At 72.5% G+C, this 115343-nt stretch carries 107 protein-coding genes and 1 pseudogene (1 of these 108 only partly in view); 56 read left to right on the top strand and 52 right to left on the bottom strand.

All coding sequences use genetic code 11. The annotated features are described in order from the left end of the window. Positions 1-7 precede the first annotated feature (7 nt). A complete protein-coding gene (locus ACFPL3_RS28155) occupies positions 8-577 on the top strand; it encodes a PEP-utilizing enzyme (protein ID WP_343937669.1) in 570 nt (189 codons plus the stop codon). Here ACFPL3_RS28155 and ACFPL3_RS28150 read toward each other — a convergent pair. Together ACFPL3_RS28150 and ACFPL3_RS28145 are read right to left on the bottom strand one after the other, a co-directional pair. Beyond that, positions 510-1406, bottom strand: a complete 897-nt coding sequence (locus tag ACFPL3_RS28150) for a universal stress protein (protein ID WP_343937667.1) — start codon at positions 1404-1406, stop codon at positions 510-512. The genes ACFPL3_RS28155 and ACFPL3_RS28150 overlap by 68 nt on opposite strands. Positions 1407-2399: 993 nt before the next feature. Further along, positions 2400-3692, bottom strand: a complete 1293-nt coding sequence (locus ACFPL3_RS28145; protein ID WP_343937685.1) for an IS256 family transposase — start codon at positions 3690-3692, stop codon at positions 2400-2402. Between the two features lie 154 nt (positions 3693-3846). Between ACFPL3_RS28145 and ACFPL3_RS28140 the strand changes: the two genes are divergently transcribed. The 3 genes from ACFPL3_RS28140 to ACFPL3_RS28130 all read left to right on the top strand — a co-directional run bounded on the left by ACFPL3_RS28140 (position 3847) and on the right by ACFPL3_RS28130 (position 7047). Next, entirely contained in the window at positions 3847-5379 is a 1533-nt protein-coding gene (locus tag ACFPL3_RS28140; RefSeq protein WP_343937665.1) for an HNH endonuclease, read from the top strand. Positions 5380-5567: 188 nt separating this feature from the next. Further along, positions 5568-6644: a cation diffusion facilitator family transporter gene (locus ACFPL3_RS28135; protein WP_343937663.1), complete on the top strand. Its 1077-nt coding sequence runs from the start codon at positions 5568-5570 to the stop codon at positions 6642-6644. A gap of 109 nt (positions 6645-6753) precedes the next feature. Continuing rightward, on the top strand, positions 6754-7047 hold the full coding sequence (locus ACFPL3_RS28130; RefSeq protein ID WP_343937661.1) for a hypothetical protein: 294 nt from the start codon (positions 6754-6756) through the stop codon (positions 7045-7047). Between the two features lie 571 nt (positions 7048-7618). Here ACFPL3_RS28130 and rraA read toward each other — a convergent pair. Next, positions 7619-8128, bottom strand: a complete 510-nt coding sequence (gene rraA, locus ACFPL3_RS28125; protein ID WP_343937659.1) for a ribonuclease E activity regulator RraA — start codon at positions 8126-8128, stop codon at positions 7619-7621. A 58-nt stretch (positions 8129-8186) separates the two neighbouring features. Then, positions 8187-9239 (bottom strand): Ldh family oxidoreductase, encoded by a 1053-nt coding sequence (locus ACFPL3_RS28120; RefSeq protein WP_343937657.1) that lies wholly within the window; start codon positions 9237-9239, stop codon positions 8187-8189. A gap of 104 nt (positions 9240-9343) precedes the next feature. Here ACFPL3_RS28120 and ACFPL3_RS28115 point away from each other — a divergent pair, with 104 nt between their 5' ends. Then, the gene (locus ACFPL3_RS28115) at positions 9344-10249 is read left to right on the top strand and encodes a LysR family transcriptional regulator (protein ID WP_343937655.1); all 906 of its coding nucleotides are present in this window, start codon (positions 9344-9346) and stop codon (positions 10247-10249) included. Here ACFPL3_RS28115 and ACFPL3_RS28110 read toward each other — a convergent pair. From ACFPL3_RS28110 to ACFPL3_RS28095, 4 genes are all read right to left on the bottom strand, one after another. Further along, a complete protein-coding gene (locus ACFPL3_RS28110; RefSeq protein WP_343937653.1) occupies positions 10239-11738 on the bottom strand; it encodes a tripartite tricarboxylate transporter permease in 1500 nt (499 codons plus the stop codon). The genes ACFPL3_RS28115 and ACFPL3_RS28110 overlap by 11 nt on opposite strands. Beyond that, positions 11738-12232: a tripartite tricarboxylate transporter TctB family protein gene (locus ACFPL3_RS28105; RefSeq protein ID WP_343937651.1), complete on the bottom strand. Its 495-nt coding sequence runs from the start codon at positions 12230-12232 to the stop codon at positions 11738-11740. Before ACFPL3_RS28105 ends, ACFPL3_RS28110 begins: the two co-directional genes overlap by 1 nt. After that, a complete protein-coding gene (locus tag ACFPL3_RS28100; protein WP_343937649.1) occupies positions 12229-13215 on the bottom strand; it encodes a Bug family tripartite tricarboxylate transporter substrate binding protein in 987 nt (328 codons plus the stop codon). Before ACFPL3_RS28100 ends, ACFPL3_RS28105 begins: the two co-directional genes overlap by 4 nt. A gap of 129 nt (positions 13216-13344) precedes the next feature. Continuing rightward, entirely contained in the window at positions 13345-14094 is a 750-nt protein-coding gene (locus ACFPL3_RS28095) for a GntR family transcriptional regulator (RefSeq protein ID WP_343937647.1), read from the bottom strand. Between the two features lie 137 nt (positions 14095-14231). Between ACFPL3_RS28095 and ACFPL3_RS28090 the strand changes: the two genes are divergently transcribed. From ACFPL3_RS28090 to ACFPL3_RS28080, 3 genes are all read left to right on the top strand, one after another. Beyond that, complete coding sequence (locus ACFPL3_RS28090; RefSeq protein WP_343937645.1) at positions 14232-14816, top strand: HD domain-containing protein; 585 nt, start codon at positions 14232-14234, stop codon at positions 14814-14816. Positions 14817-14879: 63 nt separating this feature from the next. After that, a complete protein-coding gene (locus tag ACFPL3_RS28085; RefSeq protein WP_343937643.1) occupies positions 14880-16256 on the top strand; it encodes an MFS transporter in 1377 nt (458 codons plus the stop codon). 11 nt (positions 16257-16267) lie between these two features. Beyond that, positions 16268-17338 (top strand): isocitrate/isopropylmalate dehydrogenase family protein, encoded by a 1071-nt coding sequence (locus ACFPL3_RS28080; protein ID WP_343937641.1) that lies wholly within the window; start codon positions 16268-16270, stop codon positions 17336-17338. A gap of 15 nt (positions 17339-17353) precedes the next feature. Here ACFPL3_RS28080 and ACFPL3_RS28075 read toward each other — a convergent pair whose 3' ends face one another. Beyond that, positions 17354-18289, bottom strand: coding sequence for an NADP-dependent oxidoreductase (locus ACFPL3_RS28075; RefSeq protein WP_343937639.1), 936 nt, complete (start codon positions 18287-18289; stop codon positions 17354-17356). A 90-nt stretch (positions 18290-18379) separates the two neighbouring features. On the opposite strand from ACFPL3_RS28075, the gene ACFPL3_RS28070 reads away from it, so the two are divergent. Beyond that, positions 18380-18973 carry a TetR/AcrR family transcriptional regulator gene (locus tag ACFPL3_RS28070; protein ID WP_343937637.1) on the top strand — a complete coding sequence of 198 codons (594 nt, stop codon included), beginning with the start codon at positions 18380-18382 and terminating at the stop codon, positions 18971-18973. Positions 18974-19144: 171 nt separating this feature from the next. Further along, a complete protein-coding gene (locus ACFPL3_RS28065) occupies positions 19145-19657 on the top strand; it encodes a nucleoside deaminase (protein ID WP_343937635.1) in 513 nt (170 codons plus the stop codon). 133 nt (positions 19658-19790) lie between these two features. Here ACFPL3_RS28065 and ACFPL3_RS28060 read toward each other — a convergent pair whose 3' ends face one another. After that, the gene (locus ACFPL3_RS28060; protein ID WP_379589731.1) at positions 19791-20267 is read right to left on the bottom strand and encodes a DUF4328 domain-containing protein; all 477 of its coding nucleotides are present in this window, start codon (positions 20265-20267) and stop codon (positions 19791-19793) included. Next, on the bottom strand, positions 20267-20554 hold the full coding sequence (locus tag ACFPL3_RS28055) for a hypothetical protein (protein WP_379589730.1): 288 nt from the start codon (positions 20552-20554) through the stop codon (positions 20267-20269). Before ACFPL3_RS28055 ends, ACFPL3_RS28060 begins: the two co-directional genes overlap by 1 nt. A 269-nt stretch (positions 20555-20823) precedes the next feature. Here ACFPL3_RS28055 and ACFPL3_RS28050 point away from each other — a divergent pair, with 269 nt between their 5' ends. After that, on the top strand, positions 20824-21666 hold the full coding sequence (locus ACFPL3_RS28050; protein WP_343937633.1) for a helix-turn-helix domain-containing protein: 843 nt from the start codon (positions 20824-20826) through the stop codon (positions 21664-21666). On the opposite strand, the gene ACFPL3_RS28045 is transcribed toward ACFPL3_RS28050, so the two are convergent. The 4 genes from ACFPL3_RS28045 to ACFPL3_RS28030 form a co-directional block, all read right to left on the bottom strand. Beyond that, positions 21650-22231: an SPFH domain-containing protein gene (locus tag ACFPL3_RS28045; RefSeq protein ID WP_379589729.1), complete on the bottom strand. Its 582-nt coding sequence runs from the start codon at positions 22229-22231 to the stop codon at positions 21650-21652. The two genes, ACFPL3_RS28050 and ACFPL3_RS28045, sit on opposite strands and share 17 nt — an antisense overlap. Before the next feature lie 20 nt (positions 22232-22251). Next, positions 22252-22437, bottom strand: a complete 186-nt coding sequence (locus ACFPL3_RS28040; protein ID WP_343937629.1) for a hypothetical protein — start codon at positions 22435-22437, stop codon at positions 22252-22254. 59 nt (positions 22438-22496) lie between these two features. Further along, entirely contained in the window at positions 22497-22868 is a 372-nt protein-coding gene (locus tag ACFPL3_RS28035; RefSeq protein ID WP_343937627.1) for a hypothetical protein, read from the bottom strand. A gap of 130 nt (positions 22869-22998) precedes the next feature. Continuing rightward, entirely contained in the window at positions 22999-23763 is a 765-nt protein-coding gene (locus tag ACFPL3_RS28030; protein WP_343937625.1) for an SDR family NAD(P)-dependent oxidoreductase, read from the bottom strand. Between the two features lie 150 nt (positions 23764-23913). On the opposite strand from ACFPL3_RS28030, the gene ACFPL3_RS28025 reads away from it, so the two are divergent. Continuing rightward, complete coding sequence (locus tag ACFPL3_RS28025; RefSeq protein ID WP_343937623.1) at positions 23914-24888, top strand: AraC family transcriptional regulator; 975 nt, start codon at positions 23914-23916, stop codon at positions 24886-24888. On the opposite strand, the gene ACFPL3_RS28020 is transcribed toward ACFPL3_RS28025, so the two are convergent. Then, positions 24809-26110, bottom strand: a complete 1302-nt coding sequence (locus ACFPL3_RS28020; RefSeq protein WP_343937621.1) for an NtaA/DmoA family FMN-dependent monooxygenase — start codon at positions 26108-26110, stop codon at positions 24809-24811. The two genes, ACFPL3_RS28025 and ACFPL3_RS28020, sit on opposite strands and share 80 nt — an antisense overlap. Positions 26111-26439: 329 nt before the next feature. Here ACFPL3_RS28020 and ACFPL3_RS28015 point away from each other — a divergent pair, with 329 nt between their 5' ends. The 5 genes from ACFPL3_RS28015 (at position 26440) to ACFPL3_RS27995 (ending at position 31561) form a co-directional block, all read left to right on the top strand. Further along, entirely contained in the window at positions 26440-27441 is a 1002-nt protein-coding gene (locus ACFPL3_RS28015; protein ID WP_379589728.1) for a methionine ABC transporter ATP-binding protein, read from the top strand. Continuing rightward, positions 27438-28148, top strand: a complete 711-nt coding sequence (locus ACFPL3_RS28010) for a methionine ABC transporter permease (protein ID WP_379589727.1) — start codon at positions 27438-27440, stop codon at positions 28146-28148. Before ACFPL3_RS28015 ends, ACFPL3_RS28010 begins: the two co-directional genes overlap by 4 nt. Before the next feature lie 18 nt (positions 28149-28166). Continuing rightward, positions 28167-28997 carry a MetQ/NlpA family ABC transporter substrate-binding protein gene (locus ACFPL3_RS28005; RefSeq protein ID WP_343937617.1) on the top strand — a complete coding sequence of 277 codons (831 nt, stop codon included), beginning with the start codon at positions 28167-28169 and terminating at the stop codon, positions 28995-28997. Between the two features lie 780 nt (positions 28998-29777). Beyond that, positions 29778-30626, top strand: a complete 849-nt coding sequence (locus tag ACFPL3_RS28000; RefSeq protein ID WP_343937615.1) for an MEDS domain-containing protein — start codon at positions 29778-29780, stop codon at positions 30624-30626. After that, entirely contained in the window at positions 30623-31561 is a 939-nt protein-coding gene (locus ACFPL3_RS27995; protein ID WP_343937613.1) for an anti-sigma factor RsbA family regulatory protein, read from the top strand. The genes ACFPL3_RS28000 and ACFPL3_RS27995 overlap by 4 nt, the downstream gene beginning before the upstream one ends. A gap of 10 nt (positions 31562-31571) precedes the next feature. On the opposite strand, the gene ACFPL3_RS27990 is transcribed toward ACFPL3_RS27995, so the two are convergent. Then, entirely contained in the window at positions 31572-32462 is an 891-nt protein-coding gene (locus tag ACFPL3_RS27990) for a universal stress protein (RefSeq protein ID WP_343937611.1), read from the bottom strand. Between the two features lie 208 nt (positions 32463-32670). Between ACFPL3_RS27990 and ACFPL3_RS27985 the strand changes: the two genes are divergently transcribed. Continuing rightward, positions 32671-33144, top strand: coding sequence for an Hsp20/alpha crystallin family protein (locus ACFPL3_RS27985; RefSeq protein ID WP_343937609.1), 474 nt, complete (start codon positions 32671-32673; stop codon positions 33142-33144). A 152-nt stretch (positions 33145-33296) separates the two neighbouring features. After that, positions 33297-33944, top strand: coding sequence for a response regulator transcription factor (locus ACFPL3_RS27980; RefSeq protein WP_343937607.1), 648 nt, complete (start codon positions 33297-33299; stop codon positions 33942-33944). Here the strand turns inward: ACFPL3_RS27980 and ACFPL3_RS27975 are convergent. After that, positions 33941-34516: an Rv1733c family protein gene (locus ACFPL3_RS27975; protein WP_343937605.1), complete on the bottom strand. Its 576-nt coding sequence runs from the start codon at positions 34514-34516 to the stop codon at positions 33941-33943. The genes ACFPL3_RS27980 and ACFPL3_RS27975 overlap by 4 nt on opposite strands. Positions 34517-34707: 191 nt before the next feature. On the opposite strand from ACFPL3_RS27975, the gene ACFPL3_RS27970 reads away from it, so the two are divergent. The 5 genes from ACFPL3_RS27970 to ACFPL3_RS27950 all read left to right on the top strand — a co-directional run bounded on the left by ACFPL3_RS27970 (position 34708) and on the right by ACFPL3_RS27950 (position 40108). Continuing rightward, positions 34708-35532, top strand: a complete 825-nt coding sequence (locus ACFPL3_RS27970) for a methyltransferase domain-containing protein (RefSeq protein WP_343937603.1) — start codon at positions 34708-34710, stop codon at positions 35530-35532. Between the two features lie 127 nt (positions 35533-35659). After that, entirely contained in the window at positions 35660-36109 is a 450-nt protein-coding gene (locus ACFPL3_RS27965; protein WP_343937601.1) for a pyridoxamine 5'-phosphate oxidase family protein, read from the top strand. 41 nt (positions 36110-36150) lie between these two features. Then, positions 36151-37011, top strand: a complete 861-nt coding sequence (locus ACFPL3_RS27960; protein WP_343937599.1) for a universal stress protein — start codon at positions 36151-36153, stop codon at positions 37009-37011. 183 nt (positions 37012-37194) lie between these two features. Further along, positions 37195-39003, top strand: a complete 1809-nt coding sequence (locus ACFPL3_RS27955) for a sensor histidine kinase (RefSeq protein ID WP_343937597.1) — start codon at positions 37195-37197, stop codon at positions 39001-39003. A gap of 121 nt (positions 39004-39124) precedes the next feature. Next, positions 39125-40108: an Acg family FMN-binding oxidoreductase gene (locus ACFPL3_RS27950; RefSeq protein WP_343937595.1), complete on the top strand. Its 984-nt coding sequence runs from the start codon at positions 39125-39127 to the stop codon at positions 40106-40108. 32 nt (positions 40109-40140) lie between these two features. Here the strand turns inward: ACFPL3_RS27950 and ACFPL3_RS27945 are convergent. Together ACFPL3_RS27945 and ACFPL3_RS27940 are read right to left on the bottom strand one after the other, a co-directional pair. Next, positions 40141-40326 (bottom strand): annotated as a pseudogene (locus ACFPL3_RS27945) (DUF4389 domain-containing protein); the annotation flags it as partial. After that, positions 40320-41477 (bottom strand): MFS transporter, encoded by a 1158-nt coding sequence (locus ACFPL3_RS27940; RefSeq protein ID WP_343937593.1) that lies wholly within the window; start codon positions 41475-41477, stop codon positions 40320-40322. The gene ACFPL3_RS27940 and the pseudogene ACFPL3_RS27945, both read right to left, overlap by 7 nt. 205 nt (positions 41478-41682) lie before the next feature. Here ACFPL3_RS27940 and ACFPL3_RS27935 point away from each other — a divergent pair, with 205 nt between their 5' ends. From ACFPL3_RS27935 to betT, 6 genes are all read left to right on the top strand, one after another. Next, a complete protein-coding gene (locus ACFPL3_RS27935; protein WP_379589726.1) occupies positions 41683-45375 on the top strand; it encodes a nitrate reductase subunit alpha in 3693 nt (1230 codons plus the stop codon). After that, positions 45375-47060 (top strand): nitrate reductase subunit beta, encoded by a 1686-nt coding sequence (gene narH / locus ACFPL3_RS27930; RefSeq protein WP_343937589.1) that lies wholly within the window; start codon positions 45375-45377, stop codon positions 47058-47060. The genes ACFPL3_RS27935 and narH overlap by 1 nt, the downstream gene beginning before the upstream one ends. Then, on the top strand, positions 47057-47674 hold the full coding sequence (gene narJ / locus ACFPL3_RS27925; protein WP_343937587.1) for a nitrate reductase molybdenum cofactor assembly chaperone: 618 nt from the start codon (positions 47057-47059) through the stop codon (positions 47672-47674). The genes narH and narJ overlap by 4 nt, the downstream gene beginning before the upstream one ends. After that, positions 47671-48396: a respiratory nitrate reductase subunit gamma gene (gene narI, locus ACFPL3_RS27920; protein WP_343937585.1), complete on the top strand. Its 726-nt coding sequence runs from the start codon at positions 47671-47673 to the stop codon at positions 48394-48396. The genes narJ and narI overlap by 4 nt, the downstream gene beginning before the upstream one ends. After that, positions 48396-48743, top strand: a complete 348-nt coding sequence (locus ACFPL3_RS27915) for a cupin domain-containing protein (RefSeq protein ID WP_343937583.1) — start codon at positions 48396-48398, stop codon at positions 48741-48743. Before narI ends, ACFPL3_RS27915 begins: the two co-directional genes overlap by 1 nt. 719 nt (positions 48744-49462) lie before the next feature. Beyond that, positions 49463-51523 carry a choline BCCT transporter BetT gene (gene betT, locus ACFPL3_RS27910; RefSeq protein ID WP_343937581.1) on the top strand — a complete coding sequence of 687 codons (2061 nt, stop codon included), beginning with the start codon at positions 49463-49465 and terminating at the stop codon, positions 51521-51523. On the opposite strand, the gene ACFPL3_RS27905 is transcribed toward betT, so the two are convergent. Together ACFPL3_RS27905 and ACFPL3_RS27900 are read right to left on the bottom strand one after the other, a co-directional pair. Further along, complete coding sequence (locus ACFPL3_RS27905) at positions 51495-52649, bottom strand: acyl-CoA dehydrogenase family protein (protein ID WP_343937580.1); 1155 nt, start codon at positions 52647-52649, stop codon at positions 51495-51497. The two genes, betT and ACFPL3_RS27905, sit on opposite strands and share 29 nt — an antisense overlap. Before the next feature lie 76 nt (positions 52650-52725). Beyond that, positions 52726-53706, bottom strand: a complete 981-nt coding sequence (locus ACFPL3_RS27900; protein ID WP_343937578.1) for a zinc-binding dehydrogenase — start codon at positions 53704-53706, stop codon at positions 52726-52728. Positions 53707-53786: 80 nt separating this feature from the next. Here ACFPL3_RS27900 and ACFPL3_RS27895 point away from each other — a divergent pair, with 80 nt between their 5' ends. After that, complete coding sequence (locus ACFPL3_RS27895; RefSeq protein ID WP_379589725.1) at positions 53787-54437, top strand: TetR/AcrR family transcriptional regulator; 651 nt, start codon at positions 53787-53789, stop codon at positions 54435-54437. 9 nt (positions 54438-54446) lie between these two features. Here ACFPL3_RS27895 and ACFPL3_RS27890 read toward each other — a convergent pair whose 3' ends face one another. From ACFPL3_RS27890 to ACFPL3_RS27875, 4 genes are read right to left on the bottom strand one after another with little or no spacing between them, the layout of a single operon-like run. Further along, positions 54447-55379, bottom strand: coding sequence for an MBL fold metallo-hydrolase (locus ACFPL3_RS27890; RefSeq protein ID WP_343937574.1), 933 nt, complete (start codon positions 55377-55379; stop codon positions 54447-54449). Then, positions 55376-56179, bottom strand: coding sequence for a cyclase family protein (locus ACFPL3_RS27885; protein WP_343937571.1), 804 nt, complete (start codon positions 56177-56179; stop codon positions 55376-55378). The genes ACFPL3_RS27890 and ACFPL3_RS27885 overlap by 4 nt, the downstream gene beginning before the upstream one ends. After that, complete coding sequence (locus tag ACFPL3_RS27880) at positions 56154-57482, bottom strand: MFS transporter (protein WP_343937569.1); 1329 nt, start codon at positions 57480-57482, stop codon at positions 56154-56156. Before ACFPL3_RS27880 ends, ACFPL3_RS27885 begins: the two co-directional genes overlap by 26 nt. Continuing rightward, complete coding sequence (locus ACFPL3_RS27875; RefSeq protein WP_343937679.1) at positions 57479-58687, bottom strand: M20 metallopeptidase family protein; 1209 nt, start codon at positions 58685-58687, stop codon at positions 57479-57481. The genes ACFPL3_RS27880 and ACFPL3_RS27875 overlap by 4 nt, the downstream gene beginning before the upstream one ends. Before the next feature lie 103 nt (positions 58688-58790). On the opposite strand from ACFPL3_RS27875, the gene ACFPL3_RS27870 reads away from it, so the two are divergent. From ACFPL3_RS27870 to ACFPL3_RS27825, 10 genes are all read left to right on the top strand, one after another. Continuing rightward, positions 58791-59831 carry an Lrp/AsnC family transcriptional regulator gene (locus ACFPL3_RS27870; RefSeq protein WP_343937567.1) on the top strand — a complete coding sequence of 347 codons (1041 nt, stop codon included), beginning with the start codon at positions 58791-58793 and terminating at the stop codon, positions 59829-59831. 74 nt (positions 59832-59905) lie between these two features. After that, positions 59906-60580, top strand: coding sequence for a GntR family transcriptional regulator (locus tag ACFPL3_RS27865; protein ID WP_343937565.1), 675 nt, complete (start codon positions 59906-59908; stop codon positions 60578-60580). Continuing rightward, complete coding sequence (locus tag ACFPL3_RS27860; RefSeq protein ID WP_343937563.1) at positions 60577-62217, top strand: thiamine pyrophosphate-dependent enzyme; 1641 nt, start codon at positions 60577-60579, stop codon at positions 62215-62217. Before ACFPL3_RS27865 ends, ACFPL3_RS27860 begins: the two co-directional genes overlap by 4 nt. Continuing rightward, complete coding sequence (locus ACFPL3_RS27855; RefSeq protein WP_343937561.1) at positions 62214-63383, top strand: mandelate racemase/muconate lactonizing enzyme family protein; 1170 nt, start codon at positions 62214-62216, stop codon at positions 63381-63383. The genes ACFPL3_RS27860 and ACFPL3_RS27855 overlap by 4 nt, the downstream gene beginning before the upstream one ends. Then, positions 63380-64336: an NAD-dependent epimerase/dehydratase family protein gene (locus tag ACFPL3_RS27850; protein WP_343937559.1), complete on the top strand. Its 957-nt coding sequence runs from the start codon at positions 63380-63382 to the stop codon at positions 64334-64336. The genes ACFPL3_RS27855 and ACFPL3_RS27850 overlap by 4 nt, the downstream gene beginning before the upstream one ends. Beyond that, on the top strand, positions 64333-64815 hold the full coding sequence (locus ACFPL3_RS27845; RefSeq protein WP_343937557.1) for a RidA family protein: 483 nt from the start codon (positions 64333-64335) through the stop codon (positions 64813-64815). The genes ACFPL3_RS27850 and ACFPL3_RS27845 overlap by 4 nt, the downstream gene beginning before the upstream one ends. Next, entirely contained in the window at positions 64812-65855 is a 1044-nt protein-coding gene (locus tag ACFPL3_RS27840; protein WP_343937555.1) for a TRAP transporter substrate-binding protein, read from the top strand. The genes ACFPL3_RS27845 and ACFPL3_RS27840 overlap by 4 nt, the downstream gene beginning before the upstream one ends. Further along, the gene (locus ACFPL3_RS27835) at positions 65852-66379 is read left to right on the top strand and encodes a TRAP transporter small permease (RefSeq protein ID WP_343937553.1); all 528 of its coding nucleotides are present in this window, start codon (positions 65852-65854) and stop codon (positions 66377-66379) included. Before ACFPL3_RS27840 ends, ACFPL3_RS27835 begins: the two co-directional genes overlap by 4 nt. Further along, the gene (locus ACFPL3_RS27830) at positions 66376-67164 is read left to right on the top strand and encodes a creatininase family protein (protein ID WP_343937551.1); all 789 of its coding nucleotides are present in this window, start codon (positions 66376-66378) and stop codon (positions 67162-67164) included. Before ACFPL3_RS27835 ends, ACFPL3_RS27830 begins: the two co-directional genes overlap by 4 nt. Next, positions 67152-68444 (top strand): TRAP transporter large permease, encoded by a 1293-nt coding sequence (locus ACFPL3_RS27825; RefSeq protein WP_343937549.1) that lies wholly within the window; start codon positions 67152-67154, stop codon positions 68442-68444. The genes ACFPL3_RS27830 and ACFPL3_RS27825 overlap by 13 nt, the downstream gene beginning before the upstream one ends. A 71-nt stretch (positions 68445-68515) precedes the next feature. On the opposite strand, the gene katG is transcribed toward ACFPL3_RS27825, so the two are convergent. From katG to ACFPL3_RS27780, 9 genes are all read right to left on the bottom strand, one after another. Beyond that, on the bottom strand, positions 68516-70753 hold the full coding sequence (katG, locus tag ACFPL3_RS27820) for a catalase/peroxidase HPI (RefSeq protein ID WP_379589732.1): 2238 nt from the start codon (positions 70751-70753) through the stop codon (positions 68516-68518). Positions 70754-70812: 59 nt separating this feature from the next. Then, positions 70813-71253, bottom strand: coding sequence for a Fur family transcriptional regulator (locus ACFPL3_RS27815; protein ID WP_343937547.1), 441 nt, complete (start codon positions 71251-71253; stop codon positions 70813-70815). 74 nt (positions 71254-71327) lie between these two features. After that, complete coding sequence (locus tag ACFPL3_RS27810) at positions 71328-72302, bottom strand: LysR family transcriptional regulator (protein ID WP_343937545.1); 975 nt, start codon at positions 72300-72302, stop codon at positions 71328-71330. Positions 72303-72351: 49 nt separating this feature from the next. Beyond that, the gene (locus ACFPL3_RS27805) at positions 72352-73281 is read right to left on the bottom strand and encodes a fumarylacetoacetate hydrolase family protein (protein WP_343937543.1); all 930 of its coding nucleotides are present in this window, start codon (positions 73279-73281) and stop codon (positions 72352-72354) included. Further along, positions 73278-74642, bottom strand: a complete 1365-nt coding sequence (locus ACFPL3_RS27800; protein ID WP_343937541.1) for an MFS transporter — start codon at positions 74640-74642, stop codon at positions 73278-73280. Before ACFPL3_RS27800 ends, ACFPL3_RS27805 begins: the two co-directional genes overlap by 4 nt. Before the next feature lie 20 nt (positions 74643-74662). Further along, positions 74663-76075 (bottom strand): amidohydrolase family protein, encoded by a 1413-nt coding sequence (locus tag ACFPL3_RS27795; RefSeq protein ID WP_343937539.1) that lies wholly within the window; start codon positions 76073-76075, stop codon positions 74663-74665. 17 nt (positions 76076-76092) lie between these two features. Then, the gene (locus ACFPL3_RS27790) at positions 76093-77034 is read right to left on the bottom strand and encodes an MBL fold metallo-hydrolase (protein ID WP_343937538.1); all 942 of its coding nucleotides are present in this window, start codon (positions 77032-77034) and stop codon (positions 76093-76095) included. 38 nt (positions 77035-77072) lie between these two features. Further along, the gene (locus ACFPL3_RS27785; RefSeq protein WP_343937536.1) at positions 77073-77999 is read right to left on the bottom strand and encodes an SDR family oxidoreductase; all 927 of its coding nucleotides are present in this window, start codon (positions 77997-77999) and stop codon (positions 77073-77075) included. A gap of 209 nt (positions 78000-78208) precedes the next feature. Beyond that, positions 78209-78853: a GntR family transcriptional regulator gene (locus tag ACFPL3_RS27780; RefSeq protein WP_343937534.1), complete on the bottom strand. Its 645-nt coding sequence runs from the start codon at positions 78851-78853 to the stop codon at positions 78209-78211. A 110-nt stretch (positions 78854-78963) separates the two neighbouring features. Between ACFPL3_RS27780 and ACFPL3_RS27775 the strand changes: the two genes are divergently transcribed. After that, on the top strand, positions 78964-80550 hold the full coding sequence (locus tag ACFPL3_RS27775) for an AbgT family transporter (RefSeq protein WP_343937532.1): 1587 nt from the start codon (positions 78964-78966) through the stop codon (positions 80548-80550). A gap of 40 nt (positions 80551-80590) precedes the next feature. After that, on the top strand, positions 80591-81676 hold the full coding sequence (locus ACFPL3_RS27770; protein ID WP_343937530.1) for an NAD/NADP octopine/nopaline dehydrogenase family protein: 1086 nt from the start codon (positions 80591-80593) through the stop codon (positions 81674-81676). 109 nt (positions 81677-81785) lie between these two features. On the opposite strand, the gene ACFPL3_RS27765 is transcribed toward ACFPL3_RS27770, so the two are convergent. Beyond that, positions 81786-82331 carry an NADPH-dependent F420 reductase gene (locus tag ACFPL3_RS27765; RefSeq protein WP_343937528.1) on the bottom strand — a complete coding sequence of 182 codons (546 nt, stop codon included), beginning with the start codon at positions 82329-82331 and terminating at the stop codon, positions 81786-81788. Next, the gene (locus ACFPL3_RS27760; RefSeq protein WP_343937526.1) at positions 82328-82816 is read right to left on the bottom strand and encodes a MarR family winged helix-turn-helix transcriptional regulator; all 489 of its coding nucleotides are present in this window, start codon (positions 82814-82816) and stop codon (positions 82328-82330) included. The genes ACFPL3_RS27765 and ACFPL3_RS27760 overlap by 4 nt, the downstream gene beginning before the upstream one ends. An 85-nt stretch (positions 82817-82901) precedes the next feature. On the opposite strand from ACFPL3_RS27760, the gene ACFPL3_RS27755 reads away from it, so the two are divergent. From ACFPL3_RS27755 to ACFPL3_RS27745, 3 genes are read left to right on the top strand one after another with little or no spacing between them, the layout of a single operon-like run. After that, on the top strand, positions 82902-83939 hold the full coding sequence (locus ACFPL3_RS27755; protein WP_343937524.1) for an LLM class flavin-dependent oxidoreductase: 1038 nt from the start codon (positions 82902-82904) through the stop codon (positions 83937-83939). Continuing rightward, positions 83936-84646, top strand: a complete 711-nt coding sequence (locus ACFPL3_RS27750) for an NADPH-dependent F420 reductase (protein ID WP_343937522.1) — start codon at positions 83936-83938, stop codon at positions 84644-84646. Before ACFPL3_RS27755 ends, ACFPL3_RS27750 begins: the two co-directional genes overlap by 4 nt. Then, complete coding sequence (locus tag ACFPL3_RS27745) at positions 84643-85614, top strand: pirin family protein (RefSeq protein ID WP_343937520.1); 972 nt, start codon at positions 84643-84645, stop codon at positions 85612-85614. Before ACFPL3_RS27750 ends, ACFPL3_RS27745 begins: the two co-directional genes overlap by 4 nt. Here the strand turns inward: ACFPL3_RS27745 and ACFPL3_RS27740 are convergent. From ACFPL3_RS27740 to ACFPL3_RS27685, 12 genes are all read right to left on the bottom strand, one after another. Beyond that, entirely contained in the window at positions 85592-86881 is a 1290-nt protein-coding gene (locus ACFPL3_RS27740; protein ID WP_343937518.1) for an NtaA/DmoA family FMN-dependent monooxygenase, read from the bottom strand. The genes ACFPL3_RS27745 and ACFPL3_RS27740 overlap by 23 nt on opposite strands. Positions 86882-86889: 8 nt before the next feature. Next, positions 86890-87747 (bottom strand): LLM class flavin-dependent oxidoreductase, encoded by an 858-nt coding sequence (locus ACFPL3_RS27735; protein WP_379589724.1) that lies wholly within the window; start codon positions 87745-87747, stop codon positions 86890-86892. Continuing rightward, positions 87747-88970: an acyl-CoA dehydrogenase family protein gene (locus ACFPL3_RS27730; protein WP_343937514.1), complete on the bottom strand. Its 1224-nt coding sequence runs from the start codon at positions 88968-88970 to the stop codon at positions 87747-87749. The genes ACFPL3_RS27735 and ACFPL3_RS27730 overlap by 1 nt, the downstream gene beginning before the upstream one ends. 2 nt (positions 88971-88972) lie before the next feature. After that, positions 88973-90643 (bottom strand): dipeptide ABC transporter ATP-binding protein, encoded by a 1671-nt coding sequence (locus ACFPL3_RS27725; protein WP_379589723.1) that lies wholly within the window; start codon positions 90641-90643, stop codon positions 88973-88975. A gap of 7 nt (positions 90644-90650) precedes the next feature. Next, the gene (locus tag ACFPL3_RS27720; protein WP_343937508.1) at positions 90651-91502 is read right to left on the bottom strand and encodes an ABC transporter permease; all 852 of its coding nucleotides are present in this window, start codon (positions 91500-91502) and stop codon (positions 90651-90653) included. After that, positions 91499-92455, bottom strand: coding sequence for an ABC transporter permease (locus tag ACFPL3_RS27715; protein WP_343937506.1), 957 nt, complete (start codon positions 92453-92455; stop codon positions 91499-91501). The genes ACFPL3_RS27720 and ACFPL3_RS27715 overlap by 4 nt, the downstream gene beginning before the upstream one ends. Further along, a complete protein-coding gene (locus tag ACFPL3_RS27710; RefSeq protein ID WP_343937504.1) occupies positions 92455-94056 on the bottom strand; it encodes an ABC transporter substrate-binding protein in 1602 nt (533 codons plus the stop codon). Before ACFPL3_RS27710 ends, ACFPL3_RS27715 begins: the two co-directional genes overlap by 1 nt. 70 nt (positions 94057-94126) lie before the next feature. Next, a complete protein-coding gene (locus tag ACFPL3_RS27705; RefSeq protein WP_343937502.1) occupies positions 94127-95260 on the bottom strand; it encodes an LLM class flavin-dependent oxidoreductase in 1134 nt (377 codons plus the stop codon). A 224-nt stretch (positions 95261-95484) separates the two neighbouring features. Beyond that, positions 95485-97761 (bottom strand): glycosyl hydrolase family 95 catalytic domain-containing protein, encoded by a 2277-nt coding sequence (locus ACFPL3_RS27700; protein WP_379589722.1) that lies wholly within the window; start codon positions 97759-97761, stop codon positions 95485-95487. Then, on the bottom strand, positions 97758-98690 hold the full coding sequence (locus ACFPL3_RS27695) for a carbohydrate ABC transporter permease (protein ID WP_343937498.1): 933 nt from the start codon (positions 98688-98690) through the stop codon (positions 97758-97760). Before ACFPL3_RS27695 ends, ACFPL3_RS27700 begins: the two co-directional genes overlap by 4 nt. Next, complete coding sequence (locus ACFPL3_RS27690) at positions 98687-99637, bottom strand: carbohydrate ABC transporter permease (RefSeq protein ID WP_343937496.1); 951 nt, start codon at positions 99635-99637, stop codon at positions 98687-98689. Before ACFPL3_RS27690 ends, ACFPL3_RS27695 begins: the two co-directional genes overlap by 4 nt. An 11-nt stretch (positions 99638-99648) precedes the next feature. Further along, positions 99649-100926 carry an ABC transporter substrate-binding protein gene (locus ACFPL3_RS27685; RefSeq protein ID WP_343937494.1) on the bottom strand — a complete coding sequence of 426 codons (1278 nt, stop codon included), beginning with the start codon at positions 100924-100926 and terminating at the stop codon, positions 99649-99651. Between the two features lie 150 nt (positions 100927-101076). On the opposite strand from ACFPL3_RS27685, the gene ACFPL3_RS27680 reads away from it, so the two are divergent. Next, positions 101077-102618: an alpha-N-arabinofuranosidase gene (locus tag ACFPL3_RS27680; protein ID WP_343937492.1), complete on the top strand. Its 1542-nt coding sequence runs from the start codon at positions 101077-101079 to the stop codon at positions 102616-102618. A gap of 19 nt (positions 102619-102637) precedes the next feature. Here ACFPL3_RS27680 and ACFPL3_RS27675 read toward each other — a convergent pair whose 3' ends face one another. The 3 genes from ACFPL3_RS27675 to ACFPL3_RS27665 form a co-directional block, all read right to left on the bottom strand. Next, on the bottom strand, positions 102638-103639 hold the full coding sequence (locus tag ACFPL3_RS27675; RefSeq protein WP_343937490.1) for a LacI family DNA-binding transcriptional regulator: 1002 nt from the start codon (positions 103637-103639) through the stop codon (positions 102638-102640). Positions 103640-103744: 105 nt separating this feature from the next. After that, positions 103745-104641 carry an SDR family oxidoreductase gene (locus ACFPL3_RS27670; protein ID WP_343937488.1) on the bottom strand — a complete coding sequence of 299 codons (897 nt, stop codon included), beginning with the start codon at positions 104639-104641 and terminating at the stop codon, positions 103745-103747. Between the two features lie 68 nt (positions 104642-104709). Beyond that, positions 104710-105738, bottom strand: a complete 1029-nt coding sequence (locus tag ACFPL3_RS27665; RefSeq protein WP_343937486.1) for a PaaX family transcriptional regulator — start codon at positions 105736-105738, stop codon at positions 104710-104712. Between the two features lie 183 nt (positions 105739-105921). Between ACFPL3_RS27665 and ACFPL3_RS27660 the strand changes: the two genes are divergently transcribed. The 9 genes in view from ACFPL3_RS27660 to ACFPL3_RS27620 are tightly spaced (at most 47 nt apart) and all read left to right on the top strand, a layout consistent with a single transcriptional unit that may run on beyond the window. Next, entirely contained in the window at positions 105922-106854 is a 933-nt protein-coding gene (locus tag ACFPL3_RS27660; protein ID WP_343937483.1) for a transporter substrate-binding domain-containing protein, read from the top strand. Then, complete coding sequence (locus tag ACFPL3_RS27655; RefSeq protein WP_343937480.1) at positions 106851-107771, top strand: amino acid ABC transporter permease; 921 nt, start codon at positions 106851-106853, stop codon at positions 107769-107771. Before ACFPL3_RS27660 ends, ACFPL3_RS27655 begins: the two co-directional genes overlap by 4 nt. Continuing rightward, positions 107768-108601 carry an amino acid ABC transporter ATP-binding protein gene (locus ACFPL3_RS27650; protein WP_343937478.1) on the top strand — a complete coding sequence of 278 codons (834 nt, stop codon included), beginning with the start codon at positions 107768-107770 and terminating at the stop codon, positions 108599-108601. The genes ACFPL3_RS27655 and ACFPL3_RS27650 overlap by 4 nt, the downstream gene beginning before the upstream one ends. Next, positions 108598-109743: a CapA family protein gene (locus ACFPL3_RS27645; protein WP_343937476.1), complete on the top strand. Its 1146-nt coding sequence runs from the start codon at positions 108598-108600 to the stop codon at positions 109741-109743. Before ACFPL3_RS27650 ends, ACFPL3_RS27645 begins: the two co-directional genes overlap by 4 nt. Continuing rightward, positions 109740-110975 carry a CaiB/BaiF CoA transferase family protein gene (locus tag ACFPL3_RS27640; RefSeq protein ID WP_343937474.1) on the top strand — a complete coding sequence of 412 codons (1236 nt, stop codon included), beginning with the start codon at positions 109740-109742 and terminating at the stop codon, positions 110973-110975. The genes ACFPL3_RS27645 and ACFPL3_RS27640 overlap by 4 nt, the downstream gene beginning before the upstream one ends. Continuing rightward, on the top strand, positions 110975-112111 hold the full coding sequence (locus ACFPL3_RS27635; protein WP_379589721.1) for a 2-hydroxyacyl-CoA dehydratase: 1137 nt from the start codon (positions 110975-110977) through the stop codon (positions 112109-112111). The genes ACFPL3_RS27640 and ACFPL3_RS27635 overlap by 1 nt, the downstream gene beginning before the upstream one ends. Beyond that, the gene (locus tag ACFPL3_RS27630; RefSeq protein ID WP_343944158.1) at positions 112108-113370 is read left to right on the top strand and encodes a 2-hydroxyacyl-CoA dehydratase family protein; all 1263 of its coding nucleotides are present in this window, start codon (positions 112108-112110) and stop codon (positions 113368-113370) included. Before ACFPL3_RS27635 ends, ACFPL3_RS27630 begins: the two co-directional genes overlap by 4 nt. After that, complete coding sequence (locus tag ACFPL3_RS27625) at positions 113363-114880, top strand: MDR family MFS transporter (RefSeq protein WP_379589720.1); 1518 nt, start codon at positions 113363-113365, stop codon at positions 114878-114880. The genes ACFPL3_RS27630 and ACFPL3_RS27625 overlap by 8 nt, the downstream gene beginning before the upstream one ends. Before the next feature lie 47 nt (positions 114881-114927). Further along, positions 114928-115343, top strand: partial view of a CocE/NonD family hydrolase gene (locus ACFPL3_RS27620; protein WP_343944155.1) — the start only. It continues 1357 nt past the right edge of the window; only the first 416 of its 1773 coding nucleotides appear in the window; it begins with the start codon at positions 114928-114930; its stop codon lies off the right edge, out of view.

Below are 115343 nucleotides of genomic sequence, written 5' to 3'. Positions count from 1 at the left end.
CGCGCAGGTGGAGTTCGTCGATCGGGTCCTGCCCGCCGCCACGGTCGACCTGATCACCGCGCAACTCCCCGCCGTGTACGGCGAGATGTTGACCGGGGCCGGTGCCGAGTGGCTCGTCCGCCGCTGGCTGGGCTCGTCGTCCGGGCTGGAACCGGTGCGCCGGTGGCTGCCGCACGATCCCACCGTGGCCATGGGGGCGGAACTGGCACGGCTGGCACGCGTCCACGCCGCCGCCGGCACCGAGCCGTCGGCCACCGAGACCGACGTGCGCGAGTTCCTCGAGGTCTACGGCCACCGGGCACAGATCCTGGTCGCCGCCACCACGGACCCGGGCTGGACCCCGCTCTTCCTGCTCGCGGGCGCCCTCGTGACGGAGGTCGGGGGTGTGGTCTCGCACGGCGCCGTCGTCGCCCGCGAGTACGGCCTCCCTGCCGTCGCCGCGGTCGCGGACGCGACGACCCGGCTGCGCACGGGCCAGCGGATCCGGGTCGACGGCAACGACGGGACGGTCACGGTACTGGAGCCGGCCGCACCACCGCGATCGAGCAGTGGGAGCGGTGCAGCACCTTGTGGCTGACCGACCCGAGCAGCAGGCCGGTGGCGCCACCCCTGCCCCGCGCGCCGACCACCACCAGCTGGGCGCGGCGCGACTCCTCCACCAGCGCGTGTGCCGGGCGGTCGCGGACGACCCTCCGGTGGACGCGGACGTCGGGGTACTTCTCCGCCCAGCCGGCCAGCCGCTCGGCGAGCACCTCCTCCGCCTCGTTCTGCAGAGCACCCCAGTCCAGCACCGGTGCGACCTTCGGATCACCGATCCAGTCCCACCACGCGTGCACGGCGATCAGCGGCACACCGCGGACACTCGCCTGCTCGTAGGCGAAGGCCAGCGCGGCCTCGCTGAGCGGGGACCCGTCCACGCCGACCACGACCGGGCGCTCCCGGTCCGCCACCGGCTCGCCCTCCTGGCTGCGCACGAGCACGACCGGGCAGCCGGCATCCGCGGCCATCGCCGCCGCCACCGAGCCGAGCAGCAGTCCGCTGATCGCGCCGTACCCGCGATCGCCGAGGACGAGCAGCTGCGCATCCCGTGACTGGTCCTGCAGCACCGGGATCGGCAAGCCGCCGACGGGCAGCGGTTCGACCTGCTTCTGCGGCAGCACCTCGGCAGCGACCGCGGCCGCCTCTGCGAGCTGGCGCTGAGCTGCGCCGAGCATGACCTCGTGGGGATCGTCGCCGGCCTCGAAGCGGTCGACCGCCCGGCCCCCCTGCCAGGCGAACGCCGTCACGACACGCAGTGGCGCGGCGCGCCGTGCCGCCTCCCCCGCCGCCCATCGCACCGCGTTCAGCGAACTCTCGGAGCCGTCGATCCCGACGAGTACCGGGCGGGCTCGATCCTGCACGTCCATGGCCTTCCTCCCTGACTCCGGCGGGCCATCGTGGACGCGGGAGCGACGGCATCGGCAGTGGCTCCCGGCCCTGGTCAACGGACCTTCGGTCCCGTTCGCGGGGGCACCGCCCCGCTCCGGCCGGGTTCCGCGGAACCCGGCCTACGCAGTGATCTTGCGTGGGCGAGCCGGGTCATCTCGCTGCGGAGGGCAGACGGGACGTGCTCGTCCACGAGTCCGGGAGGGCGAGGCGAGCATCTCGCAAGGCGCCCGACCGGATCGGTTGTCCTCACACCCGGCCCAGCACCCGACCGCAACGCGCGAATCGAGGCCCGCTCACCCGAGGACCGGTAGTCACACCTCGCGGGATGGGATGGGCCCCGAAAGTGGTGCATCTCTGACCGACCCACGCGAACCGCCGTCGAGGACCACGCCAACCCAGCCCAGCCGGCTTCCGCGGAACCCAGCCCGCGTGCTGATCTTGCGGTGGGCGAGCCGGGTCAACCCGCTGCGGAGGCCATCCCGGGCCTGCCGGGCACTCAACCCGGTCCCGAGCTCCGCGTGCGTGGGCCTGTGGTCGGGTTGGGTTCACTACCGGACCCCGTGGTTGCGTGGGCGGCCGTCCCCGGCTGGAGGGCACGGCGGTTCTCGACGAGCCCGTCGCTGCTTGGTGCCTGCGCGACTGTCCTGTGGTCCCGAGCCATCTCGATCTACGTCGTCAATGGGGGGTGTCCTCCCGGTCGGGTTCCGCGGAACCCCGGCCTGTGCAGGGATCTTGCGTGGGCGAGCCGCGTCATCTCGCCGTGGAGGCCTTCCCAGCCACGTTCAGCTGAACGCATCCCCGGCTCTGGACCACCGGACAGTCGCCCAGCAGCCGACGGGACGTGCTCGTCCACGAGTCCGGGAGGGTGAGGCGAGCATCTCGCCGAGGGCCGGTGGCCGCACCCCGCGGCTGGGGCGAGGCCGATAGGTGGGAGCCTGTCAAGACTTCTGTGTAAGTCGATCCCGGTCGGGTCAGGTCAGGTAGGGCTCGATCCGTTCGGGATAGGCCATTGCGAGAGCGCCGAGGGCGGCTTTCCAGCCGTTCACGGTCGCGCCTTCGACGAGCCGGCCCGGTGCGCGCCGGTCAGCGGCTTTGAGTCCCTTCTCCTTCGCCCGCGCGCGTGCTCGTTTGTCCTCGATGTCGCGGATCGCGAGCCAGAGCAGCTTGATCGCGGCGTCGTCGTTGGGGAAGTGCCCCCGGTTCTTGATGATCTTCCGGAGTTGGAAGTTCAACGACTCGATCGCGTTCGTCGTGTAGATGATCTTCCGGAGCTCGGGTGGGAACGCCAGGAACGGGATGAACCGCTCCCACGCGTTCTCCCAGGTCGCGACTGCGGCCGGGTACTTGTGACCCAGGTCGGACTCGGCGAAGGCCAGCAGCTCGGTCTCGGCAGCGTCTGCGGTGGGGGCGGTGTAGATCGGGCGCAGCGCGGCGGCAACCTTCTTGCGGTCGGTGTAGGACACGAACCGCATCGCCGCTCGGATCAGGTGCACCGTGCAGGTCTGCACGGTGGTCTGTGGCCAGGTCGCCTCGACGGCCTCGGGGAAACCGGTCAGCCCGTCGCAACAGACGATCAGCACGTCGCGCACGCCGCGGTTGCGCAGCTCGGCGCACACCCCGGCCCAGAACTTCGCGCCCTCGGCGGCTTGCACCCAGATGCCGAGCACGTGTTTGACTCCGTCGAGGTCGACCCCGACCGCGATGTGCGCGGCCCGGTTGCGGACCTGGTGTCCGTCGCGGACCTTCACCACCAGCGCGTCGAGGTAGATGATCGGGTAGATCTCTTCCAGGGGCCGGGACTGCCAGGCCTTGACCTCATCGAGCACGCTGTCGGTGATCTTCGAGATGGTGTCGTGCGACAGCTCGGTGCCCAGGGTGCGCTCCAGATGGTGGCCGATGTCGCGCACGGTCATCCCACCCGCATACAACGAGATGATCATCTCGTCGAGGCCGCCGGTGCGCCGTGCGCCCTTCGGGACCAGGCGCGGCTCGAACGACCCGGCGCGGTCTCGCGGCACGGCCAGATCGATGTCCCCGACCTCGCTGGCCACGGTCTTCGGGCTGGTGCCGTTGCGGGAGTTCCCGCTGCCGCGCCCGGCCGGGTCGCCGCGTTCGTAGCCCAGATGACCGGTCTGCTCGGTAGCCAGTCCACGTTCGAGAACCGCTTTGATCATCTCGGGAAGGAAGCCACCCTCGCCGGTCAGCTCGAGTCCGCCGGCGTCGACGCGGTCCATCACCTCATCCAGCAGGCCCGCTTCGATCATCCGGTTCACCGCTTCACGCGCCGAGCCCGGCCGCTGCGCGGCCTGCTCAGCCCTCAGCGGGTGTTCCACCTGGCGATCTTCGGTCACGGACAACTGTGTACTCCTCCACTGAAGAGGATCTTGTTACACAGTCCATCTGACACGCTCATAGGTGGTGCATCTCCGACCGACCCACGCGAACCGCCGTCGAAGACCGCGCCAACCCAGCCCAACCGGGTTCCGCGGAACCCACAGAAAAACCCTTCCCCGAAGCCGTCCTCGACGGCCCGGAATTGTCAGACCCGCCTGCCATCCTCAAACCATGACCGCAACCATCCTCCCCCTCCCCACCGGCCTCACAACCGACGCCCTGGAAAACGAACTCCTCACCCTCGCCGGACAACTCGCCGCCGCCGAATGCCGCTTCCTGGTACTTCTCGCCGAATTCGACGACCGCCGCGGCTGGGCAGGCGACGGCGTCCACTCGTGTGCCCACTGGCTGTCCTGGCGCGCCGGCATGAACATCCGCACCGCCAACGAACGACTCCGCGTCGCCCACGCCCTGCAACAGTTACCGAAGATCACCGAAGCCTTCGCCGCCGGCCGCTTGTCGTACTCCAAGGTCCGCGCCATCAGCCGGGTCGTCGGCTCCGACTCGGCCACCCTGACCCGGATGGCGGCCGAGATCGCCGCCGGCACGTCGGACCTGAAGCACACCACCGTCGCCGACGCCGCGACCGCCGAGAAGATCCTGCTGACCCTGGCGTTGGGTGGCACGGCCGGGCACCTGGAGACCGTGGTCCGGGCGGTCCGGCGGCGGCACACCCCGGCCGGCGACACCGCCGCGCGCAGGTCGCTGACCTGGACCTGGGACGACGACGGCTCCCTCATCATCCGCGCCCGACTCACCCCGGACGCCGGAGCCGCCTTCATCCACGCCATCGACGCCCGGGTGCCCAAGCGGCAACCGGTCACCGCCCGCACCGAGCCGGGTCCGCGGGACCCGGACGAGCAAGCCCGCGAACAAGAACCCAGCACAGCGCTCGACCGGACCGAGGCCCGCCGCGCCGACGCGCTGATCGAGTACCTCACCCGCGAACCCGGAGAGGGGCCCGTGGTGGAACGCGGCACCGCCCGGGTGGTCGTGCACCTGGATGCCGACTCCGGCACCGCCCGGATCGAGAACGGGCCCGAGATCCCCCGCACAACCGCCGAGCGACTGGCCTGCGATGCCCGGGTTCAGGTTCTGCTGAACGACCGCACCGGCAACCGCATGTACCTCAGCCGCACCCGACGACTGGCCACACCCGCACAGATCGCCGCATTGACCGTGCGAGACGGGGCGAGATGTCAATTCCCGGGATGCGTGCACACCCGATACCTGCACGCACACCACGTGTGGTGGTGGGTGCGGGGCGGACCGACCGATATCGACAATCTCGTGCTGCTCTGCAGCCACCACCACACAGTGATCCACGACCACGGCCACCACGTGAAACGACGAGCCGGGAAGCGGGAATTCACCCGCCCCGACGGGTCACCGATACCCGCCACCGCACCGGCGCTGACCGGAAATCTCGAGGACCTCGCCGAGCGGCAAGCGCGCTTCGATCACTGGACGTTGACGCCGGACTGGTACGGCGACCGCCTCGACCCCGACCCGATCCTCGACGCCTTGCTCCCGAAGCGGATCAGAGCTGCGGCATGACCGGCGATTGCTGTGACGTCGGCCTCACCACCCGCACACCCCCACATGACGGGCAGCCGCGTCGCGCCGCCGAGCAGGCGAAACGCCGATGCTGCAGCCTCCAGGCGCTCGCCCGAGGGCGTCACCTGCCAACGTTCCGCAGCTGCACCGTCGTCGCGTGCGCACATGAGCACATATCGTGGCGCGGTATGGGGATGCCGGGATCGCACGGGCACGGACACGGGCATGGGCGCCGAGGGCTGCTGCGCCGGCTCGCCCACGTCGTCGTCCCGCACTCGCACGACGCGAGCGAGGCGATCCAGTCGGCGGAGCAGGCGCGGGGGCACGGCATCCGGGCGGCGTGGATCGGTCTGGCGGGGATGGTGACCACGGCGATGCTGCAGGTGGTCATCGTGGCGGTCTCCGGCTCGATCGGGCTGCTCGCCGACACCCTGCACAACGTCGGCCACGCGATCACGACCATCCCGCTCGTGATCGCGTTCCAGCTCGGCCGGCGGGCCGCGAACAGCAGGTACAGCTACGGCTACCGCCGGGCGGAGGACCTCGTCGGCCTGCTGATCGGGCTGATCATCGCGCTGTCCGCCGCCCTGATCATCTGGGAGTCGGTCGACGCGCTGTTCTCGCCACGGCCGTTGACCCACCTCGGGTGGGTGTTCGCGGCGGGTGTCGTCGGTTTCATCGGGAACGAGGCGGTCGCGGTGTACCGCATCCGGGCCGGGCGCCGGATCGGCTCCGCCGCGCTCGTCGCGGAGGGCCAGCACGCCCGGGCCGACGGATTCACCTCCATCGCCGTCGTGGCCGGGGTGATCGGGGTCTGGCTCGGGTACGAGCGGGCGGACGCCGTCGTCGGGCTGTTCATCGGCATCGCGATCCTGGGCATCCTGGTCAGCTCGATGCGCACCGTCGGCCGACGGCTCATGGACGGCGTCGAGCCGGGCGTCGTCGAGGCCATGACCGCCACCGCCGCGTCAGTGCCCGGCGTGCAGGCCGTGGACCGGATTCGCGTGCGCTGGACCGGCCACCGGATGCAGGGCGACGCCGACGTGAGCGTGCAGGCCGACCTCACCATCGCCGAGGGCCACGAGATCGCCGAACGTGTCGAGCACGAGCTGCTGCACGCCACTCCCCACCTGGAAGCCGTGACCGTGCACCTGCACCCGATGCTCGACGGTGTCGAGCTGGCGGAGCTGCACGAGCTGTCCGGCCACCACGCCGGCACCCGAGCTCGGGAGGAGTACCGCCGCCGTCACGGCGCAGCAACCTGACTTGGCGGTTCTGACAGCGCGGCGCCGGCCCAGCCGCCGGTGAGGTTCGACACCCGCGAAGGGGCGTCGGGTTGACCATGCCGCGACGGCATCGTGTCCCCTTCCGGCGTTGACCGACGGCAGCCGGCTGCGACGGTTCCGCTTCTGGCACCTGCTGTCCCGCTCGCTGTTCGCCCTCGACCTGCTCGACGAGTTCGGCCGCCCGCACCGCTACGAGGTCGACGTCCACCACCTCCGGGACGAGTCGTCGGAGAAGCGGCCCGCCGCGCTCTACCGCGACGGCGTCCAGGTGCTGGCGGCCACGGTGACGACGGCCGCGAGCAGGTGCTGCGCCCGCACCCGCGGTCGCTGGAGGGACGGCGGGCCCGGTTCGAGCGGCGCCACCCCCGCACGAGCGCGGTGATCGGCGCCGTGGGCCTGGTCGTGCTGCTGGTGGGACTCGTGGCGACGCTGTCGGCGGCCGCGGAGCAGATCACCCGCAGCAGCGCTCACGATCGCCGGGGCGCTGGCCGCCACCGATCGCTCGCTGCGGCTCAAGAGCACCTGGATGGCGGACTGACCGGCGCACCCGGCACCCGAACCGGAAGAGGAAGTTCCATGCACCCGCCTGATCCCGGCCACGCCCCGTCGGCCGTCGGCCGTTCCGCGGTCGACAGCACGCGGCCGTTCGGCGCCCACCTGCGGATGAGCTGGTGGAAGCCGCTCCCGGAACTCACGCCGTTGAAGTCCCTTGCCGTCGACCTGGCCACCGGTGCGACCGGGCCACTTCGTGGTGGTCGCCGTCAGCACCTGTCTGATGGCGATCCTCAGCTGCGGCATGGAGGCGCCGCGTCCTCCAGGGCTGAGAGGCGCGCACCCTTACGCAGGCGGCAACTGTCGGTCATACAGCCTCAGTGCTCAAGGTCCGACTTTTACACCTCGGTTCCCTGCCCCTGGCGAAAACCGGCGAACTACTGGCGAGGTGGCGGGCACCCCTACCCGGCCGGCTGGCGGATAAGGCTGTCGGCATCGGGCGGCGCCACCAGGATCCCGTCGTCGTCGGACCAGATGAGTTGACCGGGAACGATCTCCACGGCGGACACGGTGATCGGTACGTCCACCTCGCCCGTACCGAACTTGGTGGGTCGCGCCGGATTGCTGCCGAGCGCCTTGATCCCCAGCGGCAGCTGGCGGAGCGCCGTGACGTCGCGTACCGCCCCGACCACGATGATCCCGGCCCAGCTGTTCTGCGCGGCGGTGGCTGCCATCTTGTCGCCGAGCATGCAGTGGGCCAGTGAGCCCTCCGCGTCGACGACGACCACCCGGCCCTCCCCTGGTTGCGCGAGCACCTGCTTGAGCAACGCGTTGTCGCCGGGCGAGTGGACGGTGACGACCCTCCCGCTGAACGCGCGCACGGCGCCGAACTGCCGAAACTGCAGGGGAACGGAGACGACGGCGTCGGGGTGGTCGTCCACCAGGTCGGCTGTCGAGAAGATCTCGGTCATGTGTGGTGTCCGTTCGTGATGTTCGGAAATGGGGTGGTGCACCGAGTGGGTTGCCGCGTCAGGCGACCGGTGACGTGGCACCGGTGCCGAGCGCCCGCAGCGCCGCCAGGTCCTCGGAAGCGATCTCGACGCCCTCGCTCGTCTGGCGCTCGAGCAGCTCGACCTCGTGCTGACCCGGGAGGCGCACCGGGTTGTGGGGGTCGGTCGCCGGGGTGGCCAGGACGCGCCGGCGGAAGTCCTCGACGTCATCGAGCAGCTTCGACTCCTCGCCGACCATGGATGTGTCGATCAACAGGAAGAAGTGCCCCAGGTTCTGGGCCTCCCCGGGGTTGTCGCTCCAGCTGCTGACCTTGTCGAGGTAGGCGGCGCCGGAGAGGACCCCGGCGAACAGGTCCATCATCACGGACAGGCCGTAGCCCTTGTGCCCGCCGATCGGGAGCAGGAAGCCCTCGAGGGCGGACGACGGGTCGGTGGTGGGTGTGCCGTTCTTGTCCGTCGCCCACGTGTCCGGGATCGGACGGCCTTCTCGTGCTGCGGCGCGGATCTTCGCCCGGGCGGCCGTGCTCAGGGCGATGTCGAGGAGGACGGGGGCCGAGCCGCGGCTCGGCATGCCCCAGCCGACGGGGTTGTTGCCGATCTTGGCCTGGGCGCCGCCGGTCGGGGCGATGGTCGTGGTGGCGTTGCTCGCGATCATGGACGCGAACCCGGCTTCGGCCGCCGCGTAGAGGTAGGGCATCACCGGCCCGAAGTGGTTGCTGTGCCGAGCCAGCCCGATCCCCACGCCGGTCGTGCGGGCAGCCTCCATCGTCGCGGTCAGGGTGCGCCAGCCGACGAGCGGGCCGACGCCGTTCGCACCGTCGACCTTGACGATCGACGGAGCGACCTGCTCCACCACCATCTCGGCGGAGATCGACACACCGCCGATGCGCACCCGCTCCAGGTACTGCGGGATCCGCTGGACGCCGTGGGTGTGGATGCCGAAGAGGTCCGCCATGACCAGCACGCGGGCCACGTCCTCCGCGTCGGCGTACGGCATCCCGGCCGCCGTCAGGGCACTGCGTGCGGTGTCCTGCAGCAGGTCAACGGGGATGGTGACGGTTTTCGAGATCACGGTCTGCTTCCTGCTCGTGCTGAACGTGAAGTCCAGCGCCAATGGTTGAACCGGTACTGAAGGAGAACTTCATCCGGTGCCGACGTTCGCCTAGCCTGCTCGCCGTGGAGTTCGACCTGACGCGCCTGCGGATCCTCGAAGCCATCGGCCGGCTCGGCTCCATGACGGCAGCGGCAGAGGAGCTCAACTACTCGCCCTCCGCGGTGTCGCAGCAGATGAAGCGACTGGCCTCCGACGTGCGGACGCCGGTCCTGTACCGCCACCCCAAAGGGGTCAGCCTGACCGAGGCCGGTACGGCCATCGTCGGGGCGGCGCGCAACGTGCAGACGCTCCTGCGCGGGCTCGACAAGGAGCTCGACGACCTGGTCAACGTCCGTCGTGGATCGGTGTCGATCGGTGTCTTCCCCACCTTCGCGGCCTCGGTCCTCCCGGAGGTCCTCCTCGAGTTCAGGCGGCGGTATCCGGACATCGACCTGGTCGTGCGGAGCACGCGCAGCGCACCGGCGACCGAGCTGCTCGGCTCCCGGGACGTGGACCTGGCGCTGGTGTGGGACTACCCGCACCGGCCCGTGGAGGCGCCGGGGATCGTGACGCAGCCGCTCATGCTCGACACCACCGTGCTCGTGCTCCCCGTCGGACATCCGCTGGCCGACGCGCCGGAAGTGCGGTTCGAGGCGCTGCACGCGGAGAGCTGGATCGTGCGCGCGGAGAACCACCTGAGCCGGGACCTCGTCGAGCGGATGGCGCGGACGGCCGGTTTCACGCCGCGCATCGGCGTGGAGGCCTACGACTACCCGGAGCTGCAGGCGCTGGTGGCGGCGGGGTTCGGGGTCTCGATCTGCCCGCTGCTCGCGTTGCGGCCACGACGCGACGACATCGTCGTGAAGGCGCTCCCCGACAGCGTGCCGCCCCGGCGCATCTTCACGGCCACGCTGGAGGGCCGCCCGTGCAGTCCCGCCCACCGCGCGCTGCACGAGGTGATGAAGGACGTGGTGGCGCTCACCCACTGATCGCCTCCCGGGATCGGTGGCGGAGGGCCCGCACGAGCGCGGGCCACGCGACCAGCACCGCCAGGCCCACGTAGAGGACCACGGTGAACGGGCTCGACACGAGGACCGTGAAGTCGCCGTCGCTGATCTGCAGGGCACGCCTGAGCTGGACCTCCGCCCGCGGGCCGAGGATCACGCCGATCACCAACGGCAGCGTGGGCATCCCGAACTTCCGCATCACGAACCCGAGCACGCCGATCGAGAGCATGAAGGCGATGTCGAGGGGCTGGGCGTTCACCGCGTAGGTCCCGAGCACGGCGAAGAACAGGATGCTCGCGAACAGGTAGGGCCTGGGGATCCGGAGCAGCTTCGCCCACATCGGCGCGAGCGGGAGGTTGATCAGCAGGAGCATGGTGTTGCCGATGAACAGGCTCGCGATCAGCGTCCAGACGAGAGCCGGTTGACTCTCGAGCAGTTGCGGTCCCGGCTGGATCCCGTACGACGTGAACGCCGCGAGCATGACGGCGGTGGTCGCGCTCGTGGGCAACCCGAGAGTCAGCATCGACGCGATGGACCCCGCCGCCGAGGAGTTGTTCGCGGCCTCCGGTCCGGCGACCCCCTCGATCGCCCCCTTCCCGAACTCCTCGGGACGGCGGCTGAGCTTCCGCTCGGTGACGTAGGAGAGGAACGTCGGAATCTCCGCCCCGCCCGCGGGAATGGCTCCGAACGGGAAGCCCAGCGCCGTACCGCGCAGCCAGGGCCCCCACGACCGGCCGACCTCGTCCCGGCTCAACCACGGGCGCCCGACCGGGATCGGGCGCGCAGGAGCGGAGCGTCGGGAGACGACCCACAGAGCCTCACCGACCGCGAACACCCCGACGGCGACCAGCACGATGTCGAGGCCGTCGATCAGCTGAGGCACCCCGAACGTGAGGCGCTGTGCCCCGGTCTGCGGATCCAGACCGACCATCCCGATCGTCAGGCCCAGCCCGAGCGAGGCGAATCCGCGCAACCGCGAGGCACCGAGAACGGCTGCCACGGACACGAAGGCGAGCACCATGATCGCGAAGTACTCGGGCGCACCCAGCCCGAGGGCCAGCTCGGCGAGGGGCGCCGCGGAGACCACCAGCAACGAGGAGCCGATGGTGCCCGCGATGAACGATCCGATGGCCGCGGTCGCCAGAGCTTGGGCCCCCAGTCCGCGCTTCGCCATCAGATTGCCTTCGATCGCGGTGACGACCGTCGAGCTCTCGCCGGGGGTGTTGAGGAGGATCGCGGTGGTCGATCCGCCGTAGGCACCGCCGTAGAAGATGCCCGTGAACATGATGAACGCGGCCGTCGGCTCGAGGCTGTAGGTGAGGGGCAGCAACAACGCGACGCTGAGGGACGTCCCGATCCCGGGCAGCACGCCGACCGCGGTGCCGATCAGCACGCCCAGTGCCGCGTAGAGCAGGTTGGCCGGTACGAGGGCGGCGGAGAAGCCGTCCAGCAGCGACTGCAGGGCATCCACTACAGGACACCTGCCAGCACGCCCGGTGGCAGCGGGATGCCGAGCCCGAGGTAGAACAGGTAGAAGGACGCGATCGCCAGGACGACCGACACGACGAGGTCCTTGGCGGGCTGCCGGCTACCGAATGCGTAGAGGCACAGGTAGAAGAGCACGGCCCCGGCGACGACCCAGCCCACGGCCTCGAGCGCAGCCGCGCACAACGCCACCGCAGCGACGACGGACAACACCCCGCGCCAGTTGGTCCGCTCGCCGGGACGCCCCTCGTCGGGAACACCCTGGCCGCCGCGGAGCAGGTCGACGGCGATCCCGACGCCGCACAGGCCCAGGACCGTCGCAGCGATCAGCGGAACGGCAGCGGTGGTCACCGGGCCTTGTGGAGCGACGGCATCAGGGGAGCCCACGGTGTCCCACACGAGCACCGCCGCGATGCCGACCAGCAGGGCGACGACGACGAACTCGGAGGGTCGCTCCACCCTGATCCGGCTCTCGCTCACGCCAGTCCCGCCTCGGTCGCGAGCTGCTTCACCCGGCGCTGCTCCTCCTCGACGAAGCCGTCGAACTCGTCGCCGGCCAGGAACGCGTCGAGCTGCCCGTTCTGCCGGAGCCGTTCCTGCCAGGCCTGCGACTCGTGGAGCTCGGCGAGAGCAGCGGTCAGAGCCGTCTCCTGCTCGGGCGAGAGTCCGGGCGGGGCGAGGAAGCCGCGCCAGTTGCTGAAGACGAGGTCGACGCCCTGCTCCTTGAGCGTGGGCGCGTCGATGGTCTCGACCCGCTCCGCACTCGAGACGGCGAGCACCCGGATCTCGCCGGAGTCGATCTGGTGGGCCCATTCCGCGTAGCCCGACGCGGTGAAGGCGACCTTCTGCCCCAGCACGGCGGGCAGCAGCTCTCCGCCGCCGTCGTAGGTGACGAAGTTGACCTGCCGGATGTCGATCCCGGCAGCCTGGGCGAGGAGGAGGACCTGCTGGTGGTCGGGCCCCGCGATCGCACCGCCGCCCGCGGTGACGCGCCGGGGCTCCGCCTTCCACGCGGCCAGCAGATCGCCGATGTTCTGGTAGGGCGAGTCCTTGGCCACCGCGATGATCATGGGTTCTTCCAGGATCCGGGCGATCGGGGTGGCGCCCGTCATCGAGAGCGGTGAGTCGCTGGTGCTGAGCGCCCCGGTGACCGCGACGCCCGTCGTCATGAGCGTCTCGGCCTCGCCGGGCATGTTGACCAGTTGCTGCAGGGCCACGGTGCCGCCGGCGCCGGGCTTGTTGGTGACCCGCGCCTCGCCCACGATCCCCTCACCCTGCAGGACGTCGGCGATCTGCCTCGCCATCGTGTCGTAGCCACCACCCGGGGAGTTCCCCACGACGATCTCGAGCGACCGGACGCCGGTCGCCGCGTCCCCGTCTGTCGAGGTGACACCGCAGGCGCTCAGGGTGATGACGACCGGCGCGAGGAGTACCGACATCGTGCTGCGGACCAGGTGGCGCATGGATCTCCTTTGATCGTCCGGTGGCTGCTCTCCGGTCGGCGTCACGCTGCCATCGGGCGAGAGTGAAGGCCAGCGACAATCACTGCATGGCCTTTTAAGGAGAACTGAACTCGAGCGCGAGCCGCGGGATCAGGCGGTGCGCCGGCTCCCGCCGGCCAGCTCCAGTCGGTTCCAATGCCGCTCGATCTCGGCGAGGGCCTTCGCCATCATCGAGCGCGTGACCGCACGGGCGAGGTCCGTGTCGCGAGCCCGGTAGGCGTCGACGAGGTACGTGTAGTCCCGGACCGAGACGTCCATCCGGCCGGGAAGGGAGAGCCCGAAGCGTCGCAGTCGGTGGATGCGCAGGCCCAGCGACTCCAGCAGCGGGCCGACGCTGCGGTTCGGGCAGATGTCGACCTCGACGTCACGGAAGTCGACGGTCCCGTCGAAGTAGGCGAGGGTGTCGCCGCGGTCGCGGGCACGCCACATCCGGGCGAGCGGCGCATCGAGGCGTGCGATCCGGTCGTCGTCGGCGCCCGCGATGACCGACTCCGCGATCAACGCGTAGAGACTCGCCCGAATCGCGTAGAGGTCGCGAACCTCGGGCAACGAGAGCGTCGCGACCCGCGGCCGGCGGCGGGGCTCGATGTCGACCAGCCCTTCCCGCCGCAGGACGCCGAGCGCCTCCCGCACCGGGGTCCGGCTGGTACCGAAACGCCGTCCCAGGTCGGCCGAGGTCAGCTGGTGCCCGCTGGGCAGCTCGCCCTCGATGATCTCCCTCGCCACGGTGGCCACCATGTGCCGCACCAGATCCCCGTGCCCGGAGAGGCTCGGCGATCTCCGCAGGGTCCGGTCGAGCGCCCGCGTCGCCGACGACTCCCCGCGATCCGTGCTGTGCACGCGCGCACTGTATCGCGCAAGCGGGTCATCACTCGGATCGAGTCGCATCCAAACTGGCGCCAGTTTCTTGCGGATCCGCGTTCGATCGCTTAGCTTCACCCGTCGTTCACACCAAAGTGGCGACAGATTGGACCGCCTTGACCGCGAACAGCACGTCAGCACCGACGGCGGGCGCCGTCCAGGACCTCCTGCCGGAGATCCACCAGATCTCGGACGAAGGACTGCGCGAAGCAGTCACCGGCATCTGGCTGCGGGCATGGCGGTCGAGCGTCTGGGAACGGCTCGAGGACGTGCCCAAGTCGCCGGACCTGCCGGTGTGGCGGACGCTCACGGTGCACTCCCGGTCGGTCGCGCGGATCGCCGTGCAGATGGCCGACACCGTCCGCGAGCTGCACCAGGTGGCGGTGGACCGGGACGTGACGCTGGCCATTGCACTGCTGCACGACGTCTGCAAGCTGCACGAGTTCGAGCCCGGATCCGACGGCGGCGCCCGGTTCTCCCGCACCGGGCGGATGTACCAGCACGGCTTCCTCGGCGCCCACTGGATGCTCGAGGCCGGTCTCGAGGAGGACCTCGTGCACGCCGTCATCGCGCACACCCCGCACTCCTCGGTCGTGCCTCGCACCCAGGAGGCCGTACTCGTCCACTACGCCGACTTCGCCGACTCCGACGTCCAGCTCCTCGACGCCGGCCAACGCCTCTTCTGCAAGAGGCGCTCGTGAGAACGGTGCACGACCCGGGGCGCGCCGAGCCCACACCCATCAACGACGATCAGGGAGCCGCACATGAACACGGGCCCGCGCACCGCGCCGGAGAGGCCTGTTGAGGCACGGCCCTCCGCCGCCGAGCGGCGCGAGCGCCGCCGGACGATCATCGCGGCCTCGGCCGGGAATTTCGCCGAGTGGTACGACTGGGGCGTCTACGGCGTCGTCGCGACGCTGATCGCCCGGAGCTTCTTCCCCCCGGGCAACGAAGCCCTCGCGCTGATCAGCGCCTACGCCGTGTTCGCCATCTCGTACGTGACCCGCCCCTTCGGCACCGTGATCTTCGGTCACATCGCCGACACGGTCGGCCGGACGAAGGCGCTGTCGCTGACGATCATCATCACCTGCGTGGCCACCGCCATGATCGGGCTGATCCCGACCTACGAGTCGATCGGCGTCGCGGCTCCGCTGCTGCTGCTCGGGATGCGCCTGATCCAGTCGCTGGGCACCGGAGGGGAGTACTCGACCGCCATCTCGTTCGTGTACGAGCACGGACCGCGTGGCCGCAAGGCGAGGTCGGTCGGGGTCCTGACCGCGGTGACGTTCGTCGGCCTGCTGACCGGCTCGGTCCTGGCCACCGCGCTGTCCGCGCTGATGCCGGAGGACGCGTGGACGACGTGGGGCTGGCGACTGCTGTTCATGCTGTCGCTGCCGATGGGGTTGATCGGCCTCTACCTGCGCCGGCGCACGCGGGACGGCGCGGAGTTCCGCGAGCTGCAGGAAGTGCAGAGGCGGAAGGCCTCGATCGCCGCTTCGCCGGTCCTCGAGGCGCTGCGCACGTCGGGCGGCCGGATCCTGCTGTTCGTCGCGTTCCTCGGCGTGTGGTCCATCGTCTCGGCGACGTTGACGTCCTACCTGGCGACGTTCCTGAAGCAGAACACCGCACTGACCGAGACCGCCGCCTACGCGGCCAACACCGTCGGATCGGCGATGGTCGTCGTGTTCGTGTTGCTGTTCTCCCCGGTCGCGGACCGGCTCGGATTGCGGCGGGCCACCACCGTGGCGACCGTGATCGTGGCCGTCGTGACGGCACCCGCGTTCGCGCTCGCCGGAGCGGGGGTGGCCGGAGCGTTCGGCGGAGCCTTCCTGCTCGGCGCCGCGAAGGGCGTGCTCGCCGTGCCGCTGTTGCTCGCGGTCAGCCAGATCTTCCCGGCCGGGATCCGGGTCAGCGCGGGCGGGCTGTCCTACAACATCTCCCAGTCGGTGCTCGGTGGAACCGCGCCGCTGGTCGCGGTGGCGTTGAACGAGGCGTTCGGCTCCTCGCTGGCGTTCTCCGCCTACATCGTGCTGGCCGCGCTGGTCACCCTCGCCATCGTCCTGACCGTCGGGCAGCGCTGGGTGAACGAGTCGGCTGAGCACTCCGGGGACGCCGGGGCCGGCTCGACGGGAACGGAATGAGAGGAATGCAAGTGGCCGCCCCGTACCGCCTCGGTCTCCTGCACGGCGACGGCATCGGACCGGAGATCGTCCCAGCAGCGGTCACCGTCATCGACGCCGCCATCGCCCGCGCCGGTGCGGAGCCCTTCGAGTGGGTCGAGCTACCCATCGCCCGAGCGGCCATCGACGAGCACGGCACGCACACGCCCACGTCGACCCTCGACGCCCTCGCCGGTCTCGATGCGTGGATCCTCGGCCCGCACGACAGCGCGTCCTACCCGCTTCCGCACCGCTCGCAGCTGAACCCGAGCGGCACGATCCGCAAGCACTTCGACCTCTACGCCAACATCCGCCCCGCGAAGGCCTTCCCGGGCGGTGACGCGGTGGTGCCCGGCACCGACCTGGTCATCGTCCGGGAGAACACCCAGGGCTTCTACGCCGACCGGAACACGCACGCCGGCACCGGCGAGTTCATGCCCACCCCGGACATCGCCATGGCGATGGGCATCATCACGCGCCCCGCCGTGGAACGGATCGCCCGATGTGCGTTCGAGCTGGCACGACGGCGCAGCAAGCGGGTGACGATCGTGCACAAGGCCAACGTGCTCCGGCTCACCACGGGTCTGTTCCACGACGCCTGCCGCGAGGTCGCCGGGGACTTCCCCGACGTCGTGGTCGACGACTTCCACATCGACGCCATGACCGCCCACCTCGTCCGAGCGGCCGGGGAATTCGACGTCATCGTCACCGAGAACATGTTCGGCGACATACTGTCCGACCTCGCAGGCGCCCTCGCCGGGTCGCTGGGCATCGCGCCGTCGATCAATTCCTCCGACAGCCACGCGATGGCGCAGGCGGCACACGGATCCGCACCGGACATCGCCGGGCAGAACATCGCCAACCCGATCGCGATGATCCTCTCCGGTGCCATGCTGCTCGACTGGCTGGGCGCCCGTCACCAGGACCCCCGCCTGACCGACGCCGCCCTCCGCATCGAGCGCGGCGTCGCTGCAACCGTCGCCGCCGGCACCAGCACGCGCGACCTGGGCGGCACGTCGTCCACCACCTACGTCACCCGCGCGATCGTCGCCGCGATCCGCTGAGTGCGGCGAGCGCTCCTAGAGGTCGATCACCACCTTGCCGCGCACGTGTCGCTCGGCCTGCAGTTCGACCGCGTCGCGGATCTTCTCGATCGGGAAGCTCGCCGCGACCGGCACCCGCAGCCGGCCGTCCGCAACGAGACGGGCGATCTCGCCCAAGGCACCGGCTGGAGCGGTCGCGCCGTTGGCCGCCGTCACGCCGTCGATCTGCGCGGCGACGGTGCAGATGCGCCCGTCGGGCACGCCGAGGTCCCGCGCGGTCTGCACCGTCTCCGTGCCGTGCAGGTCGATGGCGGCGGTGACGCCCCCGGGGGCGAGGGCCCGGACCCGGTCGGCCAGGCCGTCGCCGTAGGCCACCGGTTCGGCTCCGAGCTCGCGCAGGTGGTCGGCCGATCCCGCCGACCCCGTCCCGATCACGCGCGCTCCGGCGATCCGGGCCAGCTGGACGGCGAACACCCCGACGCCGCCCCCGGCTCCGCCGATCAGCACCGTGTCGTCCGGACCGGGGTCGACCGCGGCGATCGCGGCGGACGCCGTGCGGCCGGCGATCGAGAGGGTGGCGGCGGTGCGGTCGTCCACGCCGTCAGGGGTGTGGTGTGCCTCGTTCGCCGCGACCTCCCCTGCCGCGTCGACCACCACGAAGTCGGCGACCGCGCGCGACAGCGCGCTGCCGAACACCCGGTCGCCCGGGGCGAAGCCGGTGACCCCGGCGCCGACCTGGTCGACCACGCCCGCGTAGTCGGTGCCGAACCCGACCGGGAGGCTCAGGCCGAACCGGGACGCGGTCTCCGCGTCGGCGGTCATGATCCAGTCCATCGGGTTGAGACCGGCCGCGGTGACCCGCACCCGGACCTGCCCCGGGCCCGCCTGCGGAGCGGGGACCTCCCGGACGTCCAGGACGTCGGGACCACCGTACGAATCGAGCTGAACCGCCCTGCCGCTCTGTTGCTGCACGTACTCGTCTCCTCGGATGCGAACGCAGCGAAACGGACTATGCTCCGTTTTACGCGAACGACTCTAACACAGAACCGGAGCGTGATCCGTTTGAGTGACGTGGGCACGCGCGGACCGCGGGCGGACGCGACCCGCAACCGCGACCAGCTGCTGGCCGTGGCCACCCGCATGTTCGCGGCGGGCGACGACGAGCCGTCGATGCGGGCGATCGCCCGCGAGGCCGGGGTCGGCATCGCCACGCTCTACCGGCACTTCCCGACCCGCGAGTCGCTGGTGGACGCGGTCTACCGGGACCAGGTCGTGCGGCTGACGACCGGCGCCCGCGAGCTGCTCGACGAGCTGCCCCCGGCCGCGGCGATGCGGCGCTGGATGGACCTGTTCGGCGACTGGATCGCCACCAAGAACGGCATGCTCGACACGCTGCTCGCGATGGTCGAGTCGGGCGAGATCGCCCACGCGCAGACCCGGGCCGAGCTGCTGGCGGCCATCACCACGATCCTCGACGCCGGCCGCGCGGCGGGCGACCTGCGCTCCGACGCGCGCGCCGACGACATCGCCGCGTCCCTCATCGGCATCTTCACCGTGGCCCCCCACCCGGAGAACGACGCCATCGCCCAGCGCCTGCTCGACCTCCTCATGGACGGTCTCCGTTTCACCGCCGGGACGCACGCCGGTGGCTGCTAGGGCCACGGCCACATCGAGTGGAGAGCCGGGGCCGCGATCATGCCTTCGACAGCGCGGTCCGGATCGAGCCGGGCGTGCGGCCGAGCAGGGCACGGGACAGCCGGGCGAGGTGGGCCTGGTCGGTGAGCCCGGCGGCGCTCCGCGGCTCGACGAACGTGCTGAGGTGACGAGGTGAGCGAACAGAACACCGCCGAGCCGGTCTCCCCGCAGGACCGCGAGTACCTGCACCGATGCGTCGCCCTCGCCGCCGAGGCCTTGGCCGAGGGGGACGAGCCGTTCGGCTCCGTCCTCGTCGACCCGCGGGGCGAGGTCCTCTTCGAGGACCGCAACCGCGTCAAGGACGGCGACGGCACCCGCCACCCCGAGTTCGAGATCGCCCGGTGGGCAGCCGCCAACGTCGCGCCCGGGGAGCGTTCCGGCTGCGTCGTGTACACCTCCGGCGAGCACTGCCCGATGTGCAGCGCCGCGCACGCCTGGGTGGGCCTGGGCGGCATCGTCTACGCGGTCAGCTCAGAGCAGCTGACGGCCTGGCGCTCCGGGTGGGGCATCCCGCCGGGGCCGGTCACCCCGCTCCCGATCCGGGCCGTCGCACCGGACATCCCGGTCTCCGGCCCCGATCCCGTCCTCGCCGCGGAGGTCCGCGTCCTGCACGCCCGCCGCCACGGCGTCGACGAATCGAACTGAGGTCACGCCCACCCGGCTTCCCGGCGCGAGATCCGCTCGAGCCGGCACAGGGCCGTGCCGGTGGCCAGCACCGTCACGAACGCGAGGCCCGCGACCGGTGGGTCGATGACGAGGCGCGGCACGTACATCACGATCAGGAGGTCGACGCCGATGACGATGCAGAGCGCTCGTTACCCACGCCGGCCGCCGGCGCGTGCGGCAGCACGCCACGCCGCCCGTCGATCCGACGGACGATGACGGCGAGCGAGACCACCGCGCCGAGGACGAGCAGGACCTCGATCGTGAGGACGATGCTGCCCATGAGCAGCCAGACGGCCACATGGGTGACGAGCATGTCCTCCAGCGCGGCGCCTTCCGTCACGGCCGTGACCGCCGCGCTCCCCCCTACGCGCAGGAGAATCGCGCTGACCAGGCACGCCCGCCACACCCGGACGATCCACGCACCCGGGCCGGGGCGGCCGGCCCAGAGGTCGTCGATGATCCGCCGCGAGAACCACAGGTTGACGAACGGGATCGCGAGGCCGCCGACGGCGAACCGGCGGGAGAACCGGAACCGGTGGTAGGGGGCGAACGCGGCGATGTCGTCCCGGACCCTGGCGACCCACACCATCAGCAGCACCGTCGACGCGACGACGACAACGGGGAGGAGCCAGGCGGCGACCGTCCATCGCGGAACCGATGCATGGCATCGGCGACGACACCGGTGTCCACGGAGACGACCCCGCGGTCGTCGGACACGCCGGCGCCCGGCCGGACGACCGCGCGCACCGCGGCGTACGTGGCCCACGTGGAGATGAGCCCCGGCACCTTCAGCAGGGCCGCGATCAGGGCGAGCGCCGCCGCGCCGCGCCCCCACCAGGTGGCCCGCAGATGTGCGCGGTCGGTTGCAGTGGGCATGGCGTCGCTCCAGCACGAGGTGGACGTGGGCACTGGCGACGAGCGGGAATTCGACGTTCCGGTTGGGGGTGTGCGCAGCGTCACCGCTCACCGGGAGCGCGCACCGTCAGCGTCCTCAGGGCCTGGGAGCGGCGTTCGAGCAGCTCGGCGTAGGTGCCGTCACGCTCAGCCCACCGCAGGGGGCCGGGCGCGTTCGGCGACGATCTCGTGCGGGCTCGGGTTCTGGGCGAGCCCCTCTCCACCAGGCGTTCCGGGTTAACGTGCGATTCGTGGACAAGGGCAACCGGCTCGGTGACTACCTGCGCGCCCGGCGGGCGCTCGTCACGCCCGAACAGGCCGGCATCCCGGCCGGACAGGGCCGCCGGGTCACCGGGCTGCGGCGCGAGGAGGTCGCCATGCTCGCCGGCATCAGCGTCGACTACTACATGCGGCTCGAGCGCGGACGCGACAAGACCCCCTCCGCCCAGGTCCTCGGGGCGCTCGCAGGTGTTCTCCACCTGGATGACGTCGAGCACCAGTACCTGCTCGACCTCGCCGCGCCGCCCCGGCGCACCCCACCGCGCAGGCGGGTGGAGCGGGTCCCCACCCGGCTGCACCACCTGCTCGCCACCGTCGGCGTCCCGGCGTTCGTCGAGGGCCGCGCGTACGACGTCCTCGCGTCCAACCCGCTCGCGCGTGCCCTGTCGCCACGGCTGCGGCCGGGCGAGAACCGGCTGCGGTCGCTCATGCTCGATCCCGAGGAGCGCGAGTTCCACGCCGACTGGCCCGCGGCCACCGCGGAATTCGTCGCCGCGTTCCGCCGGTCGATCGGCGAGGACGCCGCCGACGCGCGGGTGGTGGAACTCGTCGGCGAGCTCTCCCTCGCCAGCGTCCGTTTCCGCACGTTGTGGGCCCGCCACGACGTGCGCCGGCTCGAGGGCGGCACCGCCACCGTGCGCCACCCGGTGGTCGGCACGCTTCGCCTGCACCGCGAGAAGCTGCCGGTCGACGGGCTGCTCCTCGTCCTCTACTACCCCGACGAGCACGGTGACAGCGCGGAGAAGTTCCGCGCACTGGCCTCGCTGGCCGCGAGCGACCTCGACAGGCGCTCGGCGGTCAGCGGCGCATCGTGAGAGCAGCCGGCGTGCGGGCCGGGAGGTCCTCGGCCCACGCGATCAGCTCCCAGCCCAACCGGACGTCGATCCTGCTCAACTCCACGCGCGCCACCTCGACGCCCCACTCCCGGGTCCGGGCGTCGACCCGGGACGTCAGCTCGCCGTACCGGTCCGCCGCCCACCCGGACAGCTCCACCAGGTCATGCTCGGAGACGTAGCGGGCGATCTCGGCCTCCACCGCATCGGTGGTGGCAGCGTCGGCCGGTTCCGCGGCCAGGGCGTACCGGACCGGATCGACCGTGGCGACGAGCGCGGCGCCGTGGACCGTCACAGGAACGCTGTCGCGTGTCGTCGCTTCCACCCACACCACGTCGGTCCAGGTCGGGCACATCGGCACCCGGACACCACGGTCGACGCCGGGCACCACGAACACGAGGCCGGGCCCCGTCACCCGGTGGCCGCGGCCGCGCCGGAACAGGACGAGGCGCTCGTCCGCGGGAACGAGGCGGACCGAGTTCACGGCGAACACCGCCAGCACCAGCGCGCCTGCCAGCGCCCAGGCCAACACGGCGTCGCTGCTCACCACCACCTCGTTCCTCCACGTCACCAGTTCGACGGCGGATCGCTCGCCGGGAACGACTGCTCGCCCCACTCCTGGACGATGTCCTTCGCGGCGCCCTCGGCGCCGGACGGCTCGACGACGATCTGCGGCCGCAACCGGCGTGCGTTCACGGGCGGGCCGGACACCGTCCGGACCTTCCCGTTGATCACATCAGGTCCACGGAACACGTCCACCACTCCTCGTCGTCCATTCATGTTGCCGGAGCACGGAAATCCGGCCGGGAACGTCAACCCGGCCAGCGCCGCCCCGTGCGATCCACCAGGACCACACCCTCCGGCAGGTCCGCGCGCAGGCATGCGGCCAGTGCGGGGCTGGGCCCGATGACGACGATGGTGGCCCTCGGGCCCACGGCGCGCTGCACGTGCTGGAAGAGCGCCAGCAGCGGGGCGCACGCGGGAAGCGGGGGCACGGCCGAGAGGTCGATCGTCACCTGGTCCGCGGATCCGCCCATGCGGCTCAGCTGGTCGCGGACGCTGCGCATGATCCCGTGGATGGTGTACGGCAGGTTCCGCGCCTCGAAGGGGGTCACGGCGAGCTCGATGTGCGCCGGCTCCGCCCACGACCGGGAACCGGTGCGCTCCACGACGGCGGTACCCACTGAATCGCTCCTCTCCTTCCTTCCGATCCGGCCTCTGCTTCCACTCTGCCGCGACCCGGCAGCCGGTTCACCGCAGATGCCTGCCAAGTTCGCGTGCTCCTGGTTGCCGGACATCGGCAATCTGCGCCGCTCATATGCCGAACTGGTAGCCGCCCGTCGCCTCGATCACCTGGCCGGTGATCCAGCGGCCCTCCTCGCCCGCGAGGACGGCGACCACCAGCGCGATGTCCTCGGGCTCGCCGATCCGGCCGAGCAGCGTCTTCTCCGCGAGCGCGGGGATCAGGTGGGCGTGCTTGTCGAAGGCGCCGTCGCCGAGGTTCGTGCGGGTGGCGCCCGGTGCGAGCGCGTTGACCCTGATGCGACGCTCGGCCAGCTCGACCGCCAGGTACTGGGAGAACGTGATGATCGCGCCCTTGACCGCGGCGTAGGCCGTGTAGCCGCCGCCCCGCTCGATCGTCGTGGCGCTCGAGCTGGCCACGTTGACGATCGCCCCGCCGTCGGCCAGCAGCGGCAGCAGCCGCTGGGTGAGGAAGTACGTGCCTTTGAACATGACCCGGTTCAGCAGGTCGAAGTGCTCCTCGGTGACGTCCGGGAACGGGCTGCCCCCGCCGATGCCGCCGTTGTTCACCAACGCGGTGATCCGATCGGTGCCGAACACCGACCCGGCCGTCTCGCCCACCCGGTCCGCGAACGCCGCGAACGAGGTGGAGTCCCCGAGGTCGAGCGGCAGCGCCACCGCCGTGCCGCCCGCCTCCTCGATCGCGGCGACGGCCTCCTTCGCACCGGTGGCGTTGCCGTTGTAGGTGAGGATCACGCCGTTGCCACGACGGGCCAGCTCCACCGCGCTCGCCCGCCCGATCCCCGAACTGCCCCCGGTCACGACCGCAACTGCCACGACTGCCTCCTGTCGATCTTCGCGGGCATCTCCCGCAACGAGATCGACGCTAGGAGCGGCGGAAGGCTCGCCGACAGCTCAGGACTCCGCGATTCCTGCCCGATCGTCTACGGCGGTCCGCGCAGGCCGCCGGGATGCTTGACTGGTCCCGTGACCCTGGACGAGATCGGGCGCATCGTCGACGCGCACGCGGCTGCGCCCGAGCTGCCCATTCCTGGACTGGCCGTCGCGCGGTCCGACCGGCCCACCTCACCGGACGTCGCGATGACCGGCGCGGTGCTGGCCGTCGTCGTGCAGGGGGTCAAGCGGGTCACCGTCGGCGACCGCACGCTCGACTGCCACGCGGGCGACTACCTCGTCACATCGGTCGACCTGCCGGTCACCGGCTACATCGCCGAGGCGAGCCCCGCCGTCCCGTACCTCGGGTTCGGGATGCCGCTGGACCCCGACGTGGTCGCTGAGCTGGTGCTCGCGGCGAACGGCTCGGGAACCGCCGGTGCCGCCCCCGCGCCCGCCATCGGCGTCGGCCGCGCCGGGCCCGATCTGCTCGACGCCTGCACCCGGTTGCTGCGCCTGCTCGACCGCCCGGAGGATCGCGTCGTCCTCGGCCCGGCCGTCCACCGCGAGATCGTCTGGCGGCTGCTGCAGGGCGAGCACGGCCAGGTCATCCGGCAGGCCGCGTTGCCCGACGGCCGCGTGTCGGAGGTCCGCCAGGTGATCCACTGGCTCCGGGAGAACTACGCCGAGCCGGTCCGCGTGGAGGACCTCGCCCGCCGCGCCACGATGAGCGTGTCCGCCTTCCACAAGGTGTTCTCCACGGTCACGGCGATGAGCCCGATCCAGTACCAGAAGCGGATCCGGCTTCAGGAGGCCCGGCGCCTGCTCGTCGCCGGCGGCATCGACGTCACCGGCGCCGCGCACGCCGTCGGCTACGACAGCCCCACGCAGTTCAGCCGCGAGTACCGGCGGCTCTTCGGCGCCCCGCCCCGCCGCGACACCGTCCGGGCGCGCGCGGAGCAGCGGTGGGAGCGGGGTGACCACCTCGTCACACGGCCGCGGGCAACCGGGCCGGGAGTTCGAGGCCGAGGTTCTCCCGCAGCGTCGAGCCGCCGTAGTCGGACGTGACGATCCCGCGCTTGCGCAGTTCGTGCAGCAGGCCGTTCACGACGAAGTCGTGCTGGCGCGGATCGTGGAGGCCGCCGAGGCTGAGCACGTCGAGCACACCCGCGCGGAACCGCTCCTCGACGGCGTCGGCCAGCTGCTCGGGGGTGCCTGCCACCGACCAGTGACCGGTGTCCTGGGCGGCGATCACGAGCTCGCGCAGCGTGTACCCGCGCCGGACGTAGCCGGAGAAGATCTCGACGCGGCCCCGCCTGCGGCCAACCGAGGAGACCTCCGGCAGAAGGCTCTCGGGCAACGGCTTGTCCAGCGGCAGCCCGCTGAGGTCCACTCCCCCACCCAGCATGTCCGCCACCTGCGCGCGACCGCGCTCGTAGTCGATCGCCTCCCGCTTCTCCCGCACGAGCCGCTGCGCTTCCTCCTCCGTGGCGCCGTAGGTGGCGTGGAACGAGCTGAAGATAAGCGGCAGGCCCGGTGCGCGTCCGAGTTCGGCTGCCCGGTCGCGGATGCGCTTGGTGAAGGAGAGCGCGCCCTCCATCGTCGGCAGCGCGGTGAAGACGATCTCGGCGTAGCGCGCGCCAAGCTCCATCCCGGCCGCGGACTGCCCCGCCTGGATCTGCACCGGCCGCCGTTGCGGCAGCGGCGGGATGTTCAGTGGCCCGGCCACCGAGAAGTACTCGCCGACGTGGTCGATGCGGTGCACCCGGCTCGCGTCGAGCACCGCCTGCCCGTCGGGGCCCGGCCGCAGTGCGCCCGGCTCCCAGCTGTCCCACAGCGCATTGACGATCTCGAGCGTCTCCGCCGCCCGTGCGTAGCGCTCCTCGGGGCTCGGCAGGCCGCCCGGGCCGAAGTTCTCCTCGCCGATCGACGAGGTCACGAGGTTCCAGGCCGCCCGGCCGTTGCTGACGTGGTCGAGCGTGCCGAACAGGCGCGCGAGGTTGAACGGGTGGTGGAACGTGGTCGAGACGGTGGCGATCAGCCCGATGTCCGAGGTCACCTGGGAGAGCGCGGAGACGAACACCAACGGTTCCTGCGCGCCGATCGTGCCCTGGGCGCCGAAGGTGAGCAGATCGGGCGCGAACAGCGCGTCGATCCGGGCCTCCTCGGCGAGCCGGGCCACCCGGACGGCCGTGTCCGCGGTGGAGCGGGTGGGGTCGATGGCCAGCTCGTACGGGCCGGGCGATCCACCGGCCGGGGTGACGGTCTTCAAGCTCCTCGGGCGACTCACATCTGCGAGTGTCGCCAAATGAGAATAGGTATCACAAGACCGAAGAAAGAAACGTGGAAATGTACGGAACATTTCCTCCGCCATTCCACATGGTGCGGCGGCCGGCCCGGCGCTGTCGCCGAACACACAGTGCCGTCAGTTGCGCGTTCATGCTTCGCCCCGGTTGACTGGTGCGGTCATGAGCGCCGCCATCCGTCCCTGCCTGTTGACCCGCCGCCGCGTGGTCGACCAGGGCCGGCGCACCGTCTCGGGCTGTCCTGCCCGCGGCTGACGAACCTCCCCCTTCCCCACCTGCGCGCACCGGCGATCCCGTTGCGCCTGGAGCACTCGTGATCACGGTCGAGAACCTGACCAAGACCTTCCGCGGGCCCACCGGACCGGTGCGCGCGCTCGACGACGTCACCCTCGAGGTGCCGGCCGGCACCGTCTGCGGTGTCGTCGGCCCCAGCGGGGCGGGCAAGTCCACGCTCGCGCGCTGCATCCCACTCCTGGAGCGCCCCGACTCGGGCGCCGTGCGGGTGGACGGCACCGACCTCGCGGCGCTGCGCGGCGCCGCCCTGCGCGACGAGCGCCGCCGCATCGGCGTGGTGCCCCAGGGCGACTCGCTGCTGCGGCAGCGGTCCGTGGCGGGCAACGTCGCGCTCCCGCTGGAGGCCGCAGGCACCGGGCGCACCGAGCGTGAGGGACGGGTCGCCGAGCTGCTGGAACTCGTCGGGCTCGCCGACAAGGCCACCGCCTACCCGGACCAGCTCTCCGGCGGGCAGCGCCAGCGCGTGGCCGTGGCCCGTGCGCTCGCCGCCCGGCCGCGGGTGCTGCTGGCCGACGAGCCGACGTCCGCGCTCGACCCCACCACCACGAACTCGGTGCTCGACCTGCTCGAACGGGCGCGCGCCGAGCTGGGCGTCACGGTCCTGGTCGTCACGCACGACATGGCCGTGGTGCGGCGCATCTGCTCCACGGTGGCGGTGCTCGACCACGGCCGGGTCGTCGAGCACGGCTCCGTGCTGGATCTCGTCACCCGGCCGGGAAGCCGGACCGCCGCGGCGCTGCTGCCGCCGACCGACGACGCGCCAGTGCCCCCGGACCACGCGATCGTCGCCGACGTCGTGCTCACCGGCGATGCCGCCGCGGGCCCGCTGCTCACCTCGACGGCCGCCGAGCACGGCGCCGAGCTGGCGCTGCTCGGCGGCGGGTTCACCGACCTCGCCGGCGTGCCGGTGGCCCGGTTCCGCATCGGCCTCGACGGCACCGGCGGCGACGCCACGCTCGCCGCGCTCGCCGGGGCGGGTGCCGCGGTGCAGCGCGTGACCGGGTCGGAGGTGCTCGCGTGACCGTCGACGTCCTCGCCCAGTCGGCCCGCGAGCCCACCCCGTGGGGCGAGGTGGTGGAGCTGCTCGTGCCCGCCACCGGCGAGACCCTCTACATGGTCGGGGTCTCGACGGTGCTGGCCGCGGTGTTCGGCATCCCGCTCGGCGTGCTGTTGCACCTCACGGCGCCCGGCGGGCTGCACCCGCGCCCGACCGTGCACCGCGTGCTCGGCGCGATCGTCGACCTCGGCCGGGCGATGCCGTTCCTGGTGCTGCTCGTGCTGCTGCTGTCGGTCACCCGGTTCCTGGTCGGCTCCACCATCGGCCCGACCGCCGCGATCGTCCCGCTCGCCGTGGGCGCCGTCCCGTTCGTCGGCCGGCTCGTGCAGAACGTGCTCGCCGAAGTGCACGTCGCGGTCGTCGAGGCCGCGGTGACGACCGGCGCCACCACCCTCAAGATCGTCCGCAGCGTCCTGCTGCGGGAATCGGTGCCCGCGCTGATCGGAGCGATCGGCGTCACCGCGATCGCCCTCGTCGGCTACTCCGCGATGGCGGGCGTGGTCGGCGGTGGCGGACTCGGCGACGTCGCCGTCCGCATCGGATACCAACGCTTCGACAGCCGCGTGCTGTGGGCCACCGTGATCGTCCTCGCCGTGCTGACCTCGATCGTCCAGCTCGGCTTCTCCTTCGCGGCCCGGCGGCTCGACCGCCGCCGGCACGCGACAGCCTGATCCTCCGAAAGGACAACAATGCGACTGCGTTCCGCTGTCGTCTCGATCGTCGCCGCGCTCACGGCCGTCGTCACGCTGGCCGCGTGCGGCGGGAGCGCCTCCGAGGCCGCCGCCCCCGCCGACCCGGCCGCGCCGCTGCGCGTCGGCGTCTCCCCCACCCCGCACGGGCAGATCCTGCGCTACGTCGCCGACGAGCTCGCCCCGGCGCGCGACCTGAAGATCGACGTCGTCGAGTTCACCGACTACGTGCAGCCCAACACCGCGCTGGTGGACGGGTCGCTCGACGCGAACTACTTCCAGACCGTGCCGTACCTGGAGGAGTTCACGGCCACGAGCGGCGCCGACCTGGCCTGGATCGCGCCCGTGCACGTCGAGCCCCTCGGCCTGTACTCCCGCTCGGTCACCGACATCGCCGCCCTGCCGGACGGCGCCACGATCGGCATCGCGAACGACGCCACCAACGAGGCACGCGGCCTGCGCCTGCTCGCCGCCAACGGGCTGATCACGCTCAACCCGGGCTCCGAGCCGACGGCCACCCCGCGCGACATCGCGACCAACCCGAAGAACCTGCAGTTCAGCGAGCTGGAGGCGGCGCAGCTGCCCCGCAGCCTCGAGGACACCGACGCCTCCGTGGTGAACGGCAACTACGCGATCGACGCCGGCCTCAGCCCCGCCCAGGACGCGCTCGTGCTGGAGTCGGCGGAGAACAACCCGAACGCCAACGGCCTCGTCACCCGCACCGAGCTGCAGAACGACCCGCGGATCACCACGCTGGCCGAGCTGCTGCAGTCGCAGGAGGTCAAGACCTACATCGAGCAGACGTTCGCCGGGGCGGTCATCCCGGTCTGACCTGTGCGGGAGATCGTGCGTGAGCGCGTTCCGCTGAACCCGGCAGAAGGCAGCTCACCCATGGGTCGAGGACCGGCACCGGCCGGGTTCCGCGGAACCCGGCCGGGAAGACAGCCCCGATTGGGGATGTCGACTGCGCGGCGGGCCAGGACGACGTCCAGGAAGGCCTCCGCAGCGGGATGACCCGGCTCGCCAACCGCAAGATCAGCACGCATGGGTGGGTTCCGCGGAACGCGGCTGGGGTGGGCTGGCGCGATTCTCGACCGCGACCCGCGTTGGCCTGTCGGAGATGCACCTCTTCGGGTCTCACTGCTGCCGCGGGGCGTGACCACCGGTCCTCGCGGGTGGGCGGGCCTGCGCTTCGCGCGCTGCGGTGCCGTGCTGGGCCGGTCGGAAGATCGACCGATCCGGGGCGCGCCCTGCGAGATGCTCGTCGCGGTCTCCCGGGCTCGTGGACGAGCACGTTCCGTTGGCTGCGGGGCGGCTTTCCGGTGGTGCAGAGGCCGGGGGGTTGTCCACACGCCCGAGGTCGCATCCACTGCTGTTCGATCTTGCTCCGAGGACCGTCAGGCCCGATCTCGTGCGTGTGGATGGCTGTGTGGCCGCGCCATGTCGGGGCTTGGTCAGCGAATTGGCGCGTTTCCCGACGGCAGGTGTCGGGTTTCGCTCCAGGCTGGTGATCATGGGGTTGAGTGCGGGGACACGACGGCCGGCCGTGCCGGCCCCTGGATCGCGCTGACCACCGCCGATGAGCTGCGCAGCCTGTGTTAGCGTCCCCCGATGCGGACCGTCGGAGCGGTCGGATCGCTGCTCACGTTGAGCGCGAACGACCACATCTGCTGGCCCTACGACGACGTCACGAGCTTCCGCAGCAGCCTCATCGAGTTCCTCGGGGCGGGGATCGCCCGCGGCCTGCGGGTGGCCTACGCCGGCTCCGGCGACCCGGTGTCGCTCAAGGCCGGGCTCGAGGGCCTCGCCGACGTCGACCGGTTGCTGGCCGGCGGCCGCCTGGAGATCGTCGCCCTCGAGGTGGTGTACGGCAGCAAGCCGATCGCCGACCTGGACGCGGCCGCGGCCGCGTTCGCGGCGGCCACGGAGCGGGCGCTCGCCGACGGGTACCTCGGCTTCCGGCTGGGCGCGGACGTCACCGAGATGGTGCGATCGCCCGCGCAGCGCGACTCGTTCGTCCGCTACGAGTGCCAGGTCGACCGCTTCGCGTCGGCGAACCCGTTCTCGGCGATGTGCGCCTACGACGCGCAGCTGGGTCCCGCGGTGCTCGCCGAGCTCGCGAGCGTCCACCCGATCGCGCCCGCGGCGCTGACCCCGTTCCACGTCTTCACCACGCCGGAGGGGGCCATCGGCCTGTCCGGGGAGGTCGACATCGCCAGCGCGGCGCAGTTCCGCAGGACGCTGGACCGGATCCGGGTCACGCCCGAGGCGGCCGCCGTGGTCTGGGACCTGTCCGCGGTGACCTTCATCGATCACCGCGCGCTGCTGGCGATGGACGCCATGGCCGACCGGCTCGGGCTACCGGCGCTGGTCCCGGATCCGCCGCGGTTCGTGCGACGCCTCGCCCGGCTGATCTCCCTCGATCACGTCGAGATCGTCGACGTGGAGCCCGCATCGTGACCGACGCCGCCGCGCCCACCGACTGCACCCACGTGCACGAGGCCGGCTTCTTCCGGTCCGACGCCGAGTTCGGCCGGCTGATCGTCGATTTCGTCGACTCGGCCGTCGCCGCGGGCGAGCCCGTGATCATCGGGTTCGACCGGCGCAAGAACGACCTCGTCCGGTCGAGCATCGCCGACGACACCGGGGTCACCTTCGTCGGCGATTCCGACCACTACGGCGCACCGGCGCGCGCCATCGGCAGCTACCAGCGGCAGTTCGAGAAGCACATGTCCCAGGGCGCCACCCGCGTCCGCATCGCCGGGGAGATCCCCAACCCCGGCAACGGGGGCTCCTTCACCGGGTGGGACCGCTACGAGTCCGGCATCAACACCCTGTGGCGCGACCTGCCCGTCTGGTCCCGTTGCCTCTACGACGCCACGGCCCTGCCGCAGGACGTCCACGACGTCGTCGTCCGGGCCCACCCCCGGCTCGTCGGCCCCGACGGGCGGGCCACCCGCAACGCCGGCTACGAGGGTCCGGAGCAGTTCACGTTGCTGCCCGTGCCGCCGGACCCGCTCGAGGCCGCGGCGCCCGCCGAACGGCTCGTCGGCTGCTCGCCGGGCACCGCCCGGAACGCGATCCAGGAGCTCGGCCGCGGTCACGTCGACCCGGCCGCCCTCGACGACCTCGTCTACGCCGCGTCCGAGGCCGTCACCAACGCCCACCAGTACGGCCGCCCGCCCGTCACCGTGCGGATCTGGCGCGCCGCGCACCGGATGCTCGTCACCGTCCACGACACCGGCGCGGGACCCGGCGACCGCAGCGTCGGGTTCGCGCCCAGGGCCCGCACGGACACCGGCGCAGGCCTCGGCCTGTGGATCGCCCACCACCTCGACGTCACCACCGACCTCATCTGGGACGAGGACGGATTCACGGTGCGGCTGGCCGTCTGACCGGGAGCGGTCAGGTCTCGCCCCCCACGTCGGGGCGGACGACCGCGACGGGGCAGTGCGAGTGGTGCAGCACGGCGTGGCTGACCGACCCGAGCACGAGCCCGGCGAGGCTGCCGCGGCCGCGGGAACCGACGACGACGAGCTGGGCGCGCGCGGACTCCTCGACCAGCGCGTGTCCCGGGCGCCCCCGTGTGGAGGTGCGCCGCACGGGCACGTCGGGGTACTTCTCGCCCCATCCGGCCAGCCGTTCGGCCAGCACCTCGGCCTCGTCGGTCGCGATGGCGTCCCAGTCCAGCATCGGCGCCAGGTCCAGGTCACCGACGAGCTCGCGCCAGGTGTGCACGGCGACGAGGGGCACACCGCGCGCGGCCGCGGCCTCGTAGGAGAAGGCCACCGCGGCCTCGCTGAGCGGGGATCCGTCCACGCCCACGACGACGGGCGCCGCCGGGTCGGGGTCCCGGTTCCCGCGCACGACGACCAGCGGGGACTTCGCGTGCGCCCCGAGCCCGGCGGAGACCGATCCCAGCAGGAGCCCGGTGATGCCCCCGAGCCCCCGGTCCCCGACCACCACGAGCTGGGCCCGCTCGGACTCGGCCGCGAGCACGGCGATCGGGGCGCCGACGACGAGCTGCTGCTCCACCTCGAGGCCCGGCACCGTGCGCTCGGCCGTGGCAGCGGCGTCGGCGAGGTGGCGCCGCGCCTCGCTCAGCGCGGTCTCCCGGTAGGTCGCCGCGAGGTCGGTCTCACCGACCGGGTGCTTGCGGTCCCAGTCGAATGCGGTGACGACGCGCAGGGGGACCCCGCGCCGGCCGGCCTCCGCCGCTGCCCAGCGCACCGCGTGCAGGGCGCTCTCCGATCCGTCGATGCCGGCCACCACCGTGCGGCCGCTCCGTGCTGACATGCCGACGACACTCCCGGGTGCGGCGCGCGTCGAGCAGGTGCGCCCGGCTCTGGTTCGCGGGCCGTTCGGCCTGGGCCCGGCCTTCCGCACACCACCCCCGGCGGTCTCCTGACCACGCCGGACGGGTCCAAGGACTCTGCCGGGACGCTGCACCGCGGGGGCAGGGTCGGTCACGTCCGAGGAGAACACCCACGAAAGGACACGGCAGATGAGCAGCCTGATTCGGCGGGACCGCGGCGGGGACGTCGCCGGCCGGTTCAACCGGATGGATCGCATCTTCGACGAGTGGATGCGCTCGCTCCCGATGCGCAGGCCGTTCGGCCTCGCGTGGGACTGGCCGGGGGACGACCTCATCCGGGTCGACGAGTACCGCGACGGTGACACCGAGGTCATCCGGGCCGAGCTGCCCGGGATCGACCCGGAGAAGGACGTCGAGCTCACGGTGGCCGACGGCATGCTCCGGATCAACGCGGAACGGCGGATCGAGGACCGCACCGAGGACAAGGGCTACCTGCGTCACGAGCTGCGCTACGGCAGCATGAGTCGCACCCTGCCCCTGCCCGACGGCGTTTCCGAGTCCGACATCTCCGCCACGTACCAGGACGGCATCCTGGAGATCCGGGTCCCGGTGCCCGAGCGGCCCCAGACGGAGCCGACCAAGATCGCGATCAAGAAGCGCTGAGCACAGGCGCCGCAGGAGGGCCCGTCCGGTGGGACGGGCCCTCCTGCGTACAGGGCCTTTCGGCCTGCTCTCCTGGGCCGACTGCAGCTCGCCGGATCGGGTACCCGCGGCTAGCGTCGCGTCCAGACCACCTGATCCGGAAGGCCAGAGCCGTGACCATCTCCGTCTTCCTCCTCGACGACCACGAAATCGTCCGGCGCGGGATCACCCAGCTGCTCGACGGGGCGGAGGACATCAGCGTGGTCGGCGAGGCGAGCACCGCGGCGCAGGCCCTGGCCCGGATCCCCGCACTGCGCCCAGACGTCGCGATCCTCGACGTCCGCCTGCCGGACGGCGACGGGGTCACCGTCTGCCGCGACATCCGCTCGGCCGTCAGCCCGCCGCCTGCCTGCCTGATGCTCACCTCCTTCGCCGACGACGAGGCGCTCTTCGGCGCGATCATGGCCGGCGCGTCGGGCTACCTGCTCAAGCAGGTCACCGGCATCGACCTCGTCGGCGCCGTCCGCACGATCGCGTCGGGTGGATCGCTGCTGGACCCCAGGGCCACCGCGGCGGTGCTGGAGCGGCTGCGCCAGGGCGATGAGCCCGCCGACCCCCGCTACGCGTCGCTGAGCCCGCAGGAACGCCGCATCCTGCACCTCATCGCCGACGGCCTCACCAACCGCCAGATCGGTGCCGAGATGTTCCTCGCCGAGAAGACGGTCAAGAACTACGTCTCGTCGTTGCTGCACAAGCTCGGGTTCTCCCGGCGCACCGAGGCCGCCGTCTACGCCGCCGAACTGCGCAAGGACGGGCGCTAGAAGGCGGTCCGCCGCCACTGCGGCTCCACGCGCTCCCACTCCCGCTCCCACCGCCGGGCGTTGCAGCGCAGCGTCAGGGAGCGGACCCCGAACCAGATCCCGAGGATCGGCACAGCCCCGGCGCACAGCACGCCGAGCGCGGACACGATCCCCCCGAAAACGGCGTTCATCGGGTGGGTGGGGCGCGAGGTGATCTCGCCCTGCGCGTCGATCCACACCTCGACCTCGGAGCCGGCCCGCTGCGAACGCGTCACCGTCACCACGCCGGAGTGGTCCCGCCCGTCGCGGTCGGTCCAGCGCGCCTGGGCCTGCGTGGGCAGGTGCACCGATTCCGAGGACACCACCACGTGCGCGTCCTCGAGCAGCACGGCCCGCGTCTGGGACACCGTGTCCCGCTGCTGCTCCGCGCGCTCGGCCTCCCGGCCGTGCACCCCGAGGCCCGTCACCACGGCCAGCACCACGACCACGAGGGCCGCCCCCGTCAGGAGCCACGCCACGACGTCCTCGACGCGATCGGTCGCGCGGCGCGGCAGGGGTCCCTCGACGGGCGCGCGGTCAGGGTCGGGACGCATGGGTGACTCCTCCCTCCGCGGCCGGCGTCGGAGGAAAGATTCCCCACGTCGGCGGCCGTCCGGAAGCGGCGGGAGACCCTGCTCCGCAGGGCGAGAGTCCCTCCCGAGCCAGGACCCCGGTCGCTGGTCGCGACGGGCCGCGCAGGGGAACGTCGGGCACCCGGTCGGAATGCTGCGCGAGGGGTGCGCCGATGCCTGACGTGTGGTCGATGGTCAGCCGGCTCGACGCGGCGACCCAGGAGCGACTCGCCGATGTCCTGGAGACCCGGGGCGCGGACGCCCAGCAGCAACGGATGCGCGACGCCTTCCTGGCGGACGTCGGATTCCCGGCCGGCGCGCGCGTGCTGGACGTGGGCTGCGGGACCGGGGTCTTGACCCGCCGGCTGGCCCGCCGGCCAGGCGTTGCCTCCGTGGTCGGCGTCGACGTGGCGCCCTCCTTGCTGGAACGCGCCCGATCCCTGTGCTCCGCGCTGCCCGGCGTGGTGTTCGAGGACGGGGACGCGACCGCGTTGCCGTTCGACGACGCGTCCTTCGACGTGCTGGTGCTCGACTCGACCCTCAGCCACGTGCCGGACGCCGAGCGGGCCGTAGCCGAGGCCGCTCGCGTGCTTCGCCCGAACGGGGTGCTCGCGGTGTTCGACGGTGACTACGCGACCACGACGGTCGCGCTGGGCGAGCACGACCCGCTCCAGACGTGCGTCGAGGCGATGGTGAACGGCTCGGTCACCGACCGCTGGTTGATGCGCCGGCTCCCGGCGATCGTGCGTGGTTGCGGGTTCGACGTCACCCGGTACGCGAGCCACGGGTACGTCGAGACCGACGAAGCGGAGTACCTGCTCACGGTGATCGATCGGGGGGCGGACGCGCTGGGATCCGCCGGTGTGGCCGGACCCGAGCTCGTCGCAGCGCTGAAGGTCGAAGCACAGCGGCGAGTCGATGCCGGCGCGTTCTTCGGACAGATCGTCTACACGAGCCTCGTGGCCCGACCGACGCGACGTGCGGGGCCATGGGGCTGACGAGGCGTCCCGAAAGCTCCCACCGGGCACGTGATCGGCAGGCCCAGGGGCGGAGGACCTTCGACCCTGTGCACGGCCGCCGGTGCGAGGGATCGTCGGACATCTGGCGCAGCGGAAGGGAACAGCAGTGGGAGCCGCAGATCGTGCGGCGATCGTCGAACTGGTGGAGCTCGACGGGGCAGAGTGCCTCCGCCTGCTCGCCAAGAGCGAGATCGGCCGCGTCGTGTACACCGACGCCGCCCTCCCGGCGGCCCAGCCGGTCACCTACCTCCTCGACGGGGAGGAGGTCGTCTTCCGCACCGGGGGTGGGAGCAAGCTGGCCGCGGCCACGCGCGGCGCCGTCGTGGCGTTCCAGGTGGACGAGATCGACCCGATCACGCGCACCGGCTGGGCCGTGCTCGGCGTCGGCGAGGCCTACGAGGTGCTGGTCCCCACCCGCCTGGCCGAGCTGGCCACGCGGATGCCGCAGCCGTGGGCGCCGAACCGCACCGCGCACACCATCGCCGTGCCCCTCCAGCGGCTCACCGGGCGGCGCCTGGTCGCGGTGCACTCGGCCGACGCGGAGGACCGCGCATGAGTGCTCCGTCCGGCCGAGCACCTACCCGACAGGAGAGTCACATGGATTCACCGCAGACGCCGGACGACCGGGCCGAGCCGCTCGGTGTGGTCGTCGGCGTCGACGGCAGCCGCATCGGGCTCGCCGCCGTCCGCTGGGCGGTGGCCGAGGCGCGCCTTCGCGGGTTGCCGCTGCTGATCCTGCACGCCGCGCCCTACGCCGCCGGCTCGACGGCCGGGGCGCGCCGGGCCCGCGACATCCTCGCTCGCGCCTTCACCGTCGCCCACCGGGCCGACCCGGCGCTGCGCACCGCCACCGACCGCACGTCGCTGCCCGCGGTCGAATCGCTGCTGGACGCCGCGCAGCGCGCTCAGCTCCTGGTGGTCGGCATGGGCGGCGGCGAACGCCCGCAGGAAGTGCTGATCAGCTCGGTGGCGCTGGACGTCAGCGGGCGCTCCCCCTGCCCCGTCGTCGTGGTGCGGGGCGAGCAGCACCCGGCCCCGGACGCCCCGGTGCTGGTCGGGGTGGAGGATCCGGCGATCGACGCGGCGGCGCTGACCGTGGCGTTCGAGGACGCCCAGCGGCATCGCGGCCGGGTCGTGGCGCTGCACGCCGGGCACTCGGCGCCGTTCGACCTCGACACGCTCGCCCCCTGGACCACGCGCTTCCCCGAGGTCCCCGTCGAGATCACCGTCGTACCCGGGTCGCCGGTTCCCGCCCTTCTGGCGGCGGCGGTCGACGCACGGCTCGTCGCGCTCGGGACTCGGGCCCACCGGGCGCCGGCGCGCGTGCTCTTCGGGTCCACCAGCCGCGCGGTGCTGCGGCGCTCCCCGGTGCCGGTCGTCGCGGTGAACCCGGGTGCGGCCCGGCTGAGCGGGGAACCCGTCGCCACACCCGCGACACCACCTGCCACCCGGACGTAGGCGCGCGCATCCGGCCCCCCGGCCGCCTCCTCACCGCCGACCTGCGCAAAGGCCCAGCCGCTGACCGGTCCATACCCCGGTCGGTGCGTTGTTTTCGCCGACCGAGGCGAGCAGCATGACGAGCGGGGCGTCAGGTGCCTGCTCACGGCCGGTGAGCGGCGCGACAAGGCTGAGGTGCGATCGGTGTCTTCCGAGGATGCGACAGAGTGCGACGGCGGCGAGGGCCGCCCAGCGCCGGGCGTCAGCCGGTACGCAGAGGGCCCGGTCCACCGCTACACCGGCGAGGACGCGCGCGACGACGAGCTGAGCTTCGCCGACCTGCCACGGCTGGAGCTGGACCAGCTGCTGGGCCAGCTCGTCGAGCGGGCGCAGGAGGTCATGGCCACCCAGGGCAGGCTCCGCGGACTGCTGCGCGCCAACCAGCTCGTCATCGGCGGCCTGGACCTCCCCGCGGTGCTGCGCAGGATCGTCGAGGCCGCCCGGGACCTCGTCGGGGCCCGCTACGCGGCCCTGGGTGTGATCGCGCCTGCCGGGGGCCTCGCCGAGTTCGTGCACACCGGGATGCCGGACGACGTGGTCTCGCTGATCGGGCACCTGCCGCAGGGGAAGGGACTGCTCGGTGCGCTCATCGACGATCCCCGGCCCATCCGGCTGGCCCGGATCACCGACGACGAGCGCTCCGCCGGCTTCCCGCCCGGCCACCCCCCGATGACGAGCTTCCTCGGGGTGCCGATCCGGATCCGGGACGAGGTCTTCGGCAACCTCTACCTCACCGAGAGCGTCCGGGGGGCGTTCAGCGCGGAGGACGAGGACCTGTGCACGGCCATCGCCGCGACGGCCGCCGTCGCCATCGACAACGCCCGGCTCTACGAGGCCGCCCGCACCCGCGGGGAGTGGCTGGAGGCGTCCGCGACGATCACCCGCCAGCTGCTGTCCGCCGACTCCGAGGACGAACACACGCCCCTGCAGCTCATCGCCGAACGCTGTCTCGAGGTCGCCGGTGCCGACCTCGTGGCGGTGGCGCTGCCCGGGGAGCCTGGTGAGCTGCGCATCCAGGAGGTCGCCGACTCCGGCGAGGAGCGCCTGCGGGGCGTCCGCGTGCCGGTCGCGGGTTCGCTGCTCGGCCGGGTGTTCACCACCGGGCGGCCGCTGCGGGTGCCCCAGGTCGGCGACGAGGCCGAGCGTGCGGCCCTCAGCGCGGTCAAGGTGGACGTGGGTCCCGTGCTCGTGGTGCCGCTGCTCGGTTCCGGCGGGCCGCGCGGGGTGCTGGCCGCGGTCCGCGAGCGGGCACGGACCGGGTTCACCGACACCGACCTCGACATGGCGGGCAGCTTCGCCAACCAGGCGGCGATCGCGATCGAACTGGCCGAGGCGCGCGCCGAGCAGCAGCGCGCCGCGATGCTCGACGAGCGCGACCGCATCGCGGCCGACCTGCACGACCAGGTCATCCAGCGGCTCTTCGCGGCGGGGTTGTCCCTGCAGAGCGTGGCCATGGGCCTGGGACCGGGGCGACCCGCGGAGCGGATCCTCGCCACGGTGGCCGACCTGGACGCCACGATCAGCCAGATCCGCACCACCATCTTCGAGCTCCACGACCAGCGCACGAGCGCGGCGGGGGGGCTGCGGGCCCGGCTCGTCGACGTCGCCTCCGACGCCGCCATGGCGCTCGGCTTCGACCCGGGCATCCGGTTCGAGGGCCCCGTCGACACCCTTCCCACCGAGGTGGCGGAGGACCTGGTCGCGGTGCTGCGCGAGGCGCTGGCCAACGTCGCCCGCCACGCCCGCGCCGAGAACGCGTCGGCCGAACTCGTCGTGCGGGAGGACGAGGTCACCCTCTGCGTGCACGACGACGGGATCGGGATCTCCGCCCCACCGCGCGCGAGCGGCCTGGCCAACATGCGCCGCAGGGCCGAACGCCACGACGGCCGGTGCGAGGTCACCGCCCGCGACTCCGGTGGCACCACCGTGCACTGGTCGATCCCCCGCACGTAGCCCCCGCGGGTCCCGGTTCGAGGAGGCCGGAGTCCCCACCGGACCGGGACCAGTGCCGCTGGTCGCGGTGCCGCCCGCGGAGAGACGGTCGGGGCCGATCCGGAACCGCGAGGGAGCAGTGATGATCGTCGACCACCTGGACCAGCGCACGGTGCGCAGCGCGCTCGCGCTCGCGGTCCGCGCCCCGTCGGTGCACAACAGCCAGCCGTGGCGCTTCGTCATCGGCCCGTCCAGCGTGCACCTGTTCGCCGACCTGAGCCGCTGGCTGCCCGCCACCGACACCGACGGCCGCGACCTCGTCGTCAGCTGCGGGATCGTGCTGCACCACCTGCGCGTCGCGCTCGCCGCCTCCGGCCTGCGGGCCACGGTGCGCCGGCTGCCGAACCCGGAGCAGCCCGATCACCTCGCGGCCGTGTCGCTGCGCCCGGGTGCGCCGTCCGAGGCCGACCTCGGGACGGCGTCCGCGATCACGCGCAGGCGCACGGACCGCCGCCGTTACCTCAGCTGGGACGTCCCGGAGGGCTTCGTGCAGGAGCTCGTGGAACGCGCCGCGGACCAGGGCGCACTACTGCGACCCGTGCGCGATGGGCACGAGCGCTCGCTGCTGCTCGCCGCCATCCGCGACGCCGCCGCCGAGCAGGAGGAGGACCCCGCTTACCAGGCCGAGACCGCCCTGTGGAGCGGCCGCGTCGCCGACGACACGGGCGTGCCGGTGGGCAACCTGCTGCGCGACCCGCTCGGCACCGGCGCCGGGACCGCCCGCCGGTTCGCCGAGGGTGTCCTCGAGCAGGCGGACGAGCGCGACGACGACGGCGCCGCCCTCCTCGTGCTCGGCACCGCGTCCGACGACCCGTTGTCGCAGCTGCGCGCGGGCGAGGCGACGAGCGCGGTGCTGCTGCACGCCACCGAGCTGGGGCTCGCGACCTGCCCGTTGAGCCAACCGCTGGAGGTCCGCGGCGCGCGGGCCGCGGTCCGGGACGCCGTGCTCGGCGGGACGCTCTGCCCGCAGCTGGTGCTGCGGGTCGGGTGGGCGCCCACCGGTCCGGAGCTGCCGCCCACCCCGCGCCGTCCGCTCGAGGAGTCGATCGAGCGTGAACTCGCCTGACGTCAGCTGTCCTGCTGGGGTGCGGTGAGCGCTCCCGGTTCGGTTCCGCCCATGTCGAGCCGGAACGGCGGGTAGGTGTCCGTCATCAGCGCCGCGTAGGCCGCCACCCGCAGCACCCACCGGTGCATCCCGAGCAGCAGGTCGAACACGCCTCGCGGGTACTGGCCGGTGAACAGCAGCGCGATGGCCGCGAACAGGGCCAAAAGCCCGATCAGCCCGGGGCGGCGGCGACGCGGCGGCGCACGGCACTCGCCGTGAGGGCGCCCGCGGCGGCCGCTGTGAGGGCGAGCAGGACGAACCCGAGCGAGTAGTCGCCGAGGATCCCGTAGACCAGGCCCATCACGAGCGGCGGGAAAAAGCCGCCGAGCCCGCCTGCGGCGCCGACGAGGCCGGTCACCGCGCCGACCAGCTCCGGCGCGACCATCCGGGCGACGAGCGCGAACACCGCACCGGTCCCGGTGCCCAGCGCCGCCGCGAGCCCGAGGAACGCGACGGTCCCGACCGGGAGCAGGGGGAGCTCGAAGGCGGCGAGGACCGCCAGCAGCGTCACCGCGGCGTAGGCGCCCGCGAGCACCCGGATGGGGTCGTAGCGGTCGCAGAGCCAGCCGCCGGCCGGTCGCATCGCCACCGCGAGGACGACGAACCCCGCGGTGCGCATGGCGGCGTCGGCGCGGTCCAGCCCGTAGGCGGTGGTGAGGTAGGAGGGCAGGTACACGCTGAACGCCACGAACCCGCCGAAGGCCACGGCGTAGAGGAACGACAGCTGCAGCGCCACCGGCATGCGCAGCACGGCGAGGAGGCGAGCGGCCACCGACCCGGTGGGGACGGCCCGGTCCGGGCGGTCGCGCAGGAGCAGGTGCGCGACCGCCGCGAAGACCACGAGCACGACCGCCACCAGGTCGAAGGGGAACGCCGGTCCGAACGCGGCCGCCAGCTGCACGGTGGAGAACGCCGAGATCGCGGTGCCGCCCATCCCGGCACCGAAGATGCCCAGGGCCAGCCCGCGCCGCTCGGGCGGGTACCAGGAGTTCACGAACGGGACCCCGATCGCGAACGTGGTGCCGCCGAGACCGAGGAAGAACCCGCCGACGAGGTATGCGGCCAGCGAGTCGGCGAGGTGGCCGAGGTAGAGCACCGGCAGCACGGTGAGCAGGGCGACGGTCGGGAACATCCTGCGGGCGCCGAGCCGGTCGGTGAGCGCCCCGACCGGGATCCGGCCGAGCGAGCCGACGATGACCGGCACCGCCACCAGCAGCGACTGCTCGAACGAGGTGAGGGCCAGCTCGTCGCGCAGGCTCGCACCCAGCGGGGAGAGCAGCGCCCACGCCCAGAACGTCACCGTGAACCCCACGGTCGCCAGGGTCAGCATGAGCGCCGGTGAGTCCTGGCGCTCTCGGGTTCGGGCGTGGCGTCCTCCGGGAGCCGTCATGGCATTTCTCCCTCCGCCGTCGACGGTGTCCGGGCGCGGCGGTCGCCGCGAGGGCCGTTCCGACCCCATCGGGGGGACCTTCGTCGGTGCCGCCGCATCCGCTTGAGAACCAGTGTGATCAGTGTCACGGTGGATGGCCAGGGGGATGAGGGGGCCGACGATGACCCGAACGGGCGGGACCGACGGGCCGGGCGCCGACGCCCTCCTGCGGGCCGGGCGGTTCTTCACCCGCCGCGAGACGTCCGAGGACCTGCGGGCGGTCTACCGGGAGGGCGGCCGCGAGGGCGACGTCTTCTACCGCGACCGCTGGAGCCATGACAAGGTCGTCCGCTCCACGCACGGCGTCAACTGCACCGGCTCGTGTTCGTGGAAGGTCTACGTCAAGGACGGGATCATCACCTGGGAGAGCCAGCAGACCGACTACCCGTCGGTGGGCCCTGACTCGCCGGAGTACGAGCCCCGCGGCTGCCCGCGCGGCGCGGCCTTCTCCTGGTACACCTACTCGCCCACCCGGGTCCGCTACCCCTACGCCCGCGGCGTGCTGCTGGAGATGTACCGGGAGGCGAAGCGCAGGCTCGGCGATCCCGTCCTCGCCTGGGACGAGGTCACCACCGATCCGGCGAAGCGGCGCCGCTACCAGCGGGCCCGCGGCAAGGGCGGCCACGTGCGGGTGTCGTGGGACGAGGCCGTCGAGATGGTCGCCGCGGCGCACGTGCACACCGTGAAGGCCTACGGCCCGGACCGGATCGCGGGGTTCTCGCCGATCCCGGCGATGTCGATGGTCAGCCACGCGGTCGGTTCGCGGTTCATCGAGCTGGTCGGCGGCTGCATGACCTCGTTCTACGACTGGTACGCCGACCTGCCGGTCGCGTCGCCGCAGGTGTTCGGCGACCAGACCGACGTGCCGGAGTCGGGCGACTGGTGGAACGCCTCCTACCTGATCATGTGGGGCTCGAACGTCCCGATCACCCGTACCCCGGACGCGCACTGGATGGCCGAGGCCCGCTACAAGGGCCAGAAGGTCGTGGTGGTCTCCCCCGACTACGCCGACAACACGAAGTTCGCCGACACGTGGCTGCCGGCCCAGCCCGGCACCGACGGCGCCATGGCGATGGCCATGGGGCACGTGATCCTGCGGGAGTGCTTCGTGGAGCGGCGCGTGCCGTTCTTCGCCGACTACGTGCAGCGCTACACCGACCTGCCGTTCCTCGTGAGCCTGGACGAGCGCGACGGGGCGTACGTCCCGGGGAAGTTCTTCACCGCGGCCGACCTCGGCGACACCGGCGAGGGCGCGGAGTGGAAGACCGTGCTGTTCGACAGCCGCTCCGGCGAACCGGTGGTGCCGAACGGCTCGATGGGCTTCCGCTACACCGGGTCCGGGCGGGGCCGGTGGAATCTCGACCTCGGCGACGTCACACCTCAGCTCACGCTGTACGGCGGCGCCACCGCGGAGGTGCTGCTGCCGCGGTTCGACGCCGTCGACGGCACCGGCGGGGTGCTGCGCCGCGGGGTGCCGGTGCTCCGGTTCGGCGACCGGCTCGTCACCACCGTGTTCGACCTGATGCTCGCCCAGTACGGCGTGCACCGCGCCGACCTGCCCGGCGAGTGGCCCTCCGGCTACGACGACGCGACCCAGCCCTACACCCCGGCCTGGCAGGAGGCGATCACGTCGGTGCCCGCCGGGCAGGTCGTGCGGGTGGCGCGGGAGATGGCGCGCAACGCCGAGGAGTCCGAGGGCCGCACCATGATCATCATGGGCGCCGGCATCTGCCAGTGGTTCCACGGAGACGCCACCTACCGGGCGGTGCTCGCGTTGCTGCTGCTCACCGGGTCGATGGGGCGCAACGGCGGCGGCTGGGCGCACTACGTCGGACAGGAGAAGTGCCGCCCGATCACCGGCTGGGCGACGATGGCGATGGCCACGGACTGGTCCCGCCCGCCGCGGCAGATGATCGGCACCGCGTACTGGTACACGCACACCGACCAGTGGCGCTACGACGGCTACCGCGCCGACGCGCTCACCTCACCGCTGGCGCAGGGCCACCTCGCGGGCATGCACACGATCGACACGATCGCGCTGTCGGCCCGCCTGGGCTGGATGCCGTCCTACCCGCAATTCGACCGCAACCCCCTCGACCTGGCCGACGAGGCGGGCGCCGGGGACGTCGCGGCCCACGTCGTCGACCAGCTGCGGACGGGCCGGCTGCGCTTCGCGATCGAGGACCCCGACGCGCCGCAGAACTGGCCGCGCTGCCTCACGCTGTGGCGAGCGAACCTGCTCGGGTCGTCGGCGAAGGGCGACGAGTACTTCCTCAAGCACCTGCTCGGCACCCACCACAACCTGCGCGCCACGGAGACCCCGCCCGATCGCCGCCCCCGCGACGTCGCCTGGCGCGAGGGCGACCCGCCGGAGGGCAAGCTCGACCTGCTGCTCGCCCTCGACTTCCGGATGACCAGCTCCACGCTGCTCGCCGACATCGTGCTCCCGGCCGCCACCTGGTACGAGAAGCACGACCTCAACACCACGGACATGCACCCGTTCGTCCACGCGTTCACGCCGGCGATCGACCCGCCGTTCGAGACGCGCACCGACTTCGCTGCCTTCCACGCGATCGCCCGCCGGTTCTCCGAGCTCGCCGAGACCCACCTGGGCGTGCGGCGCGACGTCGTCGCCGTGCCGCTGCAGCACGACACGCCCGGCGAGACCGCGCAGCCGGGCGGCCGCGTGCGGGACTGGCGGACGGGTGAGGTCGAGCCGATCCCCGGACAGACGATGCCCGGCCTGGTGGTGGTGGAGCGTGACTACACCGCCATCGCCGACAAGCTGGCGAGCATCGGGCCGCTGATCGACCGGCTCGGCATGACGACCAAGGCGGTGACCTACCAGCCCGACGAGGAGATCGCCCGCCTCGCCGCGGCCAACGGCGTGATGCTCGGCGGCGCCGGCGACGGGCGGCCCGCGATCGACACCGACGCCAAGATGGCCGAGGCCATCCTCACTCTCTCCGCGACGACCAACGGCCGGCTCGCCGTGCAGGGGTTCCGGGAACTGGAGCGCCGCACCGGCACCCGGCTGGCCGACCTCGCCGAGGGCAGCGAGGAGAAGCGCATCTCCTTCGCCGACACCCAGGCCCGCCCGGTGCCGGTGATCACCAGTCCGGAGTGGTCGGGCAGCGAGACCGGCGGGCGGCGCTACGCCCCCTTCACCGTCAACCTCGAGCGCAGCAAGCCCTGGCACACCCTCACCGGGCGCATGCACTTCCTGCTCGACCACGACTGGATGCACGAGTTCGGCGAGACCCTGCCCGTCTACCGCGCACCGCTGGACATGCAACGCCTGTTCGGCGAGCCCGGCCCGGGGCAACCCGGTGCGGACGGCACGTCGGTGACCGTCCGCTACCTCACCCCGCACTCGAAGTGGTCGATCCACTCCGAGTACCAGGACAACCTGTTCATGCTCTCGCTGTCGCGCGGCGGGCCGGTCGTCTGGATGAGCGAGCCGGACGCCGCGTCCATCGGCGTGCGCGACAACGACTGGGTGGAAGGCGTCAACCGCAACGGCGTGCTCGTCGCGCGGGCGATCGTCACGCACCGCCTGCCGCCCGGCGTCGTGTTCGTCTACCACGCCCAGGAGCGGGTGGTGAACGTGCCGAAGTCCGAGGCCACCGGCCGCCGGGGCGGGATCCACAACTCGCTGACCCGGATCCTGGTCAAGCCGACCCACCTCATCGGCGGCTACGCCCAGCTGTCGTTCGCCTTCAACTACCTCGGCCCCACCGGGAACCAGCGCGACGAGGTCACGGTGATCCGCCGCCGGACGCAGGAGGTGGCGTACTGATGCGCGTGATGGCCCAGCTCGGCATGGTCATGAACCTCGACAAGTGCATCGGCTGCCACACCTGCTCGGTCACGTGCAAGCAGGCGTGGACCAACCGCAGCGGCGTCGAGTACGTCTGGTTCAACAATGTCGAGACCCGCCCCGGCCAGGGCTACCCACGCCGCTACCAGGACCAGGAACGGTGGCGGGGCGGTTGGGTGCGCAACAAGCGCGGCCGGCTCGCGCTCAAGGCAGGCGGCCGGTTCAAGAAGCTCCTGTCGATCTTCGCCAACCCCGTCCTGCCCAACATCCGCGACTACTACGAGCCCTGGACCTACGACTACGAGAACCTCACCGACGCCCCGCTCGGCGACGACTTCCCGGTCGCGCAGCCGAAGTCGCTGATCTCCGGCGAGCCGATGGCCGTCGAGTGGAGCGCCAACTGGGACGACGACCTCGGCGGCGCCCCCGAACACGGGCCGCGCGACCCGATCGTCGAACGCATCCGGCGCGAGTCCGAGGACAAGGTGCGCTTCGACTACGAGCGGGCCTTCATGTTCTTCCTGCCGCGCATCTGCGAACACTGCCTCAACCCGTCGTGTGTGGCGTCGTGCCCGTCGGGCGCGATGTACAAGCGGGCCGAGGACGGGATCGTGCTCGTCGACCAGGACCAGTGCCGCGGCTGGCGTATGTGCGTGACCGGCTGCCCGTACAAGAAGGTCTACTTCAACCACCGCACCGGCAAGGCCGAGAAGTGCACGTTCTGCTACCCGCGGGTGGAGGTCGGGCTGCCGACGGTGTGCAGCGAGACCTGCGTCGGGCGGCTGCGCTACATCGGCCTGTTCCTCTACGACGCCGACCGCGTCACCGCCGCCGCGTCCGTCGCGGACGAGCACGATCTGTACGAGGCGCAACTCGACCTGCTGCTCGACCCGAACGACCCCAGGGTGGTGGCGGCCGCGCGCCACGACGGCATCGCCGAGGACTGGATCGACGCCGCGCAGCGCTCGCCCGTGTACCGGCTGGCCAAGGACTACCGGGTGGCGCTGCCGCTGCACCCGGAGTTCCGCACCATGCCGATGGTCTGGTACATCCCGCCGCTCTCCCCGGTGGTCGACCGACTCACCGAGACCGGGCACGACGGCGAGGACGCGGGCAACCTCTTCGGTGCGATCGACGCGCTGCGCATCCCCGTCGAGTACCTCGCCGAGCTGTTCACCGCGGGTGACGTCGCACCGGTGCGGGCCGTGCTGCAGAAGCTCGCGGCGATGCGGTCGTACATGCGGGACGTGACGTTGAACCGCCCACGGCAGGAGTCGATCGCGGCGGCGGCCGGGCTGACCGGCCGCGAGGTGCTGGAGATGTACCGGCTGCTCGCGATCGCGAAGTACGAGGAGCGCTACGTCATCCCCACCGCGTACGCCGGTGAGGCCCACCAGCTCGAGGAGATCGGCTGCAGCCTCGACGTCGACGGCGGGCCGGGGATGGTCGGCAGCGGCCCGTTCGGCGAGGCCTCCGGACGTCCGATGCCGGTGTCCGTGGAGACCTTCCACGCCCTGCGCGACCGCCAGACCAGCGACGACTTCGCCGACCCCGGCCAACCCGGCGCCCGGGTCAACCTCCTCAACTGGGACGGCAAGGGCCGCCCGCCCGGGCTGTTCCCACCGCGGAAGGACGCGCCACCGGATCCCGGGGAGAAGCGGTGACCCGCGCGCAGGCCGTCGTCCTCCAGGCGGCATCGGTCTGCCTGCAGTACCCCGACGACCCGGTCCGGCAGCTGTTCCCGCTGGTCCGCGACGCGGTGGACGCGCTGCCGCCCGGCCGGCCACGCGAGCGGCTGACGGCATTCCTCGACCACGTCGCGGCCACCCCCGCCGCCGCCCTGGCGGAGCACTACGTCGAGGTGTTCGACCGGCGGCGCCGCTGCTGCCTCGACCTCACCTGGTGGTCGGACGGGGAGACCCGCCGCCGCGGAGGCGCGCTCGCCGCGATCAAGCAGCGCTACCGCGCCGCGGGCGTCGAGTTCACGGGCGGCGAGCTGCCCGACTTCCTGCCTGCCGTGCTCGAGTACGCCGCCACCGCCGACCTCGCAGACGGCCTCGCGCTCCTGCAGGAACACCGGGCCGGCCTCGAGCTCCTGCGGCTCGCGCTCGTGGAGGCCGCCACCGCGTACGCCGCCCCCGTGGAGGCCGTGTGCGCGCTGCTGCCCGGCCCGTCGCCCGCCGACGTCACGGCGGCGAAGGCGCTCGCCCGCACCGGCCCACCGCGCGAGCAGGTCGGGCTCGACCTCGCCCCCTTCCCGACCGGAGGCCGCCGATGACCACGCTGGACATCGTGCTGTGGGGCGTGCTGCCGTACGTGATGATCGCGATCCTCGTCGCAGGCACCGTGTGGCGGTACCGCTACGACAAGTTCGGCTGGACCACCCGCTCGTCGGAGCTCTACGAGTCGCGGCTGCTGCGCATCGGCAGCCCGCTGTTCCACTTCGGCATCCTCGTGGTGGTCATCGGGCACTTCATCGGCCTGGTGATCCCGCAGAGCTGGACCGACGCCGTCGGACTGTCCGAGACGGCCTATCACGTCCAGGCGCTGCTGCTGGGCGGGATCGCCGGCTTCTGCACGCTCGTCGGCGTCGCGATCCTGATCTACCGCAGGCGCACCACCGGGCCGGTGTTCATGGCCACCACCAGGAACGACAAGCTCATGTACGTCGTGCTCGTCGCGGCCATCGTCGTCGGCCTGACCACCACGCTCCTCGGCGCGGCGGGCGGCGAGGAGCACAACTACCGCCTGTCGGTCGCCCCGTGGTTCCGGTCGCTGTTCGTGCTGCAGCCCGACATCGAGGCGATGAGCCACGCGGGCCTGGCGTTCCAGCTGCACACGCTCATCGGCATGCTGCTGTTCGCCATCTGGCCGTTCACCCGGCTCGTGCACGCGTTCACGGCGCCGGTCCAGTACCTGTTCCGGCCCTACATCGTGTACCGCTCCCGCAGCGGTGGACCCATGACCCGACCGGCCCGACGCGGGTGGGAGAGAACCTGATGTCGCGCAAACTCTCGCTCGACGCCCTGGCCCGCGAGCAGCTCGACGCGGCCCGCCGCAGCACGGCCGGCCGCGCCGCACACACCGTGGTGGGCGGGCACGAGCACGTCATGCGCCAGACCGTGATCGCCATCCTGGCCGGCAGCGAGCTCGCCGAGCACGCCAACCCGGGCGAGGCCACCGTCCACGTCCTGACCGGCCGCGTGCGCCTCGTGAGCGGCAACGACGCGTGGGAGGGACGGCGCGGCGACCTCCTGGTCGTGCCCCCGAACTCCCACAGCCTCGAGGCCCTCGAGGACGCCGCGGTCCTGCTGACCGTGGCCAAGCGGGGGACCAGCACGACCTGACCCATGATCACCGTTCTGGTGCGAAACCCGACGCCTGCCGTCGGGAAACGCGCCGGTCCACTGATCAAGCGCCACGGGCGCGCCGCGTGGGCTTCCTCCACCGCGTTCGGCTGAACGCGCTCTTCGTGCTGATCGTGCGGTGGGCGAGCCGGGTCGGCGGGCGGCGGCAGCCACCCCGGCTTCGTCCTGGTCTCCGGTGCAGTCGTGCCGGTCTCGAGCCGCTCGTCACGTGGGCAGGTGGTCGGGTTGGGTTCAGAACCGAACCCCGGGGTGGCCGGACGGCCGTCCCCGACTTGGGGGCACGCCGGTTTTCGACGAGCCCGTCACCGCCGGGTGCCGACGGACTGCCCGGTGGTCCTGGACCATCCGCATCGTCCTCCTCGGCACCGGACCGTCTCCCGTTCGGCGTTCAGCGGAACCCACGAACACCATGATCACCAGAAGCGAGACGCCCCCGAACTCGGATGGCGCCGGCCCGGAACGGCACCACCGCCGGTCGAGTGGCCGCCCAGGGGAACGCGCCGGTCCGGTGATCAAGCGCCGCGGACGGGGCACCGAACTGCGCCCGCGACCCGAATACTCGATCATGGACGGCGACGGAGCACGAGAGGCCGAAGTTCCCCTTCGCAGCCGCCCCCGGACGTGAGAAGCTGCGCCATCGCGGTCGCGACGCCATTTCCGGACGGCCGCGGAGGGTGGGCGGAGCAGGGAGGCGCTCGATGAGCGAGACCCAGGCTGGAACAGAGACGAAGCCGGAACCCAGGAGCGGGATCAAACCGGTCGTGTTCTACGGCTCGGCCGCATTGACGCTGGTCATTGCGATCTGGGCGATCATCGCTCCGACGGCGGCCGCCGACACCATCGGTGCGCTGGTGGGGTGGATCTCGGAGTGGTTCGGCTGGTTCTACATCCTGCTCTCGACGCTCATCCTGGTGTTCGTCATCTTCGTCGGGGCGTCCAAGTTCGGGCGCACCCGGCTCGGGCCGGAACACTCCCGGCCGGAGTTCAGCACGTTCGCGTGGGCGTCGATGTTGTTCGCGGCCGGTATCGGCACCGACCTGATGTTCTTCGCGGTCGTCGAGCCGGTCACGCAGTACCTCACGCCGCCGCGCGGTGAGGGCGGCACGCTGGAGGCGGCCGAGGCGGCGAACGTGTGGGCGCTGTTCCACTACGGGATCAACGGCTGGGGGATGTACGCCCTGATGGGCATGGCCCTGGCCTACTTCGCGTACCGCAGGAACCTGCCGCTGGCCATCCGGTCGGCGCTGTACCCGGTGTTCGGCAAGCGGATCCACGGTGGGGTCGGCACCGCCGTGGACCTCGCCGCCGTGCTCGGCACGATCTTCGGGGTCGCCGCGTCGCTCGGCATCGGCGTCGTGCTCCTCAACTACGGGCTCTACTTCCTCTTCGGGATCCCGGAGGGCACGGCCGCGCAGATCGGGCTGGTGGCCATCGCGGTGATCATGGCCACGGTGTCGGCGGTGAGTGGTGTCGACAAGGGCATCCGGCTGCTGTCCGAGCTCAACGTGCTGCTCGCGATCGGGCTGGCTCTCTACCTGCTGGTCGTGGGCGACACGGTGTTCCTGCTGAACGGGCTCGTGGAGAACATCGGCGACTTCTTCAGCTCCTTCCCGGGCATGACGATGCAGACGTTCGCCTTCGACCGGCCGGTCGAGTGGCTCAACACGTGGACGCTGTTCTTCTGGGCCTGGTGGATCGCGTGGGCGTCGTTCGTGGGGCTGTTCCTGGCCCGGATCTCCCGTGGCCGCACCATCCGCGAGTTCGTGGCCGGCACGCTGATCATCCCGTTCTCCTACATCGTGATGTGGATCTCGATCTTCGGCAACAGCGCCGTCGCCCTGATCCGCAACGGCAACGTGGAGTTCGGCGAGAACACGGTGGCCAACCCGGCGCAGGGCTTCTACCAGCTGTTGGCGCACTACCCGGCGGTCGGCGTCGTGGCGTCCATCGCCACGTTCGTCGGGCTGCTGTTCTACGTCACCTCGGCCGACTCGGCCGCGCTGGTGATGGCCAACCTGACCTCCCACCTGCCCACCGTGAAGTCGGACGGGGCGCCGTGGGTGCGCATCTTCTGGGCGGTGGCGACGGGCCTGCTCACCATCGGGATGCTCATCGTCGGCGGGGTCACCGCCCTGCAGTACGCCACGATCATCATGGGGCTGCCGTTCGCGTTCGTGCTGCTGCTGGTGATGGTGGGCCTGCTCAAGGCGTTGCGGTGGGAGGCGCTGCACGCCGAGAGCCACCAGCGCAGCGTGATGGCCTCGCTGTCGGGCCGGATCGCCACCGACGGGCACCCGTCCGACGTCCCGGGCTGGCGGCACCGGCTCGACCGGGTGCTGTCGTTCCCCGACCGGGAGCGCGCCGAGGCGTTCCTCAGCGAGGTGGCTCTGCCCGCCGCGGAAGAGGTGGCCGCCTACCTGCAGGAACGGGGCGTGGACGCGTCGGCCACGCAGGACCGCGACGAGGACGGCACGCCCTTCGTCCAGCTCGTCGCCGATCTGGGAGAGGAACACCCGTTCCGGTACGAGGTCCGGCCGCGCGAGGTTCCGATGCCCGTGTACGGGGGGCGCGTGGTCCCGAAGGCGACGGACACGTACTTCCAGGTGGAGGTGCACCTGCGCGAGGGCGGCCAGGACTACGACGTCATGGGCTACACGCGCGGGCAGCTCACCGACGACATCCTCGACCAGTACGAGCGGCACCTCGCCTTCGTGCGGATGGAGCAGCAGGTCAGCTCAGGCCCAACGAGCGGCCGATGACCTCCTTCATGATCTCGGTGGTGCCGCCGTATATCCGGGTGACCCGCGCGTCCTGCCAGGCGCGCGCGATCGGGTACTCGGTCATGTAGCCGTAGCCGCCGTGCAGCTGCAGGCACCGGTCCACCACGCGCCCCTGCAGCTCGGTGCACCACCACTTCGCCTTCGCGGCCTCGGCGGCGGTGAGTTCGCCTGCGTCGAGCGCACGCACGCAGTCGTCGAGGTAGTGCTCGGCGAGGTCGACCTCGGTGTCGATCTCGGCGAGCACGAACCGCGAGTTCTGGAACGACCCGATCGGCTGCCCGAACGCCGTGCGCGACTTGACGTGCTCGAGCGTCTGCTCCAGGGCGGTCCTGGCCGCGGCGGTCGCGGAGATCGCGAGCGACAGCCGCTCCCGGGGCAGGTTCGCCACCAGCTGGGCGAACCCCTGCCCCTCCTCGGGCCCGAGCAGGTTCGCCACCGGCACCCGCACGTCGGTGAACGACAGCTCCGCGGTGTCCTGCGCGTGCAGGCCGACCTTGTCCAGGTTGCGGCCGCGCTCGAAGCCGGCCATCCCCCGCTCGAGCACCAGCAGGCTCATACCCTTGTGCCGCTGCCCGGGGTCGGTCTTCACCGCGGTGATCACCAGGTCGGCGTTGATGCCGTTGGAGATGAACGTCTTCGACCCGTTGACGACGTAGTGGTCGCCGTCGCGGCGCGCGGTGGTGGTCATCGACGCGAGGTCCGACCCCATGCCGGGCTCCGTCATCGCGATCGCGGTGATCAGCTCGCCCGACGCGATGCCGGGCAACCAGCGCCGCGCCTGCTCCTCGTCGCAGTAGGAGAGGAAGTAGGGCAGGCATACGTCGTTGTGCAGGGTGAGCCCGAGTCCCGGCCCGGTGGCCCCGGCGCGCACGACCTCCTCCGCGATCACGGCGTTGAACCGGAAGTCGCTCACCCCTCCCCCGCCGAGCTCCTCCGGGATCTCCATCCCCAGGAACCCCGACCGGCCCGCCGCGGTGAACAGCCCGCGCGGAGAGATCCCGGCGGCGTCCCACTCGGCGAGGTGGGGCACCACCTCGACGTCCAGGAACTTCCGGAACGACGCGCGGAAGGCCTCGTGGTCGTCCTCGTACAGCGTTCGGCGCACGGCGGGTGGTCCTCTCACGTCGGTGGGTTCGGAGCCCGGTGGCGTTCCAGGATCCCCCACCGAACACCCCCAGCGCTCAGGGCGTGAGGACGATCCGCCCGAACACCTCGCCCGCGTCCATCCGCCGGTGGGCGTCGGCCGCACCGTCGAGGGGCAGGACGTCGTGCACCACCGCGTGCAGCTCGCCGCGCACTGCGGCGGCGAACTGCTCCGCGCGGATGGCGTCCTTGGCCGGTGGCGCGACCGTGTCGAGGCTGAACGTCGCGAACGAGCGCGACTGCTGGAACGCACCCGGCGCCAGGAAGCGCGAGCCGAAGTCCGCGGGCGGTGCGCCGGCCACCACGCCGACGAGGACCAACCGACCGTTCGGGGCGAGCCGGTCCAGGAACGCGGGCATGGCCGCGCCGCCGACGATGTCGATGATCACGTCGTAGGACTCCGGCGCGGCCGCGGCGGCGCCGTCGTGGGGATCGCCCGCGCGGTCGAGGAGGTGCGTCGCACCGAACTCGACGAGGCGCTTCCCGCGTTCGGGCGACGCCGTCGTGACCGCCACCGCCCCGGCACCCCCGCGCGCCGCGAGCTCCACGGCCGCGACGCCGATGCTGCCCGCCGCGCCGCGCACGAGCACCGACTCGCCCGCCGCGAAGTGCGCGTGAGTGAGCGCGAAGTGCGCGACGGGCGCGGCGCTCCCGAGCGCCACCGCATCGATCGACGACAGGCCGTCGGGGAGTGCGGCGACGTCCTCGATCCTCGCCACCGCCCGCTCGGCGTAGCCCCCGCCGTGGCCGGTGAACGCCCACACCCGGCGGCCGACCCACGTCGGATCGATGCCCTCGCCGACGTCCGTCACCCGGCCGGCGACCTCGCTCCCGGGGATCAGACCCTCGGAGAACCCGTAACCGGCGAGGGTGCCCCGCCGGATGACGGCGTCGACGCCCGCGACGCCGATCGCCTCGGTCGCGATGACCACCTGACCGCGCCCCGCGACCGGCTCGGGGATCGAGGTCACCACCATCCCGCTCGGGTCGCCGAACCGCTCGATCCGCACTGCACGCACGTCGGCCCCATTCCTCCGCTGATCGCGCTACCGTGGCGACACTAACGGACGCCCCCGTCCACTTCACCGAAGTGAGAACCATGACCGATCGATTGACTCGGATGCTCCGGGCCGACGCGAAGCACAACCGCGACCGGGCGATCGAGGCGGCGCGAGCGCTGTTCTCCGAGCGCGGCCTCGACGTCACGATGCGGGAGATCGCCCGCCGGGCCGCGGTGGGGCCGGCCACGCTGTACCGCCGGTTCCCGACGAAGCAGGTGCTCGTCGACGAGGTGTTCGCCGAGGAGCGGCGGGCGTGCGAGGGGATCGTGGAGGACGGGTGCGCCGACCCCGATCCCTGGCGGGGGTTCTGCTCGGTGGTCGAGCGGGTCCTCGTGCTCAACGTGCGCAACCAGGGCTTCGTCGACGCGTTCCTGTCGGAGAACCCCTCGCTCGAGGCGTTCGCCGCGCACCGGGCCGCCGTGCTCAGGATGCTCGCGGACCTGGTGAACCGTGCTCAGGCGGCCGGCGGGCTGCGCCGCGACTTCGTCCTCGACGACCTCGTGCTGGTACTGCTCGCCGGGCGCGGGCTCTCCGCGACGCCGCCCGCATTCCGGGTGGCGGCCGCGCGTCGCTTCGCCGCGCTCGCGATCGACTCGTTCCGTGCGTCCGACGCGAACGCGAGACTGCCCCGACCGGCGCCGCTCGCCGCCGCGGTGCTGGCCGGGGCAGGCGCCGTCCCCACGGGATGAGGCACCTGGTCAGGCGGCGCCGACGGTGCCGAAGCCCGCCCAGCGCGTCACCGCGTAGCCGTCGCCCTGCGCCTGCACCTCGGCCGCCCCGTGGCCCGGGAAGTGTGCCGGCACGATCAGCGTCGGCTCCCCGGCCGCCTCGGCGAGGATCCGGCGCCGGGTGGCGCGGGCGGCAGCGGCGTCCTCGCAGAAGCAACTGTTGGCGTCGGGCTCGGCGATCTGCACGGGGCTGTGCAGGATGTCGCCGACGAACAGGGCCCGGTCGCTCCCGGACCGCAGCCGCAGCACCGACGAGCCGGGCGTGTGGCCGGGCGCGGGTTCGAGCGTCAGGTTGCGGTCGATCGCGTACCGGTCCTCCCACAGCGTCACCAGCCCGGCCTGCACGACCGGTCGCACGCTGTCGCCGAACACGATGTGGCTGCCCCGGCGGCGCAGCCGGTCGGCATCGGTGACGGGCGCGGGCCTGCGGTGCTCGTTCACGGGTTCGAAGTAGTCGTGGTCGATCCGCGGCACGAGGTAGGTGGCGTTCGGGAACGTCGGCACCCACTCGCCGCCGTCCCAGCGGGTGTTCCAGCCGACGTGGTCGTAGTGCACGTGGGTGTTGACCACGACGTCGACGTCCTCAGGACGCACCCCGGCCCGGGCGAGGTTGTCCAGGAACGGGGTCTTCAGGTGGTCGAACGCCGGGACCTGCGGGCGGTCGCGGTCGTTGCCCGCACCGGTGTCGACGACGATCGTGCGCCCCTCGCTGCGCAGCACCCAGGTCTGGATCGCGCACCGGTAGGCGTCGTCGGCGGGGTCGCGGAACGCAGGCTTCAGCGCGGCGCGACCTTCCGGCGTGCTGTCGGGCACCATCTCGGCGACCGTCCGGATCGGTCCGGTCCACTCGATCACGCGGGTCACCGACACGTCCCCGAGCACGATCGTGTCCGCTCCGCTCACGAGCCGATCACCGCCAGCGGGCGGATCGGCGCACCCGTGGCACCGCGCACGTTCAGCGGCGCGCCCATGAACAGGAACTCGCCCGTGCCGCGCGCGGCCAGGCTGTCGGACAGGGTCTCCAGCGTCATCACCTCGATCAGGTTGATGCCCGCCTCGGCAAGCAGGATGCGGTGCACCGGCAGTGCGGCCAGGCCGCCACCGGCGGGGATGTGTTCGAGCGCGATCGTGTCGGCCCCGACGGCGGCCACGCCCCGCTCGGCGAGCCAGCGGGCCGCCTCCGCGTCCACGCCCGGGACGCCGTCGGTGCCGCCGAGGTACGCGGGCGGGTCGCCCCAGAGCTGCGACCACCCGGTGCGGACCAGCACCACGTCCCCGGCTCGCGGCTCGGGCGCGGCCTCCAGGTCCGCCACCCCCACCGGTTCCCCCGGGGCGAGCCGGGCCACGCCGCGGGAGCGCGGGACGTCCACCAGCACGCCGCGCCGCAGCAGCGGCGGCACCCCGTCGATGCCGTGCGTGCGGTAGCGGCCCGCGTCGACGGCGCCGGCCACCGGTACGCCGCCGTGCAGCAACCCGTCCACCGCGACGTGGCTCAGCGCGTCCATGTGGGTGCCGACGTGCCCGCCGAGGACCATCACCTCGTGCGAGCCGGTGATGCCGTCGGCGCGCACGACGTCGCCGTGGCGCTGCCGGAGCGCGAAGTCGAACGCCGGGTGGGTGGGTGAGGTGGGCATGCCCACCTCGAGGGGCTGGGCGAGGTCGACGACCTCGAGGTCGTCACGCAGCAGGTCGAGCGGGTTCACGCTCCCCACCTTCCCGCCCGGGGTGACGGCCATCGACCGCGAGGTCGGCGCCGCGCCCCTCGCGCAGCGTCAGCACGGTGGCGGCGGTGACGATCAGGAGCGCCACCACGTACGCGGTGAAGGCCGGGCGGCCCAGCGTGGTGCCGACCCAGGTCTGCAGGTAGGGCGCGGTTCCGCCGAACGCGGCGACGGCGATCGAGTACGGCACCGCGAGGCCGACGGCGCGGATGCGGGTCGGGAACATCTCGGCGTAGGCGGCCGGCAGGATCGCGATCCCGGCGCCGATGAACACCATGGCGATCGCCATCGCGATCCCGAGCTGCACCGCGTCGCGCACCATCGCCTGCAGCGGGAACAGCAGCGCCGCGGTGCCGAGAGAGCTGATCAGCAGGACGGGGCGCCGCCCGATCCGGTCCGACAGCGCTCCCCACGCCGGCTGGACGGCGATGAGCACCAGGCTGGCCAGCACCCCGGCCAGCAGCGCGGCGCTGGAGTCGATCCCCAGCTCGCTGATCGCGTAGGCGGGGGCTGAGATCACCCAGGAGTAGTAGACGACCGTGAACCCGACCGAGAGCCCGACGACCTGGGCCGCCTCGCGGCGGTGCCGCACGATCTCCGGCCAGATCCGTGGACGTACACCGGCAGCTGCCTCGCGGCTGAACGCCTCGGTCTCCTCCAGCGAGCGGCGGATCCACAGCGCGACCAGGCCGAGCACCCCGCCGATGACGAACGGGATCCGCCACCCGAAGTCGGCCATCTGCGCCGGCGTCAGGGTGAGCGAGAGGACCAGGCCGAGCAGAACGCCGATCGTGTTGCCGCCGACGCTGGCGATGTAGATGACGCTCGACCAGAGGCCCCGCCGTTCCGGTGGTGCGGCCTCCGCCAGGTACGTCTGGGCCGAGGGCAGCTCGCCGCCGGTGGCCAGCCCCTGCACGACGCGGGCCAGCACCAGCACGACGGACGCCCCGACCCCGATCGTCGCGTAGGTCGGCGAGATGCCGATCAGCAGGCTCGCCGCGGCCATGCCGCCGACGGTGAGCGCCATCATCGGGCGGCGGCCGACCCGGTCGGCGAGCCGCCCGACCACCAGGCCGCCGACCGGCCGGGCCACGAACCCCACGGCGAACACGGCGAGGCTCGACAGCACGGCCGAGACCTGGTCGCCCGGGGCGAAGAACTGCGTCGCGAAGAACGGCACGAAGATCGCGTAGATGCCCCAGTCGTACCACTCGAGGGCATGGCCGAAGCCGATGGCGAGCAGCGCGCGGCGGGCGCGACGTCGGGTGTCGGGAACTGGCGTCATCGCTGGTCCTCCGGATTCCGGGCGGGGCCGGGCGCTGCGGCCCGGCGCAGGGCGAGCTCGGCGTGCAGGGCGGCCCCGAGCGGGAGCACTGCCTCGTCGAACACGGCGTGGCCGCTGTGGTTGAAGGGCGCCTTCTCGGGGTCCGCGCCGCCCGGGAGGGCGCCGAGCGCGACGAACGCGCCGGGCACCTCGGCGAGCACCCGGGAGAAGTCCTCGGCGCCGGTGAACGGGTTCTGCAGCGGGCGCAGCCACTCCTCGCCCAGCGCCTCGCGGACCGTCTCGTCGACGAACGCCACATCGTCCGCGTCGTTCACCGTGGCCGGGCGCTCCCGGACGAACCGCGCGTCGACCTCGACGCCGTGCGCGGCCGCGATGCCGTCGAGCAGCCGCCGCGCCTGGTCGCCGACGCGGACCGCGGTGGCGTCGGAGAAGGTCCGCACGGTGGCCTCGAAGCTCGCCGAGGCCGGGATGATGTTGCGCCGCGTCCCCCCGTTCAGCACGGTCGTCGTGAGCACGACCGGGTCGAAGACGTCGGTGCGCAGCGTCTGCAGCGCCAGCACCATCTCGGCCACGGCCACGACCGGGTTGCGCGCCAGGTGCGGAGTGGAGGCGTGACCGCCCTCCCCGTGCACCGTCACCTCCAGCGCCGAGGACGAGGCGAGCATCGCGCCGCGGCGGGTGTGGAACTGCTGCGGGAGCGTGGAGAACACGTGCATTCCGTACGCGGCGGCCACCCGCGGGCCGGCCGCGTCGAGCACGCCCTCCCCGATCATCGTGCGGGCGCCCTCCCAGCCCTCCTCCCCCGGCTGGAACATCAGCACGACGTCGCCGGGCAGCTGGTCGCGTCGCGCGGCGAGCAGGTGCGCGGCGCCCAGCAGCATCGCGGTGTGCAGGTCGTGGCCGCAGGCGTGCATCACCCCGGGCACCGAGGACGCGTACGGCAGCCCCGTCCGCTCCTGCACCGGGATCGCGTCCATGTCGGCCCGCAGCAGCACGGGCGGGCCGTCCCCGCCCCCGCGCACCACGGCGGTGACCGAGGTGGCCGCCGTGCCCGTCGTGATCTCGACCGGCAGGCCCTCGAGCGCGGCGAGCACCGCCTCCTGCGTCCGCGGCAGCTGCAGCCCGACCTCCGGGTGGGCGTGCAGGTCGCGGCGCCACCTCGTGAGCTCTCCCGCCATCTCGCGGGCCTCGTCCAGGACCGACACGCCCACCTCCGTCTCGACGTCCGGCTTCACGTTCGGCGCAGTCTGCGCATCGGATACGCGACCCGGCCCGGAATCCATCGATTCGTGCAGCAAGATGGCTCTGGTGAGCAGATATGCGCACCCCGTCGACGCAGACGACATCGACGAGCACGACCTCGCGCTGCTGCACGCGCTCCAGATCGCGCCACGGGTCTCGTGGGCCGCGGCGGCCCGTGTCCTCGGCTCGAACCCCGCCACGCTCGCCGCCCGCTGGGACCGGCTGCGCGAGCGGGGGCTGGCCTGGGTCACCGCGCACCCGGGCGGCAGCTACCGGCACGTCACGCTCGCGCTGGTCGAGGTCGACTGCCTGCCCGGCGCCCGGCGCTCCGTCGTCGAGGCGGTGTGCCGCGACCCGCGGGCCGTCACGGTCGAGGAGTCCACCCGCGGCCGGGACCTGCTGCTCACGGTCATCACCCGGGACCTGGCCGCGTTGACCGCGTTCGTGCTCGACGACCTCGAGGCGCTGCCCGGCGTCGAACGCCAGCGCACCTACGTGGCCACCGCGATCCACCGGCACGGCACCCACTGGCGCCTCGACGCGCTCGACCCGGCGCAGGTCGACGCCCTGGAGGCGGAGCAGGCCCGGTCGACCCCCGCGAATCGGACGACGCCACCCGCGCAGGCGTGGCCCCTCATCGAGGGGCTGGCCGTGGACGGCCGGCGCACCGCGGCGGAGCTCGCGAGGGCGACGGGACGCAACACCGCCACCGTGCGCCGCCAGCTCGCCCGGCTCATCGGCTCCGACCTGCTGTCGTTCCGCTGCGAGCTCGCCGCCGAGGTGTCCGGCTGGTCGGTGAGCAGCACCTGGACCGCCCACGTCGAGCCCGCCGATCAGGAACGCACGATCGCGGCCCTGGCCACCCTCCCCGAGCTGCGGATGTGCCTGTCCATGACCGGCGACGCGAACATCGCGATGACCGTGTGGACCCGCTCCCTGCACGACATGCTGCGCATCGAGCGCCTCTTCGGCGAGCGGCTGCCCTGGATGCGGCTGCGCGACAACGCGGTCAACCTGCGCACCCCCAAGCGCATGGGCTGGATGCTGGACGAACGCGGGCGCGCGACCGGCGAGGTCGTGGTGCCCACCGCCCTCGCGGCGCGCTGAGCGCCACCGCGCACGCCCGATGCGGCTCGCGGCGACGCTTGCCTCGGTCGCAGATTATGGAATATATATAAACCATGATTGGCTCCGGCGTTCCTCGCGACGGTCTGACCGACCGCTCGTACGAGACCCTCCGCGACCGCATCCTCGACGGACGACTCGCACCCGCCGAGCGCCTGCAGATCGACCGTCTCAGCAAGGAGCTCGGGGTCAGCCACACGCCGGTACGCGAAGCACTGAACCGCCTCGTCTCCGAGAAGCTCGTGACGCTCGCGCCGTACAAGGGCTTCAGCGTCACCCCGCTCCTCGACGTCGAGAGCCTGCGCCTGCTGCTCGAGGCCCGTCGCGTCATCGAGCTCGGTGCACTGGAGCGCAGCGTCGTCCTCGCCACCAGCTCGGACCTGGAGGGGATCCGGCAGGTCCTGGCCAAGCTGGACGGGCTCGTGGCCGGGCCCGAGCTGGACATCGTCAGCTTCAACCAGCTCGACGCGGAGTTCCACCAGATGACGATCACGCCGTGCCGCAACCCGTACCTGGTCGGTTCCTACGACGACCTCCGGGTGCACCTGCAGATCGCGCGCTACTACCGGGGGCGCCCGGCCGCCGACTCCCAGCAGGCCCAGACCGAGCACCACGCGATCGTGGACGCGCTCGCGGCCGGTGATCGCGACACCCTCATCGCCGCAGCCTCCCGGCACATCGACACGGTCAGCGAGCGCCTGGCCGGCGAGGGTGCGGAGGTGCCGGCATGAGCACCGCTGCGGCGACCGTCGTCGACCTGCTGGAACAGGCCGGTGTCACACGCTTCTACACGGTTCCGGGCGAAAGCTTCCTGGAGCTGATGGACGAGGTCACCCGTCGCCCCGGGCTCGACCTGATCTCGACGAGGCACGAGTCGGGTGCCGCCTTCATGGCCGAGGCCGACGCCAAGGTCACCGGTCGTCCGGCCGTGGCCATGGCCACGCGCGCCGTGGGCGCGGCCAACCTGGCGATCGGGGTGCACACCGCGCGGCAGGACTCGACCCCAATGATCGCGCTGCTCGGGCAGGTGGAGACCGACCACCTGGGCAAGGAGGCCTTCCAGGAGGTCGACCTCCCCCGCTTCTACGACGAGATCACCGTTTTCGGCGCGACCGTGCACCGTGCGGACCGAGCGGCCGAGATCGTGGCCAGGGCGTTGCTGCGGAGCACGGGACCGCGTCCCGGACCATCCGTCGTCGCGTTCCCGGCCGACGTGTTGGCCGGCGAGGGCGTTCGGGCGCACCCGCCCACCCCCGCCACCGGACCGGCCGCCGCGGATGCCGACGTGGCGCAGACGTTCGACCTGCTCGCCGCCGCCGAGCGACCAGTCATGATCGTCGGTGAGGGAGCGCAGGACGCGCACCCGGAGCTCACCGAGCTGGCCGCGGCGGTCGGGCTCGGCGTGTACGCGGCCTTCCGCCGTCAGGACACCTTCCCGAACGACCACCCGAACTACCTCGGCCACCTGGCGCTCGGCACGACCGAGGACATCATCGGTCCGCTGCGCAATGCCGACGTCGTCCTCGTTCTGGGGAGCAGGCTCGACGAGGTCACCACGCAGACGTACACGCTCCCGGCGGCCGGCTCCGCCGTGGTCCAGGTCGACGCAGCGGCCGAGAACCTCGGGGCGGTCACGACCCCGCGGATCGCCGTCCACGCCTCCCCCGTCGCGTTCGCCCGAGCCCTCACCAGGCTGGCCGCGGAACGCGGCCACCGGCCGCGCTCCGCGTGGGAGCGGGCCCGCGTGACCTACGAGCGGTTCAGCACCCCGGATGACGTTCCGCCCGACGGGGAGGGCCTGCACCCGGCGACGGTCATGGCGACGCTTCGCGCGCACCTGCCCGGTGACACCATCGTGACCAACGACGCGGGCAACTTCTCGGTGTTCGGGCACCGCTACTGGCGCTTCAACCACCCCCGCACCCAGGTCGGCCCGGTTTCAGGCGCGATGGGGTACGCCGTCCCGGCCGCCGTGGCCGCCTCCCTCGCCGCGCCCACGCGCACCGTGCTCGGGCTGGCGGGCGACGGCGGGTTCCTCATGACCGGACAGGAGCTCGAGACGGCCGCCCGGTGCGGCGCCGAGCCGCTGGTCGTGGTCTTCCAGAACCAGCTGTACGGGACGATCGCCATGCACCAGGCACGGTCGACCGGACGCCCCACGGCCGTCGACATCGGCCCGGTCGACCTCGGCGCGTTCGCCCGTTCCCTCGGGGCCACCGCCCGCACCGTCGACGACCCCGGCGAGCTGGACGACGCAGTGCGCGAGCTGCTCACCGTCCGGGGGCCCCGGGTGCTGGTCGCCCGCACCGCCCGCGACGTGCTGACGCCGTCGGCCACCCTCAGTGGCCTGCTCGGAGGCCGCCCGTGAGCGAGTTCGCGAGCGAACCACGGGCGCAGAGCACCATCGCCCGCATCGAATCGATCCCGGTGGCCGACCCGCTCGACGTGGCCGACCGGTACGGGTCGTCGCGCGGCCTGGTGCCCGGCCGGGCCGCCGTCCTGGTCCGCCTCGAGACCAGCGACGGCGTCGTCGGCTGGGGGGAAGCCTGGGGCGGCTCACCCGCGGCCAGGACGCTCGTCGACGAGCTCGGCGAGAGGTTGGTCGGCACCCCGCTGCGGCCCTCGTCGAACTGGCTGACCGGGCTCCTGCAGCAGTCGTACCACTACTCGTCGTCCGGCCTGCACGTCGTCGCCGCCAGTGCCCTGGACATCGCGATGTGGGACGCGTTCGCCCGTACACTCTCCCGACCCGTGCACGAGCTGATGGGCGGCCCCACCCGCGACCGGATCAGCACCTACGCCTCCACCGGCTACGTCACGATCGACAACGACCTCGGCCGGTTCCGCAGCGTGCTGCAGGAGTCGGCCGACGAGGGATACCCCGGCGTCAAGATCAAGATCGGGCTCGGCGTGGCCAGCGACGAGGAACGCACCCGGATCGCCCGCGAGACGTTCGGTCCCGGCGCCGCGCTGTTCGTCGACTTCAACGGCAACTACACGGCCGACCAGGCGATCCGGTCCCTCGAAGCGGTCCGCGTGCACGGCCTCGGATGGGCCGAGGAACCGGTCACCCCGGACGACCACGAGGGCCTGCGGCTGCTGCGCCGCAGCGGGGTGCCGCTCGCCGCGGGCGAGGCCGTCTACACCCGGTTCGGGTTCCGGGACCTGATCGCCGGCCGCCTGATCGACGTCGCCCAGCCCGATGTCACCAAGTGCGGCGGCATCAGCGAGGCACGCGTGATCGCCCACCTGGCACAGACCTGGAACGTCCGCTTCTCGCCCCACGTCTGGGGCGGCGCGATCTCGCAGGCCGCGACCGTGCAGCTGCTGGCAGGCGTGCCGACCTACCCCCACACCGACCACCAGCCCGAACCCCTCTGGTTCGAGATGGACCGCGGCACCAACGCGCTTCGCGACGAGCTCGCGGCCGAGCCGCTGGGCCGGGACGGCACCGACCTCCTCGTCCCCCGGACGCCGGGTCTCGGCATCGAGATCGACGAGAAGGCACTCGCGCGTCTGCGGAGCGACCGGTGACCGGGCGGCGGCTGGCCGTCGTCGGCGGCAACGGCTTCATCGGGCAGGAGGTGGTCCGCCAGGCCGTCTGCGCGGGCTGGGAGGTCTTGAGCATCGACCCGGCGGCCCCGCGCCGCCCGGCTGTGCTGCCGTCCGTCCGGCACGCTGCCCTCGGCATCACCGACGAGGAGGCGCTCACCGCAGCCCTCACGGACTTCGCCCCGCACGCCGCGGTCAACCTCGCCGCGTACGGCGAGGGCACCGACGGCCTCGCCGGCGGTGCCGGGAGCAACCCGGCTCGTGCCGTCGACGTCAACGTGCGAGGTACGGCCGTGCTGCTGCGGGCCCTGCAGCGGTCCGGTTGCCGGCACCTGTCGTGGTCGAGCAGCAGCACCGTGTACGGCCCGCGGGCCGACTACGGGCACGTCGAGGTCGTCGAGGACGTCATCGTGGCGCCGCAGCTCGTGTACGGGGCCACCAAGGTCGGCGCCGAGCAGATCGCCCGGGTGCTGGCCCCCGGGTACGGGATCCGCGCCGTCGGCGTGCGGCTGCCGCTGGTCTACGGCAGCGGCCGGTGGTACGGCGGGAGCCAGCGCGACCTCGTGACGTTCGCGGAGCGCGTCGCGGCGGGTGAGCCCGCCCACCTGCGGGCGTGGACCGACGCCGCGGACTGGATGCACGTCGACGACGCCGCCCGCTGCCTGCTCGAGTGCGCGGCGAACCCTGCGGCCACCGCGCCGGTCTACAACGCCACCGGCCACCGGTCGAGCCTGTTCGCGCTCGGCACCGCCCTCGTGGCTGCTACGGGAGCAACCGCCACCGCACACGTGGAGGCGGCCTCGGACGGCGCCCCGGACCTCCCCTTCATGGACACCACCCGGATTCGCACCGACATCGGGTTCGCGCCCCGCTTCGCGGACCCCGCCTCCGGTGCCCGCCGGTACCTCGACCCCTCGCAGGAGGACATCGCATGACGGATCTGCCCAGCGCACGGCTGGAGGAACTCGGGCTCGTGCTCCCCGAGCCCGCCGTGCCGAGCTTCGACTACGTGCCCGTCACCGACAACGCCGGCGTCCTGTACGTCAGCGGCCAGCTGCCCAAGCAGGACGGAACGGTCCGGATCACCGGGACGCTCGGCGCCGACCTCGGCATCGAGGAGGCCCAGGAGGCCGCCCGCGTCTGCGTGCTGCAGGGCATCGCCTGCGCCGCCGCGCACGTCGGGAGCGTCGATGCGCTGGAACGGATTCTTCGGGTCACCGGGTTCGTCGCGAGCACCCCCGACTTCCACGACCAACCCCGGGTGATCGATGCGGCGAGCGAGCTGCTCGGCCGCATCTTCGGCGAGAAGGGCCGCCACGCCCGCTCCGCCGTCGGGGTGGCGGCGCTCCCGCGCCGAGCACCTGTCGAGATCGAGCTCATCCTGACCGCGCGCACCCCGGAGGCACATCCATGAGGTTCCCCAGGGCGACCGTCGTCGCCACCGTCGCCGTGCTCGTCACGACCCTGGCCGGTTGCGGCTTCCTCACCGGCAACTCGGCCCAGCAGAACTCCGACGGGTCCTGCGCCCCGCAGGACCTGCGACTGGCGACGATCCGGGCCGAGGGTGATCCGGCGACGCTGGCCGCCCAGCGGTTCGCCGACCACATCGCGGAGGCCACGGACCAGCGGATCACGGTGCGGGTGTTCCCGAACAGCCAGCTCGGTGACGTCAACGGCATCTTCGCCGGGTTGAGCTCGGGCCAGGGCGTCGACATGTTCTACGAGGGCATCACGATCTACCCGACGCTGTCCGGGGCGAACGCGTTCACCGTCGTCAGCGTCCCGTTCATGTGGGACAGCTACGAGCAGCTCCTCGGCGTCCTGCGGTCCCCCGAGTTCACCGAGCTCTTCGAGCAGGCCGCCGAGCAGACGGGCGTGCGGGTCATCGCGGTCGAGGGTGACGCGGAGCCCCGGGCGCTGTCGGCGAACCGCCCGATCGCCACACCTGCGGACATGCAGGGGCTCAAGCTGCGGATCGCCGAGGCTCCGATGCCCCAGGCATTCGCCCGGGCGCTGGGAGCGAACCCCCAGGTCGTGCCGCTGTCCGACCTGTACCTGGCGTTGCGCCAGGGCGTGGTCGACGCCCAGGAGAACGGCGCGATCACGATGATCAACCAGAGCCTGAACGAGGTGCAGGGCTACTACATGCCCACGAACTACATCCGCGACGCCCGGTCCTGGTACGTCAACGACGCGTGGTGGGGCGGCCTGTGCGCCGAGGACCAGGAGACGATCACCCGGTTGGCGACCGAGGCCGGGCAGCTGGACACGGCCGAGGTCGAGAAGCAGCTGGTGGCGGCCGAGGAGCAGCTGAGGTCCGAGATCACCGTGGTCGAGCCGGACGTCGAGGCGTTCCGCGCGGCGCTGGAGGGCCAGTTCGACCAGTTCGACGGCCAGCTGTGGCCCGCAGGCGTGCTGGACACCGCGCGCAAGCTCCGGGACCAGCAACAATGAGGATCCTCACGCTGGCGGAGCCGGGGGCGTCGTCGCGGCTCAGCGGCCCGATCGGGCGGGTCACGCAGTGGGTCTCCGCAGCCCTCTTCATCGCACTGCTGGTCCTCAACCTGCTGCAGGTCGGCCTGCGGGCCGCAGGCGGCGGCTTCGTCTGGGTGACGGACCTGAGCCAGGTGATGCTGCTGTGGATGGTCATGACCGGTGTCGTCGCCGCCTACTGCGCGGGCGAGCATATCGTGACCGGCTACCTCGACACCAAGCTCAGCGGCCGCCCGCAGGTCGTGCTCCTCCTCGGTCTCCGGGTCCTGGAGGTGCTGTTCTTCCTCGTCCTGGTCATCGCCGGGTACACGGTCACCACCGTGCGGGCGGCCATCCCGTACGTCCAGCTCGGCATCTCCACGGGATGGACCTACGCGGCCATCCCGGTGGCCGGGCTGCTGCTGCTCGCGGCGGCCGTGTCCAGGCCGCTGAGCCTGCCGAGCGCGGAAGTCCCCCTCGACGACCTGCCGGAAGGACGCCCGTGAGCAGCATCCACGACCTGACGACCACCGAGTTCGCCGGCCTGTCCCCGCGCCCCGTCCTCGCCCTGATCCCGGTCGGCGCCACCGAGCAGCACGGGCCCAACCTGGCCATGGGCGTCGACTGGCGGATCGCCCAGGCGATCGCCACGAAGGTGGCGGCCGCGCTGGCGCCCACCGTCGTCGCGACCCCGCCCCTGCCGTTCGGGCTGTCCGCGCACCACATGGACTTCCCGGGGACGATCAGCATCGGCGCCGACGCGTTCCGGGCGGTACTGACCGACGTCGCGCGCAGTCTGGCGGTCCACGGCATCACCAAGGTGGTGTTCGTGAACGGGCACCGCGGGAACGAGAACGTCCTCGGCGTGCTGATCACCGAGCTGGCTCACCAGCACGGGATCGAGGCCGCGTCGACGTTCTGGATGACCCAGGCCTCTGACGTCATCGCGCGGCACCGCGCGACGGAACGCTGGGGACATGCCTGCGAGATCGAGACCGCGGTCGCCATGGCCCTGACGGAGGACCTCGTGCGCCCGGACGCTCTGGAAGCCGGTGACCTCATCGAGGACTACGGAGTGCTCGAGGACAACTACCAACCCTTCGCGGCCGGCGTCGTCCGCTCGTTCGCCTCCCGGACCCGCAACGGCGTCTTCGGGGACGCCACCCGGGCGACGTCCGAGTCCGGCACCGAGATCAGCGCGGTCGCGATCGAACGGACCACCGACTTCGTCCGGGACTTCGCCCGGCGGCCGAGCCGGCTCACCGATCGGGGCGGCCCGTGGACGTCCTGATCCTCTTCGGGGCCCTGTTCGCCTTCATGGCGCTCGGCCTGTCGGTCTGGGTGTCGATGGGGGCCGCGGCGCTGGTGGCGCTGGCCGTACTCGGGCTCGGGGACGCCACCGACCTCCCGACCGCGATGGCCGACGGCGTCGGCAACTTCGAGCTCCTCGCCATCCCCTTCTTCATCCTCACCGGCGAGCTGCTGAACCGCGCGGGCCTCACCGACCGGATGGTCGCGCTGCTCATGTACTTCCTCGGTCGGTTCCGCGGAGGGCTGGCCTACGCGACCGTCGGCGCCAACGTCGGGATCTCCGGTGTCTCCGGCAGCGCGCCCGCCGACGCCGCCGCCGTCTCGTCGGTCATGCTCCCGGCGATGCGCAAGGAGGGCTACGACGCCTCCTACGCCGCGGCGATCAACGCCAGCGCACCCGTCATCGGGCCGGTGTCCCCGCCGAGCATCCCGATGATCTTCGTCGCGCTTGTCACACACCTCTCGGTCGGCAAGCTCTTCCTCGGTGGGGTCGTCCCCGCCCTGCTCCTCGCGGCGTCCATGGTCGTGGTGATCATGTGGCAGGGTCGGCGCGGAGGGAAGCTCCCCGAGGCCCGCCCGGACGCCTACACCGCGGTCTCCCCGCTGTCGCTCCTCGGCAGGGCGCTCCCGGCGCTGCTGGCGCCGCTGTTCCTCGTCGTCGGCATCATCACGGGTTTCGCGACGGTCACCGAGATCTCCATCCTCGCCGCCACCTACGTGCTGTTCCTCGGGCTGGTCGTCTACCGCACGATCACGCCCTCGGACCTGTTCCCGCTGTTCCGCCGCAGCGCCGTGAACAGCGCGACGATCATGGTCCTGTTCGCGGTTGTGGGGACCTTCTCCTACGTGCTCACCGTCGGTGGGCTGAGCGAGAACGTCACCGGGCTGGTCGAGACGCTCGATGTCGGCCCGGTCGCGTTTCTGCTGCTGGCGATGTTGTTCTTCCTGATCGTCGGTATGCCGATGGACGCCGTACCGGCCATCCTGATCTTCCTGCCGATCCTGCTGCCGGTGGCCGAGGACCTCGGGATCGACCCGATCCACTTCGGGGTGCTCGTCGTGGTCAACCTGATGATGGGGCTGTTGACCTGGCCGGTCGGCGCCCTGCTGTACGTGGTCACGAAGACGAGCGGGGTTCCGTTCGGCCGGCTCAGCGTCGCCGTCCTGCCGTTCTTCGGCGCGATGCTGGTGGTCCTGCTCCTGCTCGCCCTGGTGCCGGGGCTGGTGACCTGGCTACCCGGCATCCTGCTCGGTCCGTGACGGGCCTGTGAAAGTCGGCGCCCCGGCCCACCGCGCGTGCAGTGGACCGGGGCGCCGTCGGATCGAGCGGGTTACCGCAGGTCGAAGCGGTCCAGGTTCATCACCTTGTCCCAGGCCCCGACGAAGTCGTGGACGAACCGCTCCTTCGCGTCGTCGGCCGAGTACACCTCCGCGATGCCGCGCAGGATCGAGTTCGACCCGAAGACCAGGTCGGCCGCGGTGGCGGTGCGCACCACGTTGCCGCTGCCGTCACGGCCTTCGTAGACGCCCTCCTCGTCGCGCGAGGTGCTCCACTCGACCCCGAGGTCGAGCAGGTTGCGGAAGAAGTCCTGCGAGAGGACGCCCGGGCGGTCGGTGAAGACGCCGTGCTGCACGCCACCGGTGTTCGCCCCGAGCACGCGCAGGCCACCGACCAGGAGCGTCATCTCCTTGGCCGTGAGCTCGAGCATGTAGGCGCGGTCGACGAGCAGCCGCTCCGGCTCGGCCTTACCGTCCGGGGAGATCCAGTTGCGGAACCCGTCGGCCTGGGGCTCGAGGTAGGCGAACGTGTCGACGTCCGTCTGCTCCTGCGAGGCGTCGGTGCGGCCGGGGCTGAACGGCACGGTGACGGTCACACCGCCGTCCGCGGCGGCCTTCTCCACCGCGGCGCAGCCGCCCAGGACGATCGTGTCGGCGAGCGAGACGGGCTTGCCGAACGCCTGCCGGACCCCGTCCAGCGTGGCGATGACCTCCTGCGTGCCTGCGTTGACCGGCCAGCTCGCCTGCGGCTCGAGACGCAGGCGGGCGCCGTTCGCGCCGCCGCGCTTGTCGGTGCCGCGGTAGGAGGCGGCCGAGGACCACGCGGTGTGCACGAGCTGCGGGACCGTCAGGCCCGAGGCGAGGATCTGCTTCTTGAGCTCGGCCGCGTCGGCGTCCGAGATCAGCTCGTGCTCGACCGGCGGGAGCGGGTCCTGCCAGAGCTGGACCTCCTGCGGCACCCACGGCCCGATGTAGCGCGACACCGGGCCCATGTCGCGGTGCAGCAGCTTGAACCAGGCCCGGCGGTACGCGTCCGCGAACTCGTCGGGGTTGTCCCGGAACCGCTCGGCGATCTTGCGGTACTCCGGGTCGGTGATCAGCGCGAGGTCGCTCGTCAGCATCATCGGGGGATTCTTCTTGCCCTCGACGTGCGCGTCGTCGACGAGCTCCTGCCCCTCGGGCTGCTTCGGCTTCCACTGCTTGGCGCCGGCGGGGCTCTCGGTGAGCTCCCACTCCCAGCCGAACAGCGTGTCCCAGTAGCCGTTGTCCCACGTGGTGGGGCTCGGCGTCCAGGCACCTTCGAGGCCGCTGGTGAAGGCGTACTCGCCCTTGCCGGTGCCGTTCTGGTTCGTCCAGCCGAGGCCGCCGACGGAGTGCACCGGGCAGGCCTCCGGCTCGGGGCCGACCAGGTTCGGGTCGCCGTTGCCGTGCGCCTTCCCGAAGGTGTGGCCGCCTGCGATGAGGGCGACGGTCTCCTCGTCGCTCATCGCCATCCGGCCGAAGGTGACGCGGATGTCGTGGGCGGAGGCCAGCGGGTCCGGCTTGCCCTTCGGGCCCTCCGGGTTGACGTAGATCAGACCCATGGTGACGGCGCCGAGAGCGCCCTCGAGCTCGAGCGGCGTGTCCTCGCCGTGGTAGCGCTCGTCGCCGAGCCAGGTGTCCTCCGGACCCCAGAAGACCTCCTCGGGCTGCCACACGTCCTCGCGGCCGAAGGCGAAGCCGAAGGTCTCGAGGCCCATGTCCTCGTGGGCCACGTTGCCGGCCAGCACGAGCAGGTCCGCCCAGGACAGGCTGCGGCCGTACTTCTGCTTGATCGGCAGGAGCAGGCGGCGGGCCTTGTCGAGGCTGGCGTTGTCCGGCCAGCTGTTGAGCGGGGCGAAGCGCTGGGCGCCGTCACCGGCACCGCCGCGCCCGTCGACCTGGCGGTAGGTGCCTGCGGCGTGCCACGACAGGCGGATGAACAGCGGGCCGTAGTGGCCCCAGTCGGCGGGCCACCAGTCCTGCGAGGAGCGCATGAGCTCGACGAGATCGGCCTTGACCGCGTCGAAGTCCAGCTGGGAGACGGCCTTGCGGTAGTCGAAGTCCGCGCCGAGCGGGTCGGAGTCGGGGGAGGTCTTGTTCAGGACCGCCAGGTCGACCTGGTTCGGCCACCAGTCGCGGTTGGTGCGCGGACGGCCGCTCGTGTGCGGAGTGGGACTCGGGATGCCCGGGTTCTCGCTCTCGCTGGTGCTCGCGGTGGTGTCGGTGCCCTGGGGGCTCAGGGACTCGTCACGGGGCTTCGGGTCGGTCACTGCGGGGTTCTCGCTCTCTGGGGGCACGCTGGGTCCTTCCTGGTTCTGGCTGCTCGTTCTCACTGCGGCGGTGGTGGGGGCACGGACTGGCATGCGGGGCAGAGACCCCAGTACACGACCTCGGCCTCGTCGATCGCGAAGCCGGCGTCGTCGGACGCCGTCAGGCACGGTGGCTCACCGACGGCGCAGTCGACGTCGCGCACCGTCCCGCAGGAGCGGCACACGAGGTGGTGGTGGTTGTCGCCGACGCGCGCCTCGTACCGGGCGACCGAGCCCGCCGGCTGGATGCGGCGGACCAGACCGGCATCGGTCAGGGCGCGCAGGACGTCGTAGACGGCCTGGTGCGACACCGACCCGAGCCGCGCCCGGGTCGCCGCGAGCAGAGTCTCTGTGTCGGCGTGCGGGTGCTCGTGCACCGCCGTCAACACGGCTTTGCGGGGCGCGGTGACCCGCAACGCGGCGTCGCGCAGGAGACGCTCGGCATGCGGGGTGTTCTGCACGCCGCCCACCCCAACACAAAGACTGGACTCGTTCCACTCGGGGCGAGCGCGCGTCCGGTGGACGCGGGGCTTTGTCAGCTCGCCGACCGCGCGGCGTCCCGGAGCGCGGCGAGCTCGCCGAGCCGGACGCGGACCATCTCCGTCACGGCGCGCACGGCGGGCGAGGGCTGGCGTCCCGCGCGGGTGACGGCCACGAGCTGCCGCTCCAGTGCCGGCGCGAACGGCACCGCGTCGAGAACCGCAGCCTCCAGGTCGTCCCGGACGAACACGTACGGCAGCACCGAGTGGTACTCCCCCCGTACGACCAGGTCCCGGACCATGTGGATGGAGTCCGTGCGGGACCGGATGTCGTCGCAGACCTCGCCCAGCCCCACCCGCGCGCGCACGAGGTCGCGGAAGCCGGGCGTCAGGACCAGCCGGATGGGGTGCAGATCGCCCGGGGTGACGTGGTCACCGACATCGGCGAGCGTGCCCGGCCGCGCGACGAGCAGCATCTCGTCGGAACCGACCACGGCGAACGACAGGTGTGCGTTGGCGTGCCCGGGCTGGTGGGTGAAGACGCCGAGGTCCAGCCTGCCCTCCTCGACCCACTCCGCGAGGAACATCGGCAGGGCCTCGACGATCTCGATGCGGGCCTGCGGGTGCTCGTCGGCGAACCTGCCCTCGAGGTGGCGGGCCAGCGCCGGGACGAGCGACGGGGAGAGGCCCACCCGCACGGTCCCCGCCAGCGAGGCGGCGGCCTCCCGCACGGCCGAGGTGATGTCGTCCACGTAGCTGAGCAGGGTCTGCGCCATCTCGTCGAGGCGGGCGCCCGCCGCCGTCGGGCGGACACCGCCGGGGAGCCGGACGAGCAGCTCCACGCCCAGCTCCCGCTCGAGCGCCTGGATCTGCTTGCTGAGGGCGGGCTGCCCGACGTACAGCTTGCGGGCCGCGCGGCTGAAGCTGCCCTCGCGCACGATCGTGGTGAAGTACTGGATCTGCCGGATGTCCACCTGGCCACCCCGTTCCCGGCCGCTCGGCCGCGAGGGTGTGCCCGGGGGAGCTGTCACGGCTGAACCTCCGGCACCGTAACAGATGTATTCCGGCCAGGAATATCGCTCAGCGCAGCGGGATGACGTCGTCCCCCTTCGTCACGGTCTGCCGGGTCTCCCCCAGGCCGTTCCCGCGCAGGGACACGACGTCCCCGGGCTGCAGCCAGCGCGAGAACTCCCCGAGCTCGGGGGTGTCGACGTGCTCGAGCAGGCAGCCACCGGGCACCGTGCCGGACCCGATCACGGCGCCGGGGGTGAGGTCCGTGCCCCGCGATATGTAGGCCAGGAGCTCACCGAAGGTCCAGTCCATCCGGTCGAGCGTGCCACGGGTCAGCTCCTCGCCGTTGACCGTGGCGGACAGCTCGAGCGCCAGGCGCCCGTCCCTGCGGTACGGCTCGAGCTCGTCGACGGTGACCAGCGCCGGGCCGAGTGTGATGGCGCCGTCCTTGCTCTTGGCCATCCCGATCCCCTGGGCCATGTCGACGACCTGGTGGTCGCGCGCGGTCCAGTCGTTGTAGAGCGTGAAGCCGGCGATGTGCTCCTCGGCGCGCTGCGGGTGCAGGTCACGGCCGCCTCGCCCGATCACGGCGCCGACCTCGAGTTCGAGGTCGAACATCGCGGAGCCCGGCGAGATCGGGACGTCGTCGTGGGGCCCGACGATCGCGTCCGCGTTGGCGAAGTAGAAGGCCGGGCTCTGCGACCACACCTCGGCAAGTTCGGTGCTCCGGCCCAGCGCCCGGTAGCACCCGCGGAGGTGGTCGAGGAAGCACAACCCGTCCCGCACCGACGGCGGACGACGCAGCGGGGCGAGCAGCCGGACCTCGGCCAGCCCGCGGACCTCGGCGGGCGCGCGCCGCGCGTCCTCCCCCGCCTCGGTGAGAACGCCCCGGGCCAGGAGCCCCTCCAAGGTCGTCCCGGCGGCGAGCCCCCGGACGGACTCGCCGTCGAGCACGCCGGTGCGGACCCCGTCGCCCGCCTCGTAGGTCACCCACTTCACGACACCACTCCTTCGAGTCCGGTCCGGTCGGCATCCGCGGCGCGGGCCGGGCGGGCTCCGGTGCCGAGGTAGGTGCGCACGTGCAGCACGGCCACCGACGCGACGATCGTCAGGCCGCACGCCACCAGCACCACGTACATCGGCGCCCCGAGGCCGACGCTCGCGACCAGCCACACCAGGATCAGGTTGAGAAACCCACCGAGCACCGCGACGACGATGTTGTAGGGCATCGAGAAACCGGTCTGCCGCACCTCGGTCGGGAAGATCACCGAGATCATCCCGGGGGCGGCGGCCGCGATCCCGCCCGCCGACAGCGCCGCCGGCAGGTGGATCCACACCGCGAGCCCGGAACCCGGCGGCAGGACGGGGAGGACCACCAGCAGCAGCACGGTGGTGGCAGCGGTCGCCAGACCTGCCCAGCGCAGCATCCGGCTCCAGCCGTACCGGTCGGCGACGTAGCCCCAGGCGGGCATGAACGCCATCGCGCCCGCGATCGAGATCAGGCTGGCGAGCAGCGACGTGCTCGCGGAGTAGCCGAGGACGGTCTGCAGGTACGTGGGCCAGAAGTTGAAGTAGGTGATGTTCACCAGCGTCAGGGCGGTGGCGACGAGCACCGCGTACCCGACCGCGCGGGGGTGCGTGCCGAGCACCTCGCGGACGGGCGCAGCCGGCCGCTCGCCCGCGCCGGCGGTGTCGCGCACGAACGCGGGCGTCTCGTCGATCCGGCGGCGCAGGTAGATCGCCACTCCCCCGAGCACCCCGCCCACGAGGAACGGGAGCCGCCACGCGAGGGAGGGCAGGTCCGGCGTCAGGTGCGTCGCCACGAGGCCGGCCGCGTACGCCGCCGTGGCGCCGAACAGGAACCCGCTGTACGCCGTCATCTGCTGGAACGCGCCCGCCCGCGCGACGGCGTCCGGGCGGGCGTGCTCGGTGACGAAGACCGCGGCCGCGGGGATCTCCCCGCCCACCGCGCAGCCCTGGGCCACCCGCAGCAGCAACAGCAGCGCCGGCGCCAGCGGGCCGACCTGGTCGTAGGTCGGGAGCAGCCCGATGCACAGCGTGGCCACCGACATCACGACCACGGTCAGGACGAACATCCGCTTCCGGCCGACCCGGTCGGCCACCCGGGCGATGAGGATCCCGGCGATGGGCCGGATCAGGAGACCGGTCGAGTAGATGGCGAACGTCTGGACCAGCCGCAACGTCGGCGACATGTCCGCCGGGAAGAAGGCCTGGCCGATCAGGGTGGCCACGTAGAGGTAGGCGACGAAGTCGTAGTACTCGAGCGCGGCGCCCAGTGAGCCCAGGCGGATGTTCCGCCGGGCGGTCCGTTCGGCCTCGGCCGACGAGGATTGCGTCATTGCGTCCTCCGTGGGGCGGGTCAGTCGTCGAAGTCGACCGCGGCGTGCGGCCAGTTCACGGCGGCGAGAAGGTGGTCGTGGGAGTCCTGCACCCGGCGCCGGACCTCGTGCAGGTCGACGCCCACCAGGCGGCCGTCCCACTTGACGACACGGCCGTTCACCAGGACGGCGGCGACGGACTCCACCCCCGCGCCCTGCACCACCGAGGCCAGGACGTTGTTGCGGGGGAAGAGGTGCGGCGCCGACGTGTCCACGAGGATGACGTCGGCCTTCTTGCCGGGAGTCAGCGAGCCCGCGACGGCCCCCACGCCGCAGTTGTCCGCTCCCTTCTGGGTGGCGGAACGCAGGATGTCCCGCAGGGTGGCCGCGGGGCTCCCGCCGCGGTGCTCGTCGACCCGCTGCACCAGGTGGAGGGCCCGCATCTCGGCGAACATGTCGATCGCGTAGGTCATCGGGTTGTCGTTGCTCAGGCCCGGCCGCAGCCCCTGCTCGACCCACTCGTCGTAGGGGATCCGGCCGTACCGGAACTGGGACTCGATGCGGGGGCACACGTTGACCTGCGCCCCGTGGTCGATCACGACCTGCCGCTGCTCGCGGGAGAGGAAGTTGGCGTGGTTGATCGCCTCCCGCCCGTCGAAGGATCCCTCCGCGTACAGCCGGGGAAGGTCCTGCTTCTCGATCCCGCTGTCGAAGGAGAACCACAGGTCGAGCTCCTTGCGCAGCAGCAGGAGGTCCGTGAGGTCGTCGGCGCCGACCGCGTAGAAGCGCATCGAGCACAGGTCGTCCTCGCCGCTGAAGTACCGGTCGCGCAACCGCCGGGCATCGGCCGGGAACGTGCCGGCCCAGTCGCCCGCGCGAGGGGCGCCCATGGCGTGCACCCCCCGCACCCCCGACGCGAGGAGCGCCTCGATCCCGGCGTCGGAGTGCTCGGGCGAGCGGGCGTTGTGCATGTTGTCGACGACGGTGGTGATCCCGCCGTTGAGCGCCGCCAGCAGGGTGTTCAGGGTGCCCGCGTAGATGTCCTCGGGCCGGCACGCCGGACCGAACGCGCGGTGGGCGGCGTACATGTAGCTGCGCGCCGAGACCGGGGCACCGCCGATCGCGTCCTCCGTGGTCTGGGGGACGTTCTCCGGGATGATCCGCCCCAGGGCGCCCTCCCAGCAGTGGATGTGCGGATCGCAGAAGCCCGGCATGACGATGTGGTCCCGGGCGTCGACGACCACCGCCCCCGGCGCGGACAGCGACTCCCCGACCTCGGCGATCCGGTCGCCGACGATCAGCACGTCGCCCACGGCGAAGTCGCCCACGGCGTCGTCCATCGCCAGCACCGAACCCCCGCGCAGGAGGATCTGCTGGTCCGGCTCCACCGGCCGCCTGCCGGCGTGCCGCTCGAGGAGCTCCTCGAACCGGCGCGCGTCCTCGCTGGTCGTCATCGACTGGTCCTCTCCGCTCAGCTCGCGTCGTCGGCGAGCACGATCTCCATCGCGTCCTGCCACGAGAGACCGTCGCATTCGGGCCGGAACTCGGCGTACACCGCGCGGATCGACTGCAACGCCCGGGACGCGTGCGGCCACAGGCGGTACTCGCCGGGGTCGAAGCTGCGGTAGGCCTGCTCCACGGGGATCCCTGCCTCCACGCACCGGGTGGCGTGGTCGAGCAGGCGGGACAGGTAACCGCGCGCCTCCCGCACCCCCGAGGTGCCGGCGACCGGGCCGTGACCGGGCACGACCACCGCGGGTTCGAGCGAGAGGACGACGTCGCACGCGGCGATGTAGCGCGACACCGGGCCGGCCCAGACGATGGGCGTCGACCGGTGGAAGAGGATGTCGCCCGCGTAGACGACGCCCGCGTCCGGGACGTGCACGATCGCGTCGCCGCCGGTGTGCGCGGGTCCCACCTCGTGCAGCTCCACCGCCCCGTCGCCGATCCGGAGCGTGTGGGCACCGTCGAAGGTCTCGGTGGGGTACACCGGCCGCCAGCCCTCGTAGTCGTAGATCGACGCCCGCCACCGCGACCAGCGGCGCAGCGCGGTGCCCTCGGCGCCGACCTCGGAGAGGCGGCGGGGATCGACCCGCAGCGTCCGCATGCCCTTCGCGGCGGCCGTGGTGGCGACGATGCGGGCGTCCTCGAAGAACATGTTCCCGAACCAGTGGTCGCCGTCCTCGTGGGTGTTGACCACCGTCGTGACCGCACCGGGCCCGCCGATGTCGGTGGCCGCCGCGCGGACGGCACGTCCCCGGCCCACGTCGTTCTGGGTGTCGATGACGAGCACCTCGTCACCGATCCGCACGATTCCCGAATTGCTCAGGCCCCAGCTGCCCGGCGGTTCGAACCACGCCCAGCAGTTCGGCGCCACTTCGTGCAGCCCTCGCGAGAACGGCGCGAATGCCATGGGATTCCTCCTGTCCGAGATCGGGTGCCGGGCCGCGATCACCCCCATTTGCCGCCCACCCCGGGCGCGAAGTAGTGCCCCTGGTCGAGGTCCGCGAGCAGGCCCGGCTCGCGGGGCGCCCAGCCCGTCAGCTCGCGGGTGATGGCGCTGGAGCCCGCGCCGTCGAGCCCGAGGAACATCCCGAGGAAGCCGAAGTGCTCGTCGACCTGGTCGGCCGGCACGGAGCGCGCCGGGACGTCGAGGTGCCTGCCGATGACCTCGGCGATCTCCCGGACCGCGACGGCCTCGTCGGCCACGGCGTGCAGCACCGACCCCGCGGGCGCCACCTCGATCGCCCGCCGGAACAGACGCGCGGCGTCGCGGACGTGCACCGCCGTCCAGCGCGCCGATCCGTCGCCGGGGTAGCCGGAGACCCCGTGCTTGCGGGCGAGCTCGACGAGCGTGGCGAGGAACCCGCCGTCCCCCTCGCCGTGGACGGTCGGCGACAGCCGCACGACCGACGACCGCAGCCCCCGCCCTGCCAGGGCGAGGGTGGCATCGGTCGGGGGCCTGCGGGCCTCGCCCACCCCACCCGGCGTGGCCCCGTCGCGCTCCGTGATGGGAACCCCCGGCTGCCCGTGCCCCAGCATGCCCGCGGCAACGGCGATCGCGCCGCCGGACGGCAAGCCCGAGGCCAGGGCCTCGATCGCGGCGACGTCCGAGGCCACGGCCTCGGCGAAACGCCCGGCGAAGGCGATGTCGTGCCGGAACGCGAGGTGGACGACGGCGTCCGCCGCCCCGGCCGCCTCCCGCAGGACGTCGAGGTCCTCGACCGACCCGCGGACCACCCCCGCACCCCGCGCCTCGACGGCCGCAGCCGCCGCGTCCGACCGGGCGAGCCCGGTGACGACGTGCCCCGCCCCCACGAGCTCGGGGACGACGGCCGAGCCGATCCACCCCGACGCACCCGTGACCAACACGCGCATGCCCACACCTCCACCACCGATGTCCACGACTGCCCCGAGCGGCACCCCGCCCGCGCGGCCTGGACGTCAAGCCGGCAGAACGTGCTCGTGCGAGAATTTCCGCAATCCGCGAGGATCGTGACAACGACGCTAACAGCGGGCCGGGCGCCGCCCAAATGTCAGTTCGGCATGGCCGGTATTCCTGAGAAGAATATGCTGCCGAATTGCGCTTACCGGGTCCCGACTCCCGACAGGTCGGCCTTCGCGAGCAGCGTCTCGATCATGTGCACCCGGGCCTTCTCGATCCCGGCGACCACGACCTCGCGGATCCGCTCGGGAGGCTCGGCACGGATGGTGTCCACCAGCCGGTGGTGGTTGGTCACGGTATAGGGATGACCGAGGGCACCCTGCAGGTTCAGGAAGCGCTCGATCTCCTCGTGGAGGGTGTTGACCGTCTGCGCCATCAGGGGAATGCGCGCCAGCTCCGCGATCCGGACGTGGAACAGCCGGTTGGCCTCGTTCATCGCGGCCGGCCCGTCCTGCGTGCGTACGGTCGAGTCGCTCAGCTCGGCGAGCGCGTCGAGCTCGGCCGGTGTGGCCCGCTGGGAGGCGAGGACGGCCGCCTCGGGCTCGAGCAGTACACGCATGCGGTAGGTGTCCTGCAGTTCTGCGAGGTCGATCGCCTTCACGAACGTGCCCCGCCGGGGGATGATCACGACGAGCCCTTCGCGGCGGAGCGCGTTGATCGCCTCCCGGATGGGCGTGCGGCTCATCCCGTACTGCTCGGCGAGCACGCTGTCCACGATGACCTCGCCGGGCCGCAGCCTGCACTGCAGGATGTCCCGCTTCAGCGAGGCGTACGCGCGTTCCGACATCGACGCTTGCCGACTCACCCCTGCCCCCACCCGGCCTTGACGCACCTCTCACGCCGACCCTAGCATCCGCTGTGAAATATCACGGCGTACATCAGAAACCGCCTGGAGAGATGGTGCGAGTTCCCGACGATGTGAAACCCGACGTCTCCACGAACCGCCTGTTCCGGGCGCTCAGCACGCTCGAGCGCGCCGGGAACCGGCTCCCCCACCCCTTCTGGCTCTTCGTCGTGCTGTCCCTGGTGCTGGGGCTGGTCAGCGCGGCGCTGTCGTTCGCGAACGTGCAGGTCACGCTGCCCTCGACGGGCGAGACGGCCGCGGTGCGCAACCTGTTCTCCGTGGACGGCGCGACGTTCGCCATCGAGTCCGCGTTGACGAACTACGCGCAGTTCCCACCGCTCGCGACGATCGTCGTGGTGCTCCTGGGCGTGAGCGTGGCCGAACGGAGCGGGCTGCTCACCGCACTCCTGCGGACCACCGTGGGCCGCCTGCCGGTGCGGTGGCTGACGTTCTCGATCGCCTTCAGCTCGATGACCGCCCACGTCATGAGCGACTCGGCGTACCTGGTCATGATCCCGTTGGGGGCGCTCGCCTTCCGGACCGCCGGACGCAGCCCGGTGCTCGGCCTCATGGTCGCCTACGCCGCCACCGCGGTCGGCTTCAACGCGAGCCCGCTCGTGACGCCGCAGGACGCGATCCGCTCCTCTCTGTCGATGGCGGCCGCCCGGATCGTCGACGAGAGCTACACGATCACCCCGCTCGCGACCTACTTCTTCACCGCGGCGTCCTCGATCGTGCTGTCGGCCGCGATCGCACTCGTCGTCGACCGGGTGCTCGCACGCCGGCCGGAGTTCGCCGCCGAGACCCTCGACCAGGACTTCCAAACCGCGGACTCGCTGTTCGGCACCCCGACGGACGGCGGGGCCGACCGGCCCCCCATCGCGTTGTCGTCCACGGAGAACCGCGCACTGCGGGTCACGGGCGCGGTTTTCCTGGTGTGCCTCGCGGCGATCGTCGCGATGCTCCTGCCGGGTTCGCCGTTCCTCGGGGAGGGCGGGAGCATCGTCGGCTCGCTGATCGTCAAGAAGGTCGCGATCTTCATCTCACTGGTCTTCGGCCTGCTCGGCATCGTCTACGGCCGGATCACCGGCACGATCCCGTCGCTGGGCGAGGTCCCGGTTGCGATGGCCGAGGGCGTGCGGTCCCTGGTGCCCGTGCTGGTGCTCTTCTTCGCGGTGGCGCAGTTCCTCGCGTACTTCACGTGGACGAACATCGGCTCGGTCATCAGCGTGAACGGTGCCGAGCTGCTGAAGGCGCTGCAGGCGCCCCACCTCGTGCTGCTGCTGGTCGTCGTGCTCGCGATCAGCTGCCTCAACATCATGATCACCAGCGGGTCGGCGATGTGGTCGATCCTGGCGCCGGTCGTGGTCCCGATGGTGATGTACGTGGGCATGCGGCCGGAGGCGGCCATGACCGCCTTCATGATCGGCGACTCCGTGACGAACTGCGTCACACCGCTCAACGGCTACTTCGTGCTGGCCCTCGGATTCGTCCAGCAGTTCCGCAAGGGAGCGGGCATCGGCACCCTGCTGTCGTTCACGGTGCCCATCGCCGTGGTCGTCCTCGTGGTGTGGACCGCGTTCTTCGCGCTCTGGTACGCGGCGGGCATCCCGCTCGGACCTGGCGTCCCCGTCCGCTAGCACCCGCGCACAGCGCAGCAAATCGAGAAAGGAACACGTGGTGGGAAGCATCGCGATCGTCGGAGCGGGCAACGTCGGTCAGGCGATCGCCGGGCACATGGCGACGCTGGGGCACGACGTCCGGCTGTTCTCGCGGTGGGACGCGGATTTCGACGCCGTCCGGGCCAACCGCGGGATCGACCTCACCGGGGAGGTCACCGGACACGGGATGCCGCGCGTCCTGACGACGGACCTCGCCGACGCGGTGACCGGTGCGGAGGTCGTGGTGGTGGCAGCGCCTGCCTTCGCGCACACCTACCTGTCGGAGCACCTCGCGAAGCTGCTCGAGCCGGAGCAGCTCGTCCTGTTCCAGCCCAGCGTCCTCGGCAGCGGCGTCGAGCTGACCCGCCACTTCGCGCGGACGGGCCGGACCCCGTGCCTGATCGCGGAGACCGCGACCAGCCTCTACACGTGCCGCCTGCGGGGTCCGGCGCAGGTGTACGTCGGCGCCCTCAAGCAGGCGGTGCACCTCGCGAGCATCCCGAGCCGATCAGCGGACGCCGCCCGCGAGCGTCTGCGCCCCTGGTTCGGAGACCGGTACGCCGAGGGCGGTGACACCCTCTCCGTCGGGCTCGCCAACTGCAACGCGATCTACCACGTCCCGCCCGCAGTGCTCAACATCAAGACGGTCGAGGACGGCGTGGGCCTCCCGCAGCACACCCTCGTCACCCCGCGGGTCGCCGAGGTGATCCACGAGCTCGACCGGGAGCGCCTCGCACTGGCGGACGCGCTCGGGGTGCCGACGGTCAGCTTCTGGGAATTCCTGCGCACCGCCTACGGGGTGGCCGAAGGCACCCACGTCGAGCGGATCGTGCAGGGGTACGGCCGGCAGGCCTTCCCCGAGCCGGACTCCCTCGCGCACCGCTACTTCACCGAGGACATCCCGTTCGGGCTCGTCATCTGGAGTTCGCTCGCCCAGCAGGTCGGCCTGTCGCTCCCCCTCACCGACTCCTTCATCCGGCTGAGCAGCGTGCTGTGCGGCCGCGACTGGGTGGCCGAGGGCCGGACAGCCGACGTCCTCGGGCTGGACGGCGCCGACGCCACCCGGATCCGGGCCGCGTTCCGGGACGGCGCCCCGGGAGCGTGAGCGGCGCCCATCGCGGGCATGATCCGAAGTATCGGGTGTACATGGTCGCGGTGACAGCCATGGGCAACCGATTGTTCGGATCATGGTGGCGCGCCCTGCCGCGCGAGCGCTACGCGGAGGTCGGTGACATCCGGTAGAAGAACGGCCCGAGGCCGTTGCGGGCGATCCCGATCAGCAGCGGGCCGATGTCCTCGATGCTGCGGGCCATCTCCAGCCCGCCGACGTGGACCGGTTCGAACCCGGCGTCGCGGTTGAGCCGGTCGACGAGCTCGCGGATCTCCGGGTCGGCGGCCACCAGGTTGCCCGGGGGCGTGGCCTGCGCCGCCACCGCGGGGTACTCGGAGGCGAAGTTGGCGCTGAACGACTTGGCCACCGGGCCGCCGGTGAAGGAGCGCACGAGGTGCGCGTTCGACTCGTGGTCGGTGGCGCGCGGGCCGTAGACGTTGGTGGCGTCGATCGCGGGTGTGCCCGCGATGCCGGTGACCCCGGCGAGCGCCTCGGCGACCTTGTCGCCGGGGACGGCGACCACGAGGACGTCGGCGTCGGTGGCGTCACCGCCGTCGCGCCCGAGGGTGGTGACGGTGTGCCCGGCCGCGGTCCAGAGGGCGGCGAGCCCGCCTCCGACGTTCCCGCGCCCCAGAACGGTGATCTTCACGGACGTTCTCCTCTCGCTCGGTCGTCCCCGTTGTCGGGGAGCCGGTCGAGGACCCGTTCGAGCGCGGGTCCGATCAGGTCGAGCTCGGCGTCGGTGAGCACGTCGAGGAAGTAGCGACGGACGGCGGCGACGTGTGCGGGCGCGGCTTCGACGATGGCCGCCCGGCCCGCGTCGGTGAGCTGCACCATCGACCCGCGCGCGTCCTCGCTGCACTCCTCGCGGGCGACGAGGCCGCGCTTCTGCATCCGGGTGATCTGGTGGGAGATCCGGCTGCGCTCCCAGCCGACCATCCGGCCGAGGTCGCGGGCGCGCAACACCCCTCCCGGGGCCTCCGACAGCGGCACCAACAGCGTGTAGTCGGCACCGGAGAGCCCGGCGTCCTGGACCAGCTGACGCTCCAGCGCCGCCGTGAGCTGCTGCATCACGCCGATCATCGCGCGCCACGCGCGCGCCTCCCGGTCGTCGAGCCAGGGCGGTTCGGGCATGGAGGCGACCCTACCAGCGTTGGTTGACGCGTCAACATTTGGCGAGTAGATGTAGATACATCAACAAAGTCAGGAGAGCAGCCCGATGAGCGACCTCACGCTCGGCCTCGGCACCTTCGGCGACCTGCCGCAGGACGACGCCGGCGCCCCCGTCTCCCACGCCGAGGCGATCCGCCAGGTCGTCGCCGAGGCGACCCTCGCCGACGATCTCGGCGTCGACGCCATCTCCCTCGGCGAGCACCACCGGCCCGAGTACGCGATCTCGACCCCCGAGACCGTGCTCGCCGGCATCGCGGGCCGCACCTCGCGCATCCGCCTGGGTTCCGGCGTCACCGTGCTCAGCTCCGACGACCCGGTGCGCGTCTTCCAGCGCTTCGCCACGCTCGACGCGATCTCGTCGGGTCGCGCCGAGGTGATCCTCGGGCGCGGCTCGTTCACCGAGTCGTTCCCGCTCTTCGGCTACGACCTCGCCGACTACGAGAAACTCTTCGAGGAGAAGCTCGAACTGTTCGTCCAGCTCCTCGACGAGAAGCCGGTGACGTGGACCGGCACCCTGCGCGCCCCGCTCGAGCACGCCGACGTGTTCCCGAAGACCGACTCCGGGCGCCTGCGCACCTGGGTCGGCGTCGGCGGTTCCCCGCAGTCGATCATCCGCACGGCCCGCTACGGCCTGCCCCTGATGCTCGCGATCATCGGCGGCCCGCCCACGCGGTTCACCCCGCTCATCGACCTCTACCGGCGCGCCACCGACCGGCTCGGCACCACCGCGTGGCCCGTCGGCATGCACTCACCCGGCTTCGTCGCCGACACCGACGACGAGGCCAGGCGGATCCACCACCCGCACTACAAGGTCATCCGCGACCGCATCGGCGCCGAGCGCGGCTGGCCGCCGATGAGCCGCGAGGAGTACGACGCCGAGATCGAGAACGGCTCGCTGTACGTCGGCTCCCCGGAGACCGTCGCGCGCAAGATCGCCCGCACCGTCGGCTCCCTCGGCGTCGGCCGCTTCGACCTGATCTACACCGGCGGCCCGCAGCCGATGAGCGCCCGCCTGCGGGCCGTCGAGCTCTACGGCTCCCGGGTGGCCCCCATGGTCCGCGAGATCCTCTCCGAGACACGATGACCACCACCGTCGCGATCCTGGGTGCCGGGAAGGTCGGCACCGTGCTCGCCCGGCTCGCCGTCGCGGCGGGCTACCGCGTGCTCGTCGCCGGCTCCGGCGACCCGGAGAAGATCGCGCTCGTGGTCGAGGTCCTCACCCCCGGCGCCACCGCCACGACCGCGGTCGAGGCGGCCGAGCAGGCCGACGTCGTCGTGCTCGCCCTCCCCCTCGGCAAGCACCGCGATCTCCCGGCGGACGCGCTGCGCGGCAAGCTCGTGGTGGACGCGATGAACTACTGGTGGGAGACCGACGGCATCCGCGACGACCTCACCGACCCGCGCACGTCCTCCAGCGAGATCGTCCGGTCCGCGCTCCCCGGGGCCCGCGTGGTCAAGGCGTTCAACCACATGGGCTACCACGACCTGGAGGGCGAAGCCCGCCCCGCCGGATCACCGGGACGCAAGGCGATCGCCGTCGCGGGCGACGACCCCGCCGACGTCAGCGCCGTCGCCCGGTTCGTCGACGCGCTGGGCTTCGAGCCCGTCGTGGCCGGCCCGCTCGCCGAGGGCGTCCGTTTCGAACCCGGCGCCGAACTGTTCGGCGCCAACGTCGGAGCGGACGAGGTGCGCGCCATGCTCGATCGCTTCCCCGAATCCCCACGCGGCCGTACGGTCGAGCGTGCCCGCTCCGCGGGGTCCGCCGACGCCGCGAGAGGAGCCACCGCATGAGCAACACGGAGACGGCCCCGGTCGAGCTCGCCTGCCCGGGCGGCGCGACGGCCACCGGCGGGGTCGAGGTCCTGTCCGCCCGCGAGGTGCCGCTCGGCGGCCCGCGCGCACTGACGGTCCGGCGCACCCTGCCCCAGCGCAGCAGGTCGCTGATCGGTGCGTGGTGCTTCGCCGACCACTACGGGCCCACCACCGTCGGCCGCGCCGGCGTGATGGACGTGCCACCGCACCCGCACACCGGGCTGCAGACCGCCACCTGGCTCTTCGCCGGGGAGGTCGAGCACCGCGACAGCCTCGGCACGCACGCGCTCGTGCGGCCCGGCGAGCTGAACCTGATGACCGGCGGGCACGGCATCTGCCACTCCGAGGTCTCCACCACCGCCGCCGCCACCCTGCACGGCGTGCAGCTGTGGATCGCGCTGCCCGACGCGCACCGCCACGCGCCGCGCGCCTTCCAGCACCACACGCCGCCCTCGATCGACCTCGCCGGGGCCACCGCGCGCGTGTTCCTGGGCAGCCTCGCGGGCGAGACCTCCCCCGTGCCCACCGCCACCCCGCTGCTCGGCGCCGAGATCGTCCTCGACCCGCACGCCCGCGTCGTGCTCCCCGTCGACCCCACCCACGAGCACGGCGTGCTCGTCGACACCGGCACGGTGGTGCTCGCCGGCACCGCCCTGGCCCGCGCCGACCTCGGCTACCTCGCGCCCGGCACCGCCACCCTCGAGCTGGCCAACCCCGGCGAGCGGCCGGCCCGGGTGCTGCTGCTCGGCGGCGCCCCGTTCGACGAGGACATCGTGATGTGGTGGAACTTCGTGGCCCGCAGTCACGAGGAGATCCTGGCCTTCCGCGAGGCGTGGGAACGCGGGTCCGACCAGTTCGGCCACGTCGAGGGCTATACGGGAACCACCCAACGGCTGCCCGCCCCCGCCCTGCCCAACGCACGGATCACCCCGAGGCACCGCCGCTGACTGCCGCCCGGAGGTGGTCGCGGAGGGTCTCGGTCTCGTACTCCACCCGGTAGAGGCCCCGCTTGCGCAGGATGGGCACGAGCTCGTCGGCGATCACCTCGAGGCCGTCGACGAGGACGTCGGGCTGGAGGTTGAACCCGTCGACGGCGCCGGAGCGGAACCAGTCCTCGATGTGGTCGGCGAGTTGCTCGGGGGTGCCGACGAAGCCGGCGTGGCCGGAGCCGGTGTAGCGGGTCTGCTTCAGGTACTCGCGGACCGTCGGGTTGGTCCGGCGGATCTGCGCGACGATCGACTCGCGGAAGCCGATGCTGCCGGTGAAGGTCTGCGGGTCCGCGGGCGCGGCGAGGACCTCCTCGGGGAACGGCTCGTCCAACTCGAGCTTGGAGGCGTCGTAGCCGATCGACTGGGACAGCCAGCCGAGCGAGTACGACGCGGGCCCCGCGTCGTGCAGCTCGTCGCTGCGGCGGCGGGCCTCCTCCTCGGTGCTGCCGAGGGACAGCAGGAGCCCGGGGAGGATCTTGACGTCGTCCGGGGACCGGCCGTTCTCGCGGGCGTGGCGCTTGACCAGCCGGTAGTGCTCGATCGCCTTCTCCTTCGTGAGCTCCGCGGCGAACACGCCCTCGGCCACCCGCCCGGCCAGGGCCCGCCCCTTCGGCGAGCCCCCGGCCTGGAACAGCACCGGGTGCCCCTGCGCCGAGGGCGGCACCCGCAGCCTGCCCTCCACGTCGAAGAACTCCCCGTGGTGGCGCACGTCCCCGCCGGTGGCCGCGGAGCTCCACAGCGCACGGACGACGTCGACGAACTCCGACGCCCGCTCGTAGCGGTCGTCGCGCAGCGGCACGTCCGGGAGCCCGAAGTTGCGGGCCGCGGGCACGCCGCGGGTGGTGACGACGTTCCACGCCGCCCGGCCACCGGACAGGTGGTCCCAGGACAGCAGCCGCTCGGCGAGCTCGAACGGGTCGTTGAAGGTGGTGGACGCCGTGGCCACCAGCCCGACCCGCTCGGTGGCGGCCGCCACGTACCCCCAGTTGACGGTGGGTTCGAGCCGGATCGGGTTGGCGTCGTACGCGGGGTCGCCCAGCAGCGGCCCGTCGGCGAGGAAGATCGCGTCGAGGGTGCCCCGCTCCGCCGTCCGCCCGATGTTCTCCCAGTACCGCGGGTCGACGAACGCGTCCTTCTCGAGCAGCGGCGACTGCCACGCGGCCGGCACGTAGCCGAGCACCAGCACATTCACGCCCAGGATCACGTGGCCCGTCCGGTCGGTCATGTCGCCTCCTACAGCGAGGGGTGGGGCAGCGGGACGGGGAAGGCAGGCCTGCCGGCGGCGCGGCGGGGCGCCGGGAGCCCGAGGGCCGCGCGCAGCGGCCCGCTCCGCGCCGGCGGCACGACCCCGGCGGCCAGCTGTTCCTCGGCGGCGTCCAGCAGGTCGGCCACGGTCTGGCCAGGGCCGGGGCGCAGGAGCGCGTCGGCGTCGAGGACGAGGTCGACCGGCTCGGAGTCGGCGCGGACCGGGTGCCCGGTTTCCGGCCCGTACCAGGCGATCACCGACGCGCCGGTGGCCGGCTCGGGCGCGTTCAGCGGGCCGGCGATCGAGAAGGCGCCGTCGTGGTCGACGTGGGCGATCCGGTCCGACTGCACCAGGATCCCGGTGTCGCGGTCGCCGACGATCGAGTCGTACGGCCAGCTCTGCTCCAGGGCACGCACGGCGCGGGCCACGTCGTACGCCGTGGCGGCGGTGAGCGGGGCGCCGGGGCCGAGCGCCGCCCCGCCCCACGCCTCCGCGCCGTCCGGACCGGGTGGGGCGTAGGCGTCGCGCACCCCGACGAGCAGGCCGCTGCGCCCGCGCGAGAGGTGCCCGAGCGAGGCGGCGCGGCGGGCCAGGTTGTAGGGGTGGTCGCGCTGCGGGCTCGCGGCGATCAGGAAGCGGCCGCGGCTCGTGCGACCGGCGATCAGAGCACCGGCGGCGCTGGGGTCCAGCGTGACCGGTGCGGGCGGGCTGCCGTCGACGCGGTCGATCCCCAGCACGGTGAACGCGGCGGGCAGCGCGTCCCACCGGGCGAGCAGCTCGGGGCTCGTCGCCAGCTCGGCGAGGTGCGGTCCGGGCAGGCCGAGGCCGAGGTACGGGGCGGGCATCAGTCGCCCTGCCCGCCGCGGCCGACCGCCGCCAGGTTCGGCACCGGGTCCTTGCCGTTGACCAGCCAGTCACCCAGGATCCGCGCCTTGTAGACGCGCGGGTTGTGCGAGGCGAGCGTGCGGGCGTTGCGCCAGTGCCGGTCGAGCAGCAGCGTCTCGGACACCCCGGACGCGCCGAGCGCGTCGAACACGGTGGTGGTCGCGCGCAGGGCGGCGTCGATGATCGTCAGCTGGGCCTGCGCCGTGGCCACCTCGGCCTCGAGCACGCGCTGCTTCCGCGCCTCCAGGTCGCCCGCGGCCTGCGCGGCGGCGACCCGGTCCAGCGTGCGCGACGACGCCCGCAGCGCGGCCTCCGCGGCGAACCCGTGGACGGACACCTGGCCCACCACCTGCAGCAGCTGCGCGTCGACGGTGGGCGTGGGGTCGAGCGCCTGCGGGTAGTTGCGCCCGCGCGCCTTGAGCGCCGCGATCCCGTCCCGGCGCACCGCACGCGTGATTCCGGTGAGGATCGAGAGCATCGCCGTCTGGTAGAAGTGCCCCTGGTAGGCGAACCGCTCGGTGGCGGGGAAGACGTCCCCCACCTGCGCGGGCACGTCGGTGTAGGTGGCGCTCCCGCTGGCCGTGGTGCGCTGGCCGAAGCCGGTCCAGTCGTCCACCAGCTCCACGCCGGGATCGGTGCGGCGCACGAGCGCGGTGAGCGGCGTGCCGTCGTCGCCCCTGCCGAGCACGTCGAGCCAGTCGGCGTAGAGGCTGCCGGTGGCGTAGAACTTCGCCCCGGTCACCAGCCAGCGGTCGCCGTCGCGGCGCACGGTCGTCTTCAGGTTCGCGAACGTGCCGTTGTTGGCCTCCGTCCACCCGCCGCCGACGAACTCGCCGTCGAGGAACCGGCGGATCCACCGGTCCCCCGCGGGCGAGGGCGCCGCGTTGAGCCGGTCCTCGACGAACGCGAGGTGGTTGCGGAAGATGTGGGCGACGTTCGGGTCCGCCTCGGCGAGGTCGGCGAGCAGCACGAACGTCTGCTCGAGCGAGGCGCCGAACCCGCCGTGCTCGACGGGGATGCGCACCCGGCCGAACCCGGCCTCCTTCAGCCACTCCACCTGTTTGTGGGGCAGGACGCGGTCGCGTTCCCGCTCGACGTTGCCCTCGGCGACGAGGTCGAAGACCGGTTGGAACCGGTCGGACAGCTCCGCGTCGCTCGCGGTCGGGGGACGCAGGTACGTCATGGTCAACCTTTCAGGAGCGGCGCCGCGGCGCCGACGGGCAGGACGGCGTCCAGCAGCGCGCGGGTGGTGGGGTGCCGGTCCGCCGCGAACAGGTCGTCGGCCGGGAACGTCTCCACCAGCGACCCCTGGTGCATCACGCCGATCCGGTCGCAGAGGAACTCGATGAGCGCCAGGTTGTGGCCGATGAAGACGTAGGTCAGATCGAGCTCGTCCTTCAGGTCGAGCAGCAGGTCGAGGATCGTGGCCTGCGTCGACACGTCGAGCGCCGAGGTCGGCTCGTCGAGGACGAGCAGCTCGGGTTCGAGGGCGATCGCGCGCGCGATGCCCACCCGCTGGCGCTGGCCGCCGGAGAACTCGTGCGGGTAGCGGTCCGCGTACCCCGCCGACAGGCCCACCAGCTCCAGCGCCCGGTGCGTCCGCCGCAGCGCGTCCTTGCGGCCGCTCGCCCTCCCCAGCCGCAGCAGCGGGCGGGCGATCTGCTCCCCGGCCGTGATCCGCGGGTTGAGGGCCGTGGCCGCGTCCTGGAAGACGTACTGGAACCGGCGGCGCAGCTCGCGCCTGCTGGTGGCGTCGGCGGTGGCGACGTCGGCGCCGTCGAAGGCCACGGTGCCCGACGTCAGCGGCAGGAGCGCGCCGGAGAGCCGCGCCAGCGTCGACTTCCCCGAGCCCGATTCACCGATCAGCCCGAAGGTCTCGCCGCGGCGCACGGTGAGCGACACGTCGGTGACGGCCGCGACCGTGGAGCGCCTGCGGCCGGTGCCGAACCCGCCGAGCACGAACTCCTTGGTGACCCCGTTCAGCTCGAGGATCGGCCGATCGGCGCGCGGCTGGGGGCGCGGTGCCGCCGCCGCGGCGCCCGCCCGCAGCCGCCGCCCCGGGCGCCGGGCGCCGATCTCCGGCACCGACTCGATGAGCGTGCGGGTGTACGGGTGCGCGGGCGCGCCGAGCACCTGCGCCGTGTCGCCGACCTCGACGATCTCGCCCCCGCGCATGACCGCGACGCGGGAGCTCGTGTGCGAGACCACCCCGAAGTCGTGCGTGATGAGCAGCACCGCCGTGCCGGTCTCGGCCGCGAGCCCGAGCAGCAGGTCCAGGATCTGCTTCTGCACGGTGGCGTCGAGCGCCGTGGTCGGTTCGTCGGCGATGAGCAGCCGGGGCCCCGAGAGCCCGGCGAGCGCGATCATGACGCGCTGGCGCATCCCCCCGGACAGCTCGTGCGGGTAGGACCGCAGCACGCGCTCGGGCTCGCGGATGCCCACCCGCTCCAGCCAGCCGTGCGCGACCTCCCGGGCCTCGGTGCGCGACACCCGCAGGTGCAGCCGGGCGGTGTCGCCGAGCTGGGTGCCGATGGAGAAGGAGGGGTCGAGCGAGGTGACCGGGTTCTGGAAGATCATCCCGATCCCGGCGCCGCGGAACGCGTTGAGCTGCGCGTCCGGCAGCCCGACGAGCTCGGTGTCGCCGAACCGGACGCTGCCACCGGTGATCCGCGCGGTGTGCGGGAGCAGGCCCAGGATCGCCGCCGCGGTGACGCTCTTGCCGGATCCGGACTCGCCGACGAGCGCGAGCACCTCCCCCGGCGCCACCTCGAGGTCCACACCGCGCACGGCGTGCAGCACCGCGCCGGGCAGCTGGAAGTCGACGGTGAGGCCCTTCACGCTGAGTACGGATGTCATCTCCACCTCACGGATTCAGGACGTCGCGCAACCCGTCACCCAGCCAGTTGAAGGCGAGCGCGACGAGGAGCACGGCGACGGCGGGGAAGGTGGCGACGCCCGGGCTGCCGGTCACGAGGACCTTGGCGCCCTCGGAGATCATGCGGCCCCAGTCGGGGTCCGGTGGCTGGATGCCCAGCCCGAGCGCGGAGAGGCTCGCGGTGAAGACGATGTTGACGCCGATCAGGCTGGTCCCGTAGATCACCACGGACGACACGAGGTTCGGCAGGACCTCCGACACCAGGATGGTCGCCTCGGACGCGCCGAGTGCCCGGGCGGCCTCGACGTAGTCCTTCTCCCGCTCGATCTTCGCCTCGCCGTGGACGATGCGGGTGACGTACGGGACCGCGGCGAAGACCACCGTGCCGACGAGGACCCACGGGCCGGGCCGCAGGACCGCGGCGAGCGAGAGCGCCACCAGGATCACCGGGAACGCGAACACGAGGTCGATCGACCGCATGAGCAGGCCCGAGGTGCGCCGTCCCGCGAAGGCGGCGGCGAGCCCGACGGCCGTGCCGATCACCACCGCGACGGCGACCGAGACCACCGAGACCACCAGCGCGCTGCGGCCGCCGTGGAGCAGGCGGCTGAGCACGTCGCGGCCCTGGCCGTCGGTGCCGAGCGGGTGCCCGGGCGTGCCGATCGGGGCGAGGACGCTCTCGATGTGGCCCGTGTTCGGGTCGTCCGGCGCGAGCAGCGGCGCGAGCGCGGAGATGCCGGCGACGACGACCAGCACCGCGAGGCCGAGCACCGCCTCCCGGTTGCGCAGGAAGCGGGAGACGGCCGACCGCCGCAGCCGCGGGAGTGCCTCGACGGTCATGCGGCACCGTGCCGGAGCCGGGGGTTGAGCAGGTCGAGCACCACGTCCGTGATCAGGTTGACGATCACGAAGGAGGTGGCGACCAGGAGGATCCCGGACTGGATCACCGGGTAGTCCGAGCCCGCGATGGCCGTGAGCAGCACGCTGCCGATGCCCGGCCACGAGAAGATCGTCTCGACGAAGACGACGCCGGTGATCACCGAGCCGACCGTGAGGCCGGTGATGTTGACGATCGGCGGCAGGACGTTGCGCCCGATGTGCTTGCCGAGGATCACCGCCCGGCCGAACCCCTGCGACCGGTAGGTCCGGATGTAGTCGGACCGGTCGCTCTCGATCACCGCCGAGCGGACGAACCGCGCGATGATCAGCATCGAGACCAGCGACGCGGCGAAGGCGGGCGCGATCAGGTGCAGCAGCAGGTCGCCGAACCCGCCGTCGCTGCGCAGGTCGTGCATGCCCCCTGCCGGCAGCAGCCGCCACTGCACCGCGGTGAGCCAGATGATGATCAGGCCGAACCAGTAGATCGGCAGGTTGCTGCCGACCTGCACGAACAGCATCGCCACCCGGTCGACGAGCCGGCCGTGGCGGATCCCCGAGGCGAACCCGATCGCGACGCCCAGCACGACCGCCACCACGGTGGCCGCTGCGCCGAGCACCAGCGTGTTCCCGAACGCGGGCAGCACGATCTCGGAGACGGGGCTGCGGACGCTCAGCGAGATGCCGCCGCCGTTCGTGACCATGTCGCCCAGCCAGCTCAGGTACTGCTCCCAGGCGGGCCGGGTGAGCCCGTACGCCTCGCGGATCTGCTCGATCTGCTCGTCCGTCATCCGCTCGGACATGACGCTGCGGACCGGGTCGGCCGGGCCCGCCTTCGAGATGGAGAAGACCAGCACGCTGATCACGAACAGCAGCGGGACGAGGCCCGCGAGCCGCCAGAGGATCCGCCGTGTCATCAGTCGTCCGCCACCCAGACCTGGGAGAGGTCGTAGTGGTCCTGCTGCGGCCACACGAAGCCACCGACCCGCGGCGACACCGCGTAGTAGCGGTTGAACGACAGCAGCGGGAAGATCGTCGCGTCCGCCGCCCACGCCTGCGCCGCCGCCTGCCACAGCTCGGTCGACCGGCTCGGGTCCGCGTTCGTCGCGGCCGCCTCGATCGCCGCGCGCGTGGCGGCCGACGTGTCGGAGTACTGGCCGCCGTCGCGGTTGACGACCGTCTGGCTGTAGGCGATCTCGACCCAGTTGGGGGCGATGTAGCCCCATTCGCCGAGGCGGAGGCCGTCGGTGGGCAGGAGGTTCGCCGACCGGGTGCCGTAGGTGATCCACTCGTACGACTCCACCGACGCCTCGATGCCGACGGCCTTCAACGACTGCTGGAGGTACTCCGCCGTCGGCTGGCCCGTGGTGTCGGCCAGGATCGTGAAGCGCACCTCGCCGGGCTGGTAGCCGGCCTCGGCGATCAGCCGCTTCGCCGCCTCCGGGTCGTACGGGTGGTCGACGGCCGCGGGGTCGTACGCCTCGTTGCCCTGGTTGATGATCGACGTGGCCGGGCTCGCGTGCCCCTTGTAGATCCGCTCCGCGAGCTGCGTGCGGTCGACGGCCTGGATGACCGCCTGGCGCACCCGCTTGTCCTGCAGGTACGGGTTCGCGAAGTTGTACTGGTAGTAGATGATCTGCGGCACGCCCCGGTTCTCGGGCAGCGCGAAGCCGCCCTGCTCCAGGGTCTGCACCGAGTCCGGCGGCACCCGGCTGATGAGGTCCACCTCGCCGCTCTGCAGCGCGGCCACCCGGCTCTGGTCGTCACCGATCGGCTTGAAGATCACGCGGTCGAGGCGCGGCCGCGGGCCCCAGTAGTCGGGGTTGCGCTCCAGCGTGGTGTGGTCGCCGCGGACCCGCTCGGCGAAGACGTACGGGCCGGTGCCCACGGGGTGGTCGGCGAGCCCGTCCTGCCCGTAGGTCTTCAGCGCCTCCGGGCTGAAGATCCCCGAGGCGGCGTTGCCGCTGTTCGGGATCTGGCGCAGGAAGTCGAGGAACGGGTGCGCGAACGTGTACTGCACCGTGTGGTCGTCGATCACCGTGAACGCGGCCAGATCGCCGTAGACCAGCTTCATGGTCGTCGCGCTGACCTCGTCGTAGTACTCGAACGTCGGATCGGTGAAGCGGCGCACGTTGAACTCGACGGCCCGGGCGTCGAACGGGGTGCCGTCGCTGAACCGCACCCCCTGGCGCAGCTCGAAGGTGTAGGTGGTGGCGTCCGGGCTCACCGTCCACGACGTCGCCAGCTTCGGCACGATCTTCGGCACGCCGGTGGGCGAGGACAGGTCCTCGTCGACGAGCGTCTCGTAGATGTTGCGGTCGATCCGCCACGTCTCCCAGGAGTACTGCCGGTTCGGATCGAACTGCGTCACCTCCTGGTACTGACCGATGATCAGGGTGCCGCCGTCGCGCGGGGCCTGGCCCGCGGCGACCGCGGCACCGCTTGCGCCGCCGCAGCCGGCGAGGAGCAGCACGGCGGCGAGGACGACCGCGCTCCAGGCGGGTCGGGGTCTGGACATGGGGGATCGGATCTTCCTGTCGGGGGGCTGGTGGGGAGCTGGACGGCGGGGCGGGTGGGCTCGTCCCCGGTCACGGGGACAGGGGCACCTCGCCGGCACCGACGGGCGCGACGAGGCCGCGACGGCGCAGCTCGGCGCCCGCGCCCTCGGCGAAGTGGTAGGCCTCCTCCAGGTGCGGCTGGCCGGAGAGGATGAAGTGGTCGATGCCGAGTGCGTGGTACTCCTCGATGCGGTCGGCCACCTCCGTGTGGCTGCCCACGATCGCCGTGCCCGCACCGCCCCTGACCAGGCCGTATCCGGCCCAGATGTTGGGGTACACCTCGAGCCGGTTGCGGTCGCCGCCGTGCAGGGCGAGCATCCGCTGCTGGCCCACCGACTCGCTCGCGGCCAGCGTGCGCCGGGTCTGGCGGATCCGGTCCTCGTCGATCCGGTCGAGCAGCCGGTCGGCCTCCGCCCACGCCTGCGCCGAGGTGTCGCGGCCGAGCACGTGGAACCGGATGCCGAACGAGATGCTGCGCCCGGCGTCCTCGGCGAGCTTGCGCACCCGGGTGATCCGCTCCTCGATCTGCGCGGGCGGCTCGCCCCAGGCGAGGTAGGTGTCGACGGTGCGCGCCGCCACCCGTTCCGCGGCCGGGCTGGCGCCGCCGAAGAAGATCGCGGGCGGCTCGTGCGGGTCGAACGCGATGGCTGCCCGCTCGACGTCGTAGTGCTGACCGCGGAAGTCGAAGGGGGCGCCGGCGCTCACGCCGCGCAGCACCGTGAGGAACTCCTCGGTGCGCGCGTAGCGCTGGTCGTGGTCGAGGTGGTCGCCGAAGCGCCGCTGCTCCACGGAGTCCCCGCCGGTGACCACGTTGAGCAGCAGCCGGCCACCGGAGATGCGCTGGAACGTCGCCGCCTGGTGGGCGGCCAGCGTGGGCGAGATCAACCCGGGGCGGAAGGCGACGAGGAACTTCAGCCGCGTCGTCACCGCGGACAGCGCCGCGGTGGTGATCCACGCGTCCTCGCACCACGTGCCGGTCGGCGTGAGCACGGCCTCGAAGCCGAGCTGCTCCGCGGCGCGGGCGATGCCGCCGAGGTACTCGACCGTCGGGGGCCGGAAGCCCGAGCGGACGGCCGCGAGGGTCTTCTGGGAACCGTCGCCGGAACCGACGATGTCACGGTTGTCGCCGTTGGTGGGCAGGTACCAGTGCAGGTGGATGGTCATCGCGCAATTCCTCGCCGATCAGTGGAATGCACCCGGGCACGGGGCGGGATTCGGTCAGCGATCAGCGACAACATCCGTGGGACACGAGCAGAGTCTGACCATCGGACGACGCAGAAGTCAACAACAGCGCAATGCAGAACACAGTCCGCTCGAATCTGACCGGACAATTCATGGGACGCCCCATATGGCGCACCCCGAAATGTTCTGACCTTTCGGCGCCGGTCTCAGATCTCCAGCGCGAACTCGACGCGCACCGGCTCGCCGGCGGGCACCGGCACCCGTTCGCCCCGGCGGAACGGGCCGCGCGCGATCGGGCAGCGCACCGACACCGTCACGTCCACGTCGCACCGCAGCACGGCGTGCGCGCTCGCCCGCTCGAGGTCCCACGCCATTTCGGCGACGGTGACCCGGTTGCGGCAGCGCACACCACGGATCCGCCCGTGGGCCCACCGCGCAGGCACCGCCGGGAGCAGCTCGACCACGCCGGGCCGGGAGCCGACGAGCGCCTCGATCACCACCGCCGGGATCGCGTGCGCCGCGTCGGCGTTGTAGGTGTCCAGCCCCGGGTTGTGCGAGGTCATCAACGAGCGGAAGACCATGTCGCCGCCGACGATCTTGGCTAGGTTCTCCTCGACGAGGGGCGCGTCGTGCAGCCGCGCCGCGCACAGGGCGCGGTGGAGGCTGCCGTGCGCCGAGAGGTTCTCGTCGCCGCGCAGCACGAGCGCGCGGCGGGCGGCCTCCGCCAACTCGGGCGTGCCGTCCGGCGTGATCTCGTGCAGCGGCCACACCGGGTAGAGGTGGCTGATGTGCCGGTGGTCGTCCGGGGTTTCCAGGCCCGGCCACGCCCACTCGGCCAGCGCACCTCGGTCGTCCAGGACGTAGGGCGGGAGCTGCTTGAGCAGGGTCTCCCAGCGTGCGACGGCTGCGTCCTCCGTGCCGAGCCTGCGGCAGGCCTCGATCGCGGTCGACAGGGCGTGGCGGGCGGCCGCGATGTCCATCGTGGCGTTGACGGCGGCCGCCCCGGGGCGGGCGGCCGGCGCCACTTCCGGCGAGTAGGAGGGGACGAACACCAGGGAGCCGTGCTCGTCCTCCCGCTCCAGGAAGTCATCGAAGAACATCGCGGCCTCCACCAGCCACGGCGCCAGCGGGTCCGCCAGGAACCCGTCGTCGCCGCTCACCTGCCAGTGCTCGACGAGCGGGACCAAGAGCCAGTCCGCGCCCGCCACCCACATCGCCCACGGCCAGTCGGCGTCGAGGTGGAACAGCCGGCCGTGCTCGCCGTCGGTCCGGCTCGGCGCGAGCACGCCGCGCGTCCCGAACACGGCGCGGGCGTTCTCCCGCCAGTCGTCGATCTGGTCGGCGATCAGTGCCCGCAGGGCGTCCAGCACCTCGGGGAGCGCACCGGTGGCGGCGCCGGCCAGCTGCAGGTTCAGGTTGGCGTCGGTGGTGAAGTCCCCCGACCACGCCGCGCCCCACTCCCCCAGCCACAGCCCGGTGAGCCGCGGCGGCAGCACGCCGCTGGAGCTGATCAGCAGGTAGCGGCCCGCGTGGAACATCGTCTCCAGCAGCGCCGGGCTCGGGGCCGGGTCCCGGCGCTGCGCCGCGAGCAGCTCACCCACCGGTGCCTCCCGCTCGGCGGGCGGGACACCGAGGTCCAGCTCGACGCGCTCGTACAGCGGCCGGTGCAGGGCGGTGTGCCGGTCGAGGAGCCGGGCGGGGTCGGCGGGGAGCGCGCGCAGCCGGTCCCGCAGGGCCCCCTCGTCGGGCGGCCCCTCCGACCGGTCCACCACCGTCACCAGCACGAGCCGGGACGCGCCGCGCACCACCGCGCGGTCGCCGTCCACCCGGACCCGTCCCTCCACCGCCACGACCCGGGTGACGCCGGTGAACCCGTACGCCCCGAGCCCGGGCGGGTAGGTGCCCCGCACGGTGAGCAGCACCTCCCGCGCACCGTCCGGCTCGGCCGTCGCGGAGTACCCGACGTCGGCGGGCCGCCCCGGCAGGTCGCCCGAGAGCCGCACCTCCAGGTCGAGCGAGGGCCCGTCCAGCTCGTAGACCAGCACCCGGTCGGCCCGCGAGGCGAAGGCGCGGCTGCGCCACCGCCCCGCGACGTCCGTCCAGCGCGCGCTCACCTCGCCGGTGCGGAAGTCGGTGTCCCGCCGGTACCCGTGCGCCGGCGCCGGGTTGGCGCGGTCGACCGCGATCGCGAAGCCGGGGTGGAACGGCTGGGTCCACGCCAGCCGCCTGCCGTCGGAGAACCGGCGCTGCGCCGCCACCGGGTCGCCCGCGAGGACGAGATCGCGCACCTCGTCGAGCCGGTCGGCCACGGCCGGTGGCGCCAGCTGCCGCGACCCGTTCGGCAGCACGAACCGGTGGTGGTTGACGATCAGCCGCTCGGCGGCCGGATCGCCGGACACGATCAGCCCGCACTCGCCGTTGCCGGTGAGGAACCCGTCCTCCCAGCGCTCGGCGGGTGCGGTGTCGTGGACGCCGTGCCTCACCCCTTGAACGCCCCGTCCAGGATCCCGGCCACCATCCGGCGGCCGACGAACACGAACAGCACGAGCAGCGGGAGCGTCGCGAGGAACGAACCGGACATGGCCAGGCCCAGGTCGATCGTCCGCTCGTTCTGCAGGGCCTTGATCGCGATCTGCGCGGTGAACCGCTCCGGCGACTTCAGCACGATGAACGGCCAGAGGAAGTCGTTCCAGGCGCTGACGAAGCCGAACAGGCCCAGCACGAACGCCGCGGGCCGAACGATCGGGAAGGCGATCCGCCAGAAGATCTGCCAGGTGCTCGCCCCGTCGATCCGGGCCGCCTGGATCAGCTCGTCGGTGATCGTGGTCGAGATGTGCTGGCGCATCCAGAAGATCCCGAACGCGCTCGCGAGTCCCGGCACGACCAGCGCCTGCAGGGTGTCGACCCAGCCGAGCCAGGAGATGATCATGTACTGCGGGATGACCGCGAGCTGTGTCGGCACGGTCATCGTGAGCACGACGATCAGGAACAGCACGTTGTTGCCGCGGAAGCGCAGCTTCGCGAACGCGAACCCGGCGAGAGCGCACAACACCGCGTGCCCGACGCCGATGGAGGTGGCGACGAACAGGCTGTTGAGGATCGACTGCAGGAACGGCACCGTGTCGAACACGAGCCCGGCGAGTTGGAAGAAGTTCCCACCGGGGACGATCTCCGGTGGCATCCGGGTGGCCGTCGCCGTGTCGGTGGACGCGACGATGAACATCCAGTAGAGCGGGAAGACGCAGAGGAAGGTGGCACCGGCCAGCAGCAGGTAGTTCCACCACCTGACGCGGCCGAGAAGCCCCCGGTGGCGACCGCGTCCCGGAGGTGCCCCGGTGACCGCCTCGCCGACCGAGGCGCCGGTCGCCGTCCCGCTCGTCGCCGTCCCGCTCGTCGTCGACTCCATCGTCATCGGTCCGCCCTGATCCGGCTCGACAGCAGGTAGTTGATGAGTGCGGCCACGATCACCATCACGAACAGCGCGACGCCGATCGCCGAGCCGTAGCCGAACTCGTACTGGCCGAAGCCCTGCTCGTAGAGGAACAGCGACAGCGTCTGGCACTGGCGCACGGGGCCGCAGGTCAAGCTTCCCGGCGAGATCAGCAGCGGTTCGGTGAAGATCTGCAACCCGCCGATCGTCGACGTCACGACGGTGAAGATGATGATCGGCCGCAGCGACGGGATCGTGATGTGGACGAACTGCTTCCACCCTCCCGCGCCGTCGATCGAGGCCGCCTCGTAGATGTCGCGCGGCACCGCCTGCAGCGAGGCGAGGTACAGCAGCGTCGAGTAGCCGAACCAGCGCCAGGCGACCATGATGGCGATCAGCAGGTGGCTGCCCCAGGTGGACTGCACGAAGTCGATCGGCCCGATCCCGGCCAGGCCCAGCAGCCAGTTGAGGAGCCCGTAGTTCCGGTCGAACAGCTGCGCGAAGACGATCGCCGTGGCTGCGACCGAGGTGATGTAGGGCACCAGCATCGCCATGCGGAAGAAGTTCGCGAACCGCAGCCGTGCGTGGTTGAGCACGTGGGCCAGCAGCAGGGCCAGCGCCAGCTGCGGGAGCGTCGACAGCAGCCAGACGCTGAGCGTGTTGCCCGTGGCGTTCCAGAACCGCGGGTCGGCCAGCATGCGGGTGAAGTTGTCCAGCCCGATGAAGGTCTGGTCGCCGATCGGGTTCCAGTCGAACAGCGCCACGTAGAAGGTGAACAGGAACGGCAGCAGCCCGAAGATCGCGAAGAGCACGAAGAACGGCGCGATGTAGGCGTACGGGGTCAGCGCCTCCACGAACGGGAGCTGCCGCCGGCGCCGGTCGGCCCCCGCCGGCGGCAGGAGCTGCCGGCGGGGCGACGTGGTGGTCACAGGCGTTGTGGTCATTGGCCGATGGCTGTCCGGATGTTGCCCACCGCCCGGTCCCATGCCGTGGCGGGATCACCGCCGGCCTGCTCGACGTCGACGAGCGCGTTGAGGAACTCGGAGCCGATCGTCCCCGTGTCCGGGCCCATGTGGAACGGCTGCAGCCCGAGCACCGCCTGGGTGTAGATCTTCCCGATGGGCGCGTCGGAGAAGAACGGCTCGGTCGCCTCGACGAGCCGCGGGTCGTCGTAGACCGCCGGCGTGGTCGGCAGCGTGCCGACGTCGAGGAAGTGCGACAGCTGCCGCTCCGGCGCCTGCATCTCCTTGATGTAGTTCCACGCGGCCTCCGGGTTCGCGGCCCGGGCCGGGATCGCGAGGTAGCTGCCGCCCCAGTTGCCCGCTCCGCCCGGGATCGTGGCGATGTCCCACTTGCCCGCGGTGTCGGGCGCGATCCGCGTGAAGCTGTTCAGCATCCACGACGGTGCCGAGACGACGGCGTAGTCACCCCGGGGCAGGGCGGCGTTCCAGCCCTCCGACGCGTAGGAGAATTTGGCCGAGATCCCCGCGTCGATCGCGCGGAGCGCGATGTCGAAGGCCTCCTTGACCTCCGGGTTGTCGGCGTAGATCGGGTTGCCCGCGTCGTCGTAGTACTTCTGCGACACCTGGTTCACGGCCTGGTAGAAGACGCTGGTGGGCACGTTGTCGACGAACGGCTTCCCGGTGGCGGCGACGTAGCGCTGCCCGGTCGCGATGAAGTCGTCCCACGTGGGCCACAGCGCCGACACCTCGTCCCGGTCGGTCGGCAACCCGGCCGCGGCGAACAGGTCGGTGCGGTAGGCGACCGCCAGGCCGCCGACGTCGGTGGGGATCCCGATGATCTCGCCGCCCTCGGCGGTGGCCTGCGCCATGACCCAGTCCAGGTAGTCGCCCTTGATCTCGTCGGCGCCGAACTCGCGCAGGTCGTGGAAGTTCTGCGGCTGTTCGAGGAACTTGGGCAGCTCGTCGCCCTGGATCAGGACGAGGTCGGGTACCTTCCCGCCGGCGAGCGCGGTCGTCAGCGCCTGCGCGGTCTCCTGGGAGCTGCCGACCTCGGTGAGGCCCACCTTGATGTCGGGGTGCTTCTCGACGTACTGGTCGACGGACCGTTGCTGGTCGATGCCGGACATCGACCAGAACTCGAAGGCCTTCGGGTCTCCGCCGCCACCACCGGACGCCGAACCCGGCGAGCAGGCGGTCACCACGACGAGCACGACCGCGGCGAGCAGCACGAACGGTGGACTGGTGCGGAGTTTCACGGCGATGTGCTCCCTTCGAAAGTTTCGAACCACGACGGTGCCGCAAAGGGCGCTCCGCGTGGCGGCGGTCACGGTATAACGTGAAACCTCCCGAGGAAAGCCCTGGGTTTCGACACCCCCTGACCGAAACTTTCGCCGAGAAGGATGCCCATGCCCTCCAGCACCGCGCGCGCCGTCGTCGACCTCGACGTCCGGGGCGCGACGATCAGCAAGCACCTCTACGGCCACTTCGCCGAGCACCTCGGCCGCTGCATCTACGGCGGCTTCTGGGTGGGCGAGGACTCACCCATCCCGAACGAGGGCGGCCTCCGGCTCGACGTCGTCGAGGCCCTGCGCGCGCTCGACGTGCCCAACCTGCGCTGGCCGGGCGGCTGCTTCGCCGACGCCTACCACTGGCGCGACGGGGTGGGGCCGAAGGACGAGCGGCCCGGGATGGTCAACACGCTGTGGGGCGACGTCGAGGAGAACAACCACTTCGGCACGCACGAGTTCATGGCGCTGTGCGAGCTCCTCGGCGCCGACCCCTACGTCAACGGCAACGTGGGGTCCGGCACGGTCCGGGAGATGAGCGAGTGGGTCGAGTACCTCACCCGCGACGGCGACTCGCCGATGGTGCGGCTGCGCCGCGCCAACGGCCGCGAGGAGCCCTGGAAGGTGCCGTTCTGGGGGATCGGGAACGAGGCGTGGGGCTGCGGCGGCAACATGCGCCCCGACACCTACGCCGACCTCGCGAGCCGCTACGCCACGTTCCTGCACGACCACGGCGGCAACCAGCTGTACCGGATCGCGGCGGGCGCCTCCGACGACGACCTCGCCTGGACCGAGGCGCTGATGAAGGCGGTGAGCTGCCTGGGCTGCACGAACCGGCCCCGCGGCACGTTCCAGGCGATCTCGTTCCACTACTACTCGTTCGCGGGCGACGGGCTCGGCAAGGGCTCGGCCACCGACTTCACCGACGAGCAGTACTACCGGACGATGGTGAAGGCGGCCGACATCGACCGCGTGATCGCCGCGCACAGCGCCGTGATGGACGCCTACGACCCGCAGCGGCGGGTCGGGCTCGTCTGCGACGAGTGGGGCACCTGGTGGGAGCCCGAGCCCGGCACCAACCCCCGCTTCCTGAACCAGCAGAACACGCTGCGCGACGCGCTGGTGGCGAGCCTGCACTTCGACGTCTTCCACAAGCACGCCGCCCGCCTGCGGATGGCGAACATCGCCCAGACCGTCAACGTGCTGCAGGCGATGATCCTCACCGAGGAGGACGGCGACGGGCTCGTGCTCACGCCGACCTACCACGTCTTCGAGATGAACAAGGGGCACCAGGACGCCGCCACCCTGCCCGTCCACCTGCTCGAACGGCCCGAGCGCGTGGCGGTCGGCGACGACCACCTGGAGCCGCTCTCGATCTCCGCGAGCACGAAGGACGGCCGGGCGCTCGTCTCGCTCAGCAACCTGGCGCTCGACGCCGCCACCACCGTGCGGCTGGACCTGCGCGGCCACGAGGTCACCGGGGCGCGCGGCCGGATCCTCACGGCCGACGCGGCGACCAGCCACAACACCGTCGCCGACCCGCAGGCCGTTGCGCCCGCCGAGTTCGCCGTGGACCTCGGTGCGGGGAAGTTCGGGGCCGCGGAGCTCACGGCGGTGCTCCCGCCGCACTCGTTCGCCACCGTGGAGCTCGACCTGGCCTGAGCCGCGCCCCCCGACCCGGTCACGGCCTGCGGGTGGTCTCCCGTTCCACGAGCCGCGGCTCGGGCATCACGACCCGGGCCGGGGCCTGGTCGGGGCGCGACGCGATCCGCTCCACCAGCAACGAGCAGATCGCGTCGGCCATCTCCGCGTTGCCGGGCTCGACGGTGGTGAGCGCCGGCACGACGAACCGGCCGTCGTCCAGGTCGTCGAACCCAACTACCTGGACGTCGTCCGGGACCTTCCGCCCGGTCTCGGCCAGCGCGCGCAGCGCCCCGATCGCGCCCGAGTCGGTGAGGGCGAACACCGCGTCGAAGGCGATCCCGCGGACGACGAGCTCGTGCGTGGCGGTGTAGCCGTCCTCGACGCCGAAGTCGCAGCCGACGACCAGCTCGTCCCGCACCGGGACGCCCGCGGCCTCGTGCGCGGCCTGGTAGCCCTGCGTCCGCAGCTCATGCATCGACTCCGCGCCACCGGCGGCGCCGCCGAGCAGCGCGATCCGGCGCGCGCCGGAGCGGAGCAGGAACTCCGTGGCCATCCGCGCGCCGCCGACGTTGTCCATGAGCACGTGGTCGAACCGGGCGGGCACGGCGCGCTCCCCGATGAGCACCACCGGCGTGTCGATGCTCAGCTTCTCCAGGTCCGCCGCGTCACCCGCGACGACGCTGAGCACGAACCCGTCGTAGCTGCTCAACCGGGGCGCGGCCAGCGCGTCGAGCTCCGCGGCGCGGCTCGCCCCGGTGCGCTCCACCACGAGCCGCAGCCCGTGGGCGTCGAAGCGGTCGGCCAGCCGCTGGGCGAGCTGGGCGTAGTAGCCGGGCGCGAAGGCCGGCACGGCGAGCCCGACCGCACCGGTGCGGCCCATCCGCAGGTTCCGGGCGGTCATGTTGACCTGGTAGCCGAGCTCGTCGATCGTGGCGAGCACCCGCAGCCGGGTCTGCTCGCTCACCCGCTGCGCCCGGCCGTTGATCACGTTGGACACGGTCATGGGCGACACACCGGCGCGCCGAGCGACGTCGGACATCGTGACCCCGCTCCACCGGCGGCCTTCGACCTTGCCCAACCTTCACCTTCCCGCCGCTGTCCGCACCACACGACACTACGGATCCCCGCGCGGCGGCGCGACGGGTCAGGTGATCGGCGAGCCGCCGGTGACGCCGACGACCTCCGAGGTGATGTAGCTGGACTCCTGCGACGCGAGGAAGACGTAGATCGGCGCGAGCTCGGCGGGCTGGGCCGCCCGCCCCAGCGGCGACTGCTTCCCGAACGACTCCAGCTTCTCCTCGGGCATGGTCGCCGGGATCAGCGGCGTCCACACGGGACCGGGCGCCACGGAGTTGACCCGGATGCCATTGTCGGTGAGGTTGCTGCCCAGGCCCTTCGTGAAGTTGACGATCGCGGCCTTGGAGGTGGCGTAGTCGAGCAGGTGCGGCGACGGGTTGAACGCCTGCACCGAGGACGTCGTGATGATCGTCGAGCCCTCCGGCATGTGCGGGATGGCCGCCTTGCAGAGCCAGAACATCGCGTAGACGTTGGTCTTCATCACGCGGTCGAACTGCTCGCTGGTGATCGCGTGGATGCCCTCGTCCTGCGACATCTGGTACGCCGCGTTGCTCACCAGCACGTCGATCTGCCCGAACTCCCGCACCGCCCGGTCGACCACGGCCCGGCACTGCGCCTCGTCCTGCAGGTCACCGGGCACCGTCACGGCCCGGCGGCCGGCCTCCTCGACGAGGCGCGCGGTCTCGCGCGCGTCCTCCTCCTCGGCCTCCAGGTAGGACAGGAGCACGTCGGCGCCCTCGCGGGCGAACGCGATGGCCACGGCACGGCCGATCCCCGAGTCGCCACCCGTGATCACGGTCTTCCTGCCCTCGAGCCGCCCGGTGCCCCGGTAGCTCTCCTCGCCGTGGTCCGGCTGCACGTCGAGCTCGCCCGCGCGGCCCGGGTGCTCGACGGTGCGGTCGCCGCTGCCCGGCGCGGCGTGCTGCTCGGTCGGGTCCTGCTGGGTGAACTGGTCCTGCCCCACTGATCGTCTCCGTCCCACGGTCACTCGTGGTCATCGCGATACCCGGCAGGCGGCAGCCGAACCCCCGATCAGCCCGGCGACCGCCGGGAGGACCGGCGCCGGGCGGGCGCCGGCGGCTCCGCCTCGGCCAGCCTGCGCGCCTCGGCGGCGCGCTCGAACGGCGTGTCGCCACGCGGCCTGCGCTCGCCGAGCTCCGCGTACAGCGCGGCCACCGTCGCCGAGTCGTGGTGGCGGGCCAGCGCGGCCAGCTCCGGGTGGGTGCGGGCGAGGACCTCGCGGAACCGCAGCTCCGCGAGCGGCCCGAGCCGGTCGTAGATCTGCACGAAGACCTGCTGCGCACGCCGGCGCGGCCAGTCGGGCGGCAGCAGCTCGGCCGGCATGTCCGGGTCGGTCTCGGGGAAGCGCCGCCAGTCGACGCGCAGCCGGGTGCGCAGGCGCAGCGCGTCGGCCGGGCCGATGCGCCCCGACTCGACCTCCGCCAGCACCGGCTCGTACTGCTCGGCGAAGGCGCGGTACTCCTTGCCCAGCGGCTCCAGGTCGAACGCCGCCCGCGGGCTGCCCGCCTCCGACCCGCCCGGCACCTCGGTGCACCGCAGCACGGTGGCCGTGCCGACGCCGAGCTCGTCGAGCACCGCGCGGGCGTCGGCGCCGGTGTCGTGCGGGGAGACCCAGACCCCGTCGTAGAGCGCGGCGAAGCGCAGCAGCCGCAGCCGCACGCGCAGCGCCGCCCGCACCTCACGGTCCTGCTCGGGCACGGAGAACGCGACCACCGTCCAGTGGCCGTCCCACTCCGGCGCCGCCGCCCCGAACGTCAGCATGCGGTGGGTCCGCTCGACGATGACCTCCGACGTGCGCGGCGGGATGCCGTACGCGGTGGTGCGGCCGCTGCGGGCGACGGTCAGCAGGCCGCGCGCCGCCAGCCGCCGCATCGCGGCCCGGGCGCCGTCGGCGGTGATGCCGAACTCCTCGAGCAGGCGGACCAGCGCGCTGGACGGGATGTGCTCGTCGCGCCAGTACCAGAAGTCGCCGAGCAGCGAGGTGAGCAGGAGCTGGGGCTCCGCGCCGCTCTGGGCGCGCGGGAAGTCGATCGTCGTCACCCCTGTCGTCCGTCCACCCGGGGCCCGGGTCGGCGTTCCAGCGTACGGGCTCCCGGGCAGCGGGCGGCACCGGCGGCGCCGCAGGAGGCGGTTGACATTGGCGACACTTTAGCCGACGCTCGTCTCCGCTCGCGACAGTTGATCTGCGCCGGCCCGGTCAGACCCAATGCAGGGAGAACCGCAATGCGCCACCCCGTCCGCGCCACCCGCCGCCTGCGGCGCGGTCTCGCCGCCGCTGCGCTCGCCCCGCTGCTCGCTCTCGCAGCGTGTGGCGGTGAACCGGCCTCGGCACCGAGCTCCGAACCGCCCGAGGGAGCCGTCCCCGAGCTGTACGCCGCGCTCCCCGAGGAGATCCGGGAGGCGGGGGTCATCCGCTTCGCGGGCGACTCGCACCCGCCCTACCGCACCGTCAACTCGGACGGCACGGTCACCGGGATCGACAAGGACTTCCAGGACGCCCTCGGCCGGGTGCTCGGGGTCCGGACCGAGACGACGGTGGTCGACGGGCTGCCCGCCGCCCTGCAGGGGATGCTCGCCGGGCGCTACGACGCCTTCAACGGCCCGGTCAAGGCCACGGCCGAGCGCGAGCAGCAGTTCGACACGGTCACGTGGATGACCACGCGCTCCTCCTACATCGTGCCCAGGAGTTCGACCGCCGCGATCGGGGCGCCCGAAGACCTCTGCGGGAAGCGGGTCGCGGTGACCACCGGGAGCATCACCGAGGAGCAGTTGCGCAAGCTGTCGGAGTACTGCGCCACGATCGGCAGGCCGGCCGCCGAGCCGATCGCGCTGGCCGACACCAACGAGACCCTGCTGGCCGCCGAGTCCGGCCGCGTCGACGCGGCGGGCATGACGCAGGCAGCGGCCATCGACGTCACCACGCAGCAGCCGGACAAGTTCACCTACGTCACGCAGACCGAGGAACAGGGCGCCACCACCGACAACCTCGCACTGTTCGTGCCCAAGGACGGCGAGCTCGGACCGGTGATCCTCGACGCGTTCCGCGAGCTGTTCGCCGACGGCACCTACACCGAGATCATGCAGCGGTGGGACCTGACCGACGTCACGGTCCCCGAGCCGGTGTTCAACGCCGGCACGGCCGAGGGGGCGCGGTGACGCCCGCGACCACAGCGCCGGCGACACCGGCACCGGCCGAGCTCGACGACGTCGCGGGCTCGGGCCGCCGGTTCCAACCGTGGCGGTGGGTCATCGGCGCCGTCCTCGCGGTGGTGGCCGCCCAGCTGCTGGTGTTCCTCGTGGGCAACCGGCGGTTCGAGTGGGACGTCGTCGCGCAGTACCTGTTCGACCCGAGCGTCCTGGCCGGCGTCGGCACCACGGTCCTGCTCGCCGTGCTCGCGATCGTGATCGGCTCGGTGGCGGGCGGGCTCGTCGCGGCGGCCCAGCTGTCGGACTTCGCGCCGCTGCGCTGGGCGGCCACCCTCTACCTCGGGGTGTTCCGCGGGATCCCCCCGCTCGTCCAGCTCATCTTCTGGTTCAACCTCGCCTACCTGCTGCCCCGCATCTCCATCGGCATCCCGTTCGGCCCGTCGCTGACCTCGTGGGACGCCAACGACGTGATCACGCCGTTCACCGCGGCCGTCGTCGGGCTCTCGCTGGTGGAGTCGGCCTACATGGCCGAGATCATCCGGGCCGGGGTGCTCGGTGTGGACCTCGGCCAGCGCGAGGCGGCACGGGCGATGGGCTTCACGCCCGTGCAGACGTTCTTCCGCATCGTCCTGCCCCAGGCGATGCGCACGATCATCCCGCCGAGCGGCAGCCAGTTCATCAGCGTCCTCAAGGGCACCGCGCTCGTGAGCGTCATCGCCATGTCCGACCTGCTGCACGCCGTGCAGGTGATCTACAACCGCACCTACCAGATCGTGCCGCTGCTGCTGGTCGCCTGCGTCTGGTACCTGGTGCTCGTCACCCTCCTCACCGCCGGGCAGCGGCGGCTGGAGCGGCGCTTCGCCCGCGGCCACGAACGGCACGTGGCCCCCGCGCAGGCGACGACCGGCGAGGAGGCCGCCCGATGACCGGCGACGTGCTGGCCACCCGCGCCCCGGAGGGCGCCACCACCGACTCCGTGCCGGTCGTGCGGCTGCACGAGATCCGCAAGGTCTTCGGCGGCCACGCGGCGCTCGACGGCGTGAGCCTCGACGTCGCCGAGGGCGAGGTCGTCGTGGTCGTCGGCCCGTCCGGGTCGGGCAAGTCCACGCTCGTGCGGTGCGTGCACCAGCTCGAGAGCATCGACGCGGGCGCCATGTACCTCGACGGCCAGCTGCTCGGCCACGAGCACCACCGCGGCCGGCTGCGCCCGCTCACCGAGCGCGCCGCGGCCGCCCAGCGGCGCCGCATCGGCATGGTCTTCCAGCAGTTCCACCTCTTCCCGCACTTCACCGCTCTGCGCAACGTCACCGAGGCCCCGGTGCGGGTGCACGGGCGCGGCCGCGCGGAGGCCGAGGCCGAGGCCATCCAGCTGCTCGACCGCGTCGGGCTGCGCGACCGGGCCCACCACTACCCGCGCCAGCTCTCCGGCGGGCAGCAGCAGCGCGTCGCGATCGCCCGCGCGCTCGCCACCCGCCCGCGCGTCATGCTCTTCGACGAGCCGACGAGCGCCCTGGACCCCGAGCTCGTGGACGAGGTCCTCGCCGTGCTGCGCGGCCTCGCCGCCGACGGCCTGACGATGGTCGTGGTCACCCACGAGATGGCGTTCGCCCGCGAGGTCGCCGACCGCTGCGTGTTCATGGACGCCGGCCGGGTCGTCGAGACCGGCCCACCGGAGGAGTTCTTCGGCAACCCCCGCAGCCCGCGGTTGCGCGCCTTCCTGTCCCGCCACACCGCCTCCGGGAGGAACGAACCATGATCACCATCGCCTCGGTGGGGGACCTGATCCTCGACGAGCCGGACCCGGCCGGCTTCCTCGCGCCGGCCGCCCCGCTGCTGCGCGCCGCGGACGTGGCGATCGGGCACGTCGAGGTCCCGCACACCACGGCGACCACGGAGGCCAGCACCGACGTCCCCGCGCCCCCCGCCGACCCCGCGGCGCTCCCCGCGATCGCCGAGGCCGGCTTCGACGTCGTCACGCTGGCCGGCAACCACATCGCCGACCTCGGCCCCGTCGGCGTCCTCGACACGGTGGCGCACTCGCAGGCGGCCGGGCTCGCGACCGCCGGCGCGGGGGCCGACCTCACGCAGGCGCGCACGCCCGCCGTGGTCGAGCGCGGGGGGCTGCGGATCGGCGTGCTGTCCTACAACTGCGTGGGCCCACGCGAGTCGTGGGCCACCTCCCGCAAGCCGGGCTGCGCCTACGTGCACGTGCTGAGCCACTACGAGCTCGACGTCGCCGCCCCCGGCAGCCCGCCCAAGATCTACACGTTCGCCGACCCGGACTCGCTCGACGCGATGGCTGCCGACATCGAGGAGCTGCGCGCCCGCACCGACGTCGTGCTCGTGTCGCTGCACAAGGGCGTGGGCCACACGCCCGCCGCCGTCGCCATGTACGAGAAGCCGGTGGCGCGTGCGGCGATCGACGCGGGTGCCGACGCCGTCTTCGGCCACCACGCGCACATCATGCGCGGCATCGAGGTGCACCGGGGACGCCCGATCTTCCACGGCCTGGGCAACTTCGCCACCGTCACCCGCGCCCTCACCCCGGGCGAGGGCGCCGACAGCCCGGAACGCGCGGCGTGGGCGCAGCGCCGCAAGGAGCTCTACGGCTTCGCCCCCGACCCCGCCATGCCCTACTACCCGTTCCACCCGGAGAGCCGCAACACCGTCGTCGCGATCTGCCGGTTCGACGCGGACGGCCTCGTCGAGGCCGGTTTCGCACCCTGCTGGATCGACGACGCGGGCCGGCCCGTCCCGCTGCCCGAGGGCCCGGAGAACGCGCGCGTCGCGGACTACGTCGAGCAGATCACCCGCACCGCCGGGCTGAACGGCGAGTTCGTCCGACGCGGCGCCGAGGTCCTCATCACCGGGGCCGGCCCCACGAAGGAGTTCGCATGACCGACCAGCCCCTCGCCGGCCGCACCGTGATCGACCTGACCACCGCGCTGGCCGGCCCCTACGCCACCCTCCTGCTCGCCGGTCTGGGCGCCACGGTCATCAAGGTGGAGAAGCCCGAGGGCGGGGACGTGGCGCGCACGAACTCCCCCTACTACGGGCCGGGCGGGCTGCGGCTCGACCGCACCCACGACGACGACATGAGCCTGTCGATGCTGGTGCGCGGGCGCGGCAAGATGAGCGTGACGCTCAACCTCAAGGAACCGCGGGCCCGGGCGGTGTTCGCCGACCTCGTCCGCGACGCCGACGTCGTGGTCGAGAACTACTCCCCCGGCGTCACGCAGCGCCTCGGCATCGACTACGCCGCGGTGCGCGAGATCAACCCGCGGATCGTCTACACCTCGATCAGCGGGTTCGGCGCCCAGGGCGGGCCGGGCTCGGGCAAGGCGATGGACTCCATCGTGCAGGCGCTGTCCGGGGTGATGATGACCGCGGGCGAGCCCGGCGAGGGCCCGGTGCGGTTCGGCCTGCCGATCGGCGACCTGCTCGCCCCGCTGTTCGCGGTGATCGGCACGGTGTCCGCGCTGCTGCAGGCCGAGCAGACCGGCGAGGGCCAGCACGTCGACGTCTCGATGCTCGGCGCGCTCACCTCGCTCATGGCCTGCGAGCCGTTCGACGCGCTGGAGGCTGTCGGGTTCCCCCAGCGCACCGGCTCGATGGTGCCGCGGCTGGCCCCGTTCGGGATCCTCGAGGCGGCCGACGGGCACGTCGCCCTCTGCGCCCCGACCGACGCGTTCGCCGGGGGCGTGTTCCGCGCGATGGGCCGCCCCGAGCTGGCCGACGACGACCGCTTCCGCCACCGCGACGCCCGCGTGCGCCACGCCGACGAGCTGCACGGCCTCATCGGGGAGTGGTGCCGGGAGCGCACGGTCGAGCAGGTCGTGGCCGCGTTCACCGCCGAGGGCGTGCCGGCCGCGCCGGTCCGGGAGGCGGCCGAGGCGTTCCGCGACCCGCTCGTGCAGGAGCGCGAGGAGGTCGTGCCGCTGGTCCACCCGCGGCTCGGCGCGATCACCGACATCGTGGCCACCGGCGTGCCGATCCGGTTCTCGGCCGCGCACGCCACGCTGGACCGCCCGGCCCCCGGCCTCGGGGAGCACAACGACCACGTCTACCGGGAGCTGCTCGGCTACAGCCCAGAGGCGCTGGCCGAGCTGGCCGAGCAGGCCGTCATCTGATGGCAGCGCTCGACACGGCAGCGCTTGCCGAGCTCACGGCGCTCGCCGCCGACCGCACGGCCGAGGCCCGGGAGTGGTCGGCCGCCGGGCGCCCGGTGGCCGGATACGTCGGCGCCGACGTGCCGGTGGAGGTGCTCACCGCCGCGGGCTTCCTGCCCGTCCGGCTCACCGGCGACCCCGGCGCCCCCTCCGAGGCGGGCGACCGCTACCTGGGACGGGGCCTCGACCCGGTGGCCCGCTCCGTGCTCACCCGGCTGCTCGACGGCGCCTACGGACCGCTGGACGCCCTGGTGGTCTCGCACGACTGCGAGGCCTCGCTGCGGCTGTTCTACGCCGTGCGCGAGCTGCACCGCATCGAGCCGGGGATCGGGCTGCCCCCGGTGCAGCTGGTCGACGTGCTGCACCTGCCCCACCGCACCACCACGCGCTACGTGCTGGCGAAGATCCGGCAGCTGCGCGCGCAGGTCGAGCGCTGGAGCGGCCGCACCGTCACCGACGCCGACCTCGCGGCGGCCACGGCCGCGCACGACCGGGTGCGCGCGCTGCTCGGCCGCGTCGCGGACCTGCGGCGCCGCCGGCCCGCCCGGCTCACCGGCACCCAGGCACTCGCCGTGGTCGCCGCCACCACCGCGCTGCCGCCGGACCGCGCGGCCGCGCTGCTCGAGTCGCTGCTCGCCGAGGCCGACCGGCTGCCCGAGGCGGGCGGGACGCGCGTGTTCCTCACCGGCAGCAGCCACGACCACCCCGGCGTCTACGCGGCGCTGGAGGAGGCCGGGCTGCTCGTCGTCGGCGAGGACCACGACTGGGGCGACCTGCTGCACCACCGCCTCGTCGACCCGCCCGCCGACCCGGCGCTGCTCGAGCTCGCGCTCGCCGAGCGGTACCAGCTGGGCGGGCCGGCCGCCGCCGCGGCGTCCATCCGGCAGCGGGCCGCGCACACCGCGGCCGCCGCCACCGCGTGCGGCGCCGAGGCGCTCGTGTCCTACGTCCGCGTCCACGACGACGCCCCACGCTGGGACTTCCCCGCCCAGCGGGCCGCCACCGGCCTGCCGGCCGCGCTCGTCGACCGCCAGCCCTACGGCCGCGTCGACCTCGACGCGCTCGCCGCGCTGCGCGCGCCGGGGGTGGCGGCGTGACCCGCCTCGAGAGCGCTCGCCGCGCCACCCGCCACCAGCGGCAGTGGTTCGAGGACCTGCGCGCGCAGGTCGAAGCGGGGGCCCCGCTCGCGCTCGTGAACGCCGACGCCCCGCAGGAGATCTTCCGGGCGATGGGCATCCCGTACGTCGTGAACCAGTGGTGGGCCTCGATCATCACCGCGAAGCGGCTGGGCCAGGACCACCTGCGCCGGGTCCGCGCACACGGCTACCCCGACGACAGCGAGCAGTACAACGCGCTTCCGCTCGCCGGCGTGCTCGACCCCGACCCGGAGACGGCGCCGTGGGGCGGGCTCCCCCAGCCGACGATCGTGCTCGGCGAGACCACCGGCGACGCCTCCCGCAAGGTCTTCGACGTCTGGGACGAGCAGCCGGGCACCACGTTCTACGCGCTGGAGAGCGCCGCCGAGAACGCCGTGCCCGCGCAGTGGTGGGAGCTCATGCCGCACCGCTGGGAGGAAGCCATCGGCTCCGACCGTCTCGACCTGCTCGTCGGGGAGCTGGAAGGGCTCATCCGGTTCTTGGAGACCACCACCGGGCTCGTGTTCTCCGAGACCCGGTTCCGCGAGGTCATGGCGCTGGTCAACGAGCAGGAGGAGTGGAATCGGCGCACCCGCGACCTGATCGCGGCGGCGCGGCCGTGCCCGCTGGAGGTCACCGACGGCATCCCGAGCGTGATGGTGCCGCAGTGGCACCGCGGCACCGCGTGGGGCGTCGAGGCCGCCAAGGCGTTCCACGACGAGGTGGCGCAGCGCGTCGAGGCCGGCACCGGGGTGGGCGTCGACGAGCGCGCCCGCCTGATGTGGGTGGGCCGCGGGCTGTGGTTCGACCTGGACTTCTACCGGCGCTTCCAGGACAGCCACGGCGCGGTGTTCGTCTGGTCCATGTACCTCGCGATCGCCGCCGACGGTTACCTGCGCTACGGCGACGACCCGCTGCGCGCCCTCGCGGCGCGGTTCGCCACATTCTCCGACCAGCTCTACACCCCGCCGTGGTCGGTCGAGTGGTACGTGAAGGAGGCCCGCCACCACGGTGTGGACGGCGTCGTGCACCTCGTGTCCGACGACCCGCGGGGCAGCTGGTTCACCACCCGCGGCCTCGAAGCGGCCGGTTTCCCCGTGCTCGAACTGCACGCCGACAACGTCGACGCGCGCACCACCGAGCCGGACACGCTGGACCGGCAGGTGCGGGAGTGGCTCGACGACGTGGTCCTGCCCGGCGCGGCGGGCGCCCGTGACTGAACCGCGCGGCGGGCCGGCGCAGACCGCGATCCGGCCCTCCGTCCTCGTCGGCGCGCTCGGCGCGCTGTTCACCGCGTCGGTGACCAACACGATCATCGGGATCGCGCTGCCGACGATCGCGGGCGACCTCGGCGGGCAGGACCAGGTGGCGTGGGTGGCCAGCGCCACCCTGCTCACGATGACCGCCGCGACCCCGGTGTGGGGCAAGGCGGCCGACCGGCGCGGCCCGCGGCCGCTGCTCCTCGCGGCGATCGCGGTGTTCGTCGCCGGGTCGCTCGTCGCCGGCACCGCGCCCGGGATGGCCTGGCTCATCGCCGGACGCGCGGTGCAAGGCGTCGGGGCGGGCGGCATCCTCGCGCTGGTCAACGCCCTCGTCGCGGTGCTCGTGCCCGCGCGTGAACGGGGCCGCTACACGGCCTGGTTCGGCGCCGCGTTCGGGGTGGCGTCGGTCGGGGGCCCGCTCTTCGGCGGCGTGCTCGTCGCAGCCCCCGGGCTGGGCTGGCGCTGGTGTTTCCTCGCCGTCGTGCCCGTCGCCGCCGCGGCCGCCGTGCTCGTCCGGCGGGCCCCGCACCGGCGGCCCGAGCGCCCGGCGCTGCCCGCCGACCACCTCGGCGCCGTGCTGATCGCCGCGACCGTCGCCGGCCTGGTGCTGCTGCTGTCGGCGGGCGGCGTGGCCTGGCCGTGGGCGAGCGCGGGGACCCTGGGCCTCGGCGCCGGGATCGTCGTGCTGGCCGTGGCCGCGGTCGTCCGCGCCCGAGGGGCCGCCGACCCGGTGCTGCCCCCGCGCCTGCTGCGCGTGCGCACGTTCGCCCTCGCCTGCGCCACGAGCGTGCTGATGGGCACGGTCATGTTCGGCGCCGTGATCTACCTGCCCCAGTACCTGCAGGTGGTGCGCGGCCACGGGCCCACCGCCGCCGGGCTGCTCATGCTCCCGCTGGTCGGCGCGATGATCGTGACGACCGCCCTCACCGGGCGCGCGATCGTGCGCACCGGGCGCTGGAAGGTCTTCCCGGCGACGGGCTGCGCGCTGCTCGTGGCGGGCTCCGCGCTGTTCGCCGGGCTGGACCCGGCCACCCCGCCGCTGCTGCTGGCCACCGCGATGGCCGTGCTCGGCAGCGGGACCGGTATGACCCAGCAGGTCCTCGTGCTCATCGCGCAGGATTCCGTCGACGCGCAGGACGTCGGCGTGGCCGGCTCGGCCGCCACCTCCACCCGCATGCTGGGCGGCGCCCTCGGCGTGGCCGCGTTCGGCGCCCTCATCGCCGCCCGGCTCCGGTCCGACCTGCCCGCGGCGCTCGCGTCCGCCGGCCTGCCCGCCGACGCCGGCGCGCTGCGCCGCCTGCTCGGCACACCCGCCGAGATCGCGGCGCTACCCGCGCCCCTCGCCGATGCCGTGCGCACCTCCTACACCGCAGGCCTGCGCACCGTCTTCCTCGCCTGCGTGCCGATCGCCGCGCTCGCACTCCTCGCCGTGCTGCTCACCCGCGAGTCCGCGCTCGGCACCCGCTGACGCTCCCCTCCCACCCCTGCACCAACGACCGTTGCACGGAGGATCCGATGGTCCGACCGCTCCACGTCGGGGCCGCCGCCGCGGCACTCGCGGCCGTGGCCGTGACGGCCACGATGCTGGCCGTCCCGCAGGACGAACCCGCGCGCCCCGAGGCGTCCGCGGCCTCGTTCGGCGACTACCGGCCCCCGCCGGAGTTCACCGAGCACGTCACGGAGAGCCTCTACCTGCCGATGCGCGACGGCACCCGGCTCGCGGTGCGGCTGGACCGGCCCGCGGTCGACGGGCAGCCGGCGCCGGGCCCGTTCCCGGTGCTGTGGCACCACAGCCTCACGATCGACAGCGAGGCCGAGAACGGCACCGGCCCGCGCGAGGGCGGCTTCTCCGCCATGCCCGCGCTCGCCGAGCACGGGTACGTCGTGGCGCAGGTCGCGCGGCGCGGCAACGGCCAGTCCTTCGGCCTGCG

This window comes from Pseudonocardia zijingensis (assembly GCF_042657305.1).
In the GTDB taxonomy this organism is placed as follows: Bacteria; Actinomycetota; Actinomycetes; order Mycobacteriales; family Pseudonocardiaceae; genus Pseudonocardia; species Pseudonocardia zijingensis.
The sequence above is the reverse complement of the archived record's forward strand: the minus strand, read 5'-3'. Positions and strand labels throughout refer to the sequence as shown.

Excerpts from the sequence above, each read along its gene's own strand:
- ACFPL3_RS27845 (WP_343937557.1), top strand. The coding sequence starts at position 64,333 with ATGACGGATCTGCCCAGCGCACGGCTGGAGGAACTCGGGCTCGTGCTC.
- ACFPL3_RS27760 (WP_343937526.1), bottom strand. The coding sequence starts at position 82,816 with ATGCCCGAACCGCCCTGGCTCGACGACCGGGAGGCGCGCGCGTGGCGC.
- ACFPL3_RS27975 (WP_343937605.1), bottom strand. The coding sequence starts at position 34,516 with ATGCGTCCCGACCCTGACCGCGCGCCCGTCGAGGGACCCCTGCCGCGC.
- narH (WP_343937589.1), top strand. The coding sequence starts at position 45,375 with ATGCGCGTGATGGCCCAGCTCGGCATGGTCATGAACCTCGACAAGTGC.
- ACFPL3_RS28100 (WP_343937649.1), bottom strand. The coding sequence starts at position 13,215 with ATGCGCCACCTGGTCCGCAGCACGATGTCGGTACTCCTCGCGCCGGTC.
- ACFPL3_RS27695 (WP_343937498.1), bottom strand. The coding sequence starts at position 98,690 with ATGACGATGGAGTCGACGACGAGCGGGACGGCGACGAGCGGGACGGCG.
- ACFPL3_RS27860 (WP_343937563.1), top strand. The coding sequence starts at position 60,577 with ATGAGCACCGCTGCGGCGACCGTCGTCGACCTGCTGGAACAGGCCGGT.
- ACFPL3_RS27635 (WP_379589721.1), top strand. The coding sequence starts at position 110,975 with ATGGCAGCGCTCGACACGGCAGCGCTTGCCGAGCTCACGGCGCTCGCC.
- ACFPL3_RS28055 (WP_379589730.1), bottom strand. The coding sequence starts at position 20,554 with ATGCCCACTGCAACCGACCGCGCACATCTGCGGGCCACCTGGTGGGGG.
- ACFPL3_RS28060 (WP_379589731.1), bottom strand. The coding sequence starts at position 20,267 with ATGGTGTGGGTCGCCAGGGTCCGGGACGACATCGCCGCGTTCGCCCCC.
- ACFPL3_RS27725 (WP_379589723.1), bottom strand. The coding sequence starts at position 90,643 with ATGACATCCGTACTCAGCGTGAAGGGCCTCACCGTCGACTTCCAGCTG.
- ACFPL3_RS28150 (WP_343937667.1), bottom strand. The coding sequence starts at position 1,406 with ATGGACGTGCAGGATCGAGCCCGCCCGGTACTCGTCGGGATCGACGGC.
- ACFPL3_RS27840 (WP_343937555.1), top strand. The coding sequence starts at position 64,812 with ATGAGGTTCCCCAGGGCGACCGTCGTCGCCACCGTCGCCGTGCTCGTC.
- ACFPL3_RS27735 (WP_379589724.1), bottom strand. The coding sequence starts at position 87,747 with ATGCCCGCCCCGTACCTCGGCCTCGGCCTGCCCGGACCGCACCTCGCC.
- ACFPL3_RS27785 (WP_343937536.1), bottom strand. The coding sequence starts at position 77,999 with ATGCGCGTGTTGGTCACGGGTGCGTCGGGGTGGATCGGCTCGGCCGTC.
- ACFPL3_RS27715 (WP_343937506.1), bottom strand. The coding sequence starts at position 92,455 with ATGACACGGCGGATCCTCTGGCGGCTCGCGGGCCTCGTCCCGCTGCTG.
- ACFPL3_RS28000 (WP_343937615.1), top strand. The coding sequence starts at position 29,778 with ATGCGGACCGTCGGAGCGGTCGGATCGCTGCTCACGTTGAGCGCGAAC.
- ACFPL3_RS27985 (WP_343937609.1), top strand. The coding sequence starts at position 32,671 with ATGAGCAGCCTGATTCGGCGGGACCGCGGCGGGGACGTCGCCGGCCGG.
- betT (WP_343937581.1), top strand. The coding sequence starts at position 49,463 with ATGAGCGAGACCCAGGCTGGAACAGAGACGAAGCCGGAACCCAGGAGC.
- ACFPL3_RS27935 (WP_379589726.1), top strand. The coding sequence starts at position 41,683 with ATGAGGGGGCCGACGATGACCCGAACGGGCGGGACCGACGGGCCGGGC.
- ACFPL3_RS27755 (WP_343937524.1), top strand. The coding sequence starts at position 82,902 with ATGAGCGACCTCACGCTCGGCCTCGGCACCTTCGGCGACCTGCCGCAG.
- ACFPL3_RS27835 (WP_343937553.1), top strand. The coding sequence starts at position 65,852 with ATGAGGATCCTCACGCTGGCGGAGCCGGGGGCGTCGTCGCGGCTCAGC.
- ACFPL3_RS27915 (WP_343937583.1), top strand. The coding sequence starts at position 48,396 with ATGTCGCGCAAACTCTCGCTCGACGCCCTGGCCCGCGAGCAGCTCGAC.
- ACFPL3_RS28085 (WP_343937643.1), top strand. The coding sequence starts at position 14,880 with ATGAACACGGGCCCGCGCACCGCGCCGGAGAGGCCTGTTGAGGCACGG.
- rraA (WP_343937659.1), bottom strand. The coding sequence starts at position 8,128 with ATGACCGAGATCTTCTCGACAGCCGACCTGGTGGACGACCACCCCGAC.
- ACFPL3_RS27990 (WP_343937611.1), bottom strand. The coding sequence starts at position 32,462 with ATGTCAGCACGGAGCGGCCGCACGGTGGTGGCCGGCATCGACGGATCG.
- ACFPL3_RS27750 (WP_343937522.1), top strand. The coding sequence starts at position 83,936 with ATGACCACCACCGTCGCGATCCTGGGTGCCGGGAAGGTCGGCACCGTG.
- ACFPL3_RS27720 (WP_343937508.1), bottom strand. The coding sequence starts at position 91,502 with ATGACCGTCGAGGCACTCCCGCGGCTGCGGCGGTCGGCCGTCTCCCGC.
- ACFPL3_RS27680 (WP_343937492.1), top strand. The coding sequence starts at position 101,077 with ATGCCCTCCAGCACCGCGCGCGCCGTCGTCGACCTCGACGTCCGGGGC.
- ACFPL3_RS27950 (WP_343937595.1), top strand. The coding sequence starts at position 39,125 with ATGATCGTCGACCACCTGGACCAGCGCACGGTGCGCAGCGCGCTCGCG.
- ACFPL3_RS27645 (WP_343937476.1), top strand. The coding sequence starts at position 108,598 with ATGATCACCATCGCCTCGGTGGGGGACCTGATCCTCGACGAGCCGGAC.
- ACFPL3_RS28005 (WP_343937617.1), top strand. The coding sequence starts at position 28,167 with ATGCGACTGCGTTCCGCTGTCGTCTCGATCGTCGCCGCGCTCACGGCC.
- ACFPL3_RS27970 (WP_343937603.1), top strand. The coding sequence starts at position 34,708 with ATGCCTGACGTGTGGTCGATGGTCAGCCGGCTCGACGCGGCGACCCAG.
- ACFPL3_RS27745 (WP_343937520.1), top strand. The coding sequence starts at position 84,643 with ATGAGCAACACGGAGACGGCCCCGGTCGAGCTCGCCTGCCCGGGCGGC.
- ACFPL3_RS27940 (WP_343937593.1), bottom strand. The coding sequence starts at position 41,477 with ATGCTGACCCTGGCGACCGTGGGGTTCACGGTGACGTTCTGGGCGTGG.
- ACFPL3_RS27740 (WP_343937518.1), bottom strand. The coding sequence starts at position 86,881 with ATGACCGACCGGACGGGCCACGTGATCCTGGGCGTGAATGTGCTGGTG.
- ACFPL3_RS27795 (WP_343937539.1), bottom strand. The coding sequence starts at position 76,075 with ATGACGACCAGCGAGGACGCGCGCCGGTTCGAGGAGCTCCTCGAGCGG.
- ACFPL3_RS28145 (WP_343937685.1), bottom strand. The coding sequence starts at position 3,692 with ATGATCGAAGCGGGCCTGCTGGATGAGGTGATGGACCGCGTCGACGCC.
- ACFPL3_RS27800 (WP_343937541.1), bottom strand. The coding sequence starts at position 74,642 with ATGACGCAATCCTCGTCGGCCGAGGCCGAACGGACCGCCCGGCGGAAC.
- ACFPL3_RS27650 (WP_343937478.1), top strand. The coding sequence starts at position 107,768 with ATGACCGGCGACGTGCTGGCCACCCGCGCCCCGGAGGGCGCCACCACC.
- narI (WP_343937585.1), top strand. The coding sequence starts at position 47,671 with ATGACCACGCTGGACATCGTGCTGTGGGGCGTGCTGCCGTACGTGATG.
- ACFPL3_RS27895 (WP_379589725.1), top strand. The coding sequence starts at position 53,787 with ATGACCGATCGATTGACTCGGATGCTCCGGGCCGACGCGAAGCACAAC.
- ACFPL3_RS28135 (WP_343937663.1), top strand. The coding sequence starts at position 5,568 with ATGGGGATGCCGGGATCGCACGGGCACGGACACGGGCATGGGCGCCGA.
- ACFPL3_RS27705 (WP_343937502.1), bottom strand. The coding sequence starts at position 95,260 with ATGACCATCCACCTGCACTGGTACCTGCCCACCAACGGCGACAACCGT.
- ACFPL3_RS27675 (WP_343937490.1), bottom strand. The coding sequence starts at position 103,639 with ATGTCCGACGTCGCTCGGCGCGCCGGTGTGTCGCCCATGACCGTGTCC.
- ACFPL3_RS27710 (WP_343937504.1), bottom strand. The coding sequence starts at position 94,056 with ATGTCCAGACCCCGACCCGCCTGGAGCGCGGTCGTCCTCGCCGCCGTG.
- ACFPL3_RS27640 (WP_343937474.1), top strand. The coding sequence starts at position 109,740 with ATGACCGACCAGCCCCTCGCCGGCCGCACCGTGATCGACCTGACCACC.
- ACFPL3_RS27660 (WP_343937483.1), top strand. The coding sequence starts at position 105,922 with ATGCGCCACCCCGTCCGCGCCACCCGCCGCCTGCGGCGCGGTCTCGCC.
- ACFPL3_RS27775 (WP_343937532.1), top strand. The coding sequence starts at position 78,964 with ATGGTGCGAGTTCCCGACGATGTGAAACCCGACGTCTCCACGAACCGC.
- ACFPL3_RS27790 (WP_343937538.1), bottom strand. The coding sequence starts at position 77,034 with ATGGCATTCGCGCCGTTCTCGCGAGGGCTGCACGAAGTGGCGCCGAAC.
- ACFPL3_RS27780 (WP_343937534.1), bottom strand. The coding sequence starts at position 78,853 with ATGTCGGAACGCGCGTACGCCTCGCTGAAGCGGGACATCCTGCAGTGC.
- ACFPL3_RS27865 (WP_343937565.1), top strand. The coding sequence starts at position 59,906 with ATGATTGGCTCCGGCGTTCCTCGCGACGGTCTGACCGACCGCTCGTAC.
- ACFPL3_RS27880 (WP_343937569.1), bottom strand. The coding sequence starts at position 57,482 with ATGACGCCAGTTCCCGACACCCGACGTCGCGCCCGCCGCGCGCTGCTC.
- ACFPL3_RS27960 (WP_343937599.1), top strand. The coding sequence starts at position 36,151 with ATGGATTCACCGCAGACGCCGGACGACCGGGCCGAGCCGCTCGGTGTG.
- ACFPL3_RS27730 (WP_343937514.1), bottom strand. The coding sequence starts at position 88,970 with ATGACGTACCTGCGTCCCCCGACCGCGAGCGACGCGGAGCTGTCCGAC.